Annotated in this window: 113 protein-coding genes and 1 tRNA gene (1 of these 114 running past the window's edge); 71 read left to right on the forward strand and 43 right to left on the reverse strand. The window is 71.6% G+C overall.

Annotation, left to right across the window (positions count from 1 at the left end):
• Positions 1–115: 115 nt before the first annotated feature.
• Positions 116–514 carry a DUF4267 domain-containing protein gene (locus RB608_RS19935; protein WP_308089804.1) on the reverse strand — a complete coding sequence of 133 codons (399 nt, stop codon included), beginning with the start codon at positions 512–514 and terminating at the stop codon, positions 116–118.
• Between the two features lie 48 nt (positions 515–562).
• On the opposite strand from RB608_RS19935, the gene RB608_RS19940 reads away from it, so the two are divergent.
• Positions 563–1,000 (forward strand): DUF4190 domain-containing protein, encoded by a 438-nt coding sequence (locus RB608_RS19940; RefSeq protein WP_308089805.1) that lies wholly within the window; start codon positions 563–565, stop codon positions 998–1,000.
• A gap of 16 nt (positions 1,001–1,016) precedes the next feature.
• Here RB608_RS19940 and RB608_RS19945 read toward each other — a convergent pair whose 3' ends face one another.
• Positions 1,017–1,979: an alpha/beta hydrolase gene (locus tag RB608_RS19945; RefSeq protein ID WP_308089806.1), complete on the reverse strand. Its 963-nt coding sequence runs from the start codon at positions 1,977–1,979 to the stop codon at positions 1,017–1,019.
• 45 nt (positions 1,980–2,024) lie between these two features.
• On the opposite strand from RB608_RS19945, the gene RB608_RS19950 reads away from it, so the two are divergent.
• From RB608_RS19950 to RB608_RS19965, 4 genes are all read left to right on the forward strand, one after another.
• Entirely contained in the window at positions 2,025–2,732 is a 708-nt protein-coding gene (locus tag RB608_RS19950) for a PP2C family protein-serine/threonine phosphatase (protein WP_308089807.1), read from the forward strand.
• A gap of 79 nt (positions 2,733–2,811) precedes the next feature.
• On the forward strand, positions 2,812–3,957 hold the full coding sequence (locus tag RB608_RS19955) for an LLM class flavin-dependent oxidoreductase (protein ID WP_308089808.1): 1,146 nt from the start codon (positions 2,812–2,814) through the stop codon (positions 3,955–3,957).
• A complete protein-coding gene (locus RB608_RS19960; RefSeq protein WP_308089809.1) occupies positions 3,954–4,601 on the forward strand; it encodes an FMN reductase in 648 nt (215 codons plus the stop codon). Before RB608_RS19955 ends, RB608_RS19960 begins: the two co-directional genes overlap by 4 nt.
• A gap of 54 nt (positions 4,602–4,655) precedes the next feature.
• Positions 4,656–5,807, forward strand: a complete 1,152-nt coding sequence (locus tag RB608_RS19965; protein WP_308089810.1) for an acyl-CoA dehydrogenase family protein — start codon at positions 4,656–4,658, stop codon at positions 5,805–5,807.
• 155 nt (positions 5,808–5,962) lie between these two features.
• On the opposite strand, the gene RB608_RS19970 is transcribed toward RB608_RS19965, so the two are convergent.
• On the reverse strand, positions 5,963–6,490 hold the full coding sequence (locus RB608_RS19970) for a YbhB/YbcL family Raf kinase inhibitor-like protein (RefSeq protein WP_308089811.1): 528 nt from the start codon (positions 6,488–6,490) through the stop codon (positions 5,963–5,965).
• 69 nt (positions 6,491–6,559) lie between these two features.
• On the opposite strand from RB608_RS19970, the gene cobA reads away from it, so the two are divergent.
• The 4 genes from cobA to RB608_RS19990 all read left to right on the forward strand — a co-directional run bounded on the left by cobA (position 6,560) and on the right by RB608_RS19990 (position 10,309).
• A complete protein-coding gene (gene cobA, locus RB608_RS19975) occupies positions 6,560–7,810 on the forward strand; it encodes a uroporphyrinogen-III C-methyltransferase (RefSeq protein WP_308089812.1) in 1,251 nt (416 codons plus the stop codon).
• Between the two features lie 10 nt (positions 7,811–7,820).
• On the forward strand, positions 7,821–8,636 hold the full coding sequence (locus RB608_RS19980) for an RNA methyltransferase (protein ID WP_308089813.1): 816 nt from the start codon (positions 7,821–7,823) through the stop codon (positions 8,634–8,636).
• 66 nt (positions 8,637–8,702) lie between these two features.
• Complete coding sequence (locus tag RB608_RS19985) at positions 8,703–9,815, forward strand: dihydrodipicolinate reductase (RefSeq protein WP_308089814.1); 1,113 nt, start codon at positions 8,703–8,705, stop codon at positions 9,813–9,815.
• Positions 9,816–9,817: 2 nt separating this feature from the next.
• A complete protein-coding gene (locus RB608_RS19990) occupies positions 9,818–10,309 on the forward strand; it encodes a carboxymuconolactone decarboxylase family protein (protein WP_308089995.1) in 492 nt (163 codons plus the stop codon).
• 7 nt (positions 10,310–10,316) lie between these two features.
• Here RB608_RS19990 and RB608_RS19995 read toward each other — a convergent pair whose 3' ends face one another.
• A complete protein-coding gene (locus tag RB608_RS19995; RefSeq protein ID WP_308089815.1) occupies positions 10,317–11,231 on the reverse strand; it encodes an alpha/beta hydrolase in 915 nt (304 codons plus the stop codon).
• 53 nt (positions 11,232–11,284) lie between these two features.
• Positions 11,285–11,878, reverse strand: a complete 594-nt coding sequence (def, locus tag RB608_RS20000) for a peptide deformylase (protein ID WP_308089996.1) — start codon at positions 11,876–11,878, stop codon at positions 11,285–11,287.
• An 87-nt stretch (positions 11,879–11,965) separates the two neighbouring features.
• On the opposite strand from def, the gene RB608_RS20005 reads away from it, so the two are divergent.
• Together RB608_RS20005 and RB608_RS20010 are read left to right on the forward strand one after the other, a co-directional pair.
• On the forward strand, positions 11,966–13,342 hold the full coding sequence (locus tag RB608_RS20005; protein ID WP_308089816.1) for an acyl-CoA dehydrogenase family protein: 1,377 nt from the start codon (positions 11,966–11,968) through the stop codon (positions 13,340–13,342).
• Complete coding sequence (locus RB608_RS20010) at positions 13,342–14,559, forward strand: acyl-CoA dehydrogenase family protein (protein ID WP_308089817.1); 1,218 nt, start codon at positions 13,342–13,344, stop codon at positions 14,557–14,559. Before RB608_RS20005 ends, RB608_RS20010 begins: the two co-directional genes overlap by 1 nt.
• A 145-nt stretch (positions 14,560–14,704) precedes the next feature.
• Here RB608_RS20010 and RB608_RS20015 read toward each other — a convergent pair whose 3' ends face one another.
• The gene (locus RB608_RS20015; RefSeq protein WP_308089818.1) at positions 14,705–15,730 is read right to left on the reverse strand and encodes a galactokinase family protein; all 1,026 of its coding nucleotides are present in this window, start codon (positions 15,728–15,730) and stop codon (positions 14,705–14,707) included.
• Between the two features lie 53 nt (positions 15,731–15,783).
• Between RB608_RS20015 and RB608_RS20020 the strand changes: the two genes are divergently transcribed.
• Complete coding sequence (locus RB608_RS20020; RefSeq protein ID WP_308089819.1) at positions 15,784–16,341, forward strand: nucleosidase; 558 nt, start codon at positions 15,784–15,786, stop codon at positions 16,339–16,341.
• An 8-nt stretch (positions 16,342–16,349) separates the two neighbouring features.
• On the opposite strand, the gene RB608_RS20025 is transcribed toward RB608_RS20020, so the two are convergent.
• From RB608_RS20025 to RB608_RS20035, 3 genes are read right to left on the reverse strand one after another with little or no spacing between them, the layout of a single operon-like run.
• Positions 16,350–16,943 (reverse strand): LysR family transcriptional regulator substrate-binding protein, encoded by a 594-nt coding sequence (locus tag RB608_RS20025; RefSeq protein ID WP_308089820.1) that lies wholly within the window; start codon positions 16,941–16,943, stop codon positions 16,350–16,352.
• Positions 16,944–16,981: 38 nt separating this feature from the next.
• Positions 16,982–17,257 (reverse strand): Fe-S cluster assembly protein HesB, encoded by a 276-nt coding sequence (locus RB608_RS20030; RefSeq protein ID WP_308089821.1) that lies wholly within the window; start codon positions 17,255–17,257, stop codon positions 16,982–16,984.
• A gap of 22 nt (positions 17,258–17,279) precedes the next feature.
• Entirely contained in the window at positions 17,280–17,717 is a 438-nt protein-coding gene (locus RB608_RS20035; RefSeq protein WP_308089822.1) for a hypothetical protein, read from the reverse strand.
• Positions 17,718–17,836: 119 nt separating this feature from the next.
• Between RB608_RS20035 and RB608_RS20040 the strand changes: the two genes are divergently transcribed.
• The 11 genes from RB608_RS20040 (at position 17,837) to RB608_RS20090 (ending at position 30,241) form a co-directional block, all read left to right on the forward strand.
• Positions 17,837–17,925: transfer RNA gene (locus RB608_RS20040), tRNA-Leu, on the forward strand.
• A 689-nt stretch (positions 17,926–18,614) separates the two neighbouring features.
• A complete protein-coding gene (locus tag RB608_RS20045) occupies positions 18,615–18,956 on the forward strand; it encodes a hypothetical protein (protein WP_308089823.1) in 342 nt (113 codons plus the stop codon).
• A gap of 1,757 nt (positions 18,957–20,713) precedes the next feature.
• Positions 20,714–21,823: a hypothetical protein gene (locus RB608_RS20050; protein WP_308089824.1), complete on the forward strand. Its 1,110-nt coding sequence runs from the start codon at positions 20,714–20,716 to the stop codon at positions 21,821–21,823.
• Positions 21,824–21,828: 5 nt separating this feature from the next.
• The gene (locus tag RB608_RS20055; protein WP_308089825.1) at positions 21,829–22,383 is read left to right on the forward strand and encodes a tetratricopeptide repeat protein; all 555 of its coding nucleotides are present in this window, start codon (positions 21,829–21,831) and stop codon (positions 22,381–22,383) included.
• Positions 22,384–22,459: 76 nt separating this feature from the next.
• Positions 22,460–23,584, forward strand: a complete 1,125-nt coding sequence (locus RB608_RS20060) for an exosporium glycoprotein BclB-related protein (protein WP_308089826.1) — start codon at positions 22,460–22,462, stop codon at positions 23,582–23,584.
• A 330-nt stretch (positions 23,585–23,914) separates the two neighbouring features.
• Complete coding sequence (locus RB608_RS20065) at positions 23,915–25,600, forward strand: ABC transporter substrate-binding protein (protein WP_308089827.1); 1,686 nt, start codon at positions 23,915–23,917, stop codon at positions 25,598–25,600.
• Complete coding sequence (locus RB608_RS20070; protein ID WP_308089828.1) at positions 25,587–26,516, forward strand: ABC transporter permease; 930 nt, start codon at positions 25,587–25,589, stop codon at positions 26,514–26,516. Before RB608_RS20065 ends, RB608_RS20070 begins: the two co-directional genes overlap by 14 nt.
• Positions 26,513–27,499 carry an ABC transporter permease gene (locus tag RB608_RS20075; protein WP_308089829.1) on the forward strand — a complete coding sequence of 329 codons (987 nt, stop codon included), beginning with the start codon at positions 26,513–26,515 and terminating at the stop codon, positions 27,497–27,499. Before RB608_RS20070 ends, RB608_RS20075 begins: the two co-directional genes overlap by 4 nt.
• Positions 27,492–28,526: an ABC transporter ATP-binding protein gene (locus RB608_RS20080; protein ID WP_308089830.1), complete on the forward strand. Its 1,035-nt coding sequence runs from the start codon at positions 27,492–27,494 to the stop codon at positions 28,524–28,526. Before RB608_RS20075 ends, RB608_RS20080 begins: the two co-directional genes overlap by 8 nt.
• A complete protein-coding gene (locus tag RB608_RS20085) occupies positions 28,523–29,311 on the forward strand; it encodes an ATP-binding cassette domain-containing protein (protein WP_308089831.1) in 789 nt (262 codons plus the stop codon). The genes RB608_RS20080 and RB608_RS20085 overlap by 4 nt, the downstream gene beginning before the upstream one ends.
• 75 nt (positions 29,312–29,386) lie before the next feature.
• Positions 29,387–30,241, forward strand: coding sequence for an alpha/beta fold hydrolase (locus RB608_RS20090; protein ID WP_308089832.1), 855 nt, complete (start codon positions 29,387–29,389; stop codon positions 30,239–30,241).
• Here the strand turns inward: RB608_RS20090 and RB608_RS20095 are convergent.
• Positions 30,228–31,190 (reverse strand): LysR family transcriptional regulator, encoded by a 963-nt coding sequence (locus tag RB608_RS20095; RefSeq protein WP_308089833.1) that lies wholly within the window; start codon positions 31,188–31,190, stop codon positions 30,228–30,230. The two genes, RB608_RS20090 and RB608_RS20095, sit on opposite strands and share 14 nt — an antisense overlap.
• Before the next feature lie 117 nt (positions 31,191–31,307).
• Between RB608_RS20095 and RB608_RS20100 the strand changes: the two genes are divergently transcribed.
• Positions 31,308–31,814 (forward strand): YbaK/EbsC family protein, encoded by a 507-nt coding sequence (locus RB608_RS20100; protein ID WP_308089834.1) that lies wholly within the window; start codon positions 31,308–31,310, stop codon positions 31,812–31,814.
• Between the two features lie 6 nt (positions 31,815–31,820).
• On the opposite strand, the gene RB608_RS20105 is transcribed toward RB608_RS20100, so the two are convergent.
• Positions 31,821–32,516 carry a hypothetical protein gene (locus RB608_RS20105; protein ID WP_308089835.1) on the reverse strand — a complete coding sequence of 232 codons (696 nt, stop codon included), beginning with the start codon at positions 32,514–32,516 and terminating at the stop codon, positions 31,821–31,823.
• A gap of 43 nt (positions 32,517–32,559) precedes the next feature.
• On the opposite strand from RB608_RS20105, the gene RB608_RS20110 reads away from it, so the two are divergent.
• Complete coding sequence (locus RB608_RS20110) at positions 32,560–33,885, forward strand: M20/M25/M40 family metallo-hydrolase (protein ID WP_308089836.1); 1,326 nt, start codon at positions 32,560–32,562, stop codon at positions 33,883–33,885.
• A gap of 121 nt (positions 33,886–34,006) precedes the next feature.
• Here RB608_RS20110 and RB608_RS20115 read toward each other — a convergent pair whose 3' ends face one another.
• The 3 genes from RB608_RS20115 to RB608_RS20125 form a co-directional block, all read right to left on the reverse strand.
• The gene (locus RB608_RS20115) at positions 34,007–38,029 is read right to left on the reverse strand and encodes an Ig-like domain-containing protein (protein ID WP_308089837.1); all 4,023 of its coding nucleotides are present in this window, start codon (positions 38,027–38,029) and stop codon (positions 34,007–34,009) included.
• Positions 38,030–38,157: 128 nt separating this feature from the next.
• The gene (locus RB608_RS20120; RefSeq protein ID WP_392391023.1) at positions 38,158–38,391 is read right to left on the reverse strand and encodes a DUF5703 family protein; all 234 of its coding nucleotides are present in this window, start codon (positions 38,389–38,391) and stop codon (positions 38,158–38,160) included.
• Complete coding sequence (locus tag RB608_RS20125) at positions 38,388–39,341, reverse strand: aldo/keto reductase (protein WP_308089838.1); 954 nt, start codon at positions 39,339–39,341, stop codon at positions 38,388–38,390. The genes RB608_RS20120 and RB608_RS20125 overlap by 4 nt, the downstream gene beginning before the upstream one ends.
• A gap of 97 nt (positions 39,342–39,438) precedes the next feature.
• On the opposite strand from RB608_RS20125, the gene RB608_RS20130 reads away from it, so the two are divergent.
• Positions 39,439–40,281, forward strand: a complete 843-nt coding sequence (locus tag RB608_RS20130) for an undecaprenyl-diphosphate phosphatase (protein ID WP_308089839.1) — start codon at positions 39,439–39,441, stop codon at positions 40,279–40,281.
• Between the two features lie 115 nt (positions 40,282–40,396).
• Here RB608_RS20130 and corA read toward each other — a convergent pair whose 3' ends face one another.
• A complete protein-coding gene (corA, locus tag RB608_RS20135) occupies positions 40,397–41,377 on the reverse strand; it encodes a magnesium/cobalt transporter CorA (RefSeq protein ID WP_308089840.1) in 981 nt (326 codons plus the stop codon).
• A 54-nt stretch (positions 41,378–41,431) separates the two neighbouring features.
• A complete protein-coding gene (locus tag RB608_RS20140) occupies positions 41,432–42,664 on the reverse strand; it encodes a glycoside hydrolase family 16 protein (protein WP_308089841.1) in 1,233 nt (410 codons plus the stop codon).
• Between the two features lie 100 nt (positions 42,665–42,764).
• On the opposite strand from RB608_RS20140, the gene RB608_RS20145 reads away from it, so the two are divergent.
• Genes RB608_RS20145 through mshC form a run of 4 tightly spaced genes read left to right on the forward strand, consistent with a single transcriptional unit; the run spans position 42,765 to position 46,046 of the window.
• Positions 42,765–43,478 (forward strand): histidine phosphatase family protein, encoded by a 714-nt coding sequence (locus RB608_RS20145; protein WP_308089842.1) that lies wholly within the window; start codon positions 42,765–42,767, stop codon positions 43,476–43,478.
• Positions 43,479–43,502: 24 nt separating this feature from the next.
• On the forward strand, positions 43,503–44,057 hold the full coding sequence (locus RB608_RS20150) for a DUF3090 domain-containing protein (protein ID WP_308089843.1): 555 nt from the start codon (positions 43,503–43,505) through the stop codon (positions 44,055–44,057).
• Between the two features lie 17 nt (positions 44,058–44,074).
• Positions 44,075–44,788, forward strand: a complete 714-nt coding sequence (locus RB608_RS20155; protein WP_308089844.1) for an SCO1664 family protein — start codon at positions 44,075–44,077, stop codon at positions 44,786–44,788.
• Positions 44,789–44,810: 22 nt separating this feature from the next.
• On the forward strand, positions 44,811–46,046 hold the full coding sequence (gene mshC / locus RB608_RS20160) for a cysteine--1-D-myo-inosityl 2-amino-2-deoxy-alpha-D-glucopyranoside ligase (protein ID WP_308089845.1): 1,236 nt from the start codon (positions 44,811–44,813) through the stop codon (positions 46,044–46,046).
• Positions 46,047–46,193: 147 nt separating this feature from the next.
• On the opposite strand, the gene RB608_RS20165 is transcribed toward mshC, so the two are convergent.
• The gene (locus RB608_RS20165) at positions 46,194–47,039 is read right to left on the reverse strand and encodes a PAC2 family protein (protein ID WP_392391030.1); all 846 of its coding nucleotides are present in this window, start codon (positions 47,037–47,039) and stop codon (positions 46,194–46,196) included.
• A 144-nt stretch (positions 47,040–47,183) separates the two neighbouring features.
• Between RB608_RS20165 and metH the strand changes: the two genes are divergently transcribed.
• On the forward strand, positions 47,184–50,960 hold the full coding sequence (metH, locus tag RB608_RS20170; RefSeq protein WP_308089847.1) for a methionine synthase: 3,777 nt from the start codon (positions 47,184–47,186) through the stop codon (positions 50,958–50,960).
• Between the two features lie 3 nt (positions 50,961–50,963).
• Here metH and RB608_RS20175 read toward each other — a convergent pair whose 3' ends face one another.
• Positions 50,964–51,593 (reverse strand): helix-turn-helix domain-containing protein, encoded by a 630-nt coding sequence (locus RB608_RS20175; protein WP_308089848.1) that lies wholly within the window; start codon positions 51,591–51,593, stop codon positions 50,964–50,966.
• A 53-nt stretch (positions 51,594–51,646) separates the two neighbouring features.
• Here RB608_RS20175 and RB608_RS20180 point away from each other — a divergent pair, with 53 nt between their 5' ends.
• Positions 51,647–52,141, forward strand: coding sequence for a cupin domain-containing protein (locus tag RB608_RS20180; protein WP_308089849.1), 495 nt, complete (start codon positions 51,647–51,649; stop codon positions 52,139–52,141).
• Positions 52,142–52,161: 20 nt separating this feature from the next.
• On the opposite strand, the gene RB608_RS20185 is transcribed toward RB608_RS20180, so the two are convergent.
• On the reverse strand, positions 52,162–52,827 hold the full coding sequence (locus RB608_RS20185) for a LysE family translocator (protein ID WP_308089850.1): 666 nt from the start codon (positions 52,825–52,827) through the stop codon (positions 52,162–52,164).
• Positions 52,828–52,913: 86 nt separating this feature from the next.
• Here RB608_RS20185 and RB608_RS20190 point away from each other — a divergent pair, with 86 nt between their 5' ends.
• Both RB608_RS20190 and RB608_RS20195 read left to right on the forward strand, forming a co-directional pair.
• A complete protein-coding gene (locus tag RB608_RS20190; protein WP_308089851.1) occupies positions 52,914–54,368 on the forward strand; it encodes a PLP-dependent aminotransferase family protein in 1,455 nt (484 codons plus the stop codon).
• 9 nt (positions 54,369–54,377) lie between these two features.
• A complete protein-coding gene (locus tag RB608_RS20195; RefSeq protein ID WP_308089852.1) occupies positions 54,378–55,037 on the forward strand; it encodes an HAD family hydrolase in 660 nt (219 codons plus the stop codon).
• On the opposite strand, the gene RB608_RS20200 is transcribed toward RB608_RS20195, so the two are convergent.
• Positions 54,994–55,923, reverse strand: coding sequence for a PD-(D/E)XK nuclease family protein (locus RB608_RS20200; protein WP_308089853.1), 930 nt, complete (start codon positions 55,921–55,923; stop codon positions 54,994–54,996). The two genes, RB608_RS20195 and RB608_RS20200, sit on opposite strands and share 44 nt — an antisense overlap.
• A gap of 85 nt (positions 55,924–56,008) precedes the next feature.
• Between RB608_RS20200 and RB608_RS20205 the strand changes: the two genes are divergently transcribed.
• The 3 genes from RB608_RS20205 to arc all read left to right on the forward strand — a co-directional run bounded on the left by RB608_RS20205 (position 56,009) and on the right by arc (position 60,014).
• Complete coding sequence (locus tag RB608_RS20205; protein WP_308089854.1) at positions 56,009–57,139, forward strand: site-2 protease family protein; 1,131 nt, start codon at positions 56,009–56,011, stop codon at positions 57,137–57,139.
• A gap of 27 nt (positions 57,140–57,166) precedes the next feature.
• Positions 57,167–58,120 (forward strand): tRNA (adenine-N1)-methyltransferase, encoded by a 954-nt coding sequence (locus RB608_RS20210; RefSeq protein ID WP_308089855.1) that lies wholly within the window; start codon positions 57,167–57,169, stop codon positions 58,118–58,120.
• Positions 58,121–58,250: 130 nt separating this feature from the next.
• A complete protein-coding gene (arc, locus tag RB608_RS20215) occupies positions 58,251–60,014 on the forward strand; it encodes a proteasome ATPase (RefSeq protein ID WP_308089856.1) in 1,764 nt (587 codons plus the stop codon).
• Between the two features lie 194 nt (positions 60,015–60,208).
• Here arc and RB608_RS20220 read toward each other — a convergent pair whose 3' ends face one another.
• Positions 60,209–61,003 carry a DUF1206 domain-containing protein gene (locus RB608_RS20220; RefSeq protein WP_308089857.1) on the reverse strand — a complete coding sequence of 265 codons (795 nt, stop codon included), beginning with the start codon at positions 61,001–61,003 and terminating at the stop codon, positions 60,209–60,211.
• Positions 61,004–61,069: 66 nt separating this feature from the next.
• Between RB608_RS20220 and dop the strand changes: the two genes are divergently transcribed.
• From dop to RB608_RS20285, 13 genes are all read left to right on the forward strand, one after another.
• Positions 61,070–62,578, forward strand: coding sequence for a depupylase/deamidase Dop (gene dop, locus RB608_RS20225; RefSeq protein WP_308089858.1), 1,509 nt, complete (start codon positions 61,070–61,072; stop codon positions 62,576–62,578).
• 17 nt (positions 62,579–62,595) lie between these two features.
• Complete coding sequence (locus tag RB608_RS20230; protein ID WP_308089859.1) at positions 62,596–62,793, forward strand: ubiquitin-like protein Pup; 198 nt, start codon at positions 62,596–62,598, stop codon at positions 62,791–62,793.
• A 6-nt stretch (positions 62,794–62,799) separates the two neighbouring features.
• On the forward strand, positions 62,800–63,657 hold the full coding sequence (prcB, locus tag RB608_RS20235; RefSeq protein WP_308089860.1) for a proteasome subunit beta: 858 nt from the start codon (positions 62,800–62,802) through the stop codon (positions 63,655–63,657).
• A gap of 1 nt (position 63,658) precedes the next feature.
• The gene (prcA, locus tag RB608_RS20240) at positions 63,659–64,471 is read left to right on the forward strand and encodes a proteasome subunit alpha (protein ID WP_308089861.1); all 813 of its coding nucleotides are present in this window, start codon (positions 63,659–63,661) and stop codon (positions 64,469–64,471) included.
• 183 nt (positions 64,472–64,654) lie between these two features.
• A complete protein-coding gene (locus RB608_RS20245; protein WP_308089862.1) occupies positions 64,655–65,617 on the forward strand; it encodes a hypothetical protein in 963 nt (320 codons plus the stop codon).
• A gap of 93 nt (positions 65,618–65,710) precedes the next feature.
• A complete protein-coding gene (gene pafA / locus RB608_RS20250; RefSeq protein ID WP_308089863.1) occupies positions 65,711–67,072 on the forward strand; it encodes a Pup--protein ligase in 1,362 nt (453 codons plus the stop codon).
• A 40-nt stretch (positions 67,073–67,112) separates the two neighbouring features.
• Complete coding sequence (locus RB608_RS20255; RefSeq protein WP_308089998.1) at positions 67,113–68,216, forward strand: FKBP-type peptidyl-prolyl cis-trans isomerase; 1,104 nt, start codon at positions 67,113–67,115, stop codon at positions 68,214–68,216.
• Positions 68,197–69,159 (forward strand): WYL domain-containing protein, encoded by a 963-nt coding sequence (locus tag RB608_RS20260; RefSeq protein ID WP_308089864.1) that lies wholly within the window; start codon positions 68,197–68,199, stop codon positions 69,157–69,159. Before RB608_RS20255 ends, RB608_RS20260 begins: the two co-directional genes overlap by 20 nt.
• 94 nt (positions 69,160–69,253) lie before the next feature.
• Positions 69,254–70,261, forward strand: a complete 1,008-nt coding sequence (locus RB608_RS20265; protein ID WP_308089865.1) for a WYL domain-containing protein — start codon at positions 69,254–69,256, stop codon at positions 70,259–70,261.
• 58 nt (positions 70,262–70,319) lie between these two features.
• The gene (gene tatA, locus RB608_RS20270; protein WP_392391025.1) at positions 70,320–70,598 is read left to right on the forward strand and encodes a twin-arginine translocase TatA/TatE family subunit; all 279 of its coding nucleotides are present in this window, start codon (positions 70,320–70,322) and stop codon (positions 70,596–70,598) included.
• A gap of 2 nt (positions 70,599–70,600) precedes the next feature.
• Positions 70,601–71,437, forward strand: coding sequence for a twin-arginine translocase subunit TatC (gene tatC, locus RB608_RS20275; protein WP_308089867.1), 837 nt, complete (start codon positions 70,601–70,603; stop codon positions 71,435–71,437).
• Complete coding sequence (locus RB608_RS20280) at positions 71,437–72,306, forward strand: diacylglycerol kinase (protein WP_308089868.1); 870 nt, start codon at positions 71,437–71,439, stop codon at positions 72,304–72,306. The genes tatC and RB608_RS20280 overlap by 1 nt, the downstream gene beginning before the upstream one ends.
• Positions 72,303–75,092, forward strand: a complete 2,790-nt coding sequence (locus tag RB608_RS20285) for a DEAD/DEAH box helicase (RefSeq protein WP_308089869.1) — start codon at positions 72,303–72,305, stop codon at positions 75,090–75,092. The genes RB608_RS20280 and RB608_RS20285 overlap by 4 nt, the downstream gene beginning before the upstream one ends.
• Before the next feature lie 116 nt (positions 75,093–75,208).
• On the opposite strand, the gene RB608_RS20290 is transcribed toward RB608_RS20285, so the two are convergent.
• A complete protein-coding gene (locus tag RB608_RS20290; RefSeq protein ID WP_392391026.1) occupies positions 75,209–76,177 on the reverse strand; it encodes a 5'-3' exonuclease H3TH domain-containing protein in 969 nt (322 codons plus the stop codon).
• A gap of 24 nt (positions 76,178–76,201) precedes the next feature.
• On the opposite strand from RB608_RS20290, the gene RB608_RS20295 reads away from it, so the two are divergent.
• From RB608_RS20295 to RB608_RS20310, 4 genes are all read left to right on the forward strand, one after another.
• Positions 76,202–76,666, forward strand: coding sequence for an Lrp/AsnC family transcriptional regulator (locus RB608_RS20295; RefSeq protein WP_308089871.1), 465 nt, complete (start codon positions 76,202–76,204; stop codon positions 76,664–76,666).
• A 442-nt stretch (positions 76,667–77,108) separates the two neighbouring features.
• Positions 77,109–78,677: an apolipoprotein N-acyltransferase gene (gene lnt, locus RB608_RS20300; RefSeq protein WP_308089872.1), complete on the forward strand. Its 1,569-nt coding sequence runs from the start codon at positions 77,109–77,111 to the stop codon at positions 78,675–78,677.
• Between the two features lie 28 nt (positions 78,678–78,705).
• Positions 78,706–79,452: a polyprenol monophosphomannose synthase gene (locus RB608_RS20305; protein WP_308089999.1), complete on the forward strand. Its 747-nt coding sequence runs from the start codon at positions 78,706–78,708 to the stop codon at positions 79,450–79,452.
• 25 nt (positions 79,453–79,477) lie between these two features.
• A complete protein-coding gene (locus RB608_RS20310; RefSeq protein WP_308089873.1) occupies positions 79,478–79,951 on the forward strand; it encodes an FxsA family protein in 474 nt (157 codons plus the stop codon).
• 13 nt (positions 79,952–79,964) lie between these two features.
• Here RB608_RS20310 and RB608_RS20315 read toward each other — a convergent pair whose 3' ends face one another.
• The 4 genes from RB608_RS20315 to RB608_RS20330 form a co-directional block, all read right to left on the reverse strand.
• Complete coding sequence (locus RB608_RS20315; RefSeq protein ID WP_308089874.1) at positions 79,965–80,354, reverse strand: RNA polymerase-binding protein RbpA; 390 nt, start codon at positions 80,352–80,354, stop codon at positions 79,965–79,967.
• 72 nt (positions 80,355–80,426) lie between these two features.
• Positions 80,427–81,782, reverse strand: a complete 1,356-nt coding sequence (locus RB608_RS20320; protein ID WP_308089875.1) for an MFS transporter — start codon at positions 81,780–81,782, stop codon at positions 80,427–80,429.
• Complete coding sequence (locus RB608_RS20325; protein WP_308089876.1) at positions 81,779–82,570, reverse strand: glycerophosphodiester phosphodiesterase family protein; 792 nt, start codon at positions 82,568–82,570, stop codon at positions 81,779–81,781. Before RB608_RS20325 ends, RB608_RS20320 begins: the two co-directional genes overlap by 4 nt.
• Before the next feature lie 4 nt (positions 82,571–82,574).
• The gene (locus RB608_RS20330) at positions 82,575–84,116 is read right to left on the reverse strand and encodes a UDP-N-acetylglucosamine 1-carboxyvinyltransferase (RefSeq protein ID WP_308089877.1); all 1,542 of its coding nucleotides are present in this window, start codon (positions 84,114–84,116) and stop codon (positions 82,575–82,577) included.
• An 83-nt stretch (positions 84,117–84,199) separates the two neighbouring features.
• On the opposite strand from RB608_RS20330, the gene RB608_RS20335 reads away from it, so the two are divergent.
• Both RB608_RS20335 and RB608_RS20340 read left to right on the forward strand, forming a co-directional pair.
• Positions 84,200–85,219 carry a zinc-dependent alcohol dehydrogenase family protein gene (locus tag RB608_RS20335; protein ID WP_308089878.1) on the forward strand — a complete coding sequence of 340 codons (1,020 nt, stop codon included), beginning with the start codon at positions 84,200–84,202 and terminating at the stop codon, positions 85,217–85,219.
• A gap of 40 nt (positions 85,220–85,259) precedes the next feature.
• Entirely contained in the window at positions 85,260–86,063 is an 804-nt protein-coding gene (locus tag RB608_RS20340; RefSeq protein ID WP_308089879.1) for a maleylpyruvate isomerase N-terminal domain-containing protein, read from the forward strand.
• Here RB608_RS20340 and RB608_RS20345 read toward each other — a convergent pair.
• Positions 86,048–86,194 (reverse strand): hypothetical protein, encoded by a 147-nt coding sequence (locus RB608_RS20345; RefSeq protein ID WP_308089880.1) that lies wholly within the window; start codon positions 86,192–86,194, stop codon positions 86,048–86,050. The genes RB608_RS20340 and RB608_RS20345 overlap by 16 nt on opposite strands.
• Positions 86,195–86,316: 122 nt before the next feature.
• On the opposite strand from RB608_RS20345, the gene RB608_RS20350 reads away from it, so the two are divergent.
• On the forward strand, positions 86,317–87,156 hold the full coding sequence (locus RB608_RS20350) for an SDR family oxidoreductase (RefSeq protein WP_308089881.1): 840 nt from the start codon (positions 86,317–86,319) through the stop codon (positions 87,154–87,156).
• On the opposite strand, the gene RB608_RS20355 is transcribed toward RB608_RS20350, so the two are convergent.
• Genes RB608_RS20355 through RB608_RS20365 form a run of 3 tightly spaced genes read right to left on the reverse strand, consistent with a single transcriptional unit; the run spans position 87,143 to position 89,975 of the window.
• Positions 87,143–88,762 (reverse strand): FAD-binding oxidoreductase, encoded by a 1,620-nt coding sequence (locus RB608_RS20355; RefSeq protein ID WP_308089882.1) that lies wholly within the window; start codon positions 88,760–88,762, stop codon positions 87,143–87,145. The two genes, RB608_RS20350 and RB608_RS20355, sit on opposite strands and share 14 nt — an antisense overlap.
• Complete coding sequence (locus tag RB608_RS20360) at positions 88,759–89,157, reverse strand: hypothetical protein (RefSeq protein WP_308089883.1); 399 nt, start codon at positions 89,155–89,157, stop codon at positions 88,759–88,761. Before RB608_RS20360 ends, RB608_RS20355 begins: the two co-directional genes overlap by 4 nt.
• Positions 89,154–89,975: an alpha/beta fold hydrolase gene (locus RB608_RS20365; RefSeq protein ID WP_308089884.1), complete on the reverse strand. Its 822-nt coding sequence runs from the start codon at positions 89,973–89,975 to the stop codon at positions 89,154–89,156. The genes RB608_RS20360 and RB608_RS20365 overlap by 4 nt, the downstream gene beginning before the upstream one ends.
• 66 nt (positions 89,976–90,041) lie before the next feature.
• Between RB608_RS20365 and RB608_RS20370 the strand changes: the two genes are divergently transcribed.
• From RB608_RS20370 to RB608_RS20380, 3 genes are read left to right on the forward strand one after another with little or no spacing between them, the layout of a single operon-like run.
• Complete coding sequence (locus RB608_RS20370) at positions 90,042–90,539, forward strand: helix-turn-helix transcriptional regulator (protein ID WP_308089885.1); 498 nt, start codon at positions 90,042–90,044, stop codon at positions 90,537–90,539.
• A 5-nt stretch (positions 90,540–90,544) separates the two neighbouring features.
• On the forward strand, positions 90,545–90,955 hold the full coding sequence (locus RB608_RS20375; RefSeq protein WP_308089886.1) for a VOC family protein: 411 nt from the start codon (positions 90,545–90,547) through the stop codon (positions 90,953–90,955).
• 27 nt (positions 90,956–90,982) lie between these two features.
• Positions 90,983–91,447, forward strand: coding sequence for a pyridoxamine 5'-phosphate oxidase family protein (locus RB608_RS20380; protein ID WP_308089887.1), 465 nt, complete (start codon positions 90,983–90,985; stop codon positions 91,445–91,447).
• On the opposite strand, the gene helR is transcribed toward RB608_RS20380, so the two are convergent.
• Complete coding sequence (gene helR, locus RB608_RS20385; protein WP_308089888.1) at positions 91,440–93,602, reverse strand: RNA polymerase recycling motor ATPase HelR; 2,163 nt, start codon at positions 93,600–93,602, stop codon at positions 91,440–91,442. The genes RB608_RS20380 and helR overlap by 8 nt on opposite strands.
• 134 nt (positions 93,603–93,736) lie before the next feature.
• Between helR and RB608_RS20390 the strand changes: the two genes are divergently transcribed.
• Together RB608_RS20390 and RB608_RS20395 are read left to right on the forward strand one after the other, a co-directional pair.
• Complete coding sequence (locus tag RB608_RS20390; RefSeq protein WP_308089889.1) at positions 93,737–94,198, forward strand: VOC family protein; 462 nt, start codon at positions 93,737–93,739, stop codon at positions 94,196–94,198.
• 20 nt (positions 94,199–94,218) lie between these two features.
• Positions 94,219–94,968 (forward strand): SDR family oxidoreductase, encoded by a 750-nt coding sequence (locus RB608_RS20395; protein ID WP_308089890.1) that lies wholly within the window; start codon positions 94,219–94,221, stop codon positions 94,966–94,968.
• 138 nt (positions 94,969–95,106) lie between these two features.
• Here the strand turns inward: RB608_RS20395 and RB608_RS20400 are convergent, their stop codons facing one another.
• Positions 95,107–95,859 (reverse strand): hypothetical protein, encoded by a 753-nt coding sequence (locus tag RB608_RS20400; protein WP_308089891.1) that lies wholly within the window; start codon positions 95,857–95,859, stop codon positions 95,107–95,109.
• A complete protein-coding gene (locus RB608_RS20405) occupies positions 95,856–96,401 on the reverse strand; it encodes a sigma-70 family RNA polymerase sigma factor (protein WP_282399578.1) in 546 nt (181 codons plus the stop codon). The genes RB608_RS20400 and RB608_RS20405 overlap by 4 nt, the downstream gene beginning before the upstream one ends.
• A gap of 98 nt (positions 96,402–96,499) precedes the next feature.
• On the opposite strand from RB608_RS20405, the gene RB608_RS20410 reads away from it, so the two are divergent.
• From RB608_RS20410 to RB608_RS20430, 5 genes are all read left to right on the forward strand, one after another.
• Positions 96,500–97,069, forward strand: a complete 570-nt coding sequence (locus RB608_RS20410) for a TlpA disulfide reductase family protein (protein WP_308089892.1) — start codon at positions 96,500–96,502, stop codon at positions 97,067–97,069.
• 62 nt (positions 97,070–97,131) lie between these two features.
• Positions 97,132–97,593 (forward strand): hypothetical protein, encoded by a 462-nt coding sequence (locus tag RB608_RS20415; RefSeq protein ID WP_282399580.1) that lies wholly within the window; start codon positions 97,132–97,134, stop codon positions 97,591–97,593.
• Between the two features lie 51 nt (positions 97,594–97,644).
• Positions 97,645–98,214 carry a dihydrofolate reductase family protein gene (locus RB608_RS20420; protein ID WP_308089893.1) on the forward strand — a complete coding sequence of 190 codons (570 nt, stop codon included), beginning with the start codon at positions 97,645–97,647 and terminating at the stop codon, positions 98,212–98,214.
• 169 nt (positions 98,215–98,383) lie between these two features.
• Positions 98,384–98,866, forward strand: a complete 483-nt coding sequence (locus RB608_RS20425) for a hypothetical protein (protein WP_308089894.1) — start codon at positions 98,384–98,386, stop codon at positions 98,864–98,866.
• A gap of 128 nt (positions 98,867–98,994) precedes the next feature.
• Positions 98,995–100,134 (forward strand): hypothetical protein, encoded by a 1,140-nt coding sequence (locus tag RB608_RS20430; RefSeq protein ID WP_308089895.1) that lies wholly within the window; start codon positions 98,995–98,997, stop codon positions 100,132–100,134.
• A 499-nt stretch (positions 100,135–100,633) separates the two neighbouring features.
• On the opposite strand, the gene RB608_RS20435 is transcribed toward RB608_RS20430, so the two are convergent.
• The 7 genes from RB608_RS20435 to RB608_RS20465 all read right to left on the reverse strand — a co-directional run bounded on the left by RB608_RS20435 (position 100,634) and on the right by RB608_RS20465 (position 105,409).
• Positions 100,634–101,215 carry a DinB family protein gene (locus RB608_RS20435; RefSeq protein ID WP_308089896.1) on the reverse strand — a complete coding sequence of 194 codons (582 nt, stop codon included), beginning with the start codon at positions 101,213–101,215 and terminating at the stop codon, positions 100,634–100,636.
• Between the two features lie 37 nt (positions 101,216–101,252).
• Complete coding sequence (locus tag RB608_RS20440) at positions 101,253–101,585, reverse strand: metalloregulator ArsR/SmtB family transcription factor (RefSeq protein ID WP_308089897.1); 333 nt, start codon at positions 101,583–101,585, stop codon at positions 101,253–101,255.
• Positions 101,582–102,058: an SRPBCC domain-containing protein gene (locus tag RB608_RS20445; protein WP_308089898.1), complete on the reverse strand. Its 477-nt coding sequence runs from the start codon at positions 102,056–102,058 to the stop codon at positions 101,582–101,584. The genes RB608_RS20440 and RB608_RS20445 overlap by 4 nt, the downstream gene beginning before the upstream one ends.
• A 125-nt stretch (positions 102,059–102,183) precedes the next feature.
• A complete protein-coding gene (locus RB608_RS20450) occupies positions 102,184–103,824 on the reverse strand; it encodes an ABC-F family ATP-binding cassette domain-containing protein (RefSeq protein ID WP_308089899.1) in 1,641 nt (546 codons plus the stop codon).
• A gap of 65 nt (positions 103,825–103,889) precedes the next feature.
• Positions 103,890–104,447 (reverse strand): DinB family protein, encoded by a 558-nt coding sequence (locus RB608_RS20455; RefSeq protein WP_308089900.1) that lies wholly within the window; start codon positions 104,445–104,447, stop codon positions 103,890–103,892.
• The gene (locus tag RB608_RS20460) at positions 104,444–105,079 is read right to left on the reverse strand and encodes an HD domain-containing protein (protein ID WP_308089901.1); all 636 of its coding nucleotides are present in this window, start codon (positions 105,077–105,079) and stop codon (positions 104,444–104,446) included. Before RB608_RS20460 ends, RB608_RS20455 begins: the two co-directional genes overlap by 4 nt.
• Positions 105,080–105,115: 36 nt before the next feature.
• The gene (locus RB608_RS20465; protein WP_308089902.1) at positions 105,116–105,409 is read right to left on the reverse strand and encodes an antibiotic biosynthesis monooxygenase; all 294 of its coding nucleotides are present in this window, start codon (positions 105,407–105,409) and stop codon (positions 105,116–105,118) included.
• A 57-nt stretch (positions 105,410–105,466) separates the two neighbouring features.
• Here RB608_RS20465 and RB608_RS20470 point away from each other — a divergent pair, with 57 nt between their 5' ends.
• On the forward strand, positions 105,467–106,219 hold the full coding sequence (locus RB608_RS20470; protein ID WP_308089903.1) for a peptidylprolyl isomerase: 753 nt from the start codon (positions 105,467–105,469) through the stop codon (positions 106,217–106,219).
• On the opposite strand, the gene RB608_RS20475 is transcribed toward RB608_RS20470, so the two are convergent.
• Entirely contained in the window at positions 106,206–107,114 is a 909-nt protein-coding gene (locus RB608_RS20475; protein WP_308089904.1) for an oxidoreductase, read from the reverse strand. The two genes, RB608_RS20470 and RB608_RS20475, sit on opposite strands and share 14 nt — an antisense overlap.
• Positions 107,115–107,168: 54 nt before the next feature.
• Here RB608_RS20475 and pepN point away from each other — a divergent pair, with 54 nt between their 5' ends.
• The 3 genes from pepN to rmuC are packed head-to-tail and all read left to right on the forward strand — an operon-like array spanning position 107,169 to position 111,906.
• Positions 107,169–109,598: an aminopeptidase N gene (gene pepN / locus RB608_RS20480; RefSeq protein ID WP_308089905.1), complete on the forward strand. Its 2,430-nt coding sequence runs from the start codon at positions 107,169–107,171 to the stop codon at positions 109,596–109,598.
• A gap of 5 nt (positions 109,599–109,603) precedes the next feature.
• Positions 109,604–110,416: a formate dehydrogenase accessory sulfurtransferase FdhD gene (locus RB608_RS20485; RefSeq protein WP_308089906.1), complete on the forward strand. Its 813-nt coding sequence runs from the start codon at positions 109,604–109,606 to the stop codon at positions 110,414–110,416.
• A gap of 50 nt (positions 110,417–110,466) precedes the next feature.
• Positions 110,467–111,906: a DNA recombination protein RmuC gene (gene rmuC, locus RB608_RS20490; RefSeq protein WP_308089907.1), complete on the forward strand. Its 1,440-nt coding sequence runs from the start codon at positions 110,467–110,469 to the stop codon at positions 111,904–111,906.
• 4 nt (positions 111,907–111,910) lie between these two features.
• Here the strand turns inward: rmuC and RB608_RS20495 are convergent, their stop codons facing one another.
• Positions 111,911–112,753, reverse strand: coding sequence for an acyl-CoA thioesterase domain-containing protein (locus RB608_RS20495; RefSeq protein WP_308089908.1), 843 nt, complete (start codon positions 112,751–112,753; stop codon positions 111,911–111,913).
• A 21-nt stretch (positions 112,754–112,774) separates the two neighbouring features.
• On the reverse strand, positions 112,775–113,030 hold the final stretch of the coding sequence (locus RB608_RS20500; RefSeq protein WP_308089909.1) for a serine hydrolase domain-containing protein. Its footprint extends 1,067 nt past the window's final position; 256 of the gene's 1,323 nt are visible here — the last part of the coding sequence; its start codon lies beyond the right edge, outside the window; the stop codon is at positions 112,775–112,777.

Raw genomic sequence — 113,030 nt, forward strand, 5'->3', positions numbered from 1 at the left:
AAAGTCCCAACCGGACAATCACGACGGGGCGACCTTCCCCACCCACAATCCTCAACGGCCACGTCGAGCAACGTCAACAAACAAACCGCTTGACAAGCCCATCCCCCATAGGGAATCAGGCGGCCTGCTTGCGGCGGCGCCGGCCACGGGCGAGCGCGAGCAGTCCCGAGCCGACGGCACCGGCCGCGGCGCCGACGAGCATCCCGCTGGCGAGCTTCGTGACGTGGGGCCGGCCGAGCTCGATCACGCCGTTGGCGAGGTCGGCCCCGTCGACGGCGACGCCGACGACGGTCAGGTTGCGCCGCAGGGCGCCCCGGGACACGAGGGTCACCGCGCCGAGCGCGATCTCCCGCGCCCCGAACATCCGGCCCATGTAGTCCAGTTGCGGATTCGCGGCCGGGTCGAGGCCGAACACGCGGGCGGTGGTCGAGGGCGCGGCGAACGCGCCGACGCCGAGCACGATGCGCCCGAGCGAGAGTCCGGTCACGGGATCCATCTGGAAGCGAACAGCCATGCGCAGACCATAGTGCTCCGGCGGGTGGCGGCGTGGGATCCTTCCTCCATGACGACTCCGCCCTCCGGCAACGACCCGTACCAGCCGTACGGCCAGCCGTCCGGCCAACCGCCCTACGGCGGCCAGCCTCCGGGCCAGCCGTACGGCGCGCCCTACGGCCAGCCGACGCAGCCGTTCGGGTACGCCCCGCCTCCGGCGACCAACGGCATGGCGATCGCCTCACTCGTGGTGAGCATCGTGTCGCTGGTGGTGTGCGCCGGATTCACCGGGTTCGTCGGCGCCATCCTCGGTCACGTCGCCAAGGGCCAGATCCGGCGGAGCAACGAGCAGGGCGGGGGACTGGCGCTGGCCGGCATCATCGTCGGGTGGCTCGGCTTCGCGCTGTTCATCGCGCTCGTCGTGGGCTTCATCGCCCTCGGCGTCTGGGCCGAGAACACTGTCGACGACTGCTACACCCGCTCGGACGGCGTCTACCGCTGCGACTGACCCGGCCGCGGCGCGGTCAGGCCCGACGGACGTAGGTCCTCAGCCACCGGTCGATCTCGTCGTACGCACGAGCCCGGGGCTCGGCCCGTGAGAGCACCACGTCGTGCACCGCCCCTGGTACGGCGGCATAGGTGACGTGCCGGCCGACGGCGACCGACCAGCGCCGGATCTGCTCGACATCGAGGACGATGTCGGTCGAGAAGACCTCCTCGTCCATGCCGGTGGGATGGCCCGAGCGGTCCGAGGAGAGCACCAGCACCGGCGCCGGCACGTCGAGCCCGGCCTGCAGCCGGGCATGCCCCCGGCGCACCGCCCGCAGCCAGCCGAGGCGCACCGGGAACGAGTCGACCGGCTTCCACCGGAGGTCGAAGTCCCACTCGCCCTGGTGGTCGCGGTGCAGGCTGCGGCCGTAGTAGCCGCTCACGTCGCGGGGGAAGACCTGCAGCGGCCGGCGGCGCCCGGCCTGGTCGATCACGCGGTTCGCCACGGGCGTGCGCATCCAGGCCTTGCCCTGCAGGTCCAGCCACGGAGAGTTGAGCACCAGGCCGGCGAGCTCCGGGGGCCGCCGGTCGTCGGCCCACAGGGCCACCACCAGACCGCCGGTGGAATGGCCCGAGAGCACGACCCGTCGGTGGCCGTCGCGGCCGGTGATCCGCTCCCACGCGGCATCCAGCTCGGCGAAGTAGTCGGTGAGGTCCGCGACATAGGTGGCCGACTGGTGGGGCCGCAGCGACCGGCCGTACTTGCGCAGGTCGAGGCCGTACATGGCGTGGTCGCGCTCCAGCCACCACTCGCCGTACGCCGCGTGGAAGAAGTAGTCGGAGAAGCCGTGGACATGGAGGGTGGCGGCTCCGGTCGGCTCCGCGGCGGGGCGGTGGACCAGTGTGGCGACGACCTCGCCCTCGAAGTCGTCGGCCAGCGGGATGGTCTCCGCGGTCCAGGGGGCACCCAGGATGTCGACGGTCCTCGTGTCGCTCACGCCCAGAGTCTAAGGAGGGCGGGTGGCCGACCGTACGCTGTGCCGATGGACGATGCCTGGGCCCGGCTCCGCGAGAGGCTGCTGGCCCGCGGCCGGATGCCGGAGCTCCCGGACGGCTGGCGACATCAGTCGGCGATGATCGCCGCCGAGGGCTACGCGTACGGCGGCGACTTCGTCGTCAGCGACCTCGACGTGGCCGCCGGCCGACTGCACACCGTCCTCGTCGACGTGTGCGGAAGCGGCGAGACCGCCGTGCCGGCGGCGCTCCAGTTCGCCGGCGCCCTGGAGAGCCTGATCCGGGTCGTGCCGGCCGCTGAGCTGCTGCCGGATGCCAATGCGTACCTGCTGGCCCAGCCGTCGGGGGAGAGCATCGCGACCGCCGTCCAGCTCGACCTCGATCTCGCGACCGGCGCCTATCTCATCCGCAGCGCCGGACATCCGCCCGCCCTGGTGTGGTCGACGGTGACGCGGGACTGGCGCATCGACAACGCGCGCGGCACCGCCCTGGGCGTCAGCGAGACTCCGGAGGTCTACGAGAGTGCCGGTGTGCTCGACCCTGGGGACGCCCTGCTGTTCTACACCGACGGGGTCGTCGAGTCGCGCGCCGTCGACATCGACGCGGGGATCGCCTGGCTCCGGCAGGCCGCCCGGGCGTCGTACCTCGCGGGGTGGGAGGGCGCGGCTCACCGGATCATCGACGGCGTCGAGCGTGGCGACGACGACCGGGCGGTGCTGGTGCTGGCCCGGTCCTGACCCGTCCCACCCGAGGGAATATGGTTGACATGTCACCTGTTGGGCCGGGTGACAGCACATCACCACCGAGGAGCGGACCATGCAGATCGGGATCTTCACCGTCGGCGACGTCACCACCGACCCGACCACCGGGCGGACGCCGTCGGAGTACGAGCGGATCAAGGCGACCGTCGCGATCGCGAAGAAGGCCGAGGAGATCGGCCTCGACGTGTTCGCGACCGGCGAGCACCACAACCCCCCGTTCGTCGCGTCCAACCCGACCGCGACCCTCGCCTACATCGGTGCCCAGACCGAGAGCATCATCCTCTCGACCGCCACGACGCTGATCACGACGACCGATCCGGTGCTCATCGCGGAGGACTACGCGAAGATCCAGCACCTCACCGACGGTCGGGTCGACCTGATGATGGGCCGGGGCAACACCGGCCCGGTCTACCCCTGGTTCGGCAAGGACATCCGCCAGGGCATCAACCTCGCCGCCGAGAACTACGCGCTGCTCCGCCGGCTGTGGAGCGAGGACGTCGTCGACTGGGAGGGCCGGTTCCGGACCCCGCTGCAGGGCTACACCTCGACCCCGCGGCCGCTGGACGGCGTCGCGCCGTTCGTGTGGCACGGGTCGATCCGCAGCCCCGAGATCGCGGAGCAGGCGGCCTACTACGGCGACGGCTACTTCCACAACCACATCTTCTGGCCGGCCTCGCACGCCGCACAGATGGTCGACCTCTACCGTGAGCGCTTCGAGCACTACGGCCACGGTCGCGCGGACCAGGCGATCGTCGGCCTCGGTGGCCAGATCTTCATGCACAAGGACAGCCAGGAGGCGGTCCGGCGGTTCCGGCCCTACTTCGACAACGCGCCGGTCTACGGCCACGGCCCCTCGTTGGAGGAGTTCACCGAGCACACGCCGCTGACCGTCGGCTCACCCCAGCAGGTGCTGGAGCGCACCCTGTCGTTCCGGGAGTACGCCGGCCACTACCAGCGTCAGCTGTTCCTGGTCGACCACGCGGGCCTGCCGCTGAAGACGGTCCTCGAGCAGCTTGACCTGCTCGGCGAGATCCTGCCGGACATGCGCAAGGGCTTCGCGGAGGGCCGCCCGGCCGACGTACCCGACGCGCCCACCCACGCCTCGCTCGTCGCGGCGGCCGGCGGCGCGAAGGACGTGACCGTCCACGCCGAGGACACCATGACCGGCACCACCGACCGCGAGGAGGTCGACGCCCGATGACCGAGGTCGTCGTCGTCTCGGCGGGACTGTCCGTCCCGTCCTCGACCAAGCTGCTCGCCGACAAGCTCGGCGATGCCGTCGCCCGCGCGGTGGGCGCCCGCGGCCACGAGGCGCACGTCGAGCAGATCGAGCTGCGCCCGCTCGCCCACGCCCTGGCCGACCACCTGCTGACCGGGTTCCCGACGGGCGAGCTGGAGCGCGCGATCGAGGCCGTGCGGCACGCCGACGGCCTGGTCGTGGTCACGCCGGTCTTCTCCGCGTCGTACTCCGGGCTCTTCAAGACCTTCTTCGACGTCTTGGAGCCCGGCCTGCTCGACGGGAAGCCCGTGGTGGTCGCCGCCACGGCGGGCACGGCGCGGCACAGCCTCGTGCTGGACCACGCGCTGCGACCGCTGTTCGCCTACCTGCGCGCGGTCGTGCTGCCCACCGGGGTCTTCGCGGCCAGCGAGGACTTCGGCGCCACCGACGACGGCTCCCTCGACAAGCGGGTCGAGCGGGCGGCGGGTGAGCTCGCGGCCCAGCTCGGCAGCGCACCCGCGGCGCGGCCGGCAGCCCCCGCCCGGCGTACCGTCGCCGACGAGTTCGCGGCCCCGACGCCGTTCGAGCAGCTGCTCCGCGAGGCGAGCGGCGACGCCGTCCGCTGACCGTGACAGTGCTGGTGTCATGATGGGGGAGCCCGCCGTCGTGAGAGGAACACCATGCGCCGCACTGTCTTCGACGAGGACCACGAGTCCTTCCGCCAGACCATCCGCTCGTTCATCGAGGCCGAGGTGGTGCCGCACTACCAGGAGTGGTTCGAGCAGGGGATCGTCCCGCGCGACTTCTACCTGAAGCTCGGCGAGCTCGGCACCTTCGGCATCGAGGTGCCCGAGGAGTACGGCGGCGCGGGGATCGAGTCGTTCAAGTTCGCCGCGGTCCAGTACGAGGAGATGTCGCGCGCCGGCGTCAGCTTCGGTGGCTCGAGCACGCACGTCGCGCTGTGCCTGCCGTACATCCTCAAGCTGGCCACCGAGGAGCAGAAGAAGCGCTGGCTGCCCGGGTTCGTCACCGGCGAGACGATGTTCGCGATCGCGATGACCGAGCCGGGCACCGGCTCGGACCTCGCCGGCATGACCACGACCGCCAAGCGCGACGGGGACGGCTATGTCCTCAACGGCGCCAAGACGTTCATCACCGGCGGCGTGCACGCCGACCGCGTGATCGTCTGCGCCCGCACCTCGCCGCCGCTGGAGAACAACCGCCGCTTCGGCATCTCGCTGTTCGTCGTCGACACGACGTCCGACGGCTACACGGTGGGTCGCAAGCTCGACAAGATCGGCCTGCGCACCTCCGACACCGCCGAGCTGTCCTTCTCCGACGTCCGGGTCCCGGCCGAGGACCTGCTCGGCGAGGAGAACGAGGGCTTCGGCTATCTCGGCCAGAACCTCCCGCAGGAGCGCCTCGGCATCGCCTTCGGCGCCTACGCCCAGGCGGCCGCCGCCGTCCGCTTCACGACGCAGTACGTCGAGGAGCGCAAGGTCTTCGGCCAGCCGGTGGCCCACTTCCAGAACACCAAGTTCGAGCTCGCCGCCTGTCAGGCCGAGGTCGACGCCGCCCAGGCCGTCGCCGACCGTGCCCTCGAGGCGCACGACCTCGGCCAGCTGACCGCGGTCGAGGCGGCCTCGGCCAAGCTGTTCTGCACCGAGGTCGCCTCGCGCGTGATTGATCGCTGCCTCCAGCTCCACGGGGGCTACGGCTACATGAACGAGTACCCCATCGCCCGCCTGTACGCCGACAACCGGGTCAACCGGATCTACGGCGGCACGTCGGAGGTGATGAAGCTGATCATCGCCAAGAGCATGGGTCTGTAGGCCGGCAGCGTGGCGCCCGCGCGCAGCGCGTCGGAGGCAAGCGTGGGTCTGTAGGCCGGCAGCGTGGCGCCCGCGCGCAGCGCGTCGGAGGCAAGCGTGGGCCCGGAGGGTCCACGCGCAGCCTCCGACAGGCGACACGCTCGGCCCAAAAAAACTCAGTGGCGGTAGGTGCCGGTGAGGATCGCGCGCCCGAGGGTCTTGAACGCCAGGTTGAACGACACCACCGCCGCCGAGACGTCCGAGTCGACGCCGAGGGTCTCCTCGCCCACGGCGTGCACCACGAACTGGTAGCGGTGCACCTGGTCGCCCGGAGGCGGGGCGGCGCCCATGAACGCCTTCGGGCCGCCGTCGTTGCGGCACATGAACGCCGTGCCGGGCAGCGCCGCGCCGGCGGCGCCGGCCCCCGTGGGCAGCGAGGTCACGTCGCCGGGGAGGTCGACCAGGACCCAGTGCCAGAAGCCGCTCGGGGTCGGGGCATCCGGGTCGAAGCAGGTGATGACATAGGACTTCGTGCCCTCTGGCGCACCCGACCAGGACAGCTGCGGTGACGTGTTGCCGTGCGCGGCGACCTGGTCGTCCTTCAGCGGCTGGCCGTCGGTGAGGTCGTCGCTCGTGACGGAGAACGACGGCACGACGGGCAGCAGCGCGTAGGGGTCCGGGGCGACGGGTCGATCGAGACTCATGTCACCACGCTAGTCCGGGTGCTGGTCCCGTCGTGGGGGTGGCCCGCCGGATGCCGGGAGAATGGGTGTGTGAGCGAGTTCCCCCCGTACCCCTCTGGTCTGCGCCTCGCCGGGCGCCGCGTGCTTGTCGTCGGTGGTGGCCAGGTCGCCCAGCGGCGGGTGCCGCAGTTGATCGCGGTCGGCGCCGACGTGCACGTCGTGTCGCCGGTGGTGACACCGGCGATCGAGGGTCTGGTCGGCTCGGGGGAGATCACCTGGCACGAGCGGGCGTTCGCGGACGCCGACCTGGATGCGGCGTGGTACGTCATCGCGGTCACCGACGACCGCGTCGTCAACGACCACGTGTCCGCGCTGTGCGAGCGGCAGCGGGTGTTCTGCGTGCGCTCCGACGACGCCACCCTCGGTACGGCGTGGACGCCGGCGGTCGGCCGCGAGGCCGGGATCACCGTGGCGGTGGTCGGCAACCGCGATCCTCGCCGTTCGGCCTCGGTGCGCGACGAGATCGTGGCCGGTCTGCGGGACGGCACCATCGCCGCCCCGCACCACCGGGACCGTACGCCCGGCGTGACCCTCGTGGGCGGCGGGCCCGGCGACCCGGAGCTGATATCGATCGCCGGGCGCAAGGCGCTGATGGCTGCCGACGTGGTCGTGGCCGACCGGCTCGCCCCGCGCGAGCTCCTCGGCGACCTGCCGAGCGACGTGGAGCTGGTCGACGTCGCGAAGCTGCCCCGGGGGCGCTCGGCGCAGCAGGAGGAGATCAACCGGATCATCGTGGAGCGGGCGCTCGCCGGAAAGCGCGTGGTCCGCTTCAAGGGCGGCGACAACTTCGTCTTCGGCCGCGGCTTCGAGGAGATCATCGCCTGCCGCGCCGCCGGCGTACCGGTGACCGTGATCCCCGGCCTCACCTCGCCCGTGTCGGTGCCGGGCATCGCCGGCATCCCGGTGACCCACCGTGGCGTCACGCACGAGTTCACGGTCGTCTCGGGGCACCTGCCGCCCGGTCATCCGGAGTCGCTGGTCGACTACGACGCGCTGGCCCGGATGCGAGGCACCGTCGTGGTGATGATGGGCGTCGAGAACGCGCCGCACATCGCCGCCGCCCTCGTCGCCGGTGGCCGCCCCGCCTCGACGCCCGTCGCCGTCGTCTGCGACGGCACCATGCCGACCCAGCGGACCGTGCTCGCGACGCTCGGCACCCTGGCCGGCCGCCTGGCGGAGGAGTCCGTCAAGCCGCCGGCGATCATCGTGGTCGGCGAGGTGGTGGCCGTCGCCCATCCCGACGCCTTCGCCGACGCCTTCCCCGACGCCGACCCGGCCTGAGCGGGCGACCGTGGCCGAGCTGGTCGAGATCACCGACCCTGCCGACCCGCGGCTGGGCGACTACCGGGACCTGCGCGACGTCGAGCTCCGCAAGCACCTGGAGGCCGAGCACGGCCTGTTCCTCGCCGAGGGGGAGAAGGTCGTCCGGCGTGCGGTGGAGGCCGGCTTCGCGCCGCGCTCCTTCCTGATGGCGCCCCGCTGGCTCGACGGTCTGGCCGACGTCCTCGACCGCTCCGACGTCCCCTGTTTCGTCGTCTCGGAGGACCTGGCTGAGGAGGTCACCGGCTTCCACGTCCACCGCGGCGCCCTCGCCTCCCTCCGGCGCCGTCCGCTGCCCTCCCTGGACGAGGTGCTGGCCGAGGCTCGCTCGGTCCTGGTGCTCGAGGACATCGTCGACCACACCAACGTGGGCGCCATCCTGCGCTCCGGAGCCGCCCTGGGCTTCGACGCCGTCCTGCTGGCACCCCGCTGCGCCGACCCGCTCTACCGGCGCGCCATCAAGGTCGCGATGGGCGCGGTCTTCGCGCTGCCCTGGACCCGCCTCCCCGACTGGTCCGAGGCTCTGCCGGACCTCACCCGCCGCGGCTTCACCACCGTCGCGCTCACGCTCGCCCCGGACGCCGTACCCATCGAGGAGGCGGTGGCCGGCCAGGACAAGGTCGCCCTCGTCCTCGGCTCCGAGGGCCACGGCCTGTCCCCGCGCTGGGAGCAGTCCGCCGACCGACGCGCCATCATCCCGATGGCCCGCACCATCGAGCACGGCGTCGACTCGCTCAACGTGGCCGCCGCGACCGCCGTGGCCTGCTACGTCACCGCCCGCCGCTGACCGCTCGCGAAATCGGACACGCTGTCGCACTACCGCTCGGACGCCCAGCGCCCTAATGTCCCCTCCATGGCGGATGAGAACACGTTCTACCCAACCGTCCCGGTCGTGGTCTGGGGCACCGGCAACATGGGCCGCGCGTCCATCCGGGCGGTCGCGGCGCACCCCGGGCTGAGCCTCGCGGCGGTGATCGTCAACGACCCGGCCAAGGTCGGGCGCGACGCGGGTGACCTGGCCGAGCTCGGCCGGACCCTCGGCGTGGCGGCGACGGACGACGTCGAGGCGGCCCTCGCGACCCTCGACGGCACGGGTGCGGTGGCCTACGCCGCGTCGGGCGAGCTGCGACCCGACGACGCGGTCATCGACATCGCCCGCGCGCTCGCCGGCGGGGCCGTGGTCGTGACGCCCTCCGTCTACGCGCTCTACGACCACCGCAGCGCGCCTGCCGAGCTGCGCGACCCGCTGGAGAAGGCGTGCGCCGACGGTGGGAGCGCGCTGTTCGTCAGCGGCATCGACCCGGGCTGGGGCAACGACCTGCTGCCGGCGCTGGTCAGCGGCCTGGCCTCGGAGATCGACCAGGTCCGCTGTCAGGAGATCTTCGACTATTCGACGTACGACGCCGAGGACTCGGTCCGCTACATCGTGGGCATGGGCCAGCCGATGGACTACGAGCCGCCGATGGTGGCGGCCGGGATCCCCTCGATGGTCTGGGGCGGGCAGGTCCGGCTGATCGCCCGCGCGCTCGGCGTCGAGATCGACGAGCTGCGCGAGACGCTCGACCGGCGGGCGCTCGACGCGACCGTCACGACCGCGCTGGGGGAGTTCGAGGCGGGCACCCAGGGCGCCCTGCGGTTCGAGGTGCAGGGCATCGTCGGCGGCGAGCCGCGGATCGTCATCGAGCACGTCACCCGGATCACCGCCGGCTGCGCCACCGACTGGCCGATGCCGGCCGACGGCGGCGACGGTGCCCACCGCGTCATCATCGAGGGCCGCCCGCGGATCGAGATCAACGTCGAGGCCACCGACGAGGGCGGCAACCGGGCGGCCGGCGGCAACGCGACCGCGGCCAACCGGCTGGTCAACGCGATCCCATGGCTGCGCACCGCCACACCCGGCCTCTACGACGGCCTCGACGTGCCGCTCCAGCCCAGCGTCTACCTGCGGACCGCCGAGGAGGCGTGAGCATGTTCATCGAGATCCCCGAGGGCAAGGACCCGATCGGCTACGTCTGGGGCGAGCTGGTGCCCGGCATCGGCCCCGCGGCAGCGACGCTGGCGATGAGCGTCTACGAGCACAGCACGCTCGGCCTGCGCGAGTTCGAGGCCGCCCGGCTCCGGATCGCCCAGATCAACGGCTGCCTGTTCTGCCAGGACTGGCGCACCGAGCGGGACGGGCAGAAGGTCGAGGAGACCTTCGACCGCGCGGTCGAGGAGTGGCGCACCACCGCCGACTTCGACGAGCGCACCCGTCTCGCCGCCGAGTACGCCGAGCGCTACGCCCTCGACCACCACGGCATCGACGACGGCTTCTGGCAGCGGATCCGTGCCCACTACACCGACCGCGAGATCGTCGAGCTGTCGATGTGCCTGGGCTCCTGGCTGTCCTTCGGCCGACTCAACCGGGTGCTCGGCCTGGACGCGGCCTGCGTCCTACCGAGCCACGCGGCCCGCTCCTGAGCGACGCTCAGCGCCGCAGCAGCGTGGCGAAGCGGGCGATCGTCTCGTCGATCGCCCGCTGGCACGCGGCCGACCAGGGACCCATGTCGAAGAACCCATGGATCAGCCCCGGGTACGTCGTCTGGTGCACCTCGACGCCCGCGGCGGCGAGGGCCTCGGCGTAGGCGATGCCCTCGTCGCGCAGCGGGTCGAGCTCGGCGGTGACGACGACCGCCGGCGGCTGCCCGGCGAGGTTGCCGTGCAGGGGCGAGATCTTCGGGTCGGCGAGGTCGTCGGCGGTGTCGGCGTAGTGACCGATGAACCAGATCAGGGTCGGCTGGTCGAGGAAGTAGCCGGTCGCGTTCTCGTCGCGTGAGGCGTAGCTGCCGAGCACGTCGGTCGCCGGGTAGACGAGCAGCTGGGCCGCGATGCCGGGGACGTGCTGGGCCGCGACCGCGGACAGGTTGCCGCCGGCGGAGTCGCCGGCCACGGCGAGCACGTCGCTGCCGCCGTACTCCGCGATCCGGGACTGCACGTCGCGCACCGCGGCGATCGCGTCCTCGGCCGCGGCGGGGAACTTCGCCTCGGGCGCGAGCCGGTAGTCGACCGCGACCACCACGGCTTCGGCTCCGGCGCAGATCGCCCGCGCCATCGCCGCATGCGTGTCGAGATCGCCGATCACGAAGCCGCCGCCGTGGAGCAGGACCACGGTCGGCACCGGACCCCCGGCGGACGGCCGGTAGACCCGGGCTGCCAGCGGGCCGACCGCGCCGGCGACCGTGGCGTCCTCGACGGAGGCCACCTCGGCGAGGCTCCCGGGCGGGCGGAAGTCCACGGTCAGCTTGCGGAACGAGTCCCGCGCCGCGGCGGGCGTCAGGGTGTGCAGCGGGGTCCCTGCTTCGATCAGCTGGAGCAGGGGAGCGAGCTCGGCGTCGACGGACATGCGGGCAACCTAGCCCAGAACCCGGCGCCGGGCACCCGGGCTCGGTCCGTTCCTCAGGTGGGCCACTCGGCGGGGTAGTCGTCGACGGCCGCGTCGTGCTGCTTGCGCAGCTTCTTCATCGCCTTGGCCGAGATCCGGTCGCCGAACACCGTGCCGAGGGTGTGGTCCGTCTCGTGCTGGAGGCACTTCGCGAGCAGCCCGTCGCCCTCGAACCGGACCCGGCTGCCGTCGAGCCCGGTGCCCTCGACCACGGCGTAGTCGGGCCGGGCGCAGTCGACGAAGGCGCCGGGGTAGGACAGACAGCCCTCGGGGCTGTCGTCGAGCCGCCGCTCGACGTCCTCGGGGTCCACGAGCGTGGGATTGCAGACCACGCCGACCACCCGCCGCCCCTCCTCGTCGGGGCAGTCGAAGACGAACATCGCGACGTCCTCGCCGATCTGGCACGCGGCGAGGCCCACGCCGTCGGCGGCGTACATGGTGGCGACCATGTCGGCGGCGAGGGAGCGCAGGGCGTCGTCGTACACCTCGACCCGGGCCTGGGGCCGGTGCATGACCGGGGTTCCCCAGCGCGTCATCGCCCGCACGCTCCCGTTGCGGGGCAGGGGTCCGTACGGCGCGTGCGGGGTCTGGTCCTCCATGCCGCGCATCGTAGGGGCGAGGATCACGGACGGCCGATTCGGTCGATATGCGACTCAGGTGTAGCGCGGTGTGTAACTCACGGTTACAGTTACCGCATGTCCTTGATCAGCAACCTCAAGCCGGGCGGGAAGCATGGGGTCCCGAGCAGCGAGAGCCGGGATCCCATCGGCTACCTCGTCGCCGGCCTCAACCGGCTCGCCCAGACCGACCTCCTCGACAAGGTCCGCCTCCGCAAGCCGACCGAGCAGGCGGTCTTCTCCGTCACCCGGACCGGCTTCAAGACGATGACCACCGCCAGCCGGACCTTCGCCAAGGCAGGCAAGGGCGGTCAGCCAGGTGCCCGGCCGAAGCATGCTGCCGCGAGCGGTGTCTTCGACCTCACGCCCGGCGAGGACGAGCAGATGCTCGTCGACGTCGTCACCGAGTTCGCCGACGAGGTCGTCCGACCCGCCGCGGCCGAGGCCGACAAGACCTGTGCTGCGCCCGACGACCTGCTCAAGGCCAGCCTCGACATCGGCCTGCCGATCCTCGGCCTGCCCGAGAGCCTCGGCGGCGTGTCCGAGGAGCGTTCCGCGATGGCCGGCACCCTGGTCGCCGAGGCGCTCGCCAAGGGCGACATGGGTTTGGCGGTGGCGACGCTGGCGCCCGGCTCGGTGGCGACCGCGATCGGCCTGTGGGGCACCGACGCCCAGCAGCAGACCTACCTGCCGGCGTTCAGCGCCGAGGACGGGTCGGTGCCGGCCGCGGCCCTGGCGCTCAACGAGCCCACCGTGCTCTTCGACGTGTTCAGCCCCTCGACCACCGCCAGGCGGAGCGACGACGGTGCTGGCTTCGTCCTCAACGGCGCCAAGAGCCTGGTCGCCCGCGGCGACCACGCCGAGCTCTTCGTCGTCGGGGCGAGCCTCGACGGCAAGCCGGTGCTCTTCCTCGTCGAGTCCGGCGCCACGGGCCTCGCCATCGCGGGCGACCCCGCGATGGGCGTGCGGGCCGCGTCGATGACCACGCTGGTCCTCGAGGACGTCACCGTTCCCGCCGACGCGGTGCTGGGCGAGACCGACGGGTCGACGTACACCGAGTGCGTGCGCCTCTCCCGCCTCGCCTGGTGCGCCCTCGCGGTCGGCACCGGCCAGGCCGTGCTCGACTACGTCACGCCGTACGTCCAGGGCCGCGAGGCCTTCGGCGAGCCGATCGCGCACCGTCAGTCGGTGGCCTTCATGGTCGCGAACATCGCGATCGAGCTGCAGGGCATGCGACTGCTGACCTACCGCGCCGCCTCCCGCGCCGCGGCCGGCAAGGACTTCTCCCGCGAGGTCGCCCTCGCCCGCAAGGCGTGCACCGACAAGGGCATGCAGATCGGCCTCGACGGCGTCCAGCTGCTCGGTGGCCACGGGTTCGTCAAGGAGCATCCGGTCGAGCGGTGGTACCGCGACCTGCGGGCCATCGGAATCATGGAAGGAACGGTGCTGGTCTGATGGCCATCAACCTCGAGGTGCCCAAGAAGCACCGGGCGCTGGTCGATCAGGCCCACCAGGTCGCGATGAACATGCTGCGACCGATCTCCCGCAAGTACGACATCGCCGAGCACGAGTACCCCAAGGAGCTCGACATGCTCGCGGCGATGATCGACGGGCTCTCCGAGTCCGGCGCGAGCGAGGGCGCGGGGGCGACCGGCGTACGACGCGACAGCGACGACTCGGACAAGAAGACCGTCAAGAACGGCGCCAACCTGGCCTCGGTGACCTCGGTCGCCGAGATGTGCTGGGGCGACACCGGGCTGCTGCTCTCGATGCCCCGCCAGGGCCTCGGCAACTCCGCGATCGCCTCGGTCGCCAACGACGAGCAGCTCGAGCGGTTCAAGGGCCGGTGGGCGTCGATGGCGATCACCGAGCCGTCCTTCGGCTCCGACTCCGCCGCGATCTCGACCACCGCCGTCCTCGACGGCGACGAGTACGTCATCAACGGCGAGAAGATCTTCGTCACCTCCGGCGAGCGCTCCGACTGCATCGTCGTCTGGGCGACCCTCGACAAGTCCCTCGGCCGGGCTGCGATCAAGTCGTTCGTGGTCGAGAAGGACACGCCCGGGGTCAAGGTCGAGCGGCTGGAGGAGAAGCTCGGCATCCGGGCCTCCGACACCGCGGTGATCACCTTCACCGACGCTCGCGTGCCGAAGGACAACCTCCTCGGCTCGCCGGAGGTCAACGTCGAGCAGGGCTTCGCCGGCGCGATGGCGACCTTCGACAACACCCGGCCGCTCGTCGCCGCGATGGCGGTCGGCTGCGCCCGGGCCTCGCTCGACCTGACCCGTGACCTGCTCAAGGAGGCCGGCATCGAGGTCGACTACGACCGACCGGCGATCCTGCAGCACGCCGCGGCGGCCAAGTTCCTCCAGCTCGAGTCCGACTGGGAGGCCGGGCGCCTGCTCACCCTCCAGGCCGCGTGGATGGCCGACAACCGCAAGCCCAACTCGCTGGAGGCCTCGATGGCCAAGGCGAAGGCCGGCCGGGTCGGCTCCGACGTCACGCTGTCCTGTGTCGAGCTGTGCGCCTCGATCGGCTACAGCGAGGAGGAGCTGCTCGAGAAGTGGGCCCGCGACTCCAAGATCCTCGACATCTTCGAGGGCACCCAGCAGATTCAGCAGCTCATCGTCGCGCGCCGGATCCTGGGCCTGTCGAGCGCTGAGCTGAAGTGAGCTGACGGCTCGATCGCTGCGAGGCCCGTTCCTGCCGGAGGGTGGGGCGGGCCTCGGCGATTCCGGGGTGGAACGTGTCTCAATTGGGCAGAGACTGCAGGTTCCCGGCCCGAATCGTTGCGGTTTGGGACCAAACCGCAACATCTCACCCGATCCCGCGGAGCACCTCCGCGCCGGGCCCGGGCTCGACGAGGTGGTGCCGGGGAGGGGCCCAGCCCCGCTCGGCGTACGCCGCATCCACCGCCTCCCGTACGACGCCCGCGCGGTCCGCGGCGACCAGGGTGAGGGCGCAGCCGCCGAACCCTCCTCCGGTCATCCGCGCGCCGAGCGCTCCGGCCTCGAGCCCGGTGTCGACGACCTGGTCGAGCTGCGGGACGCTCACCTCGTAGTCGTCGCGCAGCGAGGCGTGCGAGGCGGTCATCAGCGCGCCGAGGCGCGCCCAGGCCCGGGCCCCGATCGCGTCCACCGCGTCCCGGACCCGGGCATTCTCGGTCACGACGTGCCGGCGCCGCCGGGGGTGGCCGCGCGCGTACTCCCGTCGCCGCTGGGCGTAGCCGCCGTCGCCGTCGGCCAGCACGTGCCGCACCCGCGTGTCGGTGACCAGCAGGACGAGCCCGTCCTCGGCCACCGGGAACGACACCGGGGCCGTCACGGGGGAGTCGGGGTCGGCGAAGTCGATGAGCAGCGCGTGCCCGTCCGAGCCGAGCATGGCGGCGAGCTGGTCCATGCCCCCGGTGGGGGCGCCGACGTGCTCGGTCTCCGCCCGCCGGCAGGCCTCGGCGAGGAGGCGACGCCCCGCCCCGTCGAGAGGTACGCCGAGCAGCCCGGCGATCGCGGTCGCCACCGCGCACTCCAGCGCGGCCGAGCTGGCCAGGCCGCCGCCGAGCGGCAGCGTGGAGACGAGGTCGATGTCGAGGCCCGGCACCTCCCAGCCGATCCGGCGCAGCTCGGCGAGCACGCCGACGACGTACTCCTGCCAGTGGGGATCGCCCGGCACGGCCTCGCGGCTGGTGACCCGCAGCTGGTCGTCGCCCCGGGGCCGGACCGCGGCGATGGTGGCCAGGCCGATCGCGAACGGCAGGCACAGTCCTCCGTTGTAGTCGGTGTGCTCGCCGATCAGGTTGACCCGGCCGGGGGCGCGCGCGACGACCGGCGCGGAGGGTGAGTTCACGCCCGCCATCCTGCCCGCTCGGGACGCCGCGGGCCGGGGCTAGGGTGACCGCCGTGCCCCGTCCGCTCATCGTCGCCGCCGCCCGCTCCGAGGTCGCCTACGTCCCTGCCGGGATCGACGTGGTCGTCACCGGCATCGGCAAGACCGCTGCCGCGACCGCGCTGACCCGCCATCTCGCCGGCCGGTCCGATCTGGCCGACCTGGTCGTCGTCAACCTCGGCACCGCCGGGGCGCTGCACGACGGGCTCGACGGCGAGCACGGGCTCCACGAGATCGGGACCGTGCTCAACCACGACATCAACGGCGACGCGATCCGCGCACTCGGGTACGACCCGCGCGACCGGCTCGTGATCGGGGAGAGCGCCACCGTGCTCGCCACCGGCGATGTCTTCGTCAACGACCCGTCGGTGCGGACGCGGCTCGGCGAGCGGGCTCAGCTGGTCGACATGGAGGGCTATGCCGTCGCGTACGTCGCGCAGGAGTTCGGCGTCCCGCTGCGGATGGTCAAGCACGTCTCCGACAACGCCGACGAGGGCGCGATGGAGTGGGTCGCCCTGGTCGATCGCAGCGCCCGGGTCCTGGGGGAGTGGGCGGCGCGCCACCTCGGCTGACCCGACCGTCAGCGGCTGCTGGACGCCCGGCGCCCGCGGACGACGCCGACGAAGTCCTGGTGGACCGGGCTGTCGGCATCGCGGAGCCAGACGAGGGCCACCGTGGTCGGGTCGAGCTCGACCGGCCGGTGGACGACGTCCTTGCGGTGGTGCAGTCGCGCCAGCGACATCGGCACGATGACGATCCCGCTGCCGGAGGCGGCGACCTCGATCGCGTCCTTCACCGTCATCTCGGGGAAGGACAGCTGCTCGACCGCCGGCGTCCAGCCCGACGGATGGGGCAGCACCAGCTGCTCGTCCGCGAGGTCGGCCAGGGGGATGGGCGTGTCGCCGTCGGCAGCCGCCACGAAGTGCTCCCGGCCCGCCACGACGACCGGCACCTCGTCGTACAGGCGCACGCAGTGGAGGGCGGTCGGGCGGTCGAGGTCGACCGGCAGCCGGACCAGCGCCATGTCGGCGGCGCCCTCGTCGAGGACGGCGCGCTGACGCTGCTCCTCGACGGGGAGGAGGTCGAGCCGGATCCGCGGATTGCGCTCCCGCCAGGCCCGGGCCCACTTGTCGGGGGTCACTCCGGGAACGAAGGCGACACGCAGCTCCTGCATGCGCCCACGATCCCAGAGCGAGCCCGTCAGTCGTGCATCTAGGGTTGGGCGACCAGACCGAACTGGAGGGTCCCGGTGTCGTCGACGCCCGCGTCGAGCACCATCGTGTCGAGCTGCTGGGCGGAGCCCTCGTCGAGGTAGACGGTGGCGCCGCCCTGCTCGACGACCTGGTCGCCGGGTTCGGCCTGTTCGGCCGCGGACACGGCGAAGCCGGCCTCGGCCTGGGTGATCCGCAGTCCCGCGGAGTCGGGGACGTCGGGGGCGTCGGTCATCTGCTTGACGATCGTGCAGGCGTTCTCGGTGAGGGTGAGCATGGCGTGCCTTCTCGGTTCGTGGTCAGAGACCTTCCCCACCGTTGCAGGTGGGGGGTCGTCCTTCAAGGCGTCGGGCGTGTCGCCGCAGCGCGCGCCGCGCCCCGACAGCGGCGTACGCGCCGGTCAGCGCGGTGACCAGGACCATCGCCCGCGGCCGGCTGTCGCGGCGGATCAGGTGCCCGATACCGGTCGCGGTGTCGGAGAGGTCGACCCCCAGCGACAGCAGCTGGAGCCGGCCGCGCTCAGCCTCGCCGGCCAGCAGGTACGCCGTCCCCAGAGCGATCGCCCGGCCGCCGTAGATCCGGGTCAGGTAGCCGATCTCCGGCGTGGGCGCGATGCCGAAGCCGCGAGCGGTCCCTGTCGGCGCGACGAGGGACGCCAGTCCCAGGCCGATCCGGCCCCAGGCCAGCAGGGAGAGGCTGTCGAGACGGGCGGTGCGGCGATCGCGGTCGGCTTCCATGGAGCGATCCTGTTCGCCCCGGGCCTCGACGACCATGACCCGGGAGGTCATGGTGGTGCCGGAAAGGGGGTGCCGATGCGGTGTCCGGGCCCGGCCTTTGCTACGGTTTCTCCGCACTCGTCCGGGTGGCGGAATTGGCAGACGCGCTAGCTTGAGGTGCTAGTGCCCGTATTAGGGCGTGGGGGTTCAAGTCCCCCCTCGGACACCAGCAAGGCCCCGAGTTTCTGTAGGTCAGAGGCTCGGGGCCGTTGCCATTCGCGCCTCAGGACGCCTCCTGATGCCCGACAGATACGCCGGTGGCGAGGTGTGCGGCGGGTCACGGATTGCGGCTGACCGACACCGCCGGGTCGCGTGCTCACGTCCCACGAGGCTCGGGTACCCGAGCCGCCCAGCGACGACCTTGATCTGTTCGCCCGAGGCCAGCAGGAGGCTGGCGTGGGTGCTGCGCAGGCGCTCGTCGACGGGACCGGGACGTGGACCGGCACGTTCTCGGGCACAGGTTCGACGTCAGCCCCGGCTCAGGCCGAACCGCTGCCCAGGGGCACAACGCTGCGGCTGCCAGCAATGTCGTCTTCGGCGCCGAGAAGAGCGCCGCAAGAAGGCGAAAGCCAGGACGGCCGTCCAGAGAGCCTCGTTCGGCTTCTCCTTGCGGACGGCCTCTGCCCCCCCTCATTGTCGAGGTGGGTGGTGGGGCCGCTCTCGTTCCCCCCTGGTGGCTTTGGGCCGGAGGGGATATCACGTGCCGCAGGACGTGCTTGGAAACTGGTCCTCGTTGAGTCCTGACAGATCACATGCGACTTCGGACAATTCGTCGAAACCGGGAGAACCCTGCATTCGTTGGCTTGTCGTTATCGGAACTTTACTCACGCCTGCTGTCGAAGGCCCTACGCTCCGGTCATGACCGGCAGTGAACTCGTCGTCGTCCAAGCCGCCTCGTCTGCGATCGCCTCCGTCGTGAACGCAGCCAACACCGTGTACTCCCAGATCCGCTCCTACGGGATCGAGCAGGACACCCAACGCGAATTGCTTCGGGTCCAGCTGGAACAGATCCGGTCGTACGAGATCGCCGAAGGTCTCCTCGTCCTTCATCGCCAACAGTTCCGCGGGCTGCGAGAGTTGTTCGACGACGCCGAGACGCGGCGGGGCACGCCGTCGTACGACGTGTTCTTCAAGGCTGCGACGGAAGCCTCTCGCGAACTCGCTGACAACATTCGCGACTACCTGCGCGCAGTTCGCTGATGTTCGGTCGAAAGAGCAAACACCAGGGGGCCGGCGGGTATTCGCCCGTCCCGTCGCCACCCGCAGCGGCCGACCGGGCACCCGAGGTCGTCGATCCGACCTTGACAAACCGAGGCACGGCTCCGAAGTCAGTATCAACACCTGTCGAGAGTGGAGCCACTACCCGCCCCAACGATCAGGGGATCGTCGATGATGCCGTTACGGACGGGGGCGCGGATCCGCTAGCGACCTTGACGCTTGCCGTTCTTGAGGCGATTCGGCGTTGGAGTCTGGCAAACGGCTACGAGAACGTGCCGCCGGAGATCCTGTTGCAACAAGTCAACGACCTGACACAAGGTTGGAAGAGCACGAGGCGCCCAGGGTATGAGGGCTGAGGACCATGTTGAGGCATTGACGAGGGCATCCCACATTCTCGTCGGGGCAGGTGCCGTTGCGACCGTCGGCGGCGCGGCCATTCTGCTCTGGCTCATCAGCCGCGGTTCCGCCAAGCGTCGTTGGGAACTGCAACGGGCGCACAGGATTGCAGACGGCATCTTGGAGGAGGCGAAGCGGCGCCAGCATGGGCTATCTCCGCGTCCCTATCCGCGTCGGTTCGGTCGGGGGCGGCAGGTCGCGACCGCCGTTGTCGGCGCTGGGGTACTTGCCCTGCTGCTCGGACTTGCGACGGGCTACGAATTGGCCGATCTGAAGCGAACCAACGCTGAGCAGGGTCGGGATTCCACACAGCGGGGCGGCAGCCGTGCTCCGGGGTTCGGCGACTGTGTGCGTGCCTATTACACCAACGCCTACGCAGAGGACGTGCCGTCGGTGCCCTGTGACAGCGTGAAGGCCATCGCTCAGGTAGTTCCTCAGGGATCGCGCTGCGGAAGTCCCTTCCGCCTCGCCGGTTCGGCCCACCCAGACGCCTGTTTGCGGCGCGTCTTTCGGAAGGGCGACTGCATGCCCGCGTGGCTGAGCAAGAGGCATGCCCGAAACCGCGTGCTCACCGTCTACATCGACCGGAGAAGCAACTGCGGGACCAAGCCTGACAGCGGCATCCCTGAGAGGCCCGACTTTGTACCAGCAACGGCACGGTGGGGTCAGGCGAAGATTCTCTGGGTGCGTCCCTGGGAGAAGGGACGTCGACCGTGCTGGAGCCTGTTCACGTTCAAACGTCACGGATTTCGGGTCTGTGTAGAAGGGCAGTGGCAGTGAGCGTTGCGGGGCGGCTTCCCGCCATACACTTCCTCGTGACGTAGAAGTCGATGACCCCGTTGGCGAGCGAGTCGAGGTAGATGACTTCGTCGGAATGCCCGATCCACATCGCGACCCGACGCTGCGTGGCAGGAGCAAGCGTGTGTGGAACGCTGCGACTAGTGTCCGAACGAGAGTCCGGCTGCACCTTTCGGGAGGTCAGTTCGGAGCGCCGTGGACCGTGATGCTGCGTTGTCAGTCCCAGCCGACGTCCTTCGGGTACGCAACCTGGGCCGCTTCGCGACCATGAATGACCTTGACGGCCTGGGCGCACATATCTCGCCCGCGCCACGGTGGCGCTCGTAGGGAGTGCGGGTGGAAGCGGCTGCTTCAGGAACGCGGCAACCGCAACTGTTTGTGCGGATGTCCTTGCCTGAGGTCAGGCTTGCTGGCCGTCGTAGTTCGGCGCGTCCTGGGGAAGGATCAGGCGCCCGCCGCCAGGTCACGAGACAAAGTGGGCACTATCTCCGAGTGCCCTCGGGCACCAGACGTTCCGCGTTACAGCACCTTCCTAGACTCCTCGCGTGACCGATACCCGCGCCCGGCTGTGCCTCACCATGATCGTCAAGGACGAGGCCGCCATCATCGAGCGCTGCCTGGCGGCCGCTGCTCCCTGGATCGACGCCTGGGCGATCCACGACACCGGATCGTCGGACGACACGGCGGAGATCATCACGTCGTTCTTCGACCGGCAGGGCCTCCCGGGGCGGTTGACCCACGGGCGATTCGACGACTTCGCGCAGGCGCGCAACGACTCGCTCGCGGCAGCACGGGACACGGCCGCGGCCGAGGGCGCGGACTACCTGCTGCTGTGCGACGCGGACATGGAGCTGGTGGTCGAGGATCCCGCGTTCCGTGCCGCGCTGACCGCCGACGCCTACCTCCTCGAGCAGCGGGCCAGCGGCCTCGACTACGCCAACGTCCGGCTCGTGCGGGTCGACGCACCCGCCCGGTACGTCGGCGTCACGCACGAGTACCTCGACGTCGGCGAGGCGGTCCGGCCGCTCCTCGGCGGAGCCTGGTTCCGCGATCACGCGGAGGGGGCCAGCCGGGAGGTGAAGTTCGAGCGGGACCTCGCCCTGCTCGAGCGCGGTATCGCCGACGAGCCCGACAACGTCCGCTACCGCTTCTACCTGGCCCAGACCCTGCGCGACCTCGGCCGGCACCGGGAGGCGGTGGCGGCCTACGAGCGTCGGGCGGCCCTGGGCGGCTGGGAGGAGGAGGTCTGGTACTCGTTGCTGCAGGTTGCGGTGCTGCGCGAGCGTCTCGGGGACGACGACCACGACGTGCTCACGGCCTACCTGACGGCGTACGAGCGTCGTCCCGGGCGCGCCGAGACGCTGGTGGAGCTGGCTCGGCACCTGCGCGAGCGGGGCCGCCACCATCTGGCCCACGTCTTCGCGACGAGGGCGGTCGAGCTCGGACCGACCGAGGACATCCTCTTCGTGAGCTCCGGCGCCTACGGCTGGCGGGCCCGCGACGAGCTGGCGGTCTCGAGCTACTGGGTGGGCAGGTACGACGAGTCCGCCGCGCTCGCCCAGGCCCTGCTCGCCGACCCTGCGCTCCCGGTCGACGAGCGAGCCCGGGTCGAGCAGAACCTGGCCTTCGCCCGAGAGCAGGCCTCCCTACACTGATCGGCGTGCCTCGTCCCGCGCTCGCCGCCCTCGCTCTGCTCACCGTCGTCCTCGTCGCCGGATGCAGCGGCGACGGCGACGACAAGCCGGCTCCGACCGCCGAGTCGTCGGCGACTCTGTCGGCCGCCGACAGGCTGGTCCAGACCGGCTTGCAGCAGCTCGACGCGGGTGACGACGTCAAGGCCCGGGCCACTTTCGAGAACGTGCTGGAGCTCGATCCGGACAACGTCTACGCCCACTACAACCTCGGGCTACTGGCCCAGGAGGCCGGGAAGCAGGACGTGGCGATCGAGCGGTACGACGCGGCGCTGGCCACCGATCCTGCCTTCGCCCCGGCGCTCTACAACAAGGGCATCGTGCTCGAGACCACCGATCTCGACGCGTCGGTCGAGCTCTACCGGCGGGCCGTTGCCGCCGATCCGGAGATGGCCGCCGCGCACATGCGGCTCGGGTTCGCCCTCCTGCACCTGGGCGAGACCGAGGAGGCCGAGGAGCACCTGGCGACCGGGGTCGAGCTCGACCCGTCGATGGCGGACGTCGAGGCGCCGTCGTACGACTGACCGAGGGCACGGGACCTGGGTCCCTAGTTTCGCCGATTCGCGACCACGGGGTCGGACCGGCCGTTAGCGTCCTGGCGTGACTACTTTCCGGCCCCGCGCCATCGCCTCCCTGTCCCTCGCGACGCTGGCCACGGCGGCGCTCATCGGCACCGGAGGCGCGGCCCAGGCCGCCGACCGGACGAAGCCTGAGACCCGCGTCATCAGCGCGTGCTTCAGCGTCAAGACCGGCAAGATCCGGATCGTCAAGAACGTCAAGCGCTGCCGCCCCGGCGAGGATCACATCCGCTGGACCCGCGGCCTCGACCGCAATCGCGGGCCGCAGGGCGAGGCGGGGGCCAGTGGTCCGTCCGGCTCGGTCGGCGCCACGGGCGCTACCGGTGCCACGGGCGCGGCCGGCGCTACCGGTGCCACAGGCGCGACGGGAGCCGCGGGTGCCACCGGCGCCACCGGGGCGACAGGCGGCATCGGACCGACCGGCCCCGCGGGGCCGACGGGCGCGACGGGAGCCACGGGCGAGACCGGGGCCACCGGCGCGACCGGAGGCATCGGCCTGGCCGGTGCGACCGGCCCGACCGGCCCGACCGGCCCCGTCGGACCCACCGGCGCCGTCGGCCCGACCGGTCCCACGGGAGCCGACGGAGCCACCGGAGCCGTCGGCCCGACCGGTCCTGCCGGCTCCGGGGCCATGCTGTCGAGCAGCAGCGGCACGACGCCGGCGGTCACGACCACCGTCCTCGGTGGGATCGGCAACACCGCCACGGTGCTGCCGATCAACGGCACCGGCTCCGTCAGCGGTGTCTCGATCGCCGGGGGCACGATCGACGCGACGGCCTCCGCGATCGCGGGCCTGGCCCAGCCGATCACCGGCGACCGCACCCTCAACGGCATCGACGGCTACTTCACCAACAACGTCGCGATGTCGCTGATCGGCACCACTCTGACCGCCGAGGTCCAGCTCTGGGCGTCCACGACCCCCGACAACGTGTTCACGCCGGTCCCCGGCGCGACCTGCACGCTGGCACCCAGCCTCACCGGGATCCTCGCTATCGGCACGGTCTTGAGCTGCACCACGACCGGCCTCGCCATTCCGCTGGTCGACCAGACGCAGGTCATCCTGGTCGTGCGGTCCAACGTGACGGCAGGGCTCGACAGCGCCACGGCCCTCAGCGGCTACTGGTCCGCAGGGCTCAAGCTCTCCTGACGAAGCCGCCCTTCGGTCCTCGGACACCGAGGCCGGGCCCCGACGCGCTGCACGGCAGAGCGTCGGGGCTTTCGCGCGTCCGCTGCGTCGTGTAGCGCAGGTGCACGCTCGCGGTCTTCTCTCCGGCGATCGCTGCCGCTATCGTGGTCGTCGCGCACGCAGGGACCTTGATCTTTCAGTTCTTCTTAAAGTTCCGGTGCAGAACTCCTCGATGGACGCGTGACGGCGGACGCCCACAGACTCCCTTCCTGAGATCCAAAGCCGCGGCCCGATCGGATCGGGACCGCCTTACAGGAAGCGCGATCTATGGCGAATCGATCCCGGAGAGTCGTGCCCGTCGGGCTCGCCCTCGTCCTGGCCCTCGCGGTGGCGGGCTGCAATGCCAACTCGTCGTCCGGCGACTCCACCAAGGACAAGGACAAGAGCACCTCGGCGTTGGAGTCCGTGCCCCAGGGCGGGACCCTGCACTACCTCTCGCGCCGGGCGACCGAGACCTTCGAGACGGCCAACGCGCAGATGGTGCCGACCAGCCGGCTGCGGTGGGTGCACCGCGGGCTCACGTCGTGGCAGACCTTCCCCGACAAGGACACGGTCCTGGTCCCCGATCTCGCCACCGACACCGGTACGACGGAGGACGGCGGCAAGACCTGGACGTTCACGCTCCAGGAGGGCCTGGAGTTCTCCGACGGCAGCCCGATCACCGCGCAGGACGTCAAGTACGGCATCGAGCGATCCTTCGCGCCGATGTTCCAGGGCGGCCTGGGCTACCACAAGACGCTGCTCGAGGGCGGGCCCGACTACGACGGTCCGTACGACGGCAAGGAGCTCGACTCCATCGAGGTCGTCGACGACCACAAGATCGTCTTCCACCTCAGCCGTCCGTTCGGCAACTGGCCCTGGATCGTCAGCATGCCGGCCTTCGCGCCCGTGCCGAAGGCCGCCGACACCGAGCCCGAGACCTACGGCGAGAACCCGGTCGCCAGCGGGCCGTACATGGTGACGAGCTTCAGCAAGGGCACCCAGGCCGTGCTCGAGCGCAACCCGAACTGGAGTGCCGACACCGACCAGGCGCGCCTCGCCGGCCCGGACAAGATCGTCCTCGACATGGGCCTGAACAACGACACGATCGTCCAGCGCCTCATCGACGACAAGGGCGAGGACCAGAGCGCGATCAGCAACGCGCTGATCTCGCCGTCCCAGTTCCAGCGCATCGAGTCCGACCCGTCGATCTCGGACCGGATGGCCAACGGCCCGTCGGGCTACTTCCGCTACCTCGCGATGAACGTGACGCGCCCCGGCCTCTCCGACGTCCGGGTGCGGCAGGCGATCAACTACGCGATCAACAAGGCCGAGGTCCAGAGCGTGTACGGCGGACCGAAGTTCGGCGGGCAGATCACGGCATCGATCATGACCGAGGGCATCCCGGGCGCGACCGACTACAACCTCTACGACGGCGGTGAGACCGGCGACGTCGAGAAGGCGAAAAGCCTGCTGGCCGAGGCCGGCGTGACCGACCTCAAGCTCAGCCTCACCTATCCCACCGATGTCAGCGCGATCGAGGAGAAGGAGGCCCAGAGCATCAAGAACTCCCTCAAGCGGGTCGGCATCGACGTCGAGCTCAACGGACTCGACGGCGATGGCTGGTACGAGCTGATCTCGTCCGCCGACGGTGACTACGACCTGACGACGAGCGGTTGGGGAGCCGACTTCCCGAGCGGCATGAGCACCATCCAGCCGCTGTTCGCGTCCAGCGAGATCGGCGACGGGGGTGGCAACGCGTCGCAGTACTCCAATCCCGACGTGGACGCCGCGATCGACGCCGCGATCTCGGAGCCGGACCTCGACAAGGCCGCCGAGATGTGGGCCGCGATCGACCGCCAGATCATGGAGGACGCTCCGATCGTGCCCATCCTCGTCCAGCGCACGCAGGCCCTGGCCGGCTCGAAGATCATGAACTACTTCATGCCCGCCTACCCGCCGTTCGCGAACGAGCTGGTCGTCGGTGTCGATCGCTGAGATGCACCAGGCGGAGGGCCGGCGTACGTCGGTCCTCCGCCGCTTCCTCCGCAAGAGGTCCGGTGTCGCCGGCCTGGTCATGCTGGTCGTGCCGATGGTGGCGGGGCTGTGCGCTCCGCTGCTCGTGCGACTCGAGGGCCAGGATCCGCACACCTTCCACACCGACCTGCTCGCGCCGGACGGCGGCCGGCCGATCGGCGCGTTCGGCGGCGTCAGCGCCGACCACTGGCTCGGGGTCGTCCCGGTGACCGGCGTCGACCTGTTCGCCCAGATCGTCTACGGCATCCGCTCGTCGCTGTTCATCGCGTTCGGCGCGAGCATCCTGTCGATCGTCGTCGCGGCGATCCTCGGCACAGCCATGGGCTACTTCGGCGGCTGGGTCAACGCCCTCGCCGGCCGGTTGATCGACTTCATGTTCGGCTTCCCGGGCCTGATGTTCGTGATCGCGATCATGGCGATCGTGCCGCCGGAGCTGCCCCGGGGCGTCGTGCTGGTCCTGGTGCTGGCCTTCTTCGGGTGGACCGTCCCGGCCCGGATCATCGGCGCGCAGGCGAGCGCCGTCAACGCCCGCGCCTTCGTCGAGGCCGCGCGGGCGACCGGTGCTCCGCCCGGCCAGATCATCCGCCGCGAGATGCTGCCGCACCTGTTCGGGCTGGTCGTCGTGCTGTTCGCGATGTCGTTGCCCGGCAACGTCAGCGTGGTCGCCGGCCTCTCGTTCCTGGGCGTCGGCCTGCGGGGCGACGTACCCGATCTCGGCAAGCTGCTCTCCGACTCCCTGCCGTGGATCTACAGCGGCGCGGACGTCTGGTACATGCTCTTCCCCGGCGCCGTGGTGTTCCTGATCGTCTTCGGCGCCACACTCGCCGGCGACGCGCTCCGCGACGTCCTCGACGTGCGCACGGAGGATGCCGCATGATCACCTATGTCGCCCGTCGCATGGTCACCGCGGTGTTCATGCTCCTCGCGATCGCCTTCGTGACGATCGCCCTCTTCTTCGGCGCCTCGAAGGACCCGGCCCGGGCCATGTGCGGCAAGCCGTGCCCGGCGGAGACGAAGGCCAAGGTCAGCGCCTACATGCAGACCGATCAGAGCGTGGTGTGGCAGTACGGCGAGTTCGTGAAGGGACTCTTCGTCGGCCGCACCTACGGCGAGGGTGCGCAGCAGGTCGAGTGCGCCGCCCCGTGCTTCGGCTACTCCTTCCCGAACCGCAGCGACGTCACCTCGCTGATCGCAGAGCGGCTGCCGGTGACCCTGTCGCTGGCGCTGGGCGCGGCGGTGCTGTGTCTCGTCGTCGGCATCGGGCTCGGCGCACTGTCGGCGATCCGCAAGGGTGGGATCGTCGACCGGTTCTCGACGGGGTTCGCCATGTTCGGTCTCTCGGTGCCGACCTTCCTCGTCGGACTGCTCGTCGTGCAGGTGTTCGGCTTCATGCTCAACGTGCTGCCGTTCTCCGGATTCGTGCCGTTCTCGGAGTCGCCCGCCGGCTGGGCCTGGCACCTGGTCGGGCCGTGGATGGTGCTGTCGTTCATCCTCGCCGCCGGCTACATCCGGGTCACCCGGACCCAGCTCCTCAACGAGCTGTCGGCCGATCACCTGGTCGCGATGACGGCGCGCGGCGCCTCGCCACGACAGGTCAACCGCCACGCCGTCCGCGGCGTGATGGTGCCGATCAGTGCGATGTTCGCGCTCGACGTCACCGCGCTGCTCGGCGGCTCGGTGATCGCGGAGAAGGTGTTCAGCCTGCACGGCCTCGGCGACCTGCTGCTGTCCGGCGTCAACGAGGCCGACCTGAGCATCGTGGTCGGCGTGACCCTCTTCTCGGCCTTCCTCATCATCGTCGGCAACCTGCTCGTCGATCTCGCCCTGCCACTTCTCGACCCCAGGATCCGCCGTGCCTGACCCCGTGCTCCAGGTCGACGACCTGACCATCTCGTTCTCCACCGGCGCGACCTCGTTCGACGTCGTGCGCGACCTCTCGGTCACGCTCGACGGCGGCCGCACGCTGGCCGTCGTGGGGGAGTCGGGCTCGGGCAAGACCATCACCGGACGCGCGATCATGCGGCTGCTCCCGCGCGGCGCGAGCGCCCGGGGCCGGATCCTCGTCGCGGGCCGGGACATGCTCGCGGCCGACGAGCGGGACCTGCGCCGGGCCCGGGGGGCCGACGTGGCGATGGTGTTCCAGGACTCGATGTCGGCGCTCAGCCCGTACCTCGACATCGGCGCCCACATCGCGCAGGCACTGCGGCTCCACGGCCCGTCGGTCTCCCGCCGGGCCGCGCGGGCGCGGGCGGTGCAGATGCTGGAGCGGGTGGGGATCCCCGAGCCGGCGGACGCCGTACGCCGCTTCCCGCACGAGTTCTCGGGCGGCATGCGACAGCGGGCGGTGATCGCGATGGCGTTGGTCAACCGACCGGCGCTGCTCATCGCCGACGAGCCGACGACCGCGCTCGACGTGACCGTGCAGGCCCAGATCCTGGGCCTCCTGCGCGAGCTGCAGGAGGAGTACGGCATGGCGATGCTGCTCATCAGCCACGATTTCGGGGTCGTGGCGAGCGCGGCCGACGACGTCCTGGTCCTGTACGCCGGTCGGGAGGCCGAGTACGGCAGCCTGCGCGACATCTTCGAGGAGCCGGCCCACCCGTACACGGCCGGCCTCCGCGCCGCGACGCCGCGGCTCGACGCCAGGCTCGGCACGGCGGGGGAGCGGACCCGGCTGCGCGCCATCCCGGGCGCGCCGACATCGCTGCGCGACGCGGGCCCCGGCTGCGCCTTCGCGCCACGGTGCGGTCTGGCCGATCAGGTCGGCGAGCGGTGCGTGGCCGAGGTGCCGCTGCCCGCGCCCCGCCCGACCAGCTCCGCCGGCGGAGCGCACCGTGCCGCCTGCCACCTCGACAGACTGCCGTCGCCGCAGGAGGCCGCCCGGTGAGCGCGCCGATCCTGGAGATGACCGAGGTGAGCAAGCGCTACCGCAAGCCGGGCGGCTTCGGGCGCGGCCGACACGGGTTCCTGGCGGTCGACGGCGTCTCGCTGCGTGTGGAGCGCGGCGAGGCGCTCGGCCTGGTCGGCGAGTCCGGCTCGGGCAAGTCGACCCTCGCACGGATGGCCAACGGCCTCGTGGCGCCGACCTCGGGCACGGTGCGTACGGACGGGCAGGACGTCGCCGCCCTCGGCCGGCGGGGGCTGCGCCGGCTCCGGCGCAACGTGGCGATGGTCTTCCAGAACCCGCTCGCCTCGCTCAACCCGCGGCAGACCGTGCGCCAGACCCTGGAGAACGTCTTCCGCGCACACGGCGAGACGACGTCGACCGCGGAGCTGGTCGCGCTGCTGGAGTCGGTCGGCCTCGGCCCCGACTACCTGGGGCGCTACCCGCACGAGGCGTCCGGCGGCCAGCTCCAGCGCGTCGCCGTGGCGCGTGCGCTCGCGCTGAAGCCGGAGCTCATCATCGCCGACGAGCCGACGTCCGCCCTCGACGTCAGCGTACGTGCCCAGATCCTCAACCTGCTCGCGGACCTCCAGCGGGACCAGGGGATCTCGTTCCTGCACGTCAGCCACGACCTGGCGGTGATCCGGCTCTACAGCGACCGGGTCGCGGTCATGCAGCGGGGGCGGATCGTGGAGACCGGTCCGTCGGAGGAGATCTTCCGTGCGCCGCAGCACCCGTGCACCCAGGCACTGGTGGCGGCCACGCCGGAGGCCGAGCTGCCGAGCTGACCAGCCCGGAGCGCTGCACGGCGCCGACGAGCCGTGCCACGATCTGCACATGACACACCGATAGAGAGAAGAGACGTGGGAACCGACCTGTTCGTCCGGACGTACGGGCGGGACGCAGCCGATGCGCCCGCCATCCTCATCCTGCACGGCGCCGTGGAGTCCGGAGAGTGCTACGGCGACGCCGTCGACCGCTGGGGCGGCGACTTCCACATCGTCGCGCCGGACGCCCGGGGTCACGGGAAGTCGCCCGGCCGCCGTCCCGACCACGAGGGCGTGCCGTCGACCGACGTGATGGTGCAGGACGCGATCGACATCCTCGGCGACCTGCTGGCGGACACCGGGCGCAAGACGCTGGTGGTCGGGCACTCCATGGGCGCGCGGATCGCCGCGTTCGTGGCCGCCGACGCACCGCACCTCGTCGCGGGCGTCGTCCTGGAGGACCCCCCGTGGTGGGTGCCGGAGGCAGGACCCAACCCGTGGCTCAGCGTCCCCGCCGATCAGCGGGAGCGGGACCCCTTCGACGAGGTCGACACGTCCACCGTCGAGGAGCTCGTCGACCTGCAGCGCGAGCTCAAGCCCCACTGGCCCGAGCAGGAGCTGCTCCCGCTCGCCGAGGCGATGAAGGCGGTCGACACCGACTACATGGAGCAGCGGTTGCACGAGAAGCGCCGGATCTGGACGCCGACGGCGCGGCAGATCACGGTCGGTCCGGCCGGCGTGCCCGCACTGCTGGTGACCGGGACCGGCGACGTCATCGTCGACAAGCATTCGCGTGAGCGGCTCACCGCGGTCGCACCCGGCTTCGACGTCGTGGTCATCGAGGGCGCGCACCACTGCGTGCGCCGCGACAAGCCGGAGGAGTACCACCGCCACGTGGACGCCTTCCTCCGCGAGAACGCGCCCTCCGCCCGGGCGGTCACTCCACGCTGAACGTGTCGGACCGCGCCAGCGGGCCGTAGATCTCCGAGTCCGGCTCGGCGAGCGCGGCCCGCATCGCGTCCAGCCCGGCGCGGACGACCGGGTGCCCCTGGTTGTCGCGTCGCGTCGTCATGATCACCTTGCGGAGCGGCGCGATGCCGCGGGTGGGCAGGATCGTCACCCACTCGGCGTCACGCGCCGACAGCGCGGACTCCGGAGCCAGGCAGATCCCGGCCTCGGCGGCGACCAGTGCCACCGCGGCCCGGTAGTCGTCGGAGACGTGCGCGATCGGGGGATGGAATCCCACCTCGGCACACGCCTGCAGCACCATCGTGCGGCACGGGTTGCCGGGCGAGGGCATGATCCAGCCCTCGCCGCTGAGCTGGGTGAGCTCGATCCCCTCCTCACCCGCCAGCGGGTGCGTGTGGGGCAGGACGGCCTTGAACCGCTCGATGTAGAGCGGGAACTTCGCGATGTCCGGGGAGTCGCGCTCGGGATCGGACTCGTACTCCAGACTCACGGTCACGTCGATGTCGCCGCGCATCAGCATCCGGTGGCTCATGTGCGCCTCGGCGTCGACGACCGTGACGTCGACGCCCGGCGCCTGGCGACGCAGCTCGACGATGGCGGGCGCGACGACCCAGCTGATCGCGGTCGGGAAGGCTCCGATCCGCAGCTGGCCCAGGACGCCGCCGGCGTGCGCCGCGAGGTCGGCCTCCGCGAGCTTCAGCCGCGAGCTGATCTCCTCGGCGTGCTCGGCGAGGATCCGGCCGGCGGGGGTCAGCGCCAGCTTGCGGCCCGTGCGTACGACGAGAGCATGTCCGACCTCGCGCTCGAGCGCGGCGAGCTGTTGCGACACCGCGGACGGGGTCAGGTGCAGGGCCGCCGCCGTCGCGGTGACCGAGTCGGACAGCACGAAGGCGCGCAGGACGAGGAGGCGTCGGGGGTCGATCGTCGGCACGCAGGCTCCGTCGCGAGTCGGCCCGGGCGCCGGCACGGCCGGGGGAGCCGCGGGACGGACCGGGGGAGTCTCGATGCTAGCGGCTGCCTCCCGGGCTCCGCGGCTTAGATTGAGGGTGTGCCCAAGCAGTCTGCTCCGTCCGACCAGGCCGACCCGACCGACCAGTCCGCCCGCGCGATCGCCGCGGCCGAGCAGCTCGGCCTGTCCTTCGAGGTCACCCGGCACGGACCGGTCGGCTCGCTGGAGGAAGCGGCCGCGGCGCGGGGCATCGAGCCGAGGCAGATCGTGAAGACGATGGTCGTGCGGGTCGCGGAGGGCGACCACCGCTTCGTCCTGGTGCCGGGCGACCGGGAGATCGCCTGGCCGCAGCTGCGCGCCCTGCTCGGCGTCAACCGGATCTCGATGCCGTCGGCCGACGCGGCGCGGGCGGTGACCGGGTACGTCCGTGGCGCCATCACGCCGCTGGGATCCGCCACCCCGCTCCCGGTGATCGCCGATGCCCGCGTCTCCGGCACCGTGTCGCTCGGCGGCGGTGGGTACGGCGTCGCGCTGACCGTCGACGGGGAGGCGCTCGTCGCCGCGCTCGGCGCGACCGTCGCCGACGTCACCACTCCGCCGGGCTGACCGGGCTCAGGAGGGCGGGTGCTCCTCGAGCACGTTGCCCGCCAGGTCGAAGTCGACGTAGGCGCTCTGGTTGAAGTCGTTCCTCACGCCGGCCGTGATCCAGCCGGGCGTCGGGTCCTCGGGATCCGGCTTGCTGATGTAGAGGTAGCACTCCTCGGCGTCCTCCAACAGCGCCTCGGCGTGCTGGCACAGCCCGTCGAGCACCGCGGCGTCGACCTGGGTCAGGTCGAAGACCGCCTCCGTCCCGGTGCCCTTGCTCGGCTCGTCGAGGTCCCCGTTCCAGTAGTAGCTGAGCTCCCGCTCGTCGGTCGGATCGTCCTGCCGGTAGGGGACGTCGACCACGGCGTAGTCGGGATAGATCGTCACGTTCCTGACGACGGTGCCGCCCGTCTCCTCCCGCAGCGCGGCGACCAGCGCGGCGAACCCGGTGTCCGTCTGGGGCTCGCCCCCGGCCGGCCGGTCGCCGTCGGACCCACCCGCGAGCGCGAAGATCAGCGCGGTCGCGCCGGCCACCGCGACCACACCTCCCACCGCCAGCCCCACCGGCGGCCCGCCCCTCCTGCGCACGGTGCGCTCATCCAGTGAACGGATCTTCGTCGCGGGCTTCGGCGGCTGGTACGGCCTCGGCCTTCCGGGGCCACCGGACGACTCCCGGTCGGGCGTGTCGTCGGGGGTGTACTGCTTCCAGTCGGGAGGGACCACGGGCAGCACGCTAGTGCGTGGACCTGCGTGGGACGATGACCGCATGGCCGACACCACCACTCCCGATGTCGCCGGCGAAGTCGTCGACCTGTGCCGCGACCTGATCCGGATCGACACCTCCAACTACGGCGACGACGAGAGCACGGGCGAGCGGAAGGCGGCCGAGTACGTGGCCACGCTCCTCGACGAGGTGGGCATCGCGGCCGAGGTGATCGAGACGGCACCCGGCCGCGCGAACGTCGTGGCGCGCTGGGGCGGCGGGGGTACGGGCACCGGCGCCGACCGGGGAGCACTGCTGCTGCACGGCCACCTCGACGTCGTACCGGCCGCGGCGGAGGACTGGACCGTCCCTCCCTTCAGCGGCGAGATCCAGGACGGCTACGTGTGGGGCCGCGGCGCGGTCGACATGAAGGACTTCGACGCGATGCTGCTCTCGGTGGTGCGCGCGCGCCAGCGGGCCGGGCGGGTCCCCGAGCGGGAGATCGTGCTCTGCTTCACCGCGGACGAGGAGGCCGGCGGGCACCACGGCGCGCAGCTGCTGGTCGAGAACCACGCCGAGTGGTTCGAGGGCTGCACCGAGGCCGTCGGCGAGGTCGGCGGCTTCAGCACGACGGTCCGCGGCCGCCGGCTCTACCTCATCGAGGCCGCCGAGAAGGGCATGGCCTGGATGCGGCTCAGCGCACGCGGACGCGCCGGCCACGGCTCGATGATGAACGACGACAACGCGGTGACCCGGTTGGCGTCGGCGGTCGCTCGGATCGGTGCCTACGACTGGCCGGTCCGGCTCACCCCGACCATGCGGACCCTGCTCGCGACGGTCGGCGAGCTCGCCGGCGTCGAGGCGACGCCCGAGAACGCGCCCGCGCTCGTCGAGGAGTTCGGCGACGCCGCCCGGATGCTCGGCGCCGTGCTCCGCAACTCGACCAACCCGACCATGCTCACGGCCGGCTACAAGGTCAACGTCATCCCCACCGACGCCACCGCCCACGTCGACGGCCGCTTCCTGCCCGGCTTCGAGGACGAGTTCTTCGCCACCCTGGCCGAGCTCACCGGCGAGGGCATCGACATCGACTTCCTCTCCAAGCAGCCGCCCTGGGAGACGCCGTACGACGGCGCGCTGGTCGACGCGATGACCCGCAGCCTCCTGGCGGAGGACCCCGAGGCCCTGGTCGCGCCGTACCTGATGAGCGGAGGCACCGACGCCAAGCACTTCCTGGCGCTCGGCGTGCGCTCCTACGGCTTCGCGCCGCTGCGGCTTCCCGACGACCTCGACTTCACCGCGCTCTTCCACGGGGTCGACGAGCGGGTCCCGGTCGACGCGCTGGAGTTCGGTGCGCGGGTGATGGACAGGTTCCTGGACCACGCCTGATCTCGATACGGGCCGCGGAGCCTGGCACCCACGCTGAGCCTGAGCGCCGCCCGCCACGAGGCCCGAGGGGCGAGACACGGCCCGAGCCGTGCCTCGCCCCTCGGGCCGGTCCGTCAGCTGCTCACTGCTTCTTCCTGACCAACTTCACCACCTGTGTCGCGGTGACCGTGCCGCCGGCGCTGGTGAAGGTGAGGGTCACCGGGACCTTGGCCTTGCCCGTGCGCATCAGCTTCCGCTTCAGCTTCCCCTTCGCCTTGACGACGAGGGTCACGGTCTCGGCTCCGTCGGTGGTGGCCGACGTCGTGGCGATCTTCGGGCCGGTGAGCGTCAGGGTGCCGAGGGTATTGACCGCGACGGCGACCGTGACCTTGCCCTTCTTCTTGTTGTTCGCCAAGCCCACCACGGCCGCGGTCGGCGTGATGAGGTCCTTGCTGACCGCCACCGTGACGGGCGACGACGTCGTCGCCTTACCCGCGGAGTCGGTCACCCTCGTCGAGAGCTTCACGCTCGTGCCGGCCTGCTTCGCGGTCGGCGTCCAGCGGAAGAGGTACGGCGCCTGGGTCACCGTCTCCACGACGTGGCCGTCGACGAGGAGGCTGGCCGAGCGGACCGCATGGTCGTCTCGGCCCAGGGCGAGCGGGCTCAGCGTCTCGCCGACCTTCACCGTGACGCCGCTGCCGGGATCGAGGAGCGCCGCGGTCGGCGCCGCGTCGTTCGTCGTGCGGGGACCGGTCGGGATGCCGGTCGGCATCGTCGACTGCCGCGACACGAGCGTCACCGACCCGTCGCCCGAGATCGCCTCCAGCCCGTTGGCCGGGTCGGAGGGACCGCCGGCGACAGGGGCGCCGGTGCCGACGTAGCTCGTCCGCAGGGCGAACGGCGCGTCGCTGCGGACGCCGGACAGGTCCGCCGTGCCGTTGTAGACCGCCCAGCCGTTACCGGTGACGATGCTGGACTCGCCGGACAGCGAGCCCTCGGTGCCGCCGTCGGCCAGCAGGATTCCGTACGACGCCGTCGGGTCGGGCTTGTAGTAGTTGCCGGTGATCCGGCTGCCCTTGACGAATCCCTGCATGCCGCTGGTGAACTTCACGCCGGTCTGCGGGAAGGTGCTGCCCGGCGTACCGGTCACGGCGGTGTCGAGGACGTAGCCGTTCTGGATGATCCCGGTCCGCGTCGTGTTCGCGGGTCCTCCGTCGACGCCCTTGGCACCATCGAAGAGGATGCCGCCCGACTGGTAGCCCGTGACCAGGCTGTCGGCCACGGTGACCTCCGACTCGACCGTGCCGGGGCCGGCGCCCTGGATGACACCGGTCTTCACGACGCCCCAGCCGTGCGGGTGCTCCGCCAGCTCACCGGCGTCGCTCGCCGTCCGTAGCGGTCCGACCTTGCTCTGCGAGACCCGGCCCGCCGCGCCGAAGAAGGCGATGCCCGCCTCGGCCCACGTGTCGCCGGACGTCACCGTGACGCCCGAGATGTCCACGAACATCTCGTTGGTGTCGGTGGAGCCGAGGGATTGCCGGGAGACGGTGATGACGTTGCCACCGCCGTCGCGCAGGTAGGGCGTGAGGCCGGCCAGGTCGCCGACCGTCGGGTCGGGCTTGATGGTGACCTTATGGGCGCCCGCGCCCTTGATCCGCAGCGGCTTGGTGATGGTCAGGCCGTTGGTCGCTCCGGTCGCGACCGGATTGCCGGGGCCGGAGACCGGCGTCGAGGACTCCTCGTAGACGCCCTCGCAGACCACGATGGTGTCCCAGGGGGACGCGAAGTCCACCGCGGTCTGGATCGACGTGTAGTTGGCGTCGGGGCACTGCGCGCGGTCGTCGTCGACCACCCAGGCGGTGTTGGACGCGGCCTTGCCGACCGTGTCGACCAGCGACACGTTGCCGGGCGCGTTGTCCGTCTCGGCGAGGAACTCCGCCGGGTCCGGACCCGACGCGGGCGGGCCGTGCCCGGCACCCTGGTCGACGTCGATGCCGTCGGAGAGGACCAGCGGAGCGTCCGTGGCCGCCTCCTGGAACCGGACGTCGGCGAGCTGGATCGAGCCGGACTGCGGCAGGCCCTCGCCACCGAACCGGAGCTCCAGCGTGTCGATCGCGGTCAGGTCGACGCCCTGCGCGGCGAACTCGGTGAGCGGCACCCGGATCTGGTCGAGCACGATATGGGTCCGCGCGGTCTGTGTGCCCGTCGACATGTGCAGGGCGTTGCCCCACCGCGGGTCGCCGGCGTTGACGACCGCCTCGTGGCCCGCGGCGTCGACGAGCACGATCTCGAAGTCCTGCGTGGTCGACGACGGGTCGTAGGTCCGCTCCTCGGAGTCCGCACCCGGGTTGCGGGCGTCGAAGAAGTTGACGTCCGCACCGAGGGCGAGGGCCTTGAGTCCACTGAGGTCGGCGGAGGCGGCCGGGACGTCGGCGGTCAGGACGGCGTCGCTGCCCGACTCCCAGGCCAGCGCGAGCTGGCGACCGTAGGAGTGGTTGACCGGCGCGTTCTCCCGGGTGCCGTTCTGGCCGCCCAGCGCCGCCTTCCCCGGCAGCGGGCAGGCCTTGGCGCCGGTGGGCTGGCTGCCCTTGCCGAGCTGCGCGGGCGCGAAGTCGTCCGGCTCCGGGTTGCACCAGTCGTAGCCGCCGGTCGTGGTCGTCGGCAGGGGCGAGACACCGCCCTCGGCCGGATAGGGGTTGACGAAGCCGCGGCCGCTCAACGACCCGCCGAGGGCGTTGAGTCCCAGCGGGTTGGTGATCTCGGGACGGATAACGTCGATCCGCTCGCCGGCCGCCGGGAAGTAGCTGTTCGAGACGTACTCCGCGCAGTCGATCCGGGTGCCCGACACGCTCGTCGGGCAGGCCGACGCCGGGATCTGCTGGTGGGTCGGGGTGTCCGACAGCTCACCGGTCAGGTACGGCTCGAACGCGCCCTCACCGCCGACGTACCGGCGGAAGAAGGCGCCCATCGTGGCCAGGCCGATCTTCTCCTGGTCGCCCATCCGGGCCGGGTCGCCGGAGATCTTGGTGTTGACCAGCGGGTTGTAGGTGTCGGAGTTGTCGACGACGTACGACCACGGCTCGTCGTCGTCGTTGCCGTAGCTCGCCGCCCCGCTGAGCCGCAGGTTGTTCGGCTGCACGTTGTCCGGGTTGCTGGGCTCGGAGTTGCCGCATGCGGCGTCCGTGACGTTGCCGCCGTCCTGGCCGTCGGCGAACCAGACGGTGTTGTACCAGTTGTGGTTCGCGCCCAGCTGGGAGGACTGGATCCGCGGGAACGGGTCGTCGGCGTTGATGTACTGGCTGCGCTCGAAGAACCGGGCACCCTGCAGGTTCGAGACGTCGCCGTCGCACCACGGCAGGATGGACAGGTACGGCGTGCCGTAGGGCGCCTTGCGCTCGTAGTCGACCGGGGCCAGGGAGATCACGCCGCGCAGGGGGTAGCGCGGGCCGTCGGTGCGGATCCGGTTGTAGTCGATGAAGCTGGTGACCGCATCACCGCCCCGGGAGTGGCCCATCAGCCCGATCCGGGTCATGTCCAGCTTGCCGACCAGGGTGGTCCCGATCGTGGTGTGCTCGTCGGCGGGCAGGCCGCCGGCCTCGTTGGCCGCGCTGAGCGCGTCGAGGGCCGCGGCGATGAGCTTGCGACGCTGGTGCATACCCTTACCCTTGGGCCCGTCCTGACGCATCATCAGCTGGTCCTGCGAGACCGAGAAAGTGGTGTAGCCCCAGGTCGCGAGGTTCTCGCCGAGGTAGGCGTAGCCCGCCTCGTTGCGCTTGAACTGCGAGCACGAGGCGGTCGCCGAGTCCTGTCCGAGGTCGCAGGAGCCGTGGTTGCCGTGCACCAGGATGATGACCGGGGACGGCTCGGTCCGATCCTGGGGGTAGTAGAGGGCGCCGCGGATCTCCAGCTGCTCGGCGGCCCGGGACGTGCCGGCCGCAGCTGCGGCGCCGTCGGACGCGGGCTCCTGCAGGTCGGCGAGGCCGAGCTTGGCCTCCTGGATGGTTGCCGGCGTGTAACTGCCACGATCCAGCGGATCGGGCAGCTCGGCGGTGGGCGCCGCGGTCTGCGGCTGGGGGGCTGCGGCCACGGCGGCGGGCACGCCGAGCGTGCTCACCGCCAGCGCCAGCGCCAGCAGGCGCCACAAGGGCGCGCTGATCAGCGTCATCGAAGGTTGCTCCTACCTGGGGTGATGGATACCCGAGAAATCGCGAACCTAGGTAGTGCGTGTTTCAACTCGATGACGGTGCCGTTGCGCTGGACACCCGCGCCCTGGTGCTGGGGACGCGCCGGTGCTCAGGCGGTGCGGACGGCCCGGATGATCTTGCGCCGCAGCACCACCCGGCGCTTGCCGTCCGGCCCGATCTGGACCCGGTCCAGCTCCCAGCCCCCGTGCTCGGCCCGCTCGACGAGCAGCTTGGCGACCATGTTGCGGGAGAACTCGCGGTCGAAGGTCACCCGGTCGAACTCCCACTCGACCCCACGTCCGAGTCCGCGCATCAGACCGGGACGCAGCAAGGAGTGGGTCACGCGGCACCTCCGGACACGTCGTCCAGGGCCGCGCGGATCTCCGGGGGCAGCGTCTTGGCCTCCGAGCCGAGCGCGCCGGCGAGCTGGGCGGCGGTGCGCGCCCCCACGACCGGGGCGGTGACGCCGGGGGAGTCGCGGACCCACACCAGCGCGACCTCCAGCGGGGTCCAGCCCAGGCCGTCGGCCGCCCGGGCCACCGCCTCGACGATGCCGCGGCTGTGCTCGTCGAGATAGGCGTCGACGAAGCCCGCGAAGACGGGCGAGGCGGCGCGCGAGTCGGACGGTGTGCCGGTGCGGTACTTGCCGGTGAGCACGCCCCGCCCCAGCGGCGACCAGGGGAAGAGGCCGAGGCCGAGCGCCTCGACCGCGGGCAGCACCTCGCGCTCGATCCGCCGGTTGACCAGGGAGTACTCCATCTGGGTCGACACGATCCGGGCGCGCCCCGCGACCGCCTCCTGCAGGGTCGCGGCGCGGGCAGTCTGCCAGCCGTTGAAGTTCGAGATGCCGACATAGGTCGCCCGGCCGGTCGCGACCGCGTGGTCGAGCGCGCCCAGGGTCTCCTCGAGCGGTACGTCGTCGCTCCAGATGTGGACCTGCCACAGGTCGACGTGGTCGGTGCCGAGGCGCTTCAGCGACGTGTCGAGACCGCGCAGCATGGCGCCGCGGGACGTGTCGGTGAGTCGCTCCGACCCACGCCGCCAGATCCCCGCCTTGGTGGCGACAACCACCTCCTCACGACGTACGACATCGCCGAGCAGGCTCCCGAGCAGCGCCTCCGAGCGCCCGTCGGTGTAGCCCGCGGCGGTGTCGACGGTCGTCCCGCCGGCCTCGACGAACGCCGTGAGCTGATCGCGTGCCTCGTGTTCGTCGGTGTCCTTGCCCCACGTCATCGTGCCGAGGGCGAGGCGCGACACCTGGAGGCCGCTGGCGCCGACGTACCGCTGCTGCATGGGGCACAAGGTATCCGGCCGGCCGAGCGCGGCGCGCCGGGCACGCCGATGACCGCCGATGACGCGCGTGACCAGCGACTCCCTAGGATGGCGCGTCGTGGCGGACTTCCTGCAGGCAGTGTTCCTCGGCGTGCTCCAGGGACTGACCGAGTTCCTCCCGATCTCCAGCAGCGCGCACCTGCGGATCTTCCCCGACCTGTTCGGCTGGGGCGACCCCGGCGCGGCCTTCACCGCGGTGATCCAGATCGGCACCGAGCTCGCCGTGCTCGTGTACTTCCGCAAGGACATCTGGCGGATCGCTCGCGCCTGGGTGCTGTCGCTGTTCAAGCCGGAGTACCGCGGCGCCCTCGACGCGCGGATGGGCTGGTACATCATCGTCGGCTCGCTCCCGATCGTGGTCCTCGGCGTGCTGCTCAAGGACCTCATCGAGCGCGACTTCCGCAACCTGTGGATCATCGGCTGCACCCTGATCGTCCTCGGCCTGGTCCTCGGCCTCGCGGACCGGATCGGACGCAACGAGAAGGCGATCAAGCAGATGCGGCTGCGCGACGCGGTCCTCATGGGCGGTGCCCAGGCGATGGCCCTCATCCCCGGCGTCTCCCGCTCCGGCGCGACGCTGTCGATGGGCCGCTTCCTCGGCTACGAGCGCGAGGCCGCCACCCGGTTCGCGTTCCTCCTCGCCATCCCGGCCGTCGTCGGTGCCGGGCTCTTCGAGCTCAAGGAGATCGGCGACGTCGGCACGCCCCACGCCGGCGAGGCCGACTACGGCTGGGGGCCGACCATCACCGCCACGATCGTGTCCTTCGTCGTCGGGTACGCCGCCATCGCGTGGCTGCTGCGCTGGGTCAGCACGAAGTCGTACACGCCGTTCGTGGTCTACCGGGTCCTGCTCGGCGCGGCGGTGCTGATCCTGCTCGGTGCCGGCGTGCTCAGTTCCTGATGGTGGTCTGACCAGTCGTCGATTGGGCAGAGACTGCACGCTCTGGGGCCGATTTGTTGCGGTTTGGGACCAAACCGCAACAACTCAGAGCACCCGAGGAGCACCCGGACCGGTCTCAGAACCAGCCGGACTTCTTGAAGAACACCCACAACCCGGCCATCGACGACACCATCAGCGCGATCGCGAACGGGTACCCGAAGGTCCAGCCGAGCTCGGGCATGTGGGTGAAGTTCATGCCGTAGACCCCGGCGATCAGCGTGGGCACCACGACGAGCGCGGCACCGGCGGAGATCTTCCTCATGTCGTCGTTCTGTTGCATCGCGATCCGGGACACATGAGCGTCGAACGCGGTCGACAGGAGTCCGTCGAGGGTGTCCATCTCCTCCGACGCCTGGGCGAGGTGGTCGCTGACGTCGCGGAAGAAGGGTGCCGACGCCGCCTCGACGAGGTCGACGGTGCCGGTGGCGAAGCGCCGCATCGGCTCGCGGAGGGGGAGGACCGCCCGGCGTACCTCGGACAGCTCCCGCTTGAGGACGTAGATCCGGTCGCCGTCCTGGGTTCGCCGGTCGGAGAAGACGGAGGCCTCGACCTCGTCGACGTCGATCTGGAGCTCGGCGACGACCGCGGTGTAGCCGTCGACGACGGCGTCGCAGACGGCGTAGACGACCGCGGAGGGTCCGTGGTCGAGGACGGCCTGCTTCTTCTCGAGGTCGTGGCGGGCGTCGCTGAGGGCCGAGCCCCGGCCGTGCCGGACGGTGATGACGAAGTCGGTGCCGATGAAGACGTTGATCTCGCCGGTCTCCACGGCGTCGTCCTCGTCGACGTACCAGAGGGTCTTGAGGACGAGGAAGAGGCTGTTCTCGTAGGTCTCCAGCTTGGGACGCTGGTGCGCGACGACCGCGTCCTCGACCGCGAGGGGGTGGAGGTCGAAGGCAGTGGCGATCTCGCCGAGCTCGACGTGGCTGGGCTCGTAGAGCCCGACCCAGACGAAGTCGTGCTCATCGCTGGCCGCGGCCCGCAGCGCGGCATAGTCGTGCAGGTGGCAGTCCACCGGGAGGCGGGCGCCGTGCCGGTAGACGGCGCTGTCGACGATCACGGGATCACGCTAGCCCCACCGTCGGCGACGGGGGGCCAGCCGCGCTCAGTGGGGTCACTGCCACGCCCGCACGTAGTCGATCGACATCGTGGCCGGCATCGGCGTGGCGTCGCTCGCCTTGTTGCCCGACGCGCCGAGCAGCATCGTCAGCGCCACGATGTAGGGCTTCTGGAAGGCCTGGTCGCCGGAGGTGTTGACCAGGCACGAGGTGCCGTTGACGAGGATCTCGAGGCGCGTCGGCGTCCACTCCAGGGTGTAGGTGTTGTAGCCGCCGCGCAGCGCCCGGCAGTTCCACGCCGTGTTGCGGCCGGGGACCGGCCCGCCGTTGTCGTTGCGGGTGTAGTGGAGGAAGGGGATCGCGAGGTCGGGGTGCTGCGAGTAGGTCTCGGCGACGTCGATCTCGCCGGCGGCCGGCCACAGGTCGAGCGGCTTCTGGTACCGGTCGTCGGGCCACAGCCAGAACGTCTCCTGCAGGCCGGGTACGACGGTTCCGGTGTTGGCGTAGCGCGCCTCGAACCGCCCGTACCGCTGGCTGAACAGGCGGTGCGTCGACACCATCCCCGACGAGTAGGGCGTCGGTAGCAGCCCGTTGCGCAGGCAGAGGATCGGCTTGTCCTCGCGCCGCAGCGTGAGGTGCAGGGCACCACCGGACACGGAGATGTTGTCCGGGTGGTCCCGGTAGCAGGCATAGCGGCCGAGCTTGTCGCCGCTGCTGAAGACGGTCTGGGGCGCCCAGCGGGTCCGGTCCAGGTCCGCGCCCGAGAAGTCGTCCACGAACGTGCACGACCAGTACGTGCCGTCTGCCCGGCGCGGCTGCGGCCCGCAGGCGTCGGAGGGCCCGGTGGCCTGCTCGGCGCCGCCAGCGGCGGCCCCGGACTGCCAGATCTGGCCCGCCAGGACGCGCGGAAGCGTCTTCGGTCTGCTTCGCCACCGGCCGGCTACGACGCGGACCTGCCCGGCCCGGGTCGCCCGGAGCGCCACCTTCGTGGCGAAGCGGCCGTGGCGCACCCGCACCTTGGCGACGCGCTTCCACTTCCCGCCCCATCGGGCCTGGACGGTCACCCGGCGCTGCCGGGCGCCGCCCGTGACGCGCGCCGTGCCGTCGGCGATCGGCACCACGTCGAGCGTGGGCGTCCGGCCCTGCCGGGCACGGGGCGGCGGCTCGGGCCACGGCTTGCCGCTCGCGGAGGGGACCGGAGGAAGGCCCGCGAGCAGGAGGACCAGGACGGTCAGGGCGAGGACGCCGACGGCATGAGGCGTCGGTGAGCCGACGAGCGATCTGTTCACACCGCGCTCCCGAGTGCGGGTTGAGGAGGTCGTACGCAGACATCGTGGCAGATCCGCTCCCGCCGGGGCGCGCGTCGCGTCGGTGGCTAGGCTCCTCGCCATGGCCACCCTGCTGCTGGTCCGCCACGGCCGGACCACCGCGAACGCCTCCGGCCTGCTCGCCGGCCGGACACCCGGCGTCCAGCTCGACGAGGTGGGCGTCCAGCAGGCGGAGCGGGCCGCGACCCGGATCGCCGCCCTGCCGGTCGCCGTGCTGGTCACCAGCCCGCAGGAGCGGTGCCGGCAGACCGCCCGCGCGGTCGCCTCCGGTCAGCGTCACGCCGGGCACCCGACGACCAGGGCGGTCACCGAGAAGGGACTCGCGGAATGCGACTACGGCGAGTGGCAGGGCCGTCCGATCAAGGACCTGGTCCGCGAACCGCTCTGGAAGACCGTCCAGCGCCAGCCGTCGGCGGCGGTGTTCCCCGGCGGCGAGTCGATGGTGACCATGCAGCATCGCGCGGTGGCCGCCGTACGACGCCTCGACGCCGCCGTGACCCGCGACCACGGTCCCGACGCGGTATGGGTGGCGGTCAGCCACGGCGACATCATCAAGTCGCTGCTGGCCGACGCGCTGGGCATGCACCTCGACCTGTTCCAGCGGATCAATGTCGACCCGGCATCGGTGTCGATCATCCGGTATGCCCCCGACCGGCCCTACGTGCTCGCCAGCAACACCCACGACGGCGACCTGTCCTGGCTGGCTCCGAAGCCCGGCAGGCGCCGTTCGCGGTCTCGCGGAGCGGTCGTCGGCGGTGGCGCCGGACCGGCCTGACCGTGCGTCGATAGGCTCGGGGGCATGCCGATCGTGCACGGATTCGACCCGCCCGAGCGCTTCGTCGCCGGCACCGTCGGCGAGCCCGGCAGCCGCAGCTTCTTCCTCCAGGCGCGGGCCGGCGCGCGGTTGGTGTCGGTCGCCCTGGAGAAGCAGCAGGTCGCGGCGCTCGCCGAGCGGATCGACGAGCTGCTCGACGAGGTGATCGCCGACGGCCGGGCGCGGGCCGTCGTACCCGCGATGACGCCGTTCGGGCTCGCCGACGACCAGCCGCTCGAGCTGCCCATCGAGGAGGAGTTCCGCGCGGGCACGATGACCCTGTCGTGGGATCCCGACGACGAGCGGGTCGTGGTCGAGGTGTTCCCCGTCGGCGAGGAGCCGGTCGAGCTGACCGACGGCGAGGATCCCGCCGAGCTGCTCCTCGTCCGCCTGGAGCCGGGACAGGCCCGGGCGTTCGTCCGGCGCGCCGAGCACGTCGTCGGCGCCGGCCGGCCCAGCTGCCCCTTCTGCGGCCACCCGATCGACCCCGAGGGTCATCTGTGCGTGCGGGCCAACGGGTTCAAGCGCCGCGAGCCATGATCCTCAAGGGTCGGATCATGCCGGCCTCCAACGCGACCTTCCTCGCCGAGCTCGACGGTCGCGAGGTGGTCTACAAGCCGGTGGCGGGGGAGCGGCCGCTGTGGGACTTCCCGGACGGCACGCTGGCCGACCGCGAGGTCAGCGCCTATCTGGTCTCGGAGGCCACCGGCTGGAACCTGGTGCCGCGCACCTGGTGGGGTGAGGGACCGCACGGTCCCGGCATGGTCCAGGAGTGGCAGGAGGTCGACCCCGACGACAGTGCCGTGGACCTGGTCCGCTCCGGCGAGTCGCCGGCGGGCTGGCTCGAGGTCGTCGAGGGGCTCGATGAGCGCGACCACCCGGTGACCCTCGTGCACGAGGACTCCCTCATGCTGCGCCGGATGGCGGTCTACGACGTCCTGGTCAACAACGCCGACCGCAAGGGCGGGCATGTCCTGGCCATGCCGGGCGGGCACCGGTACGGCGTCGACCACGGCGTCGCGTTCCACCACGAGGCCAAGCTGCGGACGGTTCTGTGGGGCTGGGCCGGGACGCCGTTGACGACCGAGGAGACCGAGGTGGTGGCCGTCGTGCTGTCCGCGCTCCGCGGCGACCTCGGCGAGCGGCTCGGCGCCCATCTCGCCGAACACGAGATCCGCGCGCTGGAGCGGCGTACCGAACGGCTGCTGGCCGCAGGCGAGCTCCCCGGCCCGTCCGGCAGCTGGCCGGCGATCCCCTGGCCGCCCTTCTAGAGCCAACCCCTAACATCGAGGCATGCGCGCATGGAACGCACCGGGCCTCCCGGTGCTCCCGGTCTCCGGCCCCCAGGTCGTCCTCCACGACACCGCCTCCGGCGGCAGGGTCGAGAGTCGGCCGGACGGTGCCGCACGCCTCTACGTCTGCGGCATCACGCCGTACGACGCCACGCACATCGGCCATGCCAACACCTATGTGGCGTTCGACCTGCTCAACCGGGCCTGGCGCAACGCGGGCCACGAGGTGAGCTACGTCCAGAACGTCACCGACGTCGACGACCCGCTGCTGGAGCGGGCCGACAAGGTGGGCGTCGACTGGGTCGAGCTCGCCGAGCGCGAGACCGAGCTGTTCCGCAAGGACATGGAGGCGCTCCGCGTCCTCCCTCCGGTCGCCTACGTCGGGGCGGTCGAGTCGATCCCGCTGGTCATCGAGCTCATCGAGCGCCTCGACGCCGCCGGATCCGTCTACCGCGTCGATCAGGATCTCTACTTCTCGGTCACCGCGGACCCCGCCTTCGGCGCGGAGTCCAACTACGACCGCGACACGATGCTCCGCTTCTTCGGCGAGCGCGGCGGCGACCCGGACCGGCCGGGCAAGAAGGACCCGCTCGACTGCGTCGTGTGGCGCGGCGAGCGCGACGGCGAGCCCGCCTGGGAGAGCCCGTTCGGCCGCGGCCGACCCGGATGGCACATCGAGTGCGCCGCGATCGCGCTGACCCACCTCGGTGGCGCGTTCGACGTCCAGGCCGGCGGCAGCGACCTGGTCTTCCCGCACCACGAGATGTGCGCCGGCCACGTCCAGGTGGCGACGGGTGAGCCCTTCGCGAAGGTGTACACGCACGCCGGGATGGTCGCCTACGACGGCGAGAAGATGTCGAAGTCGCTCGGCAACCTGGTCTTCGTCTCCGCGCTGCGCAACAGCGACATCGACCCGATGGCGATCCGGCTGGCGCTGCTGCGCCACCACTACCGCGGCGACTGGGAGTGGACCGACGCCCACCTGTGGCAGGCCGTCGACGACGTCGCGGCCTGGCGCCGAGCGCTGGCACTCGGTGCGGGCGCGCCCGCCGCGCCCGTGGTCGAGGAGATCCTCGCCGCCCTGGCCGACGACCTGGATGCCCCGCGCGCCACGGCCGCCGTCGACGCCTGGGTCGCCGCCACCCTCGGCACGGACGGCCTCGCGGACACCAGCGACACCAACGCGGCGGTCACTCTGCTGCCGGTGCTCGACGCTGCACTGGGGCTCGCGCTCTAGTCTCCGGGCGGCGCGACCGGGCGTCGTACGGGCGTGCCGTGGCGGGTGGAACAGGTTGCGATTGGGCAGAAACTGCATCTGATCGGCCCGAAAACGTGCGGTTTGGGACCAAACCGCAGAGCCCGAGGCCCGCAGGCGCGGCCCCGTTCAGTCCCCGTCGCCGCGGCGCTTGAGGTACCGCTCGAACTCCCGGGCGATCGCCTCGCCGGACGCCTCGGGCAGGTCGGCGGTGTCTCGTGACTCCTCCAGCGAGCGGACGTACTCCGCGATGTCCTCGTCCTCCTCGGCCAGCTCGTCGACCCCGCGCTCCCAGGCCCGGGCCTCGTCGGGGAGGTCGCCGAGGGGGACGGGGATCTCCAGCAGGTCCTCGAGCCGGGAGAGCAGCGCGAGGGTCGCCTTCGGGCAGGGGGGCTGGGCGACGTAATGGGGGACGGCGGCCCAGTAGGACACCGCGGGGATGTCGACCCGGGCGCAGGCGTCCTGGAGTACGCCGACGATGCCGGTCGGCCCCTCGTACGTCGACTGCTCGAGCACCAGCCGGTCCATCAGGTGGGCCTCGGTCGCTGAGCCGGACACCGGGATCGGTCGGGTGTGCGGGCTGTCGGACAGGAGGGCGCCGATGGTGACGAACAGCTCGGTGCCGAGGTCGGCGATGGTCTCGAGGATCTCGTCGGTGAACTGGCGCCAGCGCATGTTGGGCTCGATCCCGCGCACCAGGATCACGTCGCGATCCAGGTCGGGGGGAGAGGCCACCGCGATGTGGGTGCTCGGCCAGGTCAGCTTGCGGAACCCGTTCTCGTCGATGCCGACGGTCGGTCGGTTGACCTGGAAGTCGTAGTACTCCTCGGGGTCGATCGCCGCGACGACCTTGGCGTCCCAGGCCCTCATCAGGTGGTCCACGACCGCTGTCGCCGACTCGGCGGCGTCGTTCCATCCCTCGAACGCTGCGATCACCACGGGCCGGACCAGCTCGGGGATCGTCTCGATCTCCATCACCATGCCAGCCTAGTCAGCCGAACGTGGGTAACATCAGCAGCAGTCGAGAGGCGTTGCAACGGACGAGCCATCCACCGGCCCGTCCGCCACGCTCGGCCGAGACACCAAGGGCGCCTTCCATACTCTGGAAGGATGGTTTTCATGGCTCAGGACAGGCCGCACAGCGCCGCATGGCAGCCCGACGCGACCGACGAGCTCACGCAGCTGCTGGGCGAGCGGATCGTCATCCTCGACGGCGCCATGGGCACCGCCATCCAGCGCGACCGCCCCGACGAGGCCGGCTACCGCGGCGAGCGCTTCGCCGACCGCGAGGAGTGGCCCAGCGACCTGATCGGCAACAACGACCTGCTGTCGATCACCCAGCCCGAGATCATCGCCGGCATCCACCGCGAGTACCTCGACGCCGGCGCCGACATCATCGAGACCAACACCTTCAACTGCAACGCGATCTCGCTCAGCGACTACGGCATGGCGGAGCTCTCCCACGAGCTCAACCTCGAGGCGACCCGCCTGGCCCGGCGGATCGCCGACGAGGTCACCGCCGAGACCGGACGCAAGCGGTACGTCGCCGGCGCGCTCGGGCCCACGACGCGGACGGCGTCGATCAGTCCCGACGTCAACGACCCGAGCGCGCGCAACGTCTCCTACGAGCAGCTGGTCGACGCCTACCTCGACGCCGCCCGCGGCCTGGTCGACGGTGGCGCGGACCTGCTGTTCATCGAGACGATCTTCGACACCCTCAACGCCAAGGCCGCGATCTTCGCGGTCGAGACGCTGTTCGAGGAGGCCGGCCGGCGCTGGCCGGTCGTCATCTCCGGCACCATCACCGACGCGTCCGGCCGCACCCTGTCCGGCCAGGTCACCGAGGCGTTCTGGGACTCGGTCCGCCACGCGCAGCCGCTGGCCGTGGGCCTCAACTGCGCGCTGGGCGCCAAGGAGATGCGGCCCTACGTCGCCGAGCTGTCACGGCTCGCCGACTCCTTCGTGTCGGTGTACCCGAACGCCGGACTGCCCAACGCGTTCGGCGAGTACGACGAGGCACCGGGCGACACCGCCGCGGTGCTGGTCGAGTTCGCCGAGGCGGGCTTCCTCAACGTCGTCGGCGGCTGCTGCGGCACCACGCCCGACCACATCGCCGAGATCGCACGGCAGATGGAGGGCCGCGCGGTCCGTCAGCCGGTGACCCATCAGCCGGCGATGCGGCTCTCCGGCCTCGAGCCGTTCACCATCACCGACGACAGCCTGTTCGTCAACGTCGGTGAGCGGACCAACATCACCGGCTCGGCGCGCTTCCGCAACCTGATCAAGGACGGCGACTACGACACCGCGCTGTCCGTCGCCGCCCAGCAGGTCGAGGCCGGCGCCCAGGTCATCGACGTCAACATGGACGAGGGCATGATCGACGGCGTCGCCGCGATGGACCGCTTCGTCAAGCTGATCGCCAGCGAGCCCGACATCAGCCGCGTGCCGCTGATGATCGACTCCTCGAAGTGGGAGGTCATCGAGGCCGGCCTGCGCTGCGTCCAGGGCAAGCCGATCGTCAACTCGATCTCCATGAAGGAGGGCGAGGAGAAGTTCGTCGAGCAGGCGCGACTGTGCAAGAAGTACGGCGCCGCCGCGGTCGTGATGGCCTTCGACGAGGACGGCCAGGCCGACAACCTCGAGCGCCGCAAGGCGATCTGCGAGCGCGCCTACCGGATCCTGGTCGACCAGGTCGGCTTCCCGGCCGAGGACATCATCTTCGACCCCAACGTGTTCGCGGTCGCCACGGGCATCGAGGAGCACGCGACGTACGGCCTCGACTTCATCGAGGGCACGCGCTGGATCAAGCAGAACCTGCCGGGCGCGAAGGTGTCCGGCGGCATCTCCAACGTGTCCTTCAGCTTCCGCGGCAACAATGCGGTGCGCGAGGCGATCCATGCCGTCTTCCTGTTCCACGCGATCGAGGCGGGCCTAGACATGGGGATCGTCAACGCCGGTGCGTTGGTGCCCTACGACACCATCGACCCCGACCTGCGCGACGCGATCGAGGATGTCGTGCTCAACCGCACCGACGACTCGCTGGCCGCCACCGAGCGCCTGCTCGAGCTCGCCGAGCGGCACCGGGGGTCCGGTGAGGTCGTCGAGGCGGCCGAGGAGAAGTGGCGCGCACTGCCGGTCGGCGAGCGGATCACCCATGCCCTGGTGAAGGGCTTGGACGGCTTCGTCGAGGCCGACACCGAGGAGCTGCGCCAGGAGATCGCGGCGCGCGGCGGCCGCCCGATCGAGGTGATCGAGGGTCCGCTGATGGACGGCATGAACGTCGTGGGCGACCTCTTCGGTGCCGGCAAGATGTTCCTCCCGCAGGTCGTGAAGTCGGCGCGGGTGATGAAGAAGGCCGTGGCGTACCTGATCCCCTTCATCGAGGAGGAGAAGGCCGCCAACCCCGAGCTGGCCAGCCAGAAGGACACCAACGGCACGATCGTGCTCGCGACCGTCAAGGGCGACGTCCATGACATCGGCAAGAACATCGTCGGCGTCGTGCTCTCGTGCAACAACTACGAGGTCATCGACCTCGGCGTGATGGTGCCGGCGCAGAAGATCCTCGACACGGCCAAGGAGGTCGGCGCCGACATCATCGGCCTGTCCGGCCTGATCACGCCGAGCCTCGACGAGATGGTCGGGTTCGCGACCGAGATGCAGCGCCTCGGGCTCGAGATCCCGCTGCTCATCGGTGGCGCGACGACCTCGCGGGCCCACACGGCGGTCAAGATCGACAGGAAGTACGACGGCCCGGTGGTCTGGGTCAAGGACGCCTCCCGGTCGGTCCCGACCGCGGCCGCCCTCCTCGACGACCGCCAGCGCCCTGCCCTGCTGGAGGCGACCAAGGCCGACTACGACGCGCTGCGGGCCCGCCACTCGCAGAAGTCCGAGCGCCCGCAGCTGTCCTTCGCCGACGCACAGGACAACAAGTCGCCGATCGACTGGGCCGGGTACGCCCCGCCGCAGCCGAGGTCGCCCGGCGTGCACGTGCTCGCCGACTACGACCTCACCGAGCTGCGCGACTATGTCGACTGGCAGCCGTTCTTCAACGCGTGGGAGATGAAGGGCAAGTTCCCCGACATCCTCAACAGCCCGACGCACGGCGAGGCCGCCCGCAAGCTGTACGACGACGCGCAGGTCATGCTCGACCGGCTGGTCGAGGAGAAGTGGCTGACCGCCAACGGCGTCTACGGCCTGTTCCCGGCGGCGAGCAACGGCGAGGACGTCGTCGTGTACGCCGACGAGTCCCGCTCCGCCGTACGCACCACGCTGCACCAGCTGCGCCAGCAGGGCCAGCACCGCCAGGGCGTCCCGAACCGCTCGCTGGCCGACTACGTCGCACCTGTCGGCGCCGACCTGGCTCCGGGCGGCGGCGACTGGGTGGGCGCGTTCGCGGTCACGGCCGGCATCGGCACCACCGAGCGGATCATGGCGTTCAAGGAGGAGCTCGACGACTACTCCGCCATCCTGCTCGAGGCCCTCGCCGACCGCCTGGCCGAGGCCTTCGCTGAGCGCCTGCACCAGCGGGTGCGCACCGAGTTCTGGGCGCACGTCCCGGAGGAGCAGCTGACCAACGAGGACCTGATCGCCGAGAAGTACACCGGCATCCGGCCCGCGCCCGGCTATCCCGCCTGCCCGGACCACACCGAGAAGCGCACCATCTGGGAGCTGCTCGACGTCCAGGCGTCGACCGGCATCGAGCTGACGGAGTCGATGGCGATGTGGCCCGGCGCGTCGGTCTCCGGTCTCTACTACAGCCACCCCGAGGCGCAGTACTTCGTCGTCGGCCGTCTCGGCCGCGACCAGATCGAGGACTACGCCGCCCGGAAGGGCTGGAGTGTCACAGAGACGGAGAAGTGGCTGTCCCCGAACCTGGGCTACGACCCGGACGACTGAGCCTCACGCGTCGAGGAGGGCGCCGATCTCCGCAGTCAGCCACCGCTGGTAGGCGCTGCGGGTCCAGCCCCGCTGCGCGACCAGGCGGTGGTAGTTGTCGGGCGCCATCAGCAGCCAGAGCCGGTCCTGGGCGTGCTGCGGCGGCAGGGCGGGGGCCGCGTGCAGCCGGGCGAGGAGGTGGCCGGCACCGACGTGGCGCTCGGCCTCGGCCGTCTCCCACAGCTCGGCCACCACGGGATCGGTACCCGACGCGCCGCGGATCACCTCGTGCACGTCGTGGTAGCGCGCGTTGACCGCCGCGATGTGCGCAGCGGTGAGCTCGACGGCTCGGCCGAGGTCTCCGGCGCGGGCGATCGCGGCCACGTCGGCCCGCTCGGTGACCGTGCGAGGGTCGTCGTCGCCGGCCATGGCGACGTCGCGGACCACCTTGAGCAGCGTCGCCTTGTTGCCGACCGCGGCGAACACGGTCGGCTTGCTGACGCCGGCCAGGGTCGCGACCTGCGCGATCGTGGTGGCGCCGTACCCCTGGTCGACGAAGAGCTCGTGGGCCGCTCGGAGAACCGCGGCCCTCGAGGCCTCGGCCTGGCCGGTGCGCAGCGGCGAGTGGTAGGTGCGCTTCTTGACGTCGGCCATCCCCGGAGCCTACCGTCGACATATTGGTTAGACAGTCGGTAGGTCAACTACCGGTGTCCCGTCCGAGGGAGCGTCCGATAAGTCTCGCCTACATCGCCCAGGCCGCCGATCACGACCGACTCGAGTGGATCGACGGCAAGGAGCTGCAGATCCTGCTCGACGGCTCGCAGACCGGGAACCAGGTCACGGTGGTCCGCAGCCGCCTCGGCGCCGGCTCGGCGTCGCCGCTGCACCTGCACCGCAACGAGGATGAGATGTTCGTCGTCCTGAAGGGCCACGGCACCTTCTGGGTCGGAGAGGAGCAGCACGAGGTCGGGGAGGGCGGTGTCCTGTTCCTGCCGCGCGACGTCCCCCACGCCTACCGCTTCGACGCACCGGAGGTCGACCTGCTCACCATCTGCACGCCGAGCGGCATGGAGGGCTTCTTCCGCGGTGCCGGCCGTCGCGTCACCGACCCGCGACCGGACGGGTGGCAGATCACCATGGCGGCGCTGGCGGCCGCGGCGGCCGCCGGCGGCCAGGAGATCCTGGGTCCCCCGCCCGGCTGACCCCGACTCGGGTGGACGGGTCACGCACCGGTCGTGACCGCGGCCGCGGCGATCGCCACGTAGACCCCGGCGACGGGGAGCCGCCGTAGCCGCGGGTGCCGCACGGTCCGGTTCCGCTCGCGGGCGCGCCGCCGCACCCGACGGCCGAGCAGACCGGCCGACACGGCGTAGGTGAGGTCGACGAGCAAGGCGACGAGCACCGTGACGATGCCGAGCGCGAGGACCTCCGCCTGGGCGGCGACCCCCGTCGCGCCGGGCGTCAGGAACTGGGGCAGGAAGGCCAGGAAGAACAGTGCGACCTTCGGGTTGAGCAGGTTCATCAGGAGGCCGTCGGCGTACACCCGGCCCAACGCCGGCGGTGACCCGACGGACGGGTCGCCGGCTCCGGCCCGGCGCCGGGCCAGCTCGCGGACCGCGAGGTGGACGAGGTACGCCGCCCCGAGGTAGCGGATCACCGCGAAGGCGGTCGGGCTGGCGGCGATCAGCGCCGAGAGCCCCAGCGCCGTGGCGACGGCGTACCCGGCGGTGCCGGTCTCGACGCCGAGGGCGGACACCACCCCGGCCCGGACGCCGTGCGCCATGCCGCGGGTGGTGATGTACAGGACGTTCGGGCCGGGCATGCCGACCAGGACCACGGAGGCCGCGGCGAAGGCGACCAGCTGCGCGGGCTCGAGGGCCAGACTCATGAGGAGCTCCGTTTCGGGCGGCTGCGGGGACTTCCCCTAGCGTGGTCGCCGACCGCCCTGTCGGGCCCGGGCCAATGGAGGCGCAAGTGGATCGTTTTCGCGACCCCGACGAGCTGGTCCGCGTGCTGGGAGACCGGATGTCGACGGGCGGCGCGCTCTACCGCCGGCTCGCCACGGCCGTGGCCGACGCGATCAGCGCGGGGGAGCTCGTGGCGGGCGACCGGCTGCCGTCCGAGCGCGACCTCGCCCATGCGCTGCACCTGAGCCGGGCGACCGTGGTGGCGGCGTACGACGAGCTGCGGGGCCGTGGCCTGGTGGAGAGCCGGCAGGGCAGCGGCAGCCGGGTGGCCACGCCCGCCGACCGGGCGCCGGCGGCGGTGACGCGCCGGCTCCGGCGGGGTCTCTCGGCGGAGTCCCTGCGGCGGTTCGACGAGACGCCGGACGGCCTCATCTCCATGAGGCACGCCGTCGAGCCCGGAGACCCGCGGATCGCCTCGGCCGTCGCGGACGTGGTCGAGGAGGATCTGCCGACGCTGCTCGACGAGATCGGCTACACCCCGCGCGGTCTGCCGGCGCTGCGGGTGGCGCTCGCGGAGCACCACACCCGTCTGGGGCTCCCGACGACGCCCGACGAGGTCCTGGTCACGACCGGGACCCAGCAGGCGCTGTCCCTCGTCGCGCAACTGCTGCTCGAGCGGGGTGCGACGGTCGCCGTCGAGTCGCCCAGCTGGCCCGGTTGCTTCGACACCTTCAGCGCGGTCGGTGCGCGGATGATCGGCGTCGGTCTCGACGACGAGGGGCCGCAGGTCGACCGGCTGCGCGCGGCACTGGCCAGCGAGCCCGTGTCGGCGCTGTTCGTGATGCCGACCTTCCACAACCCGACCGGGCTCCTGATGTCGGATGCGCGCCGTCGCGTGGTGGCCCGGGTCGCGGCCGAGCACGGCGTCCCCGTCGTCGAGGACCACGGCTACTCGACGCCCCTGGTCGTCGACGGCGCCCTCCCGCCACCGATCGCGGCGTACGCCCCGCGGACCGGGCGGGTCTTCACCGTCGGCTCCCTGTCGAAGTCGCTGTGGGCCGGCCTGCGCCTCGGCTGGGTCCGCGCGAGCGCGGCCGACATCGACCGCCTCGGCTACCTCAAGGCCAACGCCGACATGGGCACCCCGCTGCTCGACCAGGCGGTGGCCACCCGGCTGCTGCCCGTCCTGCCCACGCTCACCGAGGACCGGACCGCGGCGGCGCTCGAGCGCCTCGCGCACGCCACCGCGCTCCTGGGCGAGCACCTCCCGGACTGGAGCTGGCGGGTGCCCGAGGGCGGCACCGCGCTGTGGATCCGGCTGCCCGGGTACGACGCCGCGGTGCTCGCCCGGGTCGCCTTGCGGCACGGAGTCGAGGTCACGCCGGGCCGGGAGACCGATCCCTCCGGCGCCTGGGACGACCACCTCCGGCTCCCGTTCACCTTCGATCCGGCGCTGATGACCGAGGCGGTCCGGCGGCTGACGGCCGCCGCGGATGAGCTGAGCGGGCGCTCCGCCTCCTAGCCTGGCACCGTGACCCTCCCCGCCGCCGTCCTGTGGGACATGGACGGAACTCTCGTCGACACCGAGCCCTACTGGATGGCGACCGAGGAGGCCATCGCCGAGGAGTACGGCGGCACCTGGACCCACGCGGACGCGATGCACCTGGTCGGCAACGACCTGCTCGTGTCGGGGGAGTACATCAGGGCCAAGCTGGGCCTCGCCCAGTCCGCCGAGGAGGTCGTCGAGATGCTCCTCGACGGCGTCGTCGCCCAAGTGCGGCACGCCGTGCCGTGGTGCCCGGGCTCCCGCGAGCTGCTCCTCGCCCTCCACGAGGCGGGCGTGCCGTGCGCCCTGGTGACAATGTCCTACCAGCGCTTCGTCGCCCCGATCCTCGAGCACCTGCCGCCCGAGACGTTCCGGGTGATCGTCACCGGCGACATGGTCGACAACGGCAAGCCGCACCCGGAGGCCTATCTCACCGCGGCCGCCGCGCTCGGCGTCGACCCGGCCGACTGCGTGGCCGTCGAGGACTCGCCGACCGGCGCCACCTCGGCGGAGGCGGCGGGCTGCCGGGTGCTCGTCGTCCCCAACCACGTGCCGGTGCCGCCGGGACCGGGCCGGGCCTTCCGGACGACCCTCGAGGGGGTCACTCCGGCGGAGCTGGGCTCACTGCGCCGACGACCGGGCTGACCGGCTCCCGCGGCTCCCGGGGCTCGGGGTAGGGAGGCGGGGTGCCGCCGTACGCCGGGCAGATCGCCTGGTGGACGCACCACCGGCAGCCCGCGCCCTTGCGCGCCTCGAACTCCTTGCGCTCCGTCGCCGCCCGGATCGCGTCCCAGACCGCCAGCACCTTGCGCTCGGTGGCCAGGAGGTCCCGCTCGTCGGGCTCGTAGCGCAGCACCTCGCTGTTGCCGAGGTAGACCAGCTGGAGCATGCGCGGCACCACGCCGCGCATCCGCCACAGGACGAGCGCATAGAACTTCAGCTGGAACAGCGCCTTGCCCTCGAACATCTCGTGGGGGGAGGGGCCCGTCTTGTAGTCGCAGATCCGGATCGCGCCGTCGGGAGCGACGTCGACCCGGTCGATGACGCCGCGCAGGAGCAGCTTGGCGTCGGTCAGCGTCTCGACGTACAGCTCGCGCTCGGCGGGCTCGAGCCGGGTCGGGTCCTCGAGGTCGAAGTACTTGGCGAGGGTGTCGTGGCACGACGCCAGCCACTCGGCGATCTCGGGACCATCGACGGGGAACATCGAGACCACGGCGGGCTCGATCTCCTGGAGCTCCTCCCACGCCGGGGCGAGCAGTGCGTCGGCCTGCTCGGGGGTGCGCTCGGCGGCGGGCAGGTCGAAGAGCTGCTCCAGCACCCGGTGGATGACCGTGCCGCGCACGGCGGGCGGGGACGGCGGCTCCGGGAGCCGGTCGATGCTGCGGAACCGGTAGAGCAGGGGGCAGTTCAAGAAGTCGCCGACCCGCGACGGCGAGAGCGCACCCAGCACGTCGACGCCGTCGACGCGGGTGCCACCGCGCTCGGACGGGTCGGCCGGCTCGATGCCGGCTGCGGCGGAGGTGGTCGTCATGGGAGCGACAGTAGGCCAGGCCTCCGACAACCGGCCGGAGGCCACCGGCGCCAGGACCCAGCCGGATCCCGGATAGCCTCGGTACGTGTCCGGCCCTCACCGTCCCGCCCCCGCGCGCGCGCCGCTGCCCCGGGGGATGTTCCGGATCGGGCGGATCGCGGGCAGCGACGTGTTGGTGTCTAGCTCGTGGTTCCTGATCGCCGGGCTGATCGCGCTGATCATGGGACCGCGCGTCGACCAGGTCCAGCCCGGTCTGGGCGGCTGGAAGTACGTCGTCGGCGTCGCCTTCGCGATCGCGCTCTACCTGGCCGTGCTGCTCCACGAGGCCTCCCACGCCATCGTGGCCCGACGGTTCGGCTTCACGGTGCACTCCATCACCCTCCACTTCCTGGGCGGCGCGACCGCGATCGAGGGGGAGGCCCGTCGGCCGCGGCAGGAGTTCTGGATCGCCGTGGTCGGTCCGCTCACCTCGCTCGCCGTGGGCGCGGCGGCGCTCGGGCTGTGGTTCGTCACGCCGAGCGGCCTGCTGCTCCTCGTCATCGAGGGCCTCGCCGGGGCCAACCTGATGATCGGCGTCCTCAACCTGGTCCCCGGCCTCCCGCTCGACGGCGGCCGGGTCCTGAAGGCGGGCGTCTGGGCTCTCACCGGCCAGGTCCACACCGGGACGGCGGTCGCCGCCTGGACCGGACGCGGCGTCGCGGTCCTCGTCGGCCTCGCGGCCCTGTGGTGGTCGCTCGACGGTGCCGTGTTCAACCCCCTCGTGCTGCTCGTCGTCGCCTTGTTCCTGTGGACGGGCGCCAGCCAGGCGCTGACGGTGGCCGGCATCACCCGCCAGTTCAGCGGCGTCGTCGCCAGCGACCTGGCCCGCCGGGCGCTGGCGGTACCGGGCGACCTCCCCCTGGCGGAGGCGATGCGCCGGGCGCTGGAGGCCAGTGCCGGCAGCATCATCACGACGACCACCGACGGCCGCCCGGTGGGCGTGGTCGACGAGAGCGCCGCGCGCGCCGTACCGGCTGAGCGGACACCGTGGGTGGCCGTGTCGACGGTCGCGCGCACGCTCGAGCCCGGGCTGACGGTGTCGATGCGGATCACCGGCGCCGCGCTCCTCGACACCGTCCGGACCACGCCGGCCTCCGAGTACGTCCTGCTCGACGACGACGGTCGCGTGTACGGCGTGCTCTCCGCGGCCGACCTGATCCGGGCCGTACGACGGTGAGCTGGCCGGTGCCGATAGATTGCGCCGGTGACCGATGCGCCTCTCAGCCACTCCGGCGACGTTTCCCCCGACGCCTGGTCAGGCGTCCACCGCGGGCCGCTACGGGCCGGTGAGTGGGTCCGGCTCGTCGACGGCAAGGGTCGCAAGCACAACTTCGAGCTCGTCCCCGGCAAGCGGTTCTTCTCCAACAAGGGCCACCTCGAGCACGACGAGCTGATCGGCCGTGAGGAGGGCTTCGCCGTCACCTCGTCGGTGGGCGGCGAGTACCTCGTCTTCCGCCCGTTGCTCTCCGAGTTCGTCGTCTCCATGCCGCGCGGCGCGGCCGTGGTCTACCCGAAGGACTCCGCCCAGATCATCGCCATGGCCGACATCTTCCCCGGCGCCCATGTCGTCGAGGCCGGCGTCGGCTCCGGCGCCCTCACCTGCTCGCTGCTGCGTGCGGTGGGACCCCACGGCCGAGTGTCGTCGTACGAGCGTCGCGAGGAGTTCGCCGACGTCGCCCGGCGCAACGTCACCCAGTTCTTCGGCGGCGACCACCCCGCCTGGGCACTCACCCTCGGTGACCTCGCCGAGGAGCTCCCGGCGTCGGGGGAGCGCTGTGACCGGATCATCCTCGACATGCTCGCTCCCTGGGACTGCCTCGAAGCCGCCGCCGACGCGCTGCTCCCCGGCGGCATCGTGTGCGCGTACGTCGCCACGACCACCCAGCTCTCCAAGTTCGTCGAGGCGGTCCGGGTCCACGGCGGCTTCACCGAGCCGGCCCCGTGGGAGTCGCTGGTGCGGGACTGGCACGTCGAGGGGCTCGCCGTGCGCCCGGGGCACAAGATGATCGGTCACACCGCGTTCTTGGTGACCGCTCGCCGGATGGCTCCAGGGGAGCGTGCCCCGCTCAAGAAGCGGCGTCCCGCTCCCGGCGCCTACGGGCCCGACTACACCGGTCCCCGTCCGCCCGGTGTCCCCGAGACCCCGGCTGCCGACTGAGGCTCCGGACGTTGCGGTTTGGTCCCAAACCGCATGAATTCCGGCCCGAAACATGCGGTTTGGGACCAAACCGCATTAATCACTCGCCTGTAACACCCTCACGAGTAGGGTCGTTTCCAGGAGGTGTGCCATGACGAGCATGGGAGAAGGCACGACAGGCGGACACCGTTCCCCGAGTCGTGAGGAGCTCGAGGACCAGGTGCGTTACCTCGAGGAGGAGATCCACGACCTGCGCCGCCGCCTGGTCGACACCCCGACCGGGGCCGCCCGGTCGCTGGAGTCCCGGTTGGCCGAGGCGCAGCGATCCCTCGCCGCGGTCACGGCCCAGAACGAGCGTCTCGCGGGGACCCTGCGCGACGCCCGGGACCAGATCCTCAAGCTCAAGGAGGAGGTCGACCGGCTGGCACAGCCGCCGGCGGGCTTCGGGACCTTCCTGCAGCGCAACGAGGACGACACCGTCGACGTCTTCACCGGCGGCCGCAAGCTCCGGGTGACGGTCAGCCCCGCCGTCGAGCTCGACGAGCTGCGCCGCGGCCAGGAGGTCATGCTCAACGAGGCGCTCAACGTCGTCGCCGCCTTCGCCTACGAGACCGTCGGCGAGGTCGTCATGTTCAAGGAGCTGCTGGCCGACGGTGAGCGGGTCCTGGTCATCGCCAACGCCGACGAGGAGCGCGTGGTCCGTCTCGCCGACCCGCTGCTCGGGGAGACCCTCCGCGCGGGCGACTCGCTGCTCCTCGACTCGCGTGCCGGCTACGTCTACGAGCGGGTGCCGAAGTCGGAGGTCGAGGAGCTGGTCCTCGAAGAGGTGCCCGACATCACCTACGAGACCATCGGCGGCCTGGGCAACCAGATCGAGATGATCCAAGACGCCGTCGAGCTGCCGTACCTCTACCCCGAGCTGTTCGCCGAGCACGAGCTCAAGCCGCCCAAGGGCATCCTGCTCTACGGCCCCCCGGGCTGCGGCAAGACGCTCATCGCCAAGGCGGTCGCCAACTCGCTGGCCAAGAAGGTCGCCGCCAAGACCGGCCAGGAGGGGAAGTCGTACTTCCTCAACATCAAGGGCCCCGAGCTCCTCAACAAGTACGTCGGCGAGACCGAGCGCCACATCCGGCTGGTCTTCCAGCGGGCCCGTGAGAAGGCGAGCACCGGTACGCCGGTCATCGTGTTCTTCGACGAGATGGACTCGCTCTTCCGCACCCGCGGCTCCGGCGTCTCCTCCGACGTCGAGAACACCATCGTCCCGCAGCTGCTCAGCGAGATCGACGGCGTCGAGCTGCTGGAGAACGTGCTGGTCATCGGTGCGTCCAACCGCGAGGACATGATCGACCCGGCGATCCTGCGCCCCGGTCGGCTCGACGTGAAGATCAAGATCGAGCGTCCGGACGCCGAGTCCGCGCGCGACATCTTCAGCAAGTACCTCACCGCCAACCTGCCTCTGCACACCGACGACCTCGCCGAGTTCGGCGGCGACCGGCAGGCGACCGTGTCCGGCATGATCCGCGCCGCCGTCGAGCGGATGTACTCCGAGACCGAGGAGAACCGGTTCCTGGAGGTGACCTACGCCAACGGCGACAAGGAGGTCCTGTACTTCAAGGACTTCAACTCCGGCGCGATGATCCAGAACATCGTCGACCGGTCGAAGAAGATGGCCATCAAGGACTTCCTCGAGCACGAGCAGAAGGGCCTGCGGGTCTCGCACCTGCTCCAGGCCTGCGTCGACGAGTTCAAGGAGAACGAGGACCTGCCCAACACGACCAACCCCGACGACTGGGCGCGAATCTCCGGCAAGAAGGGCGAGCGGATCGTGTTCATCCGCACCCTCATCACCGGCAAGCAGGGCACCGAGCCGGGCCGCTCGATCGATACGGTCAACGACACGGGGCAGTACCTCTGAGGCCCGCTTGGCCCCCTCGCTAGGGTGGGCCACGTCCCCGAACGTCCCCCTTCCGACAGGAGCCCCCCGTGGTCAAGAAGCTCATCATCGTCGCCCTCGTCGCGCTCGGCGTCACCGCCGCGGTGAAGGTCGCCAAGGGTCGCTGACCCCTGACGCGAACGGGCCCCGCACCACTCGGTGCGGGGCCCGTTGCGTCACCGCCCGCGCAGGTACCACGCGCGGGCGACGTGGTAGGCGCCGTAGCAGGCCAGCCCGACCGCGACGACCAGGATCACGCCGCGGCCGTACGGCTCGTCGCGGAACCTCACGACCGCCTGGTCCAGGCCGCCCGACCTGCTCGGGTCGTGAGTCACGCCCGCCCACGCGAACAGCACGCCGATCACGGCGAAGGCCGCGCCCCGGCTCAGGTAGCCGGCCCGGGCCAGCACTGAGATCACGGTGCCCGTGGCTCCGGTCTGCCCGTCCACCTCGAGGTCGTCGCGCCACCCGTCGCCGAGCCCCTTGACGGCGCTGATCGCGCCGACGCCGACGATGCCGACGCCGAGCGCGACGACGATCGCCGGCCCGACCGGCAGATCGAGCAGCGCGACCGTCACGCCCTGGGGCGTACGCCGTCCGCCGCCCCCGTCGCCGAGTGCCGAGCGGACCGCGAGCACGGTCAGGAGGCCCAGGACGACGGTGCGCCCGCCGCAGCCCGCCCGGACGGCCCACCGGTCCGCCCCGTCCGGCCCGTCCGACCCGTCCGGCCCACGGACGACGCGGACCGCCTGATCGACGGCGAGCCCGGCCAGGCCGGCGGCGACCAGCCAGAGGGTCACCCGACCGACGGGGTCCTCGGCCAGCTGCTGGAAGGCACCCTGCCCCGACGGGGTGCCCTGCCGGTCGCCGAGGGCGAGCGCGGCGGCCAGCCAGGCGACCAGCCCGTAGACAAGTCCGTAGGCGACCCGGCCGGCCCGGGCGAGTCGGTCCAAAGCCGGGTGGTCGTGCATGCCCGAGGAGGTACCCGCACGCGGCGTACCGATGCCGGAGCGTCGGCGTACCCGTAGGCTGGACGCATGAGCGTGCGCCGCGTGATGGGCACCGAGGTGGAGTACGGCATCTCGGTCCAGGGCCAGCCGACCGCCAACCCGATGGTGGCGTCGTCGCAGGTCGTCAACGCGTACGCCACGGCCACCGTGCGAGCCCGTCGCGCGCGCTGGGACTTCGAGGAGGAGTCGCCGCTGCGCGACGCCCGCGGCTTCGACATGTCGCGGCAGATCGCCGACCCGACCCAGCTCACCGACGAGGATCTCGGCCTCGCCAACGTCATCCTCACCAACGGTGCCCGGCTCTACGTCGACCACGCCCACCCGGAGTACTCCACCCCGGAGGTCGTCAGCCCGCTCGACATCGTCCGCTGGGACAAGGCGGGGGAGCAGGTCATGCTCGACGCCGCCCGGCGCGCACAGCAGCTGCCCGGCAACCCGTCGATCGTTCTCTACAAGAACAACACCGACAACAAGGGCGCCTCGTACGGCGCGCACGAGAACTACCTCATGCGCCGCTCGACCCCGTTCGCCGACATCGTCCGGCACCTGACCCCCTTCTTCGTGAGCCGACAGGTCTTCTGCGGCGCGGGCCGGGTCGGCAAGGGCCAGGACGGGCGCGACCACGGCTTCCAGATCAGCCAGCGTGCCGACTTCTTCGAGGTCGAGGTCGGGCTCGAGACCACGCTGAAGCGGCCGATCATCAACACGCGCGACGAGCCGCACGCCGACCCGGAGAAGTACCGCCGCCTGCACGTCATCATCGGCGACGCCAACCTGGCCGAGATCGCGACCTACCTCAAGGTCGGCACGACCTCACTGGTCCTCGCGATGATCGAGGACCGCTTCATCGGCCGCGACCTGGCCGTCGATACGCCGGTCGCGGCGCTGCGGGCCGTGTCCCACGACCCGACGTTGCGCCAGACGGTCACCATGGCCGACGGGCGGAGGCTGACCGGTATCCAGCTGCAGCTCGAGTACCTCGACCTCGCGAAGAAGTACGTCGAGGACCGCTACGGCGTCGATGCCGACGCCCAGACGGTCGACGTACTGGCCCGTTGGGAGGACGTGCTCACCCGTCTCGAGTCCGACCCGATGTCGCTGGCCGACCAGCTCGACTGGGTCGCCAAGCTCAGGCTGATCGAGCAGTACCGCTCGCGCGACGGCCTGGCCTGGGACGACGCGAAGCTGCAGCTCATCGACTACCAGTACTCCGACATCCGGCCCGAGAAGGGGCTCTACCACCGCCTCGTCGGCGCGGGGCGGATCCAGCGGCTGCTCACCGACGACGACGTCGACCGGGCGATGACGAACCCGCCCGAGGAGACCCGCGCCTACTTCCGCGGCCGCTGCCTGGAGAAGTACGCCGCCGACATCGCCGCCGCGTCCTGGGACTCGGTGATCTTCGACCTGCCCGGACGCGAGTCGCTCCAGCGCGTTCCCACGATCGATCCGCTGCGGGGCAGCAAGGCGCACGTCGGGGAGCTGATCGAGCGGTGCGCGACGGCTGACGAACTCGTCCGCGCGCTCAGCCGCTAGGTGGATAGGCTGGAGCCATGGCCCAGGAGCAGAAGCAGCCGCGCAAGTCCGACGAGGCGGAGGAGACGACCGAGGTCGCTCCCGAGTCCGAGGTGGCCGAGCGCAAGGAGGCCCTCGACGACGACGTCGACGCGATCCTCGACGAGATCGACGACGTGCTCGAGACCAACGCCGAGGACTTCGTGAAGTCGTTCATCCAGAAGGGTGGCGAGTAGTCCCCGATGAACGACGCGCGCATCCCGGGTGCCTTCCTGCGCCCGGGGACCTCCTCCTTCAGCGACTTCCTCGCCGAGAATGCCCCCGACCTGTTGCCGGCCCGCCGGTCGCTGCCCGCGGGCAGTCCCGGCGCCGCGGGCGACCTCGCGCCGCACGGCACCACCATCGTCGCGGTCACCTTCCCCGGCGGCCTCGTGATGGCCGGTGACCGCCGCGCCACCATGGGCAACGTGATCGCCCAGCGCGACATCCAGAAGGTCTTCCCCGCCGACGAGTACTCCGTGGTCGGCATCGCCGGCACCGCCGGGCTCGCGGTCGAGATGGTCCGCCTGTTCCAGGTCGAGCTCGAGCACTACGAGAAGATCGAGGGCTCGCTGCTCTCGCTCGACGGCAAGGCCAACCGGCTCTCGGCACTCATCCGCGCCAATCTCGGCATGGCGATGCAGGGCCTGGCCGTCGTACCCATGTTCGCCGGGTACGACGTCGACAGCGGCACCGGACGGATCTTCGGATACGACGTCACCGGCGGCCGCCACGAGGAGGCGTCCTTCTTCACCGTCGGCTCCGGCTCCCTGTTCGCCCGCGGCGCCCTGAAGAAGCTGTGGCACGAGGGGCTGTCCTCCGACGACGCGGTCCGGGTGTGTCTCCAGGCGCTCTACGACGCCGCCGACGACGACTCCGCCACCGGCGGACCCGACCTGACCCGCCGGATCTTCCCGATCGTGTGGGTCGTGACCGCCGACGGCGCCGTCCAGCTCGACGAGGCCGCCATCGGCGCGCTCGCCGACCAGGTCGTGGGCGCCCGGATGGCCCGACCCGACGGACCGCTCGCACCCCTGCCCGGCGCGGGGGAGGAGGCCTGAGATGAGCACCCCCTTCTACGTCTCGCCCGAGCAGCTGATGAAGGACCGGGCGGACTTCGCCCGCAAGGGCATCGCCCGCGGCCGGTCCCTCGCGGCGGTGCAGTACGCCGACGGCGTCCTCCTCGTCACCGAGAACCCCTCGCAGGCCCTGCACAAGGTCTCCGAGCTCTACGACCGGCTCGCGTTCGCCGCCGTCGGCCGCTACAACGAGTTCGAGAACCTCCGCATCGCCGGGGTCCGGCTCGCCGACATGCGCGGCTACTCCTACGACCGGCGCGACGTCACCGGCCGCGGCCTCGCCAACGCCTATGCCCAGACCCTCGGCACGATCTTCTCCTCGGGCGGCGAGAAGCCCTACGAGGTCGAGATCTTCGTCGCCGAGGTCGGCGCCACCGCCGCCGACGACCAGATCTACCGGCTCACCTACGAGGGCCGGGTGGCCGATGAGCACGGCTTCGCGGTCATGGGCGGCGACGCCGACACCGTCTCGGCGTACCTCAAGGAGCACTACACCGACGGGGCGTCCCTCGACGCGGCCCTCCAGGTCGCCGTCGCGGCGCTGGGCCGCTCCTCCGACGGCGGCCAGGTGCAGGACCGGGTCATCCCCATCGAGGACCTCGAGGTCGCCGTCCTCGACCGCACGCGCGCGCAGCCCCGGAAGTTCCGCCGCATCCTCCCCGCCCGAGTCGCCGAGCTGATCGGAGACCGCGGCCCGGCCGAGACGGCTCCCGAGCAGCACAGCTCCGAGACCCCGGTGGGCGACGCCCCCGAGTCCGGCAGTGCCGACGAGCCTCCCGTCGCCCCGCCGCTGTAGCCTCCTGGGTGCTGATATTGATGCGGTTTGGTCCCAAACCGCATCAATATCAGGGCTGGGCACGTGGTTTCTGCCCAATCGATGAGCCTTGGGGAGGCCGGTCCCGGCAGTCCCTCGGGGGTCTATCCACAGGCAGACAGATGAGGCTTGATCCTGGCCGGTCGGACGTCGAGTCTGGGCGTCATGCAGTTCGGGCCGGACGGCGCCATCCGTGGTGAAGTGCGCACAGCTGGGCATCAGCGTGTCGCGCACGGTCTGTATCGGTTGGAGACTACGGAGCTCGAGCCGTGGGAGAACTTCCTCCGCGACCTGAGCGCGTTGCGTATGGTGCTTCCTGCCGATGCCGTCTTCACTCACGTGACGGGCGCGCGGCTCCTCGGGTGGCAGCTGCCCGCGCTGCCGGAACAGGTCCCGCACTTCGCCGCCGTACGAGGAGCGAAGCGTCCCCGGCGGCCCGGCATGATCTGCTCGCGGCTGGTCCACGACTCGAAGGTCCGCGTCGTCCACGGCCTGCCCGTCGACGAGCCGGCAGAGATCCTGCTACGAGCCGCACGAGACCTCGGGGATCTCGATCTCGCCATCATGGTCGACTCGGCCGCGCGGCTCGGGCATGTCAACAACAGCGATATCGAGAGGGTTCTGGCGTTGAAGCGGCCGGGAACCCGACGCCTACGGGCCGTGTGGCACAGCCGCACCAAGCGGGCCGAGTCGGCCGGCGAGACGCTTCTGCACCGGTTCCACCAGGTTCTGGACGTGCCGACCGAGTCGCAGGTCGACATCTTCGACGACGACGGGGTCTTCGTCTGTCGTGCCGACCTACTCGTCGTCGGAACGACGAGCCTCCACGAGTACGACGGCGCGGTGCACCGCGACAAGGCCGTTCATCGACGTGACTTGCGTCGCGAGCGCGCGCTCACCCGCACGTCGTACGTCCGACGCGGCTATACCCTGGACGACCTGCTCAACCATCCGGCCATCCTCATGCACGAGCTCGACCGCCTGCTCGACCGCCCCCACAAGGCCGCCAGGCTCCGGGCCTGGCGGGCCCTGGTCGGCGATTCCCTCTATTCGGAGACGGGCCGATCGCGGGTGATGAATCGCTGGTACCGATCGACGAACCCCCTCGATTGGGCAAGAACCGCATGAGTCTGGCCCGGAATGTTGCGGTTTGGGACCAAACCGCAACGACCGACCCCGCATCGACCGCCGCGATGCCCAACACAGCAGTAATGTGCCTTCATGGACCGTCGGATCTTCGGGATCGAGAACGAGTACGGCGTGACGTGCACGTTCCGGGGGCAGCGGAGGCTGAGTCCCGACGAGGTGGCACGCTACCTGTTCCGCAAGGTGGTCAGCTGGGGGCGCAGCAGCAACGTCTTTCTGCGCAACGGCGCCCGCCTCTACCTCGACGTCGGCAGCCATCCGGAGTACGCGACGCCGGAGTGTGACGACATCGCCGAGCTGGTGACGCACGACAAGGCGGGGGAGCGGGTCCTCGAGGGGCTGCTGCTCGATGCCGAGCAGCGGCTCCACGACGAGGGGATCGCCGGCGAGATCTACCTGTTCAAGAACAACACCGACTCGGCCGGCAACTCCTACGGCTGTCACGAGAACTACCTCGTCAGCCGCGCCGGGGAGTTCAGCCGGCTCGCCGACGTACTGATCCCGTTCCTGGTGACCCGGCAGATCATCGTCGGCGCGGGGAAGGTGACGCAGACCCCGCGGGGGACGACCTACTCGGTGAGCCAGCGCGCCGAGCACATCTGGGAGGGCGTGAGCAGCGCGACGACCCGGAGCCGGCCGATCATCAACACCCGCGACGAGCCCCACGCGGACGCGGAGAAGTACCGCCGGCTGCATGTGATCGTCGGCGACTCCAACATGAGCGAGACGACCACCATGCTCAAGGTGGCGAGCTGTGACCTCGTGCTGCGGATGATCGAGGAGGGTGTGGTGATGCGCGACCTCACGATGGAGAACCCGATCCGGGCGATCCGCGAGATCTCCCACGACGTCACGGGTCAGCGGAAGGTGCGTCTGGCCAACGGCAGGGAGGCCAGCGCGCTGGAGATCCAGGGGGAGTACCTCTCCAAGGCACGCGACTTCGTCGACCGGCGCGGGATCTCCACGCCGGTCATCGAACGCGCCCTCGACCTGTGGGAGCGCGGTCTCAAGGCCGTCGAGTCGGACGATCTCGGTCTGGTCGACCGCGAGATCGACTGGGTCATCAAGTGGAAGCTGATCGACCGCTACCGGGCCAAGCACGGCCTGCCGCTCAGCCACCCGCGGGTGGCACAGCTCGATCTCGCCTACCACGACATCCACCGCAACCGGGGCCTCTACTACCTGCTGGAGAAGCGCGGCGCCGTCGCTCGGGTGACCTCCGACCTCAAGATCTTCGAGGCGAAGTCGGTGCCGCCGCAGAACACCCGCGCCCGGCTGCGCGGCGAGTTCATCCGCCGGGCCCAGGAGCGCCGCCGTGACTTCACGGTCGACTGGGTGCACCTCAAGCTCAACGACCAGGCCCAGCGGACCGTCCTCTGCAAGGACCCGTTCCGGGCGTACGACGAGCGGGTACAGCGTCTGATCGACGGCATGTGACACGCGCCTACCTGGTAGTCGGTAGGGTTTGCGCGTGCTGATGCGCCTGCGACGTCCCTCCCTGTTGCTCTTGTCGACCCTGCTGCCCGCGAGCCTGGCTCTGGCCGCCTGCGGCGGATCCGATTCCGACGAGGCCAAGGGCCTCGACGCGGTCACGATCAGCGGTCCGGTCGGCGAGGCCCCGAAGCTGGACTGGAAGTCGGTCATGACCGCCGGGAAGCCCCAGGCCGAGGTCCTCACCGAGGGTGACGGCGCCGAGCTGAAGAAGGACGACGTCGTCCGGGTCGAGTTCACGCTCGCCGACGGCTGGACCCACAAGGTCAACTACAGCAGCCACGACGCCACCTCGCTCAGCACGCTGGTCAAGGTCGGCGCCGAGAAGGAGCCGCAGACCCTCACCGATCTGCTCTCCCTCGGCTTCGCCGACGAGATCGAGGCGGGCCAGAAGGTCGGCAGCCGGATCGCCGTCACGGTCGGCAGTGATGTCGTCTTCGGCGGCTACCTCGGCAGCCAGGCGGCCATCCTGCTCGCCGGGCTCGACATCGGCAACGAGGACGGCCTGCTGTTCGTCGCCGACATCGTCGGCATCGCCGGACCCGAGGGCACCGAGGCGGCCGCTCCCGGCTGGGCGCCGAAGATCGTCGAGGAGGCCGGACTGCCGGCCAGCCTGGACTTCGCGGACGCGCCGAAGCCGAGCGGCAAGCTCGAGGTGGCGACGCTGACCGAGGGCACCGGCCCGGTGGTCGCGAAGGGCCAGACGATCCTGGTCAGCTATCTCGGCCAGATCCCGGACGGCGAGAAGCCGTTCGACTCCAGCTACGCCGACGGACGGGGCCTCGAGGCGGTCGTGGGCGGCAAGGACGCCTCGGTCGTCAAGGGCTGGTCGAAGGCGCTGGTCGGCCTGCCGGTCGGCAGCCGTGTCCTGCTCCAGATCCCGCCGAAGCTCGGGTACGGCAAGGAGGGGCAGGGCGAGGACATCCCGGCCGACTCGACGCTCTACTTCGTCGTCGACATCCTCGATGCAGCCGACACCAAGCCGAAGCCGGAGCCGACCCCCGAACAGACTCCCGCGCCCGAGACGACTCCCGAGACGACTCCCGAGAACGCCCCCGAGCCGAGTACGGATGCCAGCACCGAAAAGTGAGCGCCTGCTCAACCTGCTGATCATGCTCCTGGTGCAGCGCAGACCGATCGCCAAGGAGCGGATCCGTGAGTTGCTGTACCCGGACTCGCGCCTGGACGCGTTCGAGAAGATGTTCGAGCGCGACAAGGAGGAGCTGCGCAGTCTCGGCGTCCCCGTCGAGGTGGCGACGATCGACCCGTTCTTCGAGGACGAGGTCGGCTACCGGATCCCACCGGAGGCCTTCGCGCTCCCCGACGTGGAGCTGACGCCCGAGGAGGCCGCGGTCGTCGGCATCGCCTCCCGGGTGTGGCAGCACGCGACCATGGCGCAGGCCACGACGGACGCCGTCCGCAAGCTGACCGCGTCCGGCATCGACGTCGATCTGGACGCACTCGAGATCGCCCGCCCGCTGCTGACCGCGGAGGAGCCCGCCTTCGAGCGCTGCTGGATCGCCGTCTGCGAGCGCAACGCGATCGAGTTCGACTACCAACGTCCCGACTCCGACGCACCGATGCGGCGGCGGGTCCAGCCCTGGGGCGTGGTGCGGTACTCCGGGCGGTGGTACCTCGTCGGCCACGACGCCGACCGGCAGGCCGAGCGCGTCTTCCGGCTGTCCCGGGTCCGGGGCGAGGTCCGGCTCGTCGGGCCGCCCGGCGCGTACGACGTGCCGGCCGAGACCGACGTTCGCGAGATCGCGCGGCGGATGGCACCACCGATCCCGCACACGACCGCCGTCCTGCTGGTCCGGGACGGTGCCGGCCACGGCCTGCGGCGGGCGGCCGCGCGGGTCGAGGTCGGCGTACCCGGGCCCGACGACCGGACCGGCTGGGACCGCATCGTCCTGGAGCGTCCCACCCAGGGGTTGGCCGACGAGGTGCTCTCGCACGGTCCGGACGTGGTCCTGCTCGAGCCCGTCGACGTCCGCGAGCAGGTCGTTGCGCGGCTGACGCAGGCCGTGCCGTGACCGGCGATGCTGTTGCGGTTTGGTCCCAAACCGCAACGACACGCCGGAACAGGCTGCAGTTTGTGCCCAATCGAGAGGCGGGAGGAGCGATCTCGTGAGCCGTACGCCGGCGCCCGGCGCCCGCGACCAGGTCGCCCGGCTGTTGACCCTGGTGCCGTTCCTGCACCACCGCGACGGGGTCCGCCTGGAGGAGGCCGCGACGCTCCTGGGTACGACGCCCCAGCAGGTCGTGCAGGATCTCAAGGTCCTCTTCATGTGTGGTCTCCCGGGCGGCCTGCCCGACGACCTGATCGACGTCGACCTCGACGCGATCGTCACGGAGGCGGGAAGCCCGGTGACCGAGGGCGTGATCCGGATCGAGAACGCCGACTACCTCGCCCGACCGCTGCGGCTCAGCGCGACGGAGGCGTCGGCGATGATCGTGGCGCTCCGGATGCTCCGGGACACCGCCTCGGCGGGTGCCACGCCCGAGCTGGTCGACCGGGTGCTCGCAAAGCTGGAGGCGGCCGCCGGAGCGCCGCGCGTGGAGATCACGCCGTCGCCGCGCGACGCCCAGCAGGTCGTGGTCGCCCAGCTGACCGCACTCGCCGACGAGGCGGTGGCCTCCCGGCGGCAGCTGCGGCTGCTCTACTTCGTGCCGTCGCGCGACGAGGAGTCCGAGCGGATCGTCGACCCGTACGGCGTGGTCGCCCACGGGGTCTTCTCCTACCTCGACGCACACTGTCACCGGGCGGGCGGTGACCGGCTGTTCCGGCTGGACCGGATCACGAAGGCCGAGTTGCTGCCGAGCGCACCGACGACGACGCCGCGGGCGCCGCGGGACCTGAGCGACGGGCTGTTCACCGACGACGCCGTGCCGGACGCCACGGTCGTCACGCTGCGCCTCGACCCGCAGGCACGGTGGGCGACCGACTACTACCCGGTGCGGGAGGTGCGTCCCGCCGCCGACGGATCGGCGGAGGTCGACCTCGTCGTGGTCGACCGGCGGTGGCTGACCCGGCTGCTGCTGCGCCTCGCGCCGCACGCCACCGTGGTCCGACCCGCAGAATTCACCGACACGTTCACCGCTCGCGCACGGGAGACCCTCAGCCTCTACCGCTGAGAGGGGCGTAGCATGGCCAGCGACAGTCGAAACCGATGATCGAGAGTTGGTCCCGCCGATGATTCCCCTGATCGGAATGCCCCAGGGAGCCGAGTGGCTCATCATCCTGGCGATCGTGATCCTGGTCTTCGGGGCAGCCAAGCTGCCCGACCTCGCGCGCGGCACGGGACAGGCACTGCGGATCTTCAAGGCCGAGACCAAAGGCCTGCGCGACGACGACAAGAAGTCCCCGTCCGCGCCTAAGTCGACCGGGGAGCTCCCCCCTGCCGACGAGGCTCACCTCGATGACGTGACCGAGGGCGAGATCGTCGACGAGCGCCGCGAGAACAACGCCTGACCTTGGCGTTCACGGGTCTCTTCAAGCTCTTCATCGGAAAGCCCGTCCATCCCGTCGGCGACGACGGCCGGATGGCGCTGTCCGACCACCTTCGGGAGCTGCGCGCGCGCATCCTCAAGGCGGGCTTCGCGGTGGTGCTCGCGTTCGCGATCGCGCTGTTCTTCTTCGACCAGCTCTTCCAGTTGGTGCTCGAGCCCTACCTCGACGCCCAGGCGAAGCTGCCGGCCGGGTCCAGCGAGGCGACGACCTCGGGGCCGGCCGGCGGCTTCCTGCTGTACCTCAAGCTGTGCGGCCTCGCGGCGCTGGTGGGCTCCAGCCCGGTCTGGCTCTACCAGATCTGGGCCTTCATCCTCCCGGGCCTGCACGCGAGCGAGAAGCGGTGGACGGGGATCTTCGCGGTCATCGCGGGTCCGCTGTTCGTCGTCGGCATCGTGCTGGGCTACGTCACCCTGCCGAAGGGCCTCGAGATCCTGATCGGGCTCAACCCCGACGAGCTGACCAACCTGGTCGAGTTCAACGACTACCTCACCTTCTTCAGTCGGACCCTGCTCGGCTTCGGCATCGCCTTCGAGATCCCGGTCTTCGTGGTCCTGCTCAACATGGCCGGCGTGCTCAAGGGCAAGACGCTCGGCGCCCACCGGCCCTGGATGATCGTCGGGACGTTCATCTTCGCCGCCGTCATCACGCCCTCGGGCGACCCGTTCACGATGAGCTTCATGGCGGTGCCGATGGTGGTGCTCTTCCTCGTCTCCGAGGTGATCGCACGCTTCAACGACCGGCGCCGCGACCGGAAGGCGATCAACGCCGGTCTCTCGCCCGACGAGCCAAGCCCGATCTGATGCCGCGCGCGATCGTCCTCACCAACCCCACCGCGGGGAAGGGGCGCGGTGCCCGGATGCGCGACGAGGCGTTGCCGCGCTTCCACGGCGCCGGCTGGCGCACGACCGCCCTGACCGGTCGCGACGCCGGCGAGTCGCTCGACCTCGCCCGGCTCGCGGTGGCGGAGGAGCCCGACGTCCTGGTCCTGTGCGGCGGCGACGGCATGGTCAACATCGGTCTGCAGGCCGCGGCCGGCACCGAGGTGCCGATCGGGATCCTCCCGGCGGGCACCGGCAACGACTTCGCCCGCTACTTCGACCTGCCGCTGGGCCACGGCGCCGCAGCCGCGACCCGCATCACGCAGGCCTCGCCGCGCACCATCGACCTGGCCCGGATCGGCGATCGCTACTTCGGTGGCGTGCTCGCCGCGGGCTTCGACGCGATCGTCAACGAGCGCGCCAACCAGATGCGCTGGCCCCGGGGTCAGATGCGCTACAACCTGGCCACGCTCGCCGAGCTGCGGGTCTTCGAGCCGCTGCCGTACGTCCTGGAGCTCGACGGCGTCGAGCGCCGCCTGGAGGCGATGCTGGTGGCCGTCGGCAACGGCCCCTCCTTCGGCGGCGGTCTGCGCATCACCCACGGAGCGCAGCTCGACGACGGCCTCCTCGACGTGGTCCTCATCAAGCCGGTCAGCCGGGTGCAGCTGGTGCGGACCTTCCCCAAGCTCTTCGACGGGAGACACGTGAGCCATCCGCAGTACGAGCGGCACCGCGTCCGGCGGGTGACGATCGCCAGCCCCGGCATCGTCGGGTACGCCGACGGCGAGCGCTTCGGGCCGCTGCCGCTGACCGTCGACGTGGTCCCCGGTGCCGTGCGGGTGATGGCATGAGCGCCCACGAGAGCGACGCCGAGCAGCAGAGTCCCGCCGAGCGCTACGCGTCGTACCGCAAGGACCGGGGACACCCCGTCTTCCGCGACTTCGCCGCCGGCTTCCCCTTCGAGCTCGACGGCTTCCAGGTCGAGGGCTGCAAGGCGGTCGAGGCCGGCGACGGTGTGCTGGTCGCGGCCCCGACGGGCGCCGGCAAGACCGTGGTGGGGGAGTTCGCCGTCCACCTCGCGCTCGAGACCGACCGCAAGTGCTTCTACACGACGCCGATCAAGGCGCTGTCCAACCAGAAGTACCACGACCTCGTCGAGCGGTACGGCGCCGACCGGGTCGGCCTGCTGACCGGTGACACCACGATCAACGGCGAGGCGCCGGTGGTCGTGATGACCACCGAGGTGCTGCGCAACATGCTCTACGCGCGCTCCCGCACGCTCGTCGGCCTCGGTTTCGTGGTGATGGACGAGGTGCACTACCTCGCCGACCGCTCCCGCGGCGCGGTCTGGGAGGAGGTCATCATCCACCTGCCCGAGTCGGTGTCGGTGATCTCCTTGTCCGCGACCGTCTCCAACGCGGAGGAGTTCGGCGAGTGGCTCGAGACGGTGCGCGGCTCGACGCGCACGATCGTCGCCGAGCGCCGCCCGGTGCCGCTGTTCCAGCACGTGATGGTCGGCCGCCGGCTGCTCGACCTGTTCGCGTCCACCGATGTCGACGCGGCCGCGGGGTTCGTCCGGGAGGGCGCTCCGGTCAACGACGAGCTGATGAAGCTGGCGCGCGACGACTGGGCCTCCACGCGGCTCAAGGGCCATCGCACCGCCAAGGGCTCGCGCCCCGGTGGAGCGGGCAGTCGCAACGTCGGCAACGGTCGCCGGATCTGGATCCCCGGCCGCCTCGACGTGGTCGAGCGGCTGCAGCGCGACAACCTGCTGCCCGCCATCGACTTCATCTTCAGCCGCGCCGGCTGCGACGCGGCCGTGCAGCAGTGCCTCGACGCCAACCTGAGGCTGACGACGTCCGAGGAGCGCGATGAGGTCATCGCGTACGTCGAGCAGGCGCTCGGCGGGCTGCCGTCGGCCGACCTCCAGGTGCTCCGCTACCACGACTTCCTCGACGCCGCCTCCCGCGGCGTCGCCGCGCACCACGCCGGCATGCTGCCGGCGTTCAAGGAGTGCGTCGAGGCGCTCTACCTGCGCGGGCTGATCAAGATCGTCTTCGCGACCGAGACCCTCGCCCTCGGCATCAACATGCCGGCCCGCACCGTCGTGCTGGAGAAGCTGAGCAAGTGGAACGGCGAGACGCACGCCGACATCACACCGGGCGAGTACACCCAGCTCACCGGCCGCGCCGGGCGCCGTGGCCTCGACATCGAGGGCCACGCCGTCGTGCTCTGGCAGCCGGGGATGAACCCGCGCGAGCTCGCCGGTCTCGCCTCCACGCGCACCTACCCGCTGCGGAGCAGCTTCCGGCCGTCGTACAACATGGCCGTCAACCTGGTGCACTCCTACGGCCGCCACCAGGCGCGTGAGCTGCTGGAGCAGTCGTTCGCGCAGTTCCAGGCCGACCGGGCCGTGGTCGGGCTCGCCCGCCAGCAGCGCAAGGCCGAGGACGCGCTCGAGGGCTACGCCGAGTCCGCCCGGTGCCATCTCGGGGACTTCATGGAGTACGCCGCGCTGCGCCGGCAGGTCTCGGAGCTGGAGAAGGAGTCGAGCAGGTCGCGACGGCAGGACCGGCGCGGCGAGGCTCTCGCGTCGCTGGAGCGGCTCACACCGGGTGACATCATCGTCGTGCCCGTCGGCAAGTTCGCGGGGCCGGCCGTCGTCGTCGACCCGGGCCTGTCCGAGCACGGCCACCGTCCCCTCGTGATCACCGCCGAGCGCCAGGGGCGCCGGCTGGCGATGCTGGACTTCCCGACACCGGTGGAGCCGGTTGCCCACATCCGGCTGCCCAAGCGGGTCGACGCCCGCAACCCGCACCAGCGCAAGGACATCGCCCAACAGGTCCGCGAGGCGGTCCGCGCGCTGCCGCTCTCCGTCACCCGACCCCCGGCGGAGCGCGGTCCGGTCGACGAGGCCGTCGCGAGCGAGATCCGGGCGCTGCGGGCCCGGATCCGCGAGCATCCCTGCCACGGCTGCGCGGAGCGCGAGGACCACGCGCGCTGGGCCGAGCGGCACGCCAAGCTGCGGAAGGACACCGACGTCCTCGCCCAGCGCATCGAGCGGCGCACCAACACCGTCGCGCGGACCTTCGACCGGGTCTGCGAGGTCCTGGAGGCGCTCGACTACCTCGAAGGCGACGAGGTCACCGAGCGGGGCCGCAGCCTGATGCGGATCTACTCCGAGCTCGACCTGGTCGCCGCCGAGTCGTTGCGGCTGGGTCTGTGGGACGAGCTGACGCCGTCCCAGCTCGGCGCCGTGCTGTCCGCGCTCGTCTACGAGGCCCGCCGCCCCGAGGACGGCCCGCCGAGCGTCCCCGGGGGCGTTATCGCCACCACGATCGAGGCGATGACGCGGCTGTGGGGAGACCTGGAGCGCCTGGAGCGCGACCACCGCCTCGACTTCCTGCGCCGCCCCGACGCCGGCTTCGCGTGGACCGCGTGGCGCTGGGCGGAGGGCCAGGAGCTCGACGAGGTGATCACCCGCAACGACCAGACCGCGGGCGACTTCGTGCGCCAGATGAAACAGCTCATCGACTTCGCCGGCCAGATCTCCGACGCCGCCGCCGGTACGCCGGTCCGCGACGCCGCGCGGCAGCTGGTCAAGCTGCTGCGGCGGGGGATCGTCGCCACCGGCTAGTCCGGGGCCGGGGCGTCGGCCCGGGGCCGCCGAGACGGCGTCGACACGCACGATCGGGCACAAACCGCATGCCTCCTCGGCGTGTCGCACGCGGTTTGGGACCAAACCGCAACGCGTCAGCCCGCAGAAGACGAGGCCAGCACCCCCGTGAGCCGCTCGACCGGCGAGCTCAGCGACCACCGCTCGACCAGGGCGGCGAGGGCCTCGGGATCGGCGGGCGTGCGGGGGAGCGCGAGGTGGTCGCGCGGGAGGTCGATGTCGCGGGCCACGGCCACGACCGTCGGAGCCACGGCCAGGTAGCCCGCAGCCTCCCTGATCTTGGCCCGCGGCCCCGGGCCGAGGTCGCTCGCGCGGTCGTCGACGGCGGCGACGATGCCGGCCAGGTCGCCGTACTTCTGCAGCATGCTGGCCGCGGTCTTCTCTCCGACGCCCTTCACGCCGGGCAGGCCGTCGGAGGCATCCCCGCGGAGGGTGGCGAAGTCGGCGTACTGGTCGGCGCGCACGCCGTACTTCTCCAGCACCCAGGACTCGTCGACCCGCTCGTGGCGCCCGACGCCCTTGCCGACGTACAGCACCCGCACAGAGGCGGCGTCGTCGACGAGCTGGAACAGGTCGCGGTCGCCGGTCACGACATCGACCGGCATGCCGGCACCGGTGGCGAGGGTGCCGATGACGTCGTCGGCCTCGTAGCCGGGCGCCCCGACCACGGCGATGCCGAACGCCGCGAGGACGTCGCGGATGACCGGGACCTGCAGCTCCAGCGGGTCGGGGACCTCCTCGACGTAGCGTCGGTCGCTTCGCTCCCCGCTGCCTTCGGCGACCGGAGCGTCCGGGACCTCCTCGACGACGCGGTGCGCCTTGTACGTCGGGATCAGGTCCACCCGCCACTGGGGACGCCAGTCGTCGTCCCAGCAGCAGGCCAGATGCGTGGGCCGGTACTGGTCGACGAGCTGGGAGATGTAGCCGAGCAGCCCGCGCACGGCATTCACGTTCGTGCCGTCCGGCGCGAGCATCTCCGGGGAGCCGAAGTAGGCGCGGAAGTAGAGGCTGGCCGTATCGAGGAGTAGAAGGCGCTCAGTCATCATGGCGCAGCCTATTAGGGTGGCGCCGTGAGTCAGAGCAGCCATCCAGCGGTCGAGGCCATCGACCGGCAGATCCTGGAGCTCCTGGCCAAGGACGGGCGGATGTCCTACACCGACCTCGGGCGCGCGACGGGACTGTCCACCTCGGCCGTGCACCAGCGCGTCAAGCGCCTGGAGCAGCGCGGCCTCATCCTCGGCTACGGCGCCACCGTCAACTACGCCGAGATCGGCGTGCCCCTGACGGCGTTCATCGCGATCCGGCCGATCGACCCATCCCAGCCCGACGACTGTCCCGATCGCCTCATCGGGCTCCCGGAGATCGAGTCGTGCTGGTCGGTCGCGGGCGAGGAGTCCTACCTGCTGAAGGTGCGCACCGAGACGCCGGCCGAGCTCGAGCTGCTGCTCGGCCGGATCCGCTCGGCGGCCAACGTGTCGACCCGCACCACGATCGTGCTCTCGACCTACTACGAGAACCGGCCGGTCGGGCACTGACCGACACCGCCTCCGGCGCGTCGCCACGCGACACGCCGGGAGCGGACCGATTTTTCCAGTTTTCTTGCCGCCACGGCGTCCCGCCCTGACCTGCGAGAACGCGTATCACCGCAGGTCAGCGGCCGGTTGACAGGACGGTTGGCGCTCACCAAAGTACGGAGACGTTCGCCCGTGCAGGTCGTGGCCGGCGGACCGACGTCCGAGTGGCCGTATGTCGGCGGAGTAGCACCAGCTCCGCACGGGGACGGTTCGCGGAGGTCGGTTCGCTCCTCGGGGGCGAGCCGGAAGGACTCGGATCTCCCTAGACAACGTCGCGGGCGGCGGCAGCCAGTCGGCCGCCGGGATGGTCCGAAGGCGACCCGAGTCCTTCCGCGCCTGACGGCGCGAGCGCCGGTGCCTCCCGGACGCCGCGGCCCGGCCGGGCGCGGCTAGGCTCGGCGCCGTGGTGCAGCGTCTTCTTCTCGCGGTCGTCGGTGGCGCGCTGCTCACCGCGTCCTTCGAGCCCGTGGCCCTCCCGTGGCTACTGCCGTTCGGCGTCGCCTGCTACGCGCTCGCCACCCGCGACCTCGCCGTACGCCGGGCGGGGCTGGTCGGTCTCGTCTTCGGCGTCGTCTACTACTTCAGCCACATCTCCTGGATGCGGGGCTCGATCGGGTCGGACGCCTGGCTGGCCCTGTCCACCATCGAGGCGCTCTTCTACGGCCTGCTGGGCCTCGCCGTGCCCCTACTGCGGCGGCTGCCGCTCTGGCCGCTGTGGCTGGCAGCGGCCTGGACCACGATGGAGACGGTGCGCAGCGGCTGGCCGTTCAGCGGCATGCCGTGGGGCCGGCTCTCGTTCGCCGCGATCGACACCCCCGTGGCCCCGGCGGTCGCCTACGTCGGCCTGACCGGCCTCTCCTTCCTGCTGGCGCTCGCAGGGTTCTTCCTGGCCCGGCTCGCCGAGGCGGCGCTGGCCGGCGAGCGGCGGCGGGCCTGGGCCGCCGCGACGGTCGGCGTCCTGGCGGTGCTGGTGACCCCCGCTGTGGCGCCGTACGACGTCCCCGAGACCGGCAGCACGACGGTGGCGGTCGTGCAGGGCGACGTCCCGGGACCGGGCAACGACATCCTGTGGGACCACGAGGGCGTGACCCGCAACCACGTCGACGCGACGGTCCGGCTGGCCGCCGACGTCGCCGCCGGGCGGGTGCCACGGCCGGACTTCGTGCTGTGGCCGGAGAACTCCACCGCCGTGGACCCCTTCGAGCCCGGTCGGGTCAACACCGGCATCCGGGAGGCCGTCGCGGCCGTCCAGGTGCCGGTGGTGGTGGGCGGGATCGTGGGCGCCGGGCCGAAGCACGTCCTCAACCAGGGCATCGTCTGGGACCCGGTCACCGGACCGGGGGACCGCTACACCAAGCACCACCCCGTGCCCTACGGCGAGTACATCCCGATGCGTGACCTCTGGAACCCCGAGTTCGGCAAGCTGGCGCTGATCACCCGGGACATGAAGAGCGGCACCCGCACCGAGCCGCTGCGGGTCGCCGGCGTCCGGGTGGGCGACGCCATCTGCTTCGACGTGGCCTACGACGACGTGATGCCGCCGCAGGTCCGCGACGGCGCCGAGCTGCTCGTGGTCCAGACCAGCAACGCGAGCTTCATCTTCACCCACCAGATCGAGCAGCAGTTCGCGATCACCCGGCTGCGCGCGATCGAGGCCGGGCGCTGGCTCGCGGTCGCCTCGACGAACGGTCAGACCGGCGTCATCGCGCCCGACGGCACGGTGGTCGCCTCCGCGACGCCGCGCACGACGGACGTGCTCGTCGAGAGGGTCGGCCTGAGCACGGCGCTCACCCCCGCCATGTGGCTGGGTCCGTGGCCGGCCCGGTTGTTCACCCTCCTGACGCTCGGTGCTCTCGTGTCAGGTGCCGTCGCGTACCGTCGAAGGCAAGAGTTCGATGGCCCTGCGCAGGTGGATCCTCCCGTGGAGCCGCCTGCGCCGTCCCCGACCCCGAGTGAGGCACCCGTTGTCTGACCAGCTCTCCACGCTGGGCCGCGCGGTGATGGTCATCCCGACCTACAACGAGGCCGAGAACATCGACTGGATCGTCGATCGCGTCCGCACCGCCCAGCCCCACCTCGACATCCTCGTGGTCGACGACGGCTCGCCCGACGGCACCGGGGCCCTCGCCGACCGGCTCGCGCTCGCCGATAGCCAGATCCATGTCCTCCACCGCACCGCCAAGGAGGGGCTCGGGGCCGCCTATCTCGCCGGCTTCGCCTGGGCTCTCGCGGAGGGGTACGACGTCATCGGCGAGATGGATGCCGACGGCTCCCACCAGCCCGAACAGCTCCAGCGGCTGCTCGACGGCCTCCTGGACGCCGACCTGGTGATCGGCTCGCGCTGGGTCCCCGGCGGGTCGGTGGTCAACTGGCCGTGGGAGCGCGAGGTCCTCTCCCGGGGCGGCAACCTCTACGTCCGGCTGCTGCTCGGCATCCGGGTCCGCGACGCCACCGCCGGGTTCCGGCTCTTCCGCCGCTCCACGCTGGAGAAGATCCGCCTCGACGAGGTCGAGTCCACCGGCTACGTCTTCCAGACCGACCTGGTCACCCGCACCCTCCACGCCGGCCTGACCGTGCGCGAGGTCCCCATCGAGTTCGTCGAGCGGGTCCGCGGCGAGTCGAAGATGAGCGGGCAGGTCGCCTTGGAGTCCCTCAGGCGGATCACCTGGTGGGGGCTGCGCGAGCGCTGGACCCAGATGAAGCACCGGCGGCGGGACGCGCCGGAGCGCCAGGTGCAGCACACCTGATGACGCCGACGAGGGGGAGGACCGGATGAGCCGGAGGTCGCGCCGCCGCGCCGCGGTGCTGCTGTTCCTCGCCTTCGTGGTGATGCCGGTCCTCGAGATCGTCGTCCTCATCCAGGTCGGCCAGGTGATCGGTCCCTGGTGGACGATCCTGCTCCTCGTCCTCGACAGCATCGTCGGTGCCTGGCTGATCAAGCGCGAGGGAAGGCGGGCCTGGCTCGCGCTGCGGGAGCGGGTGGAGACCGGCCGCCTACCGGCTCGCGAGCTCGCGGACGGCGTCCTGGTGGTGCTCGGCGGCGCCTTCCTGCTCAGCCCGGGCTTCGTCACCGACGTGCTCGGCATCCTGCTCATCGTGCCCGTCACCCGGCCGTTGTTCCGCGGCCTGCTGATGGCCTACGCCGGCCGGCAGGTGACCCGTCGTACGGCGCCGATGGCCCCCGGAAACGGCACTCGCCCCGGACCGACCGTGGTCCGGGGCGAGGTCATCGACGAGGGGGAGTGAGCCCCCGCGTCGCTCAGGCCTTCGCGGGCTTCTTCTTGCGGGCGTTGGCGCGGTGCAGGTGCGCCGGACCGATCTCGCCCCCGCGGAGCAGCTCGAGCCGCTCGGTGAGGATCTCCTCGAGCTCCTTCTCCGAGCGACGCTCGAGCAGCATGTCCCAGTGGGTGCGCTGTGGCTTCTCGGCCTTCACCTCACGCTCGATGCCGGCGGTCGACTCCGCCTCGAGGCCGCAGCGCGGGCACTCCCAGACGGCCGGCACGTCGGCCTCGATCGACATCGTGATCTCGAACTCGTGGCCGTGCGGGCACTTGTAGCCGACCTGCTGTCGGGCAGCGAACTCGATCCCGCGCTCGTCCTCGAAGGACTGGCCCCCCAGTCGGGCACCGCGCAGTGTGCGCTCTGCCATCAGACCCCACCTCCCGTGTCTCGTCCTCGAACCCTTTAACGCTACCCGGCGGTAAAAGGTTCCAATCCCGGCTCAGATGACCGCGGGGCGGGCATTGCCGGCGTCGCGGATGCCGCGCTCGGTGTCGACGCGCAGGAGCAGCAGGCCGCCGAGGACGAAGAACGCGATCAGGGCGAAGATCGCCGGCCGGTAGGAGTCGGTGAGCTGGTAGACCAGCCCGAAGGTCAGCGTCCCGAACCAGGAGGTGCCCCGGTCCATGGCGTGGTAGAGGCTGAAGTACTCCGCCTCCTTGCCGCGGGGGATGAACAGCGAGAAGTACGACCGCGCGAGCGCCTGGGTGCCGCCCAGGACGACGCCGATCGCGACGCCGAGGACGAGGAACGGCACCAGCTGTCCCTTCGGCACCACGAGCGCGACGGTGACGATGCCCATCCAGCCCACGATGCCGCCGAGGATCACCTTCTTGGCGCCAAAGCGCGCGGCCGCGCGGCCGAAGGCGATCGCGCCGAACATCGCGACGAACTGGACCAGCAGGTAGGTGCCGAGGACCGTGCCCTCCTCGAAGTCCAGCTCCTCGATGCCGAACGTCGACGCGGAAGCGATGACGGTCTGGATGCCGTCGTTGAAGAACAGGTAGGCGACCAGGAAGGTCAGGGCGACCGGATAGTTGCGCAGATCCTTCAGCGTGGCCGCGAGCTGGCCGAAGGAACGGCTCAGCAGGCCGCCCTCGACGTCCTCCACGGCGGCCGGCTGGTGCTGCTTGATGCCGCGCCACGGGATGATCATGAACGCCGCCCACCACACCGCCGCCGACAGCAGCGAGAGGCGCACGGCCATCTCCTTGTCGAGTCCGAGCGCCTCGTGGAAGGTGACGACGAGGAAGTTGACGGCGAGCAGCAGCCCGCCGCCGGCGTACCCGTAGGCCCAGCCGACCGACGACGTCCGGTCGCGTTCGGCCTCCGTCGAGATCAGCGGCAGGACCGAGTCGCTGACGACGATCGCCGCCCCCGCGGCGAGGTTGGCGACCATGAACGCGATGCTGCCGAACAGCCAGTTCTCGCCACTCATGAAGAACAGCAGGCCGGCTGCGGTCGCACCCACCCAGGACAGGCCGACGAGCAGGTCCGGCTTGCGGGCGGTGCGGTCGGCGAGGGCGCCGACGATCGGGAAGATCAGGGCGCTGAGCAGGGTCGAGATCGTGATGACGTACGACGGCAGCGAGCCCGGCGCGATCGCGAGTCCGAGGACATGGATCCGACCGTGCTCGCCGACGGCGTTCTCGGCGACCGAGATGAGATAGGGCGCGAACAGGACGCCCGCCACGGTGGTCTGGAAGGCCGAGGCGGCCCAGTCCGTGAAGTACCAGGCGCGCTGCTCCCGGGCCCGGTTCAGCGGTCCCAGGTCCGCGATGCCGCTCGCCTCGCTCATGCTGTCGCCCCTCCCTGCGCCGACCGCCACTGGCCGCGCGCCAGGAGGACATCCTTGAGCAGGTCGGTGCGGTCCGTGAAGAGCCCGTCGACCCCGCGGTCGAGCAGGGTGGTCATCTCGGCCGGGTCGTCGATGGTCCAGACGTGGACCTGGAGACCGGCGGCGTGCGCCCGGCGGACCAGACCGGCGGTGGTCACGGTGAACCCGCGCCGGCGGTGCGGGACCTGGAAGGCGGCGAAGCCACGGCCGGCGAGCAGCCGGGCGAGCCGGGTGCTGGGGGAGAGCCGGAAGGCCACGATCTGCCAGGGGTCGGCCGCGGTGGGCACCCGGTCGCCGGTGAGCTCCCGGAACCGCCGGATCCGCCGGCGGGAGAACGACGCCACGAGCAGGCGGTCCCACAGATCGCGCTCCCGGACCAGGTCGGCCAGCGCGGTCACGGCTCCGTCGGACTTGAGGTCGATGTTGAACCGGGCGTCGGGGAAGGCGTCGAGGAGCTCGACCAGCGTCGGCACCTGCTCGCGGCCGGCGATCCGGGCCCGGCGTACGTCGGCCAGGGTGAGCCGCCCCACGGCGCCCTGCCGGTCGGTGACCCGGTCCAGCACGTCGTCGTGGAAGGCGAGCAGGACGCCGTCGGCGGTCACGTGGACGTCGGTCTCGAGGTAGTCGTAGCCCAGGGCCGCGGCGTGCCGGAAGGCGGCCAGGGTGTTCTCGAGACCCTCGATCTCGGGATGGTAGGCGCCGCCACGGTGCGCGAACGCCAGCACCCGGCCCGGCTCGAGGTAGGTCACGGCCCTAGATGTCTCTGAACGTCTCGATCTCGGCACCGAGGTCGCTGAGTCGCTCGGCGAGGTCCTCGTAGCCGCGGTGGATGACGTAGGTGCTGCGCAGCACCGAGGTGCCCTTGCTCGCCAGCATGGCGAGCAGGACGACGACGGCGGGCCGCAGGGCCGGCGGGCAGACCAGCTCGGTGCCGGTCCATGACGTGGGGCCGTCGATCTGCACCCGGTGGGGGTCGAGCAGGGTGACCCGCCCGCCGAGCTTGTTGAGCTCGGTGAGGTAGATCGCCCGGTTGTCGTAGACCCAGTCGTTGAGGTACGTCGTGCCCTCGGCCACGGCGGCGATGACCGCGAAGAAGGGCAGGTTGTCGATGTTGAGGCCCGGGAAGGGCATCGGGTGGATCTTGTCGCGCGGCGCGACGAGGTCCGAGGGGTGGGTCGTGATGTCGACGAGCCGGGTGCGTCCGTTGGCCGCGAGGTACTCCTCGGAGCGGTCGTAGCGGAAGCCCATCTCCTCCAGGACCGCGAGCTCGATCTCCAGGAACTCGATCGGCGCGCGCCGGATGGTGATCTCGGAACGGGTGACGATCGCCGCGGCGAGCAGCGACATCGCCTCGATCGGGTCCTCGCTGGGGGAGTAGTCGACGTCGACGTCGATGGTCTCGCGGCCGGTGACGGTGAGTGTCGTCGTGCCGATGCCCTCGACCTCGACGCCGAGCGCCTGCAGGTAGAAGCACAGGTCCTGGACCATGTAGTTGGACGAGGCGTTGCGGATGACGGTGGTGCCCGGGTGCAGGGCGGCTGCCATCAGCGCGTTCTCGGTCACCGTGTCGCCGCGCTCGGTGAGCACGATCGGTCGGCCGGGGACGATCGCCCGGTTGAGCTGCGCGTGGTACCAGCCGTCGGTGGCCTTCACCTCCAGGCCGAACGGCCGCAGCGCCGACATGTGTGGCTCGACCGTGCGGGTGCCGAGGTTGCAGCCCCCGGCGTACGGCAGCTCGAAGGTGTCGGCCCGGTGGAGCAGGGGGCCGAGGAACATGATGACCGAGCGGGTCCGCCGCGCGGCCTCCTCGTCGATCCGGGTGAGGTCGATGTCCTTGGGCGGGATGATCTCGAGGTCGTTGTCCGCGTTGATCCAGCGCGTCTGCACGCCGATGCTCGTCAGCACCTCGAGCAGCCGGTTGACCTCCTCGATCCGCGCCACCTTGCGCAGGGTGGTGCGGCCCCGGTTGAGCAGTGCCGCGCACAGCAGCGCGACGCCGGCGTTCTTCGAGGTCTTGACGTCGATGCTGCCGGACAGCGCGGTCGGGCCCTTGACCCGCAGATGGGTGGGTCCGGCACCGAGCGCGACGATCTCGGAGTCCAGCGCGGCGCCGATCCTGGCGAGCATCTCCAGGGATAGGTTCTGGTGGCCCTTCTCGATGCGATTGATCGCGCTCTGGCTGGTGCCGAGGCGTTCGGCGAGCTGGGCCTGGGTGAGCCCGCGGTGCTTGCGGGCGTCGCGGATCAGGTTGCCGATCCGGCCCTTGTAGTCTTCGTGGGGCACGTCGAGCGTCATGCCTCGACGGTAACTCACATATGAGATAGCGCAAGTCGCCACGGCGGGCTGCCGCCCCAGGGAAGGTCTGCGAGGATCCTCACATGCACGCGACCACGATCCACGCCGCGGGTGACATCCGGTTCGAAGAGGTCCCGGATCCCCAGCTCAAGAGGCCCACCGACGCCATCGTCAAGGTGACGGCCGGCTGCATCTGCGGATCCGACCTGTGGCCCTACCGCGGCGAGAACCGGATCCGTCCCGGAGCCACGATCGGGCACGAGTGCGTGGGCGTCGTGGAGGAGGTCGGCAGCGAGGTCCGCGACATCCGTGCCGGCGACTTCGTCGTCGTCCCGTTCTGCCACTGCGACAACACCTGCGCCCACTGCCGCGCCGGCGTCCACTCCGCGTGCGTCAACCTCGGCGGCACGACCAGCGGGCAGGCGGAGTACGCCCGGGTCGGGCAGGCCGATGGGAGCCTGGTCCGCACCGAGGCCCCCGCGGACGACGACGCGCTGCTCGCCTCGCTGCTGGCGCTCAGCGACGTGATGCCGACCGGCTGGCACGCCGCCGTCGCGGCCGGCGTGAAGCCCGGTGACACGGCCGTCGTGGTCGGCGACGGCGCGGTGGGGCTGTGCGGCGTCATCGCCGCCTCGATGCTCGGCGCGGAGCGGATCATCGCGATGTCGCGCCACGAGCCCCGCCAGGAGCTCGCCCGCGCCTTCGGTGCGACCCATGTCGTCGCCGCCCGCGGCGAGGAGGGAGTCGCCGAGGTGCGCGAGCTCACCGACGGCATCGGCGCCGACGCGGTCCTGGAGTGCGTCGGCACCAACGACGCGATGACCACCGCGATCGGCGTCGCCCGCCCGGGCGGCGGCGTCGGCTTCGTGGGGGTGCCGCACGGCATCGAGCTGCCCGTGCGCACCCTGTTCGAGAGGAACATCGGGCTGCGCGGCGGCATCGCGCCGGTGCGCCGCTACCTCCCCGAGCTGCTGACGGCGGTCCAGGAGCGCCGTATCGAGCCGGGCCGGGTCTTCGATCTCGCCCTGCCCCTCGCCGAGGTGGCCGACGGCTACCGCGCCATGGACGAGCGCCGGGCGATCAAGGTGCTGCTGCGGCCGTGACACCGCGCGGATGTCGACGTCGCGACCTAGCGTGGCGACCATGACCCGTCTCGACCACACCGCCCATCTCGACCACATCCGCGCCGAGTCGGCCCGGTTCGTCTCGGTACTCGAGGGCTGCCGGCCCGATGCCCGCGTCCCGTCGTGCCCCGACTGGGACGCGGCCGACCTGCTGTGGCACCTCACCGAGGTCCAGCACTCCTGGGAGCACGTCGTCCGGCACCGACCCGCGGCACCCGAGGGCTATGTCGAGCCCACCCGCCCGTCGACGTACGACGAGCTGCTGGCCGTCTTCCGCGCCACCCACGCCGCCTTCGTCGACGCGCTCGGCTCCGCCGACCCCGCCGACGCCGCGTGGTTCTGGTCGGGCCTGCCCGACCACCAGAACGTCGGCCACCTGGCCCGGCGCCAGGCCCACGAGGCCCTCATCCACCGCCTCGACGCGGAGCTGACGGCCGACCGGGTCACGGCCCTGCCACCCGCGCTGGCCACCGACGGGATCGACGAGATCCTCGACGTGATGTACGGCGGTCTGCCGCCGTGGGGCCGGTTCGAGCCCCGCGAGCAGTACGCCGAGTTCCGTGCCAGCGACACCGGCACGTCGGTGTGGGTCCAGGTCGGCACCTTCTCGGGCACCACGCCAGAGGGCACCGAGCGCAGCGGCGAGCCCGACCAGCACGTCGTCGCCGACCCGGGGGTGCCCGCCGATCTCGTCGTCGCCGGCACGGCGGGCGACCTCGACGCCTGGCTGTGGCATCGCGGCGACGAGGAGCGGTTGACGATCACCGGCGACGCGGGCGTCCGCGCCCATGTGGGCGCGGTGCTGGGTCAGGCGATCGACTGAGGGCCGGTCCCGCGCACCTGCGCGCGCCGGCTCGACCGACCGGCGACCAGGACGACGCCGAACAGCGCCGCGATGCCCAGGACGAACAGCAACACGACCGCCAGCACGATCACGAGGGCGAGAAGACTCATGGATCCCACCCTCGCATGACGCAGGTCACATCCCAAGGGTGATGCGAGTCACATCCGTCCCGGACGGCTTTCCGACCGGGGGAGGACGACGCCGCACACCGACGGGCGAGAGGATCGGCCCCATGGGCGATCTCGACGGCATGACCTTCCTGGTGACCGGGGCCAACACGGGCATCGGCAAGGAGACCGTGCGCGGCCTCGCCGGCCGTGGCGCCCGAGTCGTGCTCGCCGGGCGCTCCGAGGAGCGGACCCGCGCGGCGATCCGCGAGATCGCGGCCGAGACGGGCAACGCCGACCTCGACTTCCTGCCGCTCGACCTCGGTGACCTGGGCTCCGTACGGGCCGCCGCGGCCACCTTCCTCGACTCCGGCGAGCGACTCGACGTGCTGGTCAACAACGCCGGCCTGGCCGGCAGGCGGGGGATGAGTGCCAGCGGTTTCGAGCTGGCCTTCGGCACCAACCACGTGGGGCCGTTCCTGCTCACCGAGCTGCTCCGCGACCACCTCGCCGCGACCGGCCCCGGGCGAATCGTCATCGTCGCGAGCACCGGCCACTACCGGGCGCCGGGCATCGACTGGGACGCGGTCCGGCGGCCCTCGGTCACCCGCACCGCCTTCGACGAGTACTGCGTCTCGAAGCTCGCCAACGTGCTCCACGCGCGTGAGCTCGGCCGGCGACTGGAGGGCACGGGCGTGACGACGTACTCGCTGCACCCGGGGGCGATCGCGTCGGACGTGTGGCGCGAGGTGCCGTTCGGGATGCGCCACCTCATGAAGCTGTTCATGAAGTCACCGGCGGAGGGAGCCCGGACGTCGCTGTACTGCGCGACCTCGCCCGAGATCGCGCACCAGAGCGGGCGCTACTACGACGACCGGCGGGAGAAGCAGCCGTCGCGCGTGGTCACCGACGAGCTGGCCGCCGAGCTGTGGGAGCGCAGCGTGGGCTGGGTCAGCGCGGGCTGACGAGCACGCCCGGATTGAGGATGCCGGCCGGGTCCAGGGCCGCCTTCGCCGCCCGCAGGGCAGCGGCGAAGGGCTCGGGGCGCTGCGCGTCGTACCCGGGGCGGTGGTCGCGCCCGACCGCGTGGTGATGGGTGATCGTGCCGTCGTGGTCGACGATCGCGGCCGAGACGGCGGCCTTGATCTCGTCCCACTGCGCCCGGGTGCTGCCCCAGCGGCCGCCGGCGTAGACGCCGTAGTAGGGAGCGGGGCCGTCGGGGTAGACGTGGGTGAACCGGCAGGTCACCACCCCCTGGCCGCCACAGACCTTCGCGATCGCCTCCTGCGCCGCGGCGGTGACGGCCGCGTGGAAGGTGGGGAAGGCGTCCCAGGTGCACGCGGTCTCGAAGGTCTCGACGATCATCGAGCGACGGGCCAGCTCGTCGCGCTGGTAGGGCATCCGGATGAAGGCCGAGCGCCAGGCCCGTGAGGCGTCGTCGTCGCCGTGGCCCGGATCGCCGGCGGAGCGGTCGCGAGTCGCGAGCACCTCGCCGCCGTGGTCCGTCACCAGCTCGAGTGCCCGGTCCAGCCACGCGTCGACCGGGTGATCGGCGGACTCGAAGGCGATGATGAGCAGCCCGCCGCCGACCGCCGTGCCGGCGTTGATCATCGCCTCCGCGGGATCGAGCAGGCGGCAGTTGGCCGGGTAGAGGCCGGCCTGGGCGATCGCCCGGCTCGCGGCCACGGCGGCATCGTACGACGCGAAGGTGGTGGTCGCGGTCCGCTGCCAGGCCGGGCGCTGCTGGAGTCGCATCCACGCCTCGGTGATCACGCCGAGCGCACCCTCCGAACCGAGGAACATCCGGTCGGGCGAGGGCCCGGCTCCGGATCCGGGCAGCCGGCGCGACTCGCCCACGCCCGCGGGGGAGACCACCCGCATCGACTCGGTGAGGTCGTCGATGTGCGTGGCGAGTGTCGCGAAGTGGCCACCGGCGCGGGTCGCGAGCCAGCCGCCGAGCGTGGAGAACTCGAAGGACTGCGGGAAGTGGCGCAGGGTCAGGCCGTGCGGACGTAGCTGATCCTCCAGCGCCGGACCGTAGGCGCCCGCCTGGACCCGGGCGGCGCGGCTCACCGGGTCCACCTCGAGCACGCGGTCGAGCCGTGCCATATCGAGGGTGACCGCAGGCCCCTCGAAGCGCGGCTCGACGCCGCCGACGACCGAGCTGCCGCCGCCGTACGGCACCACGGGCGTACCGCTCGACGTACACCAGTCGAGCACGTCGACGACGTCCTGCTCGGTGCGCGGCCGGACGACGAGGTCCGGCACGTGCGCGGTGTCGCCCTGCAGGTTCCGCACGACGTCGCGGAACGCCTTGCCGCGGGCGTGGGCCAGCCGGTCGACCGGGTCGGTCGAGCAGAGCCCGGCCAGGGAGGCGGGCGGCGCGACCCGGGGCTCCGGTACGCCGAGCGCGCGCGGGTCGGGGGGAGCGTGGTCGGTCAGGTCGTGGTCCGGCAGCAGCCCGGCCACCCGGGTCACCAGGTCGGCGGTCTCGGCCGCGGTGAGCCGGCCCGCCTCCGTTCCCCAGCCCCACCAGGACCGGGTGCGTGCCGTCCTCGGGGCGTCGCTCACGCCGAGGCCAGGATCACGGCCAGCGGCAGGCCCACGACGATCAGCAGGAGCACGACGAGCAGGAGCACGAAGGCGAGCATGCCGGGCGCCCGCTGCTTGGTGAACCCCATCGCACCGCCGACGAAGGTGAGCACGGGGGCGGCGTAGTAGACGTCGACGGTCTGTCCGGGCGCCAGCTGGACCTGCTGACTCGCGTGCCCGTAGCGCCACATCCACTGGGCGTGGGCGGAGACCGTGTGGACACCCGGCGGCATCGTGATGACGTTCGGCCCGAACCGGGCCGCGACCGGATAGCCGTTGACCTGCACACTCGGCGTGATCATGGTGAGCATCCGGTTGCCCTGGACATTGACGCGGAGGTACCCGGGCGGGGGCGGAGGGGGCTGGGCGCTCATGCGCGCGACCCTACGAGGTCGAGCAGGGCGGGCCAGGCGGCGGTCCCGAGCCGGCGGTTCGCGTCCTCCGTGCCCCCGCGGCGCATCCGCTGACCCGCCTCGACGACGGCCTCGCCCGGCAGCACGACGCGGTGGCCGGCCTCCGGATCGGCGACGAGCGCGGTGGCACACCCGTGCCGGGCCCGCCGGAGCACGATCTCCTCGGCCTGCTCCCGGGACGGCCACACCTGGTCGTCGTCGCCGGCCACGAGCAACACGTCCGGGATCCGCTCGACCGGGAGGCTGGCGGCGGCGACCTCCTCGGGAGCGGCGGCCCGGGAGCGTACATAGAGGTCGCGGTACGCGGGTGGGTCGGTGCGCGGCTTCCACGGAACGAACCGCACGAACGGCACCGGCGCCCCGTCGAGCGTCCAATGGGACGTCTGCCTCCCGTCGCCGGCGACACCCGCCCACACGATGTCACTTGGCGCGAACGCGGCGACCCCGTCGACCGGCGCCTCGGTGAGCGAGGCCGTGGCGAGCGCGGCCTCGGCACCGAAGGAGAGCCCGACGAGGACCACCCGGTCGCAGTCGGTGGCGAGCGCCTCGGCGCGGGCGGCGAAGGTCTCGAGCGGGATCTCCCACGGTCCGTCGTGCTGCTCGGGGCCACCGAACCACTGGATGGACTCGGCGAGCACACCCTGCTCCGCGAGCAGCCGGGCCCGCTGCTCGTCGACGCGGCCGCTCGAGCCGCCGAGCACCAGGGCGCCCACGCCGAGAGCGTCGTCGGGCTCCCAGCGGACGCCGAGGGGTGCGGACAGCTCGATCCGGCGGGCCATGCCCGCGACCCTACTCACACCCCGGGCCGCCGGCGGAGAACATGATGCGGAGTACATGATGGGGGCGTGAGCACCCTCGATCCTGAACGCTTGCGCACCCTCACGCTGCTGCGCCGGGTGCGTGACCGGATCGACCGCGAGTACGCCCGCCCGCTCGACGTCGAGGCGCTGGCGCGCGACGTGCACATGTCGGCCGGGCATCTGAGCCGCGAGTTCAAGAAGGCCTACGGCGAGCCGCCGTACTCCTACCTGATGACGCGGCGGATCGAGCGGGCGATGGCCCTGCTGCGTCGCGGCGACCTGAGCGTCACCGACATCTGCTTCGAGGTCGGCTTCTCGTCGCTCGGCACGTTCAGCACCCGGTTCACCGAGCTGGTCGGCGTGCCACCGAGCGCCTACCGCGACGACGCCCCGGAGCCCGAGGAGGGCGCGGCCGAGCCGCCGTCGTGCGTGACTAAGAAGGTCACCCGGCCGGTGCGGCGCGGCGGCGCGCAGACCAGCCCGGACGCGCCGGCATCGGTCAGGAATCGAGAAGCACCGCGGTTCGAGGCGCCGTTAGCGTGAGCGACATGGACATCAGCATTCAGCACAGCTTCCTCCCGCAGACCGATCCGGAGGCCTCGCTCGCCTTCTACCGCGACGTGCTCGGCTTCGAGCTCCTCAATGACGTCGGGTACGGCGACATGCGGTGGCTCACCGTGGCGCCGAAGGGCCGGCAGACCCCGTCCGTCGTGCTCTGCCCGCCCGCCGCGGACCCGGGCATCACCGAGGACGAGAAGAAGGTCATCGCCGAGATGATGGCGAAGGGCACCTACGCCACCCTCGTCCTCAGCACCCCCGACCTCGACAGCACCTTCGAGCGGATCCAGGCCACCGGCGCCGAGGTCATCCAGGAGCCGATCGACCAGCCGTACGGCGTGCGCGACTGCGCGTTCCGCGACCCGGCCGGCAACCACGTCCGCATCAACCAGGCGGGCTGAGTGCGCCGACGCCCCTAGGCTGCTGCCGTGCCCGTGTACGACCCGCCCCCCGCCCGCGACCGCGCCACCCGGCAGGCCGACGCCCGGGCGCTGCTGGCCACGCCGGAGATCGATGTCTGGGTCGCGACGGCGTCCGCCGCCGGCGTACCCCATCTCGTGCCGGTGTCCCTCGCCTGGGTGGGGGAGCGGGTCGTGATCGCGGTGGAGGGCGGCTCGATCACGGCACGCAACCTGATCGCCTCGGGCGTGGCGCGCCTGGGGGTCGGCCCGACCCGCGATGTCGTCATGGTCGACGTCGTCCTCGACCGGTCGGTGCCCGTCGACGAGGACCCGGCGCTGGGGGCGGCCTACGCCGGCCAGGCCGACTGGGACCCGCGCGGTCTGGCGGGCTATGTGTTCCTCGTGCTCCGGCCCGAGCGGATCCAGGCCTGGCGGGAGTCCAACGAGATCGCCGGCCGCACGATCCTGCGCGCGGGCACCTGGCTCAGCTGAGCACCACCAGGCGCTGGGTGGCCCGGGTCATCGCGACGTAGCGGTCGACGGCGCCCTCGATCCCGGTGCCGAAGCGGTCCGGCGCCACGAGCACGACCAGGTCGAACTCCAGGCCCTTGGCGTGCGCGGGGCTCAGCGACCGGACCCGTGCGGTGGCGGCGAAGCCCGGGTCGCCGATGACGGCGGCGACGCCCTCGTCATGCTCAGCCAGCCATTCCGCGACGATCGTGGCGAGGCGCGCGCGGTCGTCGTATTGGACGGGCACGCCGGTGCTCCGGATCGACGTGGGCACGTTGGCGTCGGGCAGGACCTCCCGGACCACGGGCGCGGCGGCGGCCATCACCTCGGCGGGGGTGCGGTAGTTGACAGTGAGCGAGGCCAGCTCGACGTCGCGCAGGCCGACCCGCTCCAGGCGCTCGGCCCAGGTCTCGACGAAGCCGTGGCGGGCCTGGGCACGGTCGCCCACCACGGTGAAGCTGCGCGACGGGCAGCGGCGCAGCAGCATCTGCCACTCCGCGTCGGTGAGCTCCTGGGCCTCGTCGACCACGACGTGCGCGAACGGCCCGGCGTAGCGACCGGGATCGGCCGCCGACACCTCGGAGCCGCCGGCGAGCGCGCCGCGCAGGTCGGCGCCGCGGAGCATCGACATGATCATCAGGTCGGAGTCGTCGGAGGCGACCAGATGGTCCACGACGCGATCCATCTCCTCCCGCTCCGCCGCCGCCTCGGCCTCCTGCCGTCGCCGGGCCCGCGCGGCGTCCGGGTCGCCCAGCCGGGCCCGCGCCAGGTCGAGGAGTGGCAGGTCCGCGACGGTCCACGCCTGCGGCCCGGTACGCCGCAGCGCGCGGACCTCATCGGGGGAGAGCCAGGGCGCGCAGTGGCGCAGGTAGGCGGGCACCTCCCACAGATCGCCCACCAGGTCGGTGGGCTCGATCATCGGCCAGGCCCGGGTGAGCGCCTCCGCGAGCTCGCCGTTGCGGCGCAGGGAGCGACGCAGTTGCTCCTCCGACGCGTCGACGGCCTCGTGCTTGTCGACGAGGATGTCGAGCAGCGCCTCCCAGACCTGGTCGCGCGCCTCGTTGTGCGGCGTGCCCGGGTCGGGAGCGCCGAAGGCCTCGGCCCAGTCACCCGCACCGAGCCACACCTCCGACCAATCCGTCTCGACCACCATGCCCTCGGTCGGCGGCTCCTCGTAGAGCCGGACCGCGGGCTCGATCGCGCCGACCATCCTCACGTCGGCCTTGAGCCGGGCCGCCTCGGGGTCGCTCTCCGCGACGGCGCTCCGGCCCTCCGCGACGAGGTCGTGGACCGTACAGGTGCGCACGCCCTCCTCCCCGAGGCTCGGCAGCACGTCGCCGACGTACGCGAGATAGGGCTGGTGGGGGCCGACGAAGAGCACGCCCCCGCGCCCGTCGCCGAGCCGCGGGTCGGCGTACAGGAGGTAGGCGGCGCGGTGCAGCGCGACCACCGTCTTGCCGGTGCCGGGACCGCCGTCGACCACGAGCGTCCCGCGGGACCCGGCCCGGACGATGGCATCCTGATCGGCCTGGATCGTGGCGAGCACGTCGCGCATCCGCGCCGAGCGGCTGTTGCCGAGGCTCGCGACGAAGGCGGACTGGTCATCGAGGGCGGCGTTGCCCGCGGCGGCGTCCAGTGCGTCGGCGGTGAACACCTCGTCCCAGTAGTCGCTCACCCTGCCGTCGGTCCACCGGTAGCGACGCCGGCTGGCCAGGCCCATCGGGTTGCCGTGGGTCGCGCCGAAGAAGGGCTCGGCGGCGGGGGAGCGCCAGTCGACGAGCAGCCGCCGACCGTCGGCGTCGGTCAGGCCGAAGCGACCGACGTGGACGGTCTCGCCGTCGGCCGCCACCATCCGGCCCAGGCACAGGTCGAGGCGATAGCGGCGCAGCGCCTTGAGTCGGCCGCTGAGCCGGTGCACCTCGAGGTCGCGGTCCATCGCCTCCTGCCCGGTCCCGCCCGGCTGCCGGCGTACGTCGGCGAGGCGTTCCTCGAGCTCGGCCACGGTGCGCTCGAGGCTGGCACCGATCGCCGCGAAGTGGGCCTCGTCATCGGCCACGAGCGCGGGGGTGTCTTTGGCGGGGTGGTCCTGCAGGTCGAACGCGCGGGTCGTCGCGTCGGTCAATTCATCAGCTCCCATGCGGGTTTCGTGACGTGTCGGGCCGGTCGGAGACCGGGATTCTGCCCGCTCCAGGGGGCCTTGCGGCAAGGCCCCCTCTGCGCTATACCTTGGGAGTGGCGAGGAGTGTCGGTGCCGCCCGATAGAAGTCAGGTATGAGCCGCGACCTCCAGATCACCTTCGACTGTCACGACCCACGCGCCCTGTCCTCGTTCTGGCGCGACGTCCTGGGCTACGTCCACCCCGGGCCGCCCGGCGTCCCGCTCGCTCCCGGCGCTGACCCGCTCGCCGCATGGGACTCGTTCCTCGAGCGGATCGGGGTGCCGGAGGCGGCGCGCAACACCCGCTCGGCGATCGAGGATCCCGACGGCTCCGGGCCACGCGTGTTCTTCCAGCAGGTTCCCGAGAGCAAGTCCGTCAAGAACCGCGTGCACCTCGACGTCCGGGCCGCGCCCGGTCTGGCGGGGGAGGAGCGGATGGCCGCCCTCGAGGCCGAGTGCGACCGCCTCGTGGCGCTCGGCGCGACCCGGCTGGCCCGGCACGAGCCCGCGCCGCCGATGGGCGCGGGGCACCTGGTGCTGGCCGACCCGGAGGGCAACGAGTTCTGCCTCGACTGAGGGCTCGGTAGCGTCGCGGCATGCAACGACGTCTGGCGGTGGTGACGGGCGGCAGCCGGGGGATCGGCGCGGCGACGGCGCGGATGCTGGCGGGCTCGGCGTGGAACGTGCTCCTGACCTATCACTCCGATGACGCCGCCGCCCGTGTCGTGGTCGGGGACTGCCGGGCATCCGGGGCATGGGCCGACGCGATCGCGCTCGACGTGAGCGACGAGTCCGCCGTCGAGAGCGCCTTCGCCGCCCTGCCCGACGACGCGGGCCCGCTGCGCGGTCTGGTCAACAACGCCGGGATCGTGGCGCCGACCGCCACCGTCGCCGAGCTCCGTGCCGACCGGATCCGGCGGGTCCTCGAGGTCAACGTGCTCGGCTCGCTGCTCTGCTCCCGGGAGGCAGTGCTCCGGATGTCGACCGATCGAGGGGGAGCGGGCGGCGCCGTGGTCAACGTGTCCTCCCGCGCTGCCGTGCTCGGCGCGCCCGGCGAGTATGTCGACTACGCCGCGTCGAAGGCGGCCCTCGACGCCGTCACCCGCGGGCTGGCCGTCGAGACCGCCGAGCAGGGGATCCGGGTCAACAGTGTGCGCCTCGGACTCATCGACACCGAGATCCACGCTCGCAACGGCGAGCCGACCCGGCTCGCCCGGCTCGCGCCGGCGGTGCCGATGGGCCGCCCCGGCACCACCGCCGAGGCAGCCGCGGCCATCTGCTGGCTGCTGGACGACGCGTCGTCGTACACGACCGGTGCGGTGCTCGACGTGGCGGGCGGCCGGTGAGGGGCGTGTCGGTTTCCTTCAAGCCGCCGGTCGGCGCCGCTCGGTAGCCTCGCCGGGATCACGGGGCACGGGTCCCTGACGATCGACGACGACGGCACCCACCGGGTCGCCCTCACGTACGCACTGCCGGTCTGTCGGCTATCCGACGGGGGCGACCCAGACCTTCTCGCCGAGGACCCGGCCGCGGGCGTCGAGGAAGCTCAGCGTCACCTGCGGCACTCCGACCGCCTCGGGCAGCGCGGTGCCGTACCCGTGCGAGTCCGGCCGCACGGGCAGCATCCGGTCGACTCCGGGCGCCCGGACCCGCACCTGGGTGGCGCTCGGCCACGGCGAGATGCCGTACAGGATCGGCTCGCTGTCGGTGAAGTAGCCGCCGAACTGCTCAGGGGAGGTCAGCTCCTGGGGCGGGACGTCGTCCCCGGCCCAGATCGTTCCGCCGCAGCCGTACTCGAGTTCCTGCTTCGTCGGCGTGCCGGTGCCGTCCCAGACGCCGTCGCTCATCGCGTAGCAGACCTTCCCGGTCGAGGAGGTCGCCACCCAGAAGGCGAACACGCCGTGGCCGGTGTCGAACTGCGCGACCAGCGCGGGCTCGTCGAGCTTCCCGAGGCCGTTGCCGGTCGTGTTCGGCTGGTGGGCGAAGTCCTCGATCACGCTGGACACGACCTCGGTCGGACCACCGATCGCGACGGCCGTGGCGGCGCCCACGGTCGAGAACGCCAGGCCCAGCCCGATGGCGGTACGACGGCGGGCGCGGCGGCGCCGTACCCGGGCGTCGGTGGAGGTGACGAGGGGGTCCCGGTCCTCGGCGAGGATCCGGGCGAGCGCCGCCTCGGACCAGTCCGGATCGAGGGGGAGGGGAGCGGGGGCGAGGGCAGTGATCGGGTCGGTCATCGGAGGCCACCTTCGGTCAGGGGTCGGTGCGGGCGGGCGGTGCGTGGCTCCGCCGGGGACGTGAGGTCATGCAGGGCGGCGCGAGCGCGGTGGGCGCGGACCCGGAAGGTGCCCGGCCGGATTCCGAGGACATCGGCCGCGGCGTCGGGCGTCAGGCCGTCCCACGCGACCAGCAGCAGCGCCTCGCGCTGGTCGTCGGGCAGCGCCGCGAGCGCCTCGAGGGCGGCCATCCGATCGGTCGCGAGCAGGCCGGCATCCTCACCGGTGCGCGCCGCGGCGTCGAGCAGCCGCAATCGGTCGTGCAGCGCCGTGCGCCGGCGGGTGGAGCGCCGGCTGTTGCCGACGACCCTGCGGGCCGCCGCGATCAGCCAGGCGATCGGCGGGCGCGGCACGTCGTCCCAACGGCGCCAGGCCTGCACGAAGGTCTCGGCGACGACGTCCTGAACGTCGTCGGGCGGCACGTGGCGGCGTACGTAGGCCGCGACGCGTGGGCCGTCGCGGCGCCACGCCTCGCTGAACTCGGCGTCATCGGAGGTGCTCATGTCCTAGTAGTGTCCGGCTCCCTCCCGGTGTTACCGGCACCACGCGCCGGTTCCGCTCCCGGCGCGGGCAGAGCAGGCCGGGTACGTACGATGGCCGAGTGCGGCGCCCTCTCGTCATGACGATCGCGCTGCTCGCGATCCTCGCCGGCGGAGCCGGGTGGCTCCGGGCGGAGCGCGGCGCCGGAGACCCCGCCGACCGGCCGGGCGCGAGCGACCTGCTGGGCTGGCGCGAGGTCGACGGCGTCCCGTGGCCGCAGCTGCCGAGCGTGACCCCTGTCGACTCCTCCCCGGACGACCTGCCCGCCAGCGGCACCGTGCTGGTGAACTTCTGGGCGTCCACCTGCGGTCCCTGCCGCGACGAGATGCCGATGCTCCAGCGCCTGGCCGGCACGGGCCGGGTCCCGGTCGTCGGGGTCTCCCGGGACCTCGACGACGACAGTGCCCGCGCCGCTCTCGACGAGTTCGGGGTGTCGTACCCGAACTTCCGCGACCGGGACGGCCACCTTGCGGAGGCACTGGCCGACGTCGTCCCCTTCAACGGCGTGCCGTCGACCGTGCTGGTCGTCGACGGCCGGATCCGGTGGGCCCACATCGGCGACTTCGACAGCTACGACGAGCTGGTGCGCGACGTCGACGCGCGCGTGGCCGGGGGAGCGCCGGGTCGCTGAGCCGAGCGCCGGCGATGTGGCTGAGCCGGGGGAGAGCCGCGCACGCCGTACAGTCCGACCTCGTGGACCTTCACGCCGCCGGGGCCTACCGACGCACCCGGGCCCAGCGGGCGAGCCCCTGGCTCTCCTGGTCACGACCGGACCGCGCGTTCTTCGCCTCGGGGGCGTGCCACATCCTGGCGTGGACCTGTCGCGAGCTGCACCCGAGCGAGCCGATCGGCATCGCGGCGCTGCGCGCCACCGGCGCCGAGCAGGTGTTCCACGCCTTCGCGACCTGGGGCGCCTGGGCGTTCGACCACAGCGGCTGGCACCCGGCGGACGCCCTCGTCGGCGTGAACCAGGACTTCGCCGGCCACGCGATCGAGCGCGTCGAGATCACCACCGACCTGGCGACCTTCTGCCGACAGCACCGCCACCGGATGCCGCACCAGTACCACGACGACCCGCGCCCCCGGGCCCGTGACTACGTCCGCCGGTTCGAGCCGCCGTGGCCGGCGGCGACAGCAGGGGAGCACGACCGATGAGTTCGCGGCGCCCGGCCGGTCCTCTCGGGTGACCCCAGGAAGGAGCACACCGTGCGGAAGCTGACCTTCGCCATGAACGTGAGTCTGGACGGCTACGTCGCCGCACCCGGCGACGATCTCGGTTGGAGCGTACCGAGTGACGAGCTGTTCCAGTGGTGGTCCGATCGGGTCGCCGCGACGAGTCTGGCGCTGTACGGGCGCAGGCTCTGGGACACGATGAGCTCGCACTGGCCGACAGCCGACCAACAGCCCGACGCCACCGAGGCGGAGCGCGAGTACGCCCGTCGCTGGCGCGCCATGCCCAAGGCGGTGTTCTCCTCGACGACCCGTACGGTGGACTGGAACAGCCGTCTGGTCACCGGCGACGCGGTCGCCGAGATCACCCGGCTCAAGGCCGAGGACGGCGGCCCGATGGACATCGCCGGCGCCACGCTGGCCGCGACGGCCATGCGGGCCGGACTGATCGACGAGTACGTGCTCGCCACCGCGCCGGTCCTGGTCGGCGGCGGCACGCCGTTCTTCACGGTCCTGGACGACCGGGTGCACCTCGACCTGGTCGAGACCCGGGTGTTCTCCAACGGCGTGGTCCTGACCAGGTACCGGCGGCGGCACGCTCTTTGAAAGTGGCTCACCTGGTCGAGGACCTCGATCATCGCACCGTCCCCCTGACGCGTCGCCCGATCGGGCGCGTTCGATAGCGTCAGCCGGCATGGTGCGCCTTCGTCAACAGTCCAGGTTCCGGGTGTCACAACCTACGAGCCGCCCTACACAGGCAGCCCTGGCGGTCTTCATGCTGGTCGGCACTGCCGCCTGTGGCGACACCCAGGACGGCGACGGCGCCGATGGCGGCCCGGACCCGGACGCCACAGCATCGCCCTCGACGGAGTCCTCTGCAGAGCCCACGACGGATCGGTCCGGGGCCACCCAGAGTCCGGAGGAGAGCTTTCGTGCCTGGCTGGTCGCGAGCCGGAAGCCTGACGCCGCCCTGGCCTGCACCTACCTGACGTCCGGCCTGGTCGAGAAGATGATCGCCGAGCTGGCGACCAGCGGCCTGGCCAGCGTGTCGAGCTGCGAGGAGCTCACCGAGCTGAGCGCCGCACTGTTCAAGGCCGCCGGGACGGACGCCGAGGTCGTCGTGGACACCAGGGAACAGGGTCCGAGCCACGCCGAGCTGTGGGTCGAGTACGTCAGTAGCGGGAAGTGCGGCACGGTCGACATGGTCCCGTCCGGCGGACAATGGGTGATGACCGAGCAGTCTGAGGTTCGCTGCTGAGCGATGCCCGCGCGGAGAGCGCCTCCAGGAGTTCGAACACGGCAGTTCGGCCCGCAAACCCACCGCTTCCAGGGACTCTCCTCGACATCGGGGTTTAAGCACGGGCAGCGTGCGATAGGAAACTGGGCATGCGTGCTCGACTCCTCACCTCGTTGATCTCCGTCGCGGGCATCGCGCTCGCCGGATCGGTAGCCGCGGCACCTGCCGCACGCGCTGACGGGAAGGTGATCGCCGCATCCGGGATCCTGAAGAGGGTCGAACCGCCGGCCACCGACAACGCCGCCCGCCAACTGGTGCAGACCAGCGTTCGCCTCGTCTTCGACCAGAACCGCGCCACAGCGACAGTCGTGCTTGCGGGCTCGCCGACTACTGGCGCCGACCAGGCGACACTCCGACTCACCGTCGGCGAGAGCGTCCCCGGCGGCTGCGACGGACCCGCGTACGCGACGCCGACCGTCGGAGACACCGATGTTGAGTGGCAGCGCACCGGACCGACGACGTACGTCCTTGACTGGAGCGGCGTGTACCTGGACGACGACTACGACTGCGCCGCCGTCGAGTTGGTCGGCTCGGGCACTCGGTACGACTACCTGTTCGGCACTCTCGTCCCCGAGCACGCCCAGCCGGCGCTCCAGGTGGACTCGACCACCCTGCTCGGCAAGCCGAAGCTCAACCTGGTGCCCGGCGTCTGGACGAAGATCGACGTCGACGTTCGCAACACCGGTCAGGGGATCGCGAGCCAGGTGGTCGTGCAGGGGAGGGGCAAGGGTCTCAAAGTGAAGAGCGCGACAGTGCCGTACGACATCTACCCCGGCTCCACCGGCACCGCGAAGCTGACCGTCAAGCTCAAGAAGAAGCGCAAGACCAAGCTGGTGGTCACAGTCCTCAGCGGTGTGGCGCGGGCGACGGCCAACGCGAAGGTGAAGCCGGCTCAGGCGCCGTCTCGGCTGCGCGCCGGGACGTACCGCAGCAAGGACAAGAGCGTGACCTTCCGCGTCAAGGGCAACAAGGTGGTCGGCTTCCGGGTCCGGACCCAGACGACGTGCGGCGGTTACCCGAACCCGTTCACGTACACCACGAACTGGTACGACATGCCGACGTTCAAGCTCCCGAAGTCCGGCATCGTCGATGTCACCGACCGGGGCGACCTCTACTCCGCCACCCTGGGCGGACGGGCGTCCGGCAAGAAGGTCAAGGCGACCTTCCGCTACAGCGGCCCCGACCGGTGCCGCGCCACGAAGGAGTTCACCGCCAAGCGAATCGGCTGACACCCGTGATCCGGCGGCCGCCCACGTGCCGGTGAGCCGTACGAGGGGCTTCGGGAGGCGTGCTGCAACTCCCGGGTGAGTAATCGCCGATAAGTGACATTATGTCATGTTACGTCGGCGTACTGCACAGACGAAGCACTCCGCACATCCTGAACCACTGCCTCTCTGGAGGTGCCGACCAACCGCGGGGGTCCACTTCGCCGAACCATTCAGCCGCGGCGAGCTTTGTCTGCTCCGACGTGGCCCGGAGAATCTGAGGCGTTTCGGCCGGTCCGGCCTACGGCTCCTTGAACACGTCGCGGTCGCCGACGCGGCGCCACCGACACCGCAGCTCGCCGTCGACAGTGCCGCGGAGCCGCAAAGCGGCATTACCGCAAGACGGCCGCCGGTAACGGTTGTGTCATTCTCCAGTCTGGGTGATGCACCGGATGAATCACCGGTGTCTCCCCGACCCCACTCCCCGCTCGGCGCGGCCGAACCCCGGCCCGACCTGCGGAAATCAGGTTCCGATCCTCCCGTCGATCCCCTCGCGCAGCAGGTCGGCGTGTCCGCAGTGCTGGGCATACTCGGTGATCATTCGGAGCACCAACCAGCGCAGGTCGACATCTTCGTACCAATCCAGTGGACGGGCGGTGTCGTCGAGCTCGTGGGCGCCAAGGATCTCGCGGGAGACGGCGCACTCGTGGCGCCAGGTCTCCAGGTCGGCGACGAAGTCGGCATCCGTCGGCAGGTCGAAGTCGAGGTTGGGATTCTCGTCCGTGAAGAAGAGGTAGGGCACATCGCGTCGCTCGAAGTTCTGCTGGAACCACCAGCGTTCACACCCGGCGAGGTGGCGGACCAGGCCTTGGAGCGACAACGTCGATGGCGGCATGGACCTGGCCCGCGCCTGTTCCGGAGTCAGGCCGCGACACTTCATCTCCACCGTCGCCCGGTAGTAGTCCAGATATGCCGCGAGCGCCTCACGCTCACCGGCCACGCGGGGGATGCGCGGACGGTTATCGTCGGCCCACTTGGGCGAGAAGGCGTCGTCCGCCAGGCCGGACTCCGACCCGACAGCGGGCTCCCCGGAGTTGTCGCTCATACACCGCACCCTGCCATGCCGGCGGCGAAATCCTCGGTCACTCCCCTTCGCCCAGCGACTCGGCGACCATCTTGATGGCGGCGAGGCGGCGGTCCCAGGCCGCTCCGATGTCCTCCAGGACACGCGCGGTGGCGCTGAGCTCGGCACCGAGCGCCCTGAAGCGCAGCTCCCGGCCGGCTCGGTGGGACTCGACCAGGCCGACGGCCTCCAACGCGACGAGATGCTTGGCGATGGCCTGCCGGCTGAGCGGCAGGATCTCGGCCAGCGCCGAGGCGGAGAGGTCGGCCCGGCCGAGCCGCTCCAGGATCTGCCACCGCGTCTCGTCACCGAGTGCCGCGCACACGGCCATCACCTGGGCAGGAGCGCTCATGCCGCGAGGTCGACCGTGGGCGCGAATGCGACCAGCTCGGCCAGCTCGGCCCGCCACCCCTCGGAGTTGCTCGCCCACGACGACGTCCGGAAGTCGGCGTCACCCGCCAGCAGGTCGAAACCGGTCTCGGTCACGGTGAGCCGGGTCCCCCCGGCGATCTCCTCGAGCTCGAACACCACCGTCGTCCGGTTGCCCGCGGACAGGTCGTCGCCCGCCTCGTTGGCCCAGTGGAAGCCGATCCGAGACGGCTCGTCGATCTCGATCACCTCCACCGGGAACGACACGCCGTGCTCGGTCCAACCGAACCGACCCCGGCCGCCGGGCCGCACGTCGAGCTCGCACTGGTCACCGAACCAGCGGGCGATCAGCTCGCTCCGGGTGACTGCCGCCCAGACCTGGGCGACAGAGGCCTCGATCTCGACGCTGCGGGTGATGCTGACCGCCTCGATCGTGTCCACGCTCTCACTCCTCATGACTGCTCTCCTCAAGGAATCGTCCATCGGTTAACTGCAATCAGATGGTTGCACACACGGAACGCATACGCAACCATTAAGTTGCAGTTTGGGGCTGGGACGACGAGAGGCGACCGTCGTCGAGGTCACCGTTCGGTGACCCGGCCCCCCTCGACGTGCAGCTCACGGCTGGTCGACACCGCGGTGCGCATCCGGCGGTCGTGGGTGACCAGGAGGAGCGTGCCCGGGAAGCCGGCGAGCGCTGCCTCGAGCTGCTCGATCGCAGGCAGGTCGAGATGGTTGGTGGGCTCGTCGAGGACCAGTAGGTTCACTCCCCTGGCCTGCAGGAGTGCCAACGCTCCGCGGGTCCGCTCGCCCGGCGACAGGGTGGCCGCCGACCTCATGACGTGGTCGGACTTCAGCCCGAACTTGGCCAGCAGGGTGCGCACCGGCTCCGGCGCGAGGTCGGGTACGTGCCGCTGGAAGGCGTCGACCAGCGGTTCGTCGCCCTCGAACAGGCGCCGCGCCTGGTCGACCTCGCCCGCGACCACGCCCGGCCCGAGGTACGCCTCTCCCCCGGCAAGCTCGATCCGGCCCAGGAGCGCCGCCAGCAGGGTCGACTTGCCGGCGCCGTTGGCGCCGGTGATCGCCACCCTCTCTGCCCAGCCGATCTCCAGCGTCACCGGCCCGAGCGTGAAGTCGCCGCGCCGTACGACGGCCTCCCGGAGCGCGGCGGTCACGGCCCCCGAGCGTGGCGCGGCGGCGATCTCCATCCGCAGCTCCCATTCCTTGCGGGGCTCCGCGACCTCCTCCAGGCGTTCGAGGGCCCGCTCGGACTGGCGCACCTTGGCGGCCTGCTTCTCGCTGGACTCGACGCGGTACTTGCGCACCGACTTGTCGGGCTCGTTGTTGATATTGCGCCGGGCGTTGCGCACGCCCTGGGCCGCCCAGCCGCGCTGCATGCTCGCCCGCGCCTGCAGGCCGGCCACCGTGTCGGCGTACTCGGCGTAGGCCTCGCGCGCATGGCGGCGGGCGATCTCGCGCTCCTGGAGCCACGCCTCGTAGCCGCCGCCGTAGACGTTGATGGCGTGCTGGTGGAGGTCGAGCTCGACGATCCGGTTGACGGTGCGAGCGAGGAACTCACGGTCGTGGCTCACGATGACCGCCGCGACGCCGAGGTCGGCGACGAAGCGCTCCAGCCGGTCGAGACCATCGAGGTCCAGGTCGTTGGTCGGCTCGTCGAGCAGGAACACGTCGTAGCGCGACAGCAGCAGGCTGGCCAGTCCGGCGCGGGCCGCCTGTCCGCCCGACAGCGAGGTGATCGACTGGTCGAGGTCGACGGCTAGGCCCACGTCGGCGGCGATGGCCTCGGCGCGCTCGTCCAGATCGGGCGCGCCCAGCGCGAGCCAGCGTTCCAGTGCGTCGGCGTACTCGTCGTCGGAGCCCTGCGCCCCCGCCTCGAGCCGGGCCGTCGCGGCGTCGAAGCGGGCCTGCGCCGCCGCGACACCGGTACGGCGGGCGAGGAACTCCCGCACGGTCTCACCCGGGCGGCGCTCGGTCTCCTGGGGCAGGTACCCGATCGTGGCCGACGTCGGCGTGACCGTGACCGTGCCGGCCTCGGGCCGCAGCTCACCCGCCAGCGTCCGCAACAGCGTCGACTTGCCGGCCCCGTTGGGACCGACCAGACCGATGACGTCGCGTGGTGCGATCACCAGGTCCAGCCCGGAGAACAGTGCCGTCGCCCCGTGCCCGGCCGTCAGCCCTGCGGCCTTGATCGTCGCGCTCACGCCGCTGAGGCTAGTCGGACCCGTCGTCACTCCCGGACCAGGTCACCCGGGCCCGTCGACGCCGGCTACTGGCCGACCCGTCCGTCGACGCACTCCCGCAGCAGGTCGGCGTGGCCGCAGTGGCGCGCGTACTCCTCGATCCGGTGCACCATCAGGTCGCGGACGGCGATCGGCTGGGTCCCGACCTCCTCCCCCAGGTCGTCGCGCGCGGCGAGCGCGTCGTCGGTCGCCGCCTGCTCCCGAGCCAGGTCCGCATAGGCCGCGGCGACCAGCTCATCACTGCCGGCCGCGCCGTCGAAGTCGCCGTCGGGCTCGCCGTACAGGCCGGGCTCGGGGTCGCCCGTGGTGACCCAGTTGCGCCAGTCGCGCTCGACCTCCGCGAGGTGCCGGAGCAGGCCGAGCAGCGACATCGAGGACGGTGGGACCGAGCGCCGGGCGAGCTGCTCGGCGTCGAGGCCCTCGCACTTGAGGAGCAGGGTCAGGCGATAGTTGCGCAGGTACTCCAGGAGTGTGGCCCGCTCCCCCACCGCGCTCGGTCCGTCGATCTCACGCGGATCGTCGTCGGCGTCGAGCCACATGTCGGGGTGGACGGTCGCCCGCGTCCAGCGCTCCGGGGTGCTCATGGCCGGATCCATCCGCGCCGCAGCCCCTCCTCGACGAGCAGGCCGGTCGCGTCGCCCAGCGACGTCGAGGCGGCGACCACCCCCGCCTCGCGGGCGCGCACGGTGGCCTCCGAGGCGCCGGTCATCCCCCACGTCCCGCCGCCGGCGAGCCAGTTCAGGAGCATCGGCTCCAACCGGTCCATCGCCTTGCCGAACCGTGCCTCGGGCGTGGCGCCGGCCTCGAACTCGTCCCACAGCGCGCGCAGCTCCTCCGCCTGGTCCAGCGGCAGCAATCCGAACAGCCGGTCGGCGGCCGCTGCCTCACGCTCCTGCTGGTCGTCGGCAGCCCCGGGCACGAACACCGGACTGTCCCCCGCGTAGATCTCGACCAGGTCGTGGATCACCACGAGCTTGATCGCGTGCCCGACATCGATCGGCTCGTCGGCGTACTCGGCGAGCAGCACGACCATCAGCGCCAGGTGCCACGAGTGCTCGGCGTCGTTCTCACGCCGGTCGGCGGCCGCGAGCGGTGACGCCCGCAGCACGGTCTTGAGCTTGTCGGCCTCCGCGACGAACCGCAGTTGCGCGGCGAGCCGCTCGGGGATGCCGGCGGGCAGTGGCTGACGGTCGATGATCAGGGCGTCGTCGTCCATGGCTCCACCCTGCCATCGCCGGGGAGCCGACCGGACCTACCGGGGTACGTCGACGTAGTGCTCGACCACGGGGAACGGCTCGTAGAACCGGTGCAGCAGCTCTCGCCACCGCTGATAGTCGGGCGAGCCTCGGAAGCCGACGGTGTGGTCCTCCAGCGTGTCCCACTCGACCAGCAGCAGATAGTGGCTCGGCGTCTCGACGGAGCGTCGCAGCGCGAGACCGCGGAAGCCCGGCATCGCCGCGATGATCGGACGCGCCTGCGCGAACGCCGCCTCGAACTCCTCCTCCCGCCCGGGTACGACGGGCAGGACGGCGTGCTCGAGGATCATGGCCCCACTTTGTCAGATCCCGGTGAGTCCTCAGGTCGGCTGCGTACGATGCGCCCCATGCGCTCTCGCCTGCTCGCCGGTGTCCCGGCCCTGCTGCTGCTCGCCACCCTGTCCGCCTGCGGCGACGACTCGACCGCGGAGGACCCCGACAAGGGCGCGTCGACGACGCCGTCCGCGGACACGACGACGACGGACAGCACTGCGGACGCCGCCGGCGGTCAGTGCGACTGGGAGGAGGACGGCGAGGCCGCGCGGCCGGTCGACCTGCCGCCCACGGATCCGCAGTACTCCGGCGACGTCCCCGCCGTGCTGAAGACGTCCATCGGCGAGCTGACGATCACCCTCGACGCCGCGAAGGCACCCTGCACGGTCGAGTCCTTCGCGTCGCTGGCCAAGCAGGGCTACTACGACGACACGTCGTGCCACCGCCAGGGCAACGACCCGGGCTTCGAGTTCCTGCAGTGCGGCGACCCGTACTTCGACCCGAAGGCCGCCGAAGCGGACGCGAAGACGGGGACCGGCGGCCCCGGCTACACCATCCCCGACGAGGTCGACGGCACCGAGACCTATCCGGCCGGCACGCTCGCGATGGCCAACACCGGCCAGCCGCACAGCGGCGGCGGCCAGTTCTTCATCGTCTTCGGCGACTCCCAGTTCCCGCCCGACTACACGGTGTGGGGTCACCTCGACGAGGCGTCGGTCAAGAAGCTCAAGGAGGCGACCGCCAGCGGCAACGACGGCTACTGGGCCCAGAGCGGCGGCGGCCGCCCCAACACCCCGGTGACCTTCGAGAGCATCACGATCGGGTAGGCGTCCCGAGGTCGAGGGCGCCGGTCAGCTCGACCGACCGGTCCCACAGCGCCCGCGCCAGCACCTCGTCGTCGGCCTTCCGCGACATCCGGGCCGGCGCGGGCCAGCCCCACAGCTCGGAGCGCCCGTGCGGGCCGATGTAGGTGCCGCTCGGCACGGCCATCGTGGCGGCGTAGACGGTGCAGAGCGCGCCGCGCCAGGCCGGCATGCCGACGAGCCTCTGTCCATAGTGCCCGACCGCCGTCACCACCGGATTGCCCGAGCCGCTGGTGATCGCGGTGGCCGACGCGCCCGGGTGAGCCGCGACCGCGCGCAGCGGCATCCGCTCGGCGCGGAACCTCCGGTCGAGCTCGCGCATGAACAGCAGGTCGGCGAGCTTCGAGTCGCCGTACGCCTGGAACGGGCGGTACGGACGACGACGCCAGCCGAGGTCGTCGAGGTCAATCCGGCCCGAGCGGTGCTCCCGCGAGCTCACCACGACCACCCGGTCGGTGAGGATCGGCAGCAGCGCCTGGGTGAGCAGGAAGTGACCGAGGTAGTTGGTCGCGAAGTGCATCTCGACGCCCTCGGGGGTCACCGCATGCGGGACACCGAGCACGCCGGCGTTGTTGACCAGGACGTCGACCGGACGCCCGTCGGCGACCAGGCCGGCGGCGAAGGCGCGTACCGACGTCAGGTCGCTCACGTCGACCTGACGCACCTCGACCCGGCCCTTGTCGACGCCCGGGACGGTGCGCGCCGCGGCCGCGCCCTTCGCGACGCTGCGGCAGGCCAGCACGACCTCCGCCCCGCGGGAGCCGAGGATGCGGGCGGTCTCCAGGCCGAGGCCGCCGTTGGAGCCGGTGATGACGAACCGCCGACCCTGCTGGGGCGGCACCTGGGTCCACGCGCGCATGGCCCGAACCCTCCCACATCCACCACCGGCCGGCGTGCGTTCTAGGCTGACTGGATGAGCCTCACCCGCGCGGAAGCAGAGCACCGGGCGAGCGTGCTCGCCGTGACGTCGTACGACGTCGAGCTGGACCTGTCGCAGAGCGAGGAGACCTTCCGCGCACTCACCACGATCCGGTTCCGCAGCGAGCGCGCGACGACCTTCGTCGACCTGAAGGCGCGCGCGGTCCACGCGATCCGGCTCGAGGGGCAGGCACTCGACCTGGACCTGCCGTCCGACGGTCGGGTGGCGCTCGACCTGGGCGCCGGCGACCATGAGCTCGTCGTCGAGGCGACGATGGGCTTCCGCAACGACGGCGAGGGACTGCACCGCTCGGTCGACCCGGCCGACGGGCGCGCCTACGTCTACGGCATGTCCTTCATGGACGCCGCACCCTCGGTCTTCGCGTGCTTCGACCAGCCCGACCTCAAGGCGCCGTACACGATGCGGGTCACCGCGCCGTCCGACTGGCTGGTCCGCGGCAACGCCCCCGCGCGCGAGATCGGCGGCGAGGGTGACGTCACCCGCTGGGAGCTCGGGCCGACGCCGCCGCTGGCGACGTACTTCGTGACCGTCGTAGCCGGTCCCTACCACCTGGTCGACGACGAGCACGACGGCATCCCGCTCGGCCTCAGCGCCCGGCAGAGCCTGGCCGCGACGCTCGACCGCGAGGCCGGTGAGCTGCTGACGCTCACCCGGCAGTCGTTCGACGAGCTGCACCGGCTGTTCGGCGTCCGCTACCCGTTCGGCGACTACCACCAGGCGTTCGTGCCGGAGTTCAATGCCGGCGCCATGGAGAACCCCGGGTGCGTCACGATCCGCGACCCGCTGCTGTTCGAGTCCAGCGCCACCCGTGCCGACCGGAGCTTCCGCGCGAACCTCATCGCCCACGAGATGGCCCACCAGTGGTTCGGCAACATCGTGACGCCGGCCTGGTGGGACGACCTGTGGCTCAACGAGTCCTTCGCCGAGTACATGGGGCTGCGCGTCATCACCGACGCCACCGAGTACGCCGACGCGCCGGTCCACGACTCCTACGCCCGCCGCACCTGGGGCATCACGGCCGACCAGCGGCCCACGACACACCCGGTCGCGGGCAACGCCGCACCCGACGCGCTGTCGGCCCTGCAGGACTTCGACGGCATCTCCTACGCCCGTGGGTCCAACGTCCTGCGACAGCTGGCCCACCGGCTCGGCGACGACGCCTTCCTCGGCGGGGTCCGCGAGCACTTCGACCTGCACCGGTTCGGCAATGCGACGATGCACGACCTGTTCGCGAGCTGGGAGAGGGCCGCCGGCGGTGCCTCGCTCGACGGCTTCGTGAAGGACTGGCTGCTGACGCCGGGAGCCGACCGGCTCGACCTCGACCGCGCGGCCGGCGTGGTCCGGCGCACCTCCCCCGCGGCCCATCCCGCCGACCGGCGCCACGAGATCGAGATCGCCGTCCACGGGGCCGACGGCTGGAGCCGTCGAGCGTTCGTCGTCGACGGGCCGACCACGCCCATCGACGTCGGCGGCGCCCCCACGCTGCTCGACGCCGCCGAGACCACCTGGGCCGTGAGCCCGCCCGACCACCTCACCATGGCCGCGCTGCCCGCACTCGCGCCGGCGATGACCGATCCCCGGCTGCGCGCGACGATGTGGAACAGCATCCGCCTCGGCCTGTTCGAAGGCGCCCTCGCCCCCGCCCAGGTCGCCGAGCTCCTCGCGACCGCGCCGCCGGTGGAGGACACCGCCGACGGCGTGCGCAACCTGCTGCCGTGGGTCCTCGACACGGTGCTGCCGATCTCCCCGGCCGGCACCACCGAGCGCTTCCACGCGGCTGTCCGCGACGCGGCCGAGCGGGCGGACGTGGGCTCCGAGGTGCAGCTCTCGGCCTTCCGCGCGACCGTCCTGTCGAGCGCGAACGCCGACGACCTCACACGCTGGGCCGCCGGCGAGGACCTGCCCGACGGCATCGTCGGCGACAGCGACCTGCGCTGGAAGGCCCGGCGCCGACTGGCCGAGCTCGGTGCCACCGACCGCGCGGCGCTCGACGCCGCCCTCGATGCGGAGCGCACCGGCGCGACGACGGTCCACCACGCCCGCGCGGTGGCCTCGCTCCCGACCGCAGCGGCCAAGGAGTTCGCCTGGGTGCGCGCCACCGGACAGGTCTCCGTGCCCAACTACGAGGTCAAGGCGGCGGGCGTCGGGATGTGGCAGGCCGCGCAGCTCGACGTCACCGCTGCCTTCGCCGCGGCCTACTTCGACCAGCTCGACGCGATCGTCGAGGCGCACCAGGGCTGGGTGCAGGGCGACGTCGTCGAGGCGTACTTCCCGATCACCCATCTCGACGACGCGACCGAGGCCGCGGCCGTCGCCGCCCTCGAGCGGGAACTCCCGGGCGCCGTACGACGCCGGCTGGCCGACCGCCTCGACGAGCTGCGCCGGCGCCGGGCCGTGCTGTGACCGGGGTGAGGGCGCGCCGGCCGGGGCCGACGACCCGGCTCCGTGTCGAGGAGCACCTCGGCGACGACGTGCGCCGGCACGAGGACCGGGTGCTGACCGAGGAGCCGCTGGAGATCCGGCTGGCCTGGCCGGGCGCCCCGGCCCGACGGGTCTGGACGACCCTGCGCACGCCGGGCCACGACTTCGAGCTCGCCGCCGGCTGGGTGCACCACGAGGGCCTCGGCCGGGCCGCCGGGGTCGCCTACTGCACCGACGTGGAGCTGCGCCCGGAGCAGGAGTTCAACGTCGTGACCGTGACCCTGGACGCCGTACCGGTCCGGGTGCCGAGCCAGCTCGACGCGCTCAGCGCCGGCTCGGCCGCCTGCGGGGTGTGCGGATCCGACGAGGTCGACGAGGTGCTGGCCCGGCGGGCGACGGCGCCGTGGTCCGGACCGCTCCCCTCCCCCGGCCTGGTACGCCGCCTGCCCGGCCTGATGCGGCCGCGGCAGGAGCTGTTCGACCGCACGGGCGGCGCCCACGCCGCCGGACTGTTTGCGGTCGACGGCACCCTGCTCGCCGTCCGCGAGGACGTCGGTCGGCACAACGCCGTCGACAAGGTCGTCGGCGCTCGGCTCCTCGCCGGCGAGCCGACGGCCGCGGCGGTGCTGGTCGTCAGCGGCCGCGCCGGCTTCGAGCTGGTGCAGAAGGCCGTCGCCAGCGGCGTCGGCGCCCTGGTCGCGGTCGGGGCGCCCACCGGCCTCTCGGTCCGGCTGGCCGAGTCCGGCGGGCTGGCGCTCTACGGCTGGACGAAGGACGAGCGGACCGTCCGGTACGCCTGAACCGGCGTGCCCCGCGGCGTTCTGTCGGGCCCTCCTGTTTGACTGCTCCCATGGCCCTCCTCCTCGCCCTCCTCGTCGGTCTCCTGCTCGGCGCGGGGGTCGGCTGGCTGGTGCGCCAGGCGACCCTCCCGGCCACCGCCGAGGTCGCGCCCGAGGAGGCGCCCGAGGTCGTCGAGGCCCGCCACGAGGCGGCCCTCGCGGGCCTGCGCGCCGAGCACGAGGCCGCGCTCTCCGAGCTGCGCCACGAGGTGCAGCGGGTCCAACTGCAGGGCGAGTCCCGCACCGGCGCGGCCCGCGCCGAGGAGGCGGCCGCCCGCGCGGCCGTGCAGGCCGAGCTGACGGGCGCCCTCGCGACGGTCGAGGAGCTGCGTGACGCCGTCGACGACGCCCGGGCCCGCTACCGGACCCTGGTCGAGCAGCAGCGCCAGGCCCAGCTGGACCGGGAGCGCAACGAGACCGGCCAGACCCAGGTGCTCAAGACGCTCACCCCGGTCGTCGAGCACCTGCGCGCCATGCAGCGCAAGGTCGACGACCTCGAGAAGGCACGTGTCCAGCAGCACACCGAGCTCGCCACCCAGATCAAGCACACCCAGCGCTCGGTCGAGGACTCCCGCAAGGCCGCCGACACCCTCGCCTCGGTGCTCAAGAACAACGCGGTCCGCGGCGCCTGGGGCGAGACCCAGCTGCGCACCCTCGTCGAGACCGCGGGCCTGCTCAACCGGGTCGACTTCGAGCTCCAGCACTCCGTCGAGGCCGACTCGGGCCACCGCCGGCCCGACATGGTGATCAACCTGCCCGGCGGCAAGCAGATGGCGATCGACGCCAAGGTGCCCTATAACGCCTTCATGGACGCCCAGCGCGAGGGCATCGAGCCCGAGACCCGCCAGCGATTCCTCGACGACCACGCCCGCAAGGTCCGCGGCCACGTCGACACGCTCGCGCGCAAGGGGTACTGGACCGGCCTCAACGTCAGCCCCGAGTTCACCGTCGCGTTCATCCCCAACGAGCAGCTCCTCAACGCCGCTCTCGAGGTCGACCCGTCGCTGATGGAGCACGCCTTCGGCAGCGGCATCGTGCTGGCCACGCCCACCAACCTGTGGAGCATGCTCAAGACGGTCGCCTTCACCTGGAAGCAGGAGGCGCTGACCGAGGACGCCCAGGTGCTCTTCGAGCTCGGCCAGGTGCTCTACCGCCGGATCCTGAAGCTCTCCGAGCACGTCGACAAGCTGGGGCGCTCCCTGCAGCGCAGCGTGAAGGACTACAACGCCTTCACCGGCTCCCTGGAGCGCTCCGTCCTGCCCGCCGCACGCAAGCTCAACGCCGCCGACCCGGTCGCCGGCATCCCGGCACCCAAGGAGATCGAGGAGTCGCCCAAGGCGCTCGCCTCGGGCGAGTTCGCCGCGCTCGCCGACCTCGACCGCGACGAGCTCACGTTCGACTTCGACGTGGCTGTCGACGCCGAGGTCGTCGACGACACCCAAGCAGTCTGAGAGCTCAGACGGCCCCGCGCGGCTCCACGCCGCCCGAGAGGTCGACCGTACGCCGGGTGTTGGCCAGCGAGGTGACCGTGGCGGTGCCGAGGCTGCCGCTGCTGTCGAACACCTCCGCGGTGCCCACGGCGATCCCGTCCGCCGCGAGGTGATCGGCCGCCCGCAGGCCGAGCCGGTTGCTGTCGGGGAGCCGGCACAGGGCGAGGTCGATGTCGGTGTTGATGTGCTCGACGCCGCGTGCACCCCAGTTGGTGACCATGCTGGTGGCGTCGGCGATGGAGGCCACGGCCTGGAACGGCGTGCACTCCTCGCCGGCGACGATCGGGATCGCGGTCTGCCAGGTCTGGTGCCGCCCGGTGTTCTGGTGGTCGGCGAAGTTGTCGGACCAGCCGGCTGCACTGGCGAAGATCGGGACGTGGTGCTCACCGGGAGGCGGAAGGACCTCGGCCGGCGGTGGGACCGGACGCTCCCCCGGCGCCGACCAGACCTCGCCGGGGGCGTCGGCCGACGGCGCCAAGAAGGTGGCGCCGGCCCGGGCGACGACCTCGCCGTCCTGCTCGACGACGGCGGCCAGGAGGACGAGACGCGGGCCCTCGCGCACGACGCGAGCGGAGGCGGTCGTGGTGATCATCCGCGCCGGCCGGAACAGGTCGACGTGGTAGCGCGCCGGCACCAGCTCGGTCCGCCCCGCCTCGGTCACGGCCTGCTCGAGGGCCCGGGCCAGCAGCCCGCTCACCGCGACGCCGTGCATCTGGTCGGCGCGCCACAGGCTCTGCGCGAGCGGCAGCGGGTCGAAGCCGGCCGGGGACTGCTGGAACCAGGCGAACTGGAACGCGTTCTCGCTCACGGCAGCATCATGCCCCGCCGCTCAGACCTGCTCGGCAGCGCCCCCGGGGATCGGCGCCCGCGGGTCGTAGGGTGCGCGGGTCCAGACGAAGGTCGCGCACTCCAGGTGGCCCACGGTGCCGTCGGGACGGCGGCGCAGGTGGAGGGTCTCACCACGGTGATAGCCCTCGATCCCGACGTAGCCGTCGCCCAGCGGGCCGAACCGGTCCTCGAGGGCGCCGCTGCGCAGGTCACGGACCCACAGCTCGCCGTGGACCCACTCGACGCCGAGGGCGGTG

The organism is Nocardioides sp. LHD-245, assembly GCF_030929495.1.
GTDB lineage: Bacteria > Actinomycetota > Actinomycetes > Propionibacteriales > Nocardioidaceae > Nocardioides.

Bases quoted from the DNA above. Each gene is read 5' to 3' on its own strand.
- RB608_RS19935 (WP_308089804.1), bottom strand. From the start codon at position 514: ATGGCTGTTCGCTTCCAGATGGATCCCGTGACCGGACTCTCGCTCGGG.
- RB608_RS19940 (WP_308089805.1), top strand. From the start codon at position 563: ATGACGACTCCGCCCTCCGGCAACGACCCGTACCAGCCGTACGGCCAG.
- RB608_RS19950 (WP_308089807.1), top strand. From the start codon at position 2,025: ATGGACGATGCCTGGGCCCGGCTCCGCGAGAGGCTGCTGGCCCGCGGC.
- RB608_RS19955 (WP_308089808.1), top strand. From the start codon at position 2,812: ATGCAGATCGGGATCTTCACCGTCGGCGACGTCACCACCGACCCGACC.
- RB608_RS19960 (WP_308089809.1), top strand. From the start codon at position 3,954: ATGACCGAGGTCGTCGTCGTCTCGGCGGGACTGTCCGTCCCGTCCTCG.
- RB608_RS19965 (WP_308089810.1), top strand. From the start codon at position 4,656: ATGCGCCGCACTGTCTTCGACGAGGACCACGAGTCCTTCCGCCAGACC.
- RB608_RS19970 (WP_308089811.1), bottom strand. From the start codon at position 6,490: ATGAGTCTCGATCGACCCGTCGCCCCGGACCCCTACGCGCTGCTGCCC.
- RB608_RS19985 (WP_308089814.1), top strand. From the start codon at position 8,703: ATGGCGGATGAGAACACGTTCTACCCAACCGTCCCGGTCGTGGTCTGG.
- RB608_RS19990 (WP_308089995.1), top strand. From the start codon at position 9,818: ATGTTCATCGAGATCCCCGAGGGCAAGGACCCGATCGGCTACGTCTGG.
- RB608_RS19995 (WP_308089815.1), bottom strand. From the start codon at position 11,231: ATGTCCGTCGACGCCGAGCTCGCTCCCCTGCTCCAGCTGATCGAAGCA.
- def (WP_308089996.1), bottom strand. From the start codon at position 11,878: ATGCGCGGCATGGAGGACCAGACCCCGCACGCGCCGTACGGACCCCTG.
- RB608_RS20005 (WP_308089816.1), top strand. From the start codon at position 11,966: ATGTCCTTGATCAGCAACCTCAAGCCGGGCGGGAAGCATGGGGTCCCG.
- RB608_RS20010 (WP_308089817.1), top strand. From the start codon at position 13,342: ATGGCCATCAACCTCGAGGTGCCCAAGAAGCACCGGGCGCTGGTCGAT.
- RB608_RS20025 (WP_308089820.1), bottom strand. From the start codon at position 16,943: ATGCAGGAGCTGCGTGTCGCCTTCGTTCCCGGAGTGACCCCCGACAAG.
- RB608_RS20030 (WP_308089821.1), bottom strand. From the start codon at position 17,257: ATGCTCACCCTCACCGAGAACGCCTGCACGATCGTCAAGCAGATGACC.
- RB608_RS20035 (WP_308089822.1), bottom strand. From the start codon at position 17,717: ATGGAAGCCGACCGCGATCGCCGCACCGCCCGTCTCGACAGCCTCTCC.
- RB608_RS20045 (WP_308089823.1), top strand. From the start codon at position 18,615: ATGACCGGCAGTGAACTCGTCGTCGTCCAAGCCGCCTCGTCTGCGATC.
- RB608_RS20075 (WP_308089829.1), top strand. From the start codon at position 26,513: ATGATCACCTATGTCGCCCGTCGCATGGTCACCGCGGTGTTCATGCTC.
- RB608_RS20110 (WP_308089836.1), top strand. From the start codon at position 32,560: ATGGCCGACACCACCACTCCCGATGTCGCCGGCGAAGTCGTCGACCTG.
- RB608_RS20115 (WP_308089837.1), bottom strand. From the start codon at position 38,029: ATGACGCTGATCAGCGCGCCCTTGTGGCGCCTGCTGGCGCTGGCGCTG.
- RB608_RS20125 (WP_308089838.1), bottom strand. From the start codon at position 39,341: ATGCAGCAGCGGTACGTCGGCGCCAGCGGCCTCCAGGTGTCGCGCCTC.
- RB608_RS20145 (WP_308089842.1), top strand. From the start codon at position 42,765: ATGGCCACCCTGCTGCTGGTCCGCCACGGCCGGACCACCGCGAACGCC.
- RB608_RS20150 (WP_308089843.1), top strand. From the start codon at position 43,503: ATGCCGATCGTGCACGGATTCGACCCGCCCGAGCGCTTCGTCGCCGGC.
- RB608_RS20155 (WP_308089844.1), top strand. From the start codon at position 44,075: ATGCCGGCCTCCAACGCGACCTTCCTCGCCGAGCTCGACGGTCGCGAG.
- mshC (WP_308089845.1), top strand. From the start codon at position 44,811: ATGCGCGCATGGAACGCACCGGGCCTCCCGGTGCTCCCGGTCTCCGGC.
- RB608_RS20165 (WP_392391030.1), bottom strand. From the start codon at position 47,039: ATGGAGATCGAGACGATCCCCGAGCTGGTCCGGCCCGTGGTGATCGCA.
- metH (WP_308089847.1), top strand. From the start codon at position 47,184: ATGGCTCAGGACAGGCCGCACAGCGCCGCATGGCAGCCCGACGCGACC.
- RB608_RS20175 (WP_308089848.1), bottom strand. From the start codon at position 51,593: ATGGCCGACGTCAAGAAGCGCACCTACCACTCGCCGCTGCGCACCGGC.
- RB608_RS20185 (WP_308089850.1), bottom strand. From the start codon at position 52,827: ATGAGTCTGGCCCTCGAGCCCGCGCAGCTGGTCGCCTTCGCCGCGGCC.
- RB608_RS20200 (WP_308089853.1), bottom strand. From the start codon at position 55,923: ATGACGACCACCTCCGCCGCAGCCGGCATCGAGCCGGCCGACCCGTCC.
- arc (WP_308089856.1), top strand. From the start codon at position 58,251: ATGACGAGCATGGGAGAAGGCACGACAGGCGGACACCGTTCCCCGAGT.
- RB608_RS20220 (WP_308089857.1), bottom strand. From the start codon at position 61,003: ATGCACGACCACCCGGCTTTGGACCGACTCGCCCGGGCCGGCCGGGTC.
- dop (WP_308089858.1), top strand. From the start codon at position 61,070: ATGAGCGTGCGCCGCGTGATGGGCACCGAGGTGGAGTACGGCATCTCG.
- RB608_RS20230 (WP_308089859.1), top strand. From the start codon at position 62,596: ATGGCCCAGGAGCAGAAGCAGCCGCGCAAGTCCGACGAGGCGGAGGAG.
- prcB (WP_308089860.1), top strand. From the start codon at position 62,800: ATGAACGACGCGCGCATCCCGGGTGCCTTCCTGCGCCCGGGGACCTCC.
- prcA (WP_308089861.1), top strand. From the start codon at position 63,659: ATGAGCACCCCCTTCTACGTCTCGCCCGAGCAGCTGATGAAGGACCGG.
- RB608_RS20245 (WP_308089862.1), top strand. From the start codon at position 64,655: ATGCAGTTCGGGCCGGACGGCGCCATCCGTGGTGAAGTGCGCACAGCT.
- pafA (WP_308089863.1), top strand. From the start codon at position 65,711: ATGGACCGTCGGATCTTCGGGATCGAGAACGAGTACGGCGTGACGTGC.
- RB608_RS20255 (WP_308089998.1), top strand. From the start codon at position 67,113: ATGCGCCTGCGACGTCCCTCCCTGTTGCTCTTGTCGACCCTGCTGCCC.
- RB608_RS20260 (WP_308089864.1), top strand. From the start codon at position 68,197: ATGCCAGCACCGAAAAGTGAGCGCCTGCTCAACCTGCTGATCATGCTC.
- tatA (WP_392391025.1), top strand. From the start codon at position 70,320: ATGATTCCCCTGATCGGAATGCCCCAGGGAGCCGAGTGGCTCATCATC.
- RB608_RS20280 (WP_308089868.1), top strand. From the start codon at position 71,437: ATGCCGCGCGCGATCGTCCTCACCAACCCCACCGCGGGGAAGGGGCGC.
- RB608_RS20285 (WP_308089869.1), top strand. From the start codon at position 72,303: ATGAGCGCCCACGAGAGCGACGCCGAGCAGCAGAGTCCCGCCGAGCGC.
- RB608_RS20290 (WP_392391026.1), bottom strand. From the start codon at position 76,177: ATGATGACTGAGCGCCTTCTACTCCTCGATACGGCCAGCCTCTACTTC.
- RB608_RS20305 (WP_308089999.1), top strand. From the start codon at position 78,706: ATGGTCATCCCGACCTACAACGAGGCCGAGAACATCGACTGGATCGTC.
- RB608_RS20310 (WP_308089873.1), top strand. From the start codon at position 79,478: ATGAGCCGGAGGTCGCGCCGCCGCGCCGCGGTGCTGCTGTTCCTCGCC.
- RB608_RS20315 (WP_308089874.1), bottom strand. From the start codon at position 80,354: ATGGCAGAGCGCACACTGCGCGGTGCCCGACTGGGGGGCCAGTCCTTC.
- RB608_RS20320 (WP_308089875.1), bottom strand. From the start codon at position 81,782: ATGAGCGAGGCGAGCGGCATCGCGGACCTGGGACCGCTGAACCGGGCC.
- RB608_RS20330 (WP_308089877.1), bottom strand. From the start codon at position 84,116: ATGACGCTCGACGTGCCCCACGAAGACTACAAGGGCCGGATCGGCAAC.
- RB608_RS20335 (WP_308089878.1), top strand. From the start codon at position 84,200: ATGCACGCGACCACGATCCACGCCGCGGGTGACATCCGGTTCGAAGAG.
- RB608_RS20340 (WP_308089879.1), top strand. From the start codon at position 85,260: ATGACCCGTCTCGACCACACCGCCCATCTCGACCACATCCGCGCCGAG.
- RB608_RS20345 (WP_308089880.1), bottom strand. From the start codon at position 86,194: ATGAGTCTTCTCGCCCTCGTGATCGTGCTGGCGGTCGTGTTGCTGTTC.
- RB608_RS20350 (WP_308089881.1), top strand. From the start codon at position 86,317: ATGGGCGATCTCGACGGCATGACCTTCCTGGTGACCGGGGCCAACACG.
- RB608_RS20360 (WP_308089883.1), bottom strand. From the start codon at position 89,157: ATGAGCGCCCAGCCCCCTCCGCCCCCGCCCGGGTACCTCCGCGTCAAT.
- RB608_RS20365 (WP_308089884.1), bottom strand. From the start codon at position 89,975: ATGGCCCGCCGGATCGAGCTGTCCGCACCCCTCGGCGTCCGCTGGGAG.
- RB608_RS20375 (WP_308089886.1), top strand. From the start codon at position 90,545: ATGGACATCAGCATTCAGCACAGCTTCCTCCCGCAGACCGATCCGGAG.
- helR (WP_308089888.1), bottom strand. From the start codon at position 93,602: ATGGGAGCTGATGAATTGACCGACGCGACGACCCGCGCGTTCGACCTG.
- RB608_RS20390 (WP_308089889.1), top strand. From the start codon at position 93,737: ATGAGCCGCGACCTCCAGATCACCTTCGACTGTCACGACCCACGCGCC.
- RB608_RS20395 (WP_308089890.1), top strand. From the start codon at position 94,219: ATGCAACGACGTCTGGCGGTGGTGACGGGCGGCAGCCGGGGGATCGGC.
- RB608_RS20400 (WP_308089891.1), bottom strand. From the start codon at position 95,859: ATGACCGACCCGATCACTGCCCTCGCCCCCGCTCCCCTCCCCCTCGAT.
- RB608_RS20405 (WP_282399578.1), bottom strand. From the start codon at position 96,401: ATGAGCACCTCCGATGACGCCGAGTTCAGCGAGGCGTGGCGCCGCGAC.
- RB608_RS20425 (WP_308089894.1), top strand. From the start codon at position 98,384: ATGCTGGTCGGCACTGCCGCCTGTGGCGACACCCAGGACGGCGACGGC.
- RB608_RS20430 (WP_308089895.1), top strand. From the start codon at position 98,995: ATGCGTGCTCGACTCCTCACCTCGTTGATCTCCGTCGCGGGCATCGCG.
- RB608_RS20435 (WP_308089896.1), bottom strand. From the start codon at position 101,215: ATGAGCGACAACTCCGGGGAGCCCGCTGTCGGGTCGGAGTCCGGCCTG.
- RB608_RS20440 (WP_308089897.1), bottom strand. From the start codon at position 101,585: ATGAGCGCTCCTGCCCAGGTGATGGCCGTGTGCGCGGCACTCGGTGAC.
- RB608_RS20445 (WP_308089898.1), bottom strand. From the start codon at position 102,058: ATGAGGAGTGAGAGCGTGGACACGATCGAGGCGGTCAGCATCACCCGC.
- RB608_RS20455 (WP_308089900.1), bottom strand. From the start codon at position 104,447: ATGAGCACCCCGGAGCGCTGGACGCGGGCGACCGTCCACCCCGACATG.
- RB608_RS20460 (WP_308089901.1), bottom strand. From the start codon at position 105,079: ATGGACGACGACGCCCTGATCATCGACCGTCAGCCACTGCCCGCCGGC.
- RB608_RS20465 (WP_308089902.1), bottom strand. From the start codon at position 105,409: ATGATCCTCGAGCACGCCGTCCTGCCCGTCGTACCCGGGCGGGAGGAG.
- RB608_RS20470 (WP_308089903.1), top strand. From the start codon at position 105,467: ATGCGCTCTCGCCTGCTCGCCGGTGTCCCGGCCCTGCTGCTGCTCGCC.
- RB608_RS20475 (WP_308089904.1), bottom strand. From the start codon at position 107,114: ATGCGCGCGTGGACCCAGGTGCCGCCCCAGCAGGGTCGGCGGTTCGTC.
- pepN (WP_308089905.1), top strand. From the start codon at position 107,169: ATGAGCCTCACCCGCGCGGAAGCAGAGCACCGGGCGAGCGTGCTCGCC.
- rmuC (WP_308089907.1), top strand. From the start codon at position 110,467: ATGGCCCTCCTCCTCGCCCTCCTCGTCGGTCTCCTGCTCGGCGCGGGG.